General features: G+C 70.1%; 94 protein-coding genes and 5 pseudogenes (2 of these 99 running past the window's edge). 66 read left to right on the top strand and 33 right to left on the bottom strand.

Annotated features, from left to right (window positions below):
• The 4 genes from RPX00_RS32330 to RPX00_RS32345 all read left to right on the top strand — a co-directional run.
• Nucleotides 1-20, top strand: the end of a protein-coding gene (locus RPX00_RS32330) for an SIS domain-containing protein (RefSeq protein ID WP_406643159.1). It extends 808 nt beyond the left edge of the window; the window shows 20 of its 828 coding nt (coding positions 809-828); its start codon lies beyond the left edge, outside the window; the stop codon is at nucleotides 18-20.
• A gap of 6 nt (nucleotides 21-26) precedes the next feature.
• Nucleotides 27-908, top strand: a complete 882-nt coding sequence (locus tag RPX00_RS32335; RefSeq protein WP_406631043.1) for a 1-phosphofructokinase family hexose kinase — start codon at nucleotides 27-29, stop codon at nucleotides 906-908.
• On the top strand, nucleotides 905-1,741 hold the full coding sequence (locus tag RPX00_RS32340; RefSeq protein ID WP_406631045.1) for a class II fructose-bisphosphate aldolase: 837 nt from the start codon (nucleotides 905-907) through the stop codon (nucleotides 1,739-1,741). Before RPX00_RS32335 ends, RPX00_RS32340 begins: the two co-directional genes overlap by 4 nt.
• Nucleotides 1,742-1,853: 112 nt before the next feature.
• Entirely contained in the window at nucleotides 1,854-3,065 is a 1,212-nt protein-coding gene (locus RPX00_RS32345) for an amidohydrolase family protein (protein ID WP_406631047.1), read from the top strand.
• Nucleotides 3,066-3,284: 219 nt separating this feature from the next.
• Here RPX00_RS32345 and RPX00_RS32350 read toward each other — a convergent pair.
• Nucleotides 3,285-3,821, bottom strand: a pseudogene (locus RPX00_RS32350) (GntR family transcriptional regulator); the annotation flags it as partial.
• Nucleotides 3,822-3,956: 135 nt separating this feature from the next.
• Here RPX00_RS32350 and RPX00_RS32355 point away from each other — a divergent pair.
• Nucleotides 3,957-5,423, top strand: coding sequence for a chlorohydrolase family protein (locus RPX00_RS32355; RefSeq protein WP_406631049.1), 1,467 nt, complete (start codon nucleotides 3,957-3,959; stop codon nucleotides 5,421-5,423).
• 137 nt (nucleotides 5,424-5,560) lie between these two features.
• Here RPX00_RS32355 and RPX00_RS32360 read toward each other — a convergent pair whose 3' ends face one another.
• Genes RPX00_RS32360 through RPX00_RS32370 form a run of 3 tightly spaced genes read right to left on the bottom strand, consistent with a single transcriptional unit; the run spans nucleotide 5,561 to nucleotide 8,384 of the window.
• The gene (locus RPX00_RS32360; protein ID WP_406631051.1) at nucleotides 5,561-6,721 is read right to left on the bottom strand and encodes an amidohydrolase; all 1,161 of its coding nucleotides are present in this window, start codon (nucleotides 6,719-6,721) and stop codon (nucleotides 5,561-5,563) included.
• The gene (locus tag RPX00_RS32365; protein ID WP_406631052.1) at nucleotides 6,718-8,172 is read right to left on the bottom strand and encodes a sodium:solute symporter; all 1,455 of its coding nucleotides are present in this window, start codon (nucleotides 8,170-8,172) and stop codon (nucleotides 6,718-6,720) included. Before RPX00_RS32365 ends, RPX00_RS32360 begins: the two co-directional genes overlap by 4 nt.
• The gene (locus tag RPX00_RS32370; RefSeq protein WP_406631054.1) at nucleotides 8,169-8,384 is read right to left on the bottom strand and encodes a hypothetical protein; all 216 of its coding nucleotides are present in this window, start codon (nucleotides 8,382-8,384) and stop codon (nucleotides 8,169-8,171) included. The genes RPX00_RS32365 and RPX00_RS32370 overlap by 4 nt, the downstream gene beginning before the upstream one ends.
• Nucleotides 8,385-8,632: 248 nt before the next feature.
• On the opposite strand from RPX00_RS32370, the gene RPX00_RS32375 reads away from it, so the two are divergent.
• Nucleotides 8,633-8,974 carry a hypothetical protein gene (locus RPX00_RS32375; RefSeq protein ID WP_406631056.1) on the top strand — a complete coding sequence of 114 codons (342 nt, stop codon included), beginning with the start codon at nucleotides 8,633-8,635 and terminating at the stop codon, nucleotides 8,972-8,974.
• Between the two features lie 1,309 nt (nucleotides 8,975-10,283).
• Here RPX00_RS32375 and RPX00_RS32380 read toward each other — a convergent pair.
• Nucleotides 10,284-10,889, bottom strand: coding sequence for a TetR/AcrR family transcriptional regulator (locus RPX00_RS32380; protein WP_406631058.1), 606 nt, complete (start codon nucleotides 10,887-10,889; stop codon nucleotides 10,284-10,286).
• Nucleotides 10,890-10,989: 100 nt separating this feature from the next.
• Here RPX00_RS32380 and RPX00_RS32385 point away from each other — a divergent pair, with 100 nt between their 5' ends.
• From RPX00_RS32385 to RPX00_RS32395, 3 genes are all read left to right on the top strand, one after another.
• A complete protein-coding gene (locus tag RPX00_RS32385; protein WP_406631060.1) occupies nucleotides 10,990-11,775 on the top strand; it encodes an SDR family NAD(P)-dependent oxidoreductase in 786 nt (261 codons plus the stop codon).
• Nucleotides 11,776-11,825: 50 nt separating this feature from the next.
• Complete coding sequence (locus RPX00_RS32390) at nucleotides 11,826-12,737, top strand: NAD-dependent epimerase/dehydratase family protein (RefSeq protein ID WP_406631062.1); 912 nt, start codon at nucleotides 11,826-11,828, stop codon at nucleotides 12,735-12,737.
• Nucleotides 12,738-12,984: 247 nt separating this feature from the next.
• Nucleotides 12,985-13,980 carry an alpha/beta fold hydrolase gene (locus tag RPX00_RS32395; protein ID WP_406631064.1) on the top strand — a complete coding sequence of 332 codons (996 nt, stop codon included), beginning with the start codon at nucleotides 12,985-12,987 and terminating at the stop codon, nucleotides 13,978-13,980.
• Here the strand turns inward: RPX00_RS32395 and RPX00_RS32400 are convergent.
• Complete coding sequence (locus tag RPX00_RS32400) at nucleotides 13,970-14,731, bottom strand: ABC transporter permease (RefSeq protein WP_406631066.1); 762 nt, start codon at nucleotides 14,729-14,731, stop codon at nucleotides 13,970-13,972. The two genes, RPX00_RS32395 and RPX00_RS32400, sit on opposite strands and share 11 nt — an antisense overlap.
• On the bottom strand, nucleotides 14,728-15,495 hold the full coding sequence (locus RPX00_RS32405; RefSeq protein WP_406631068.1) for an ABC transporter ATP-binding protein: 768 nt from the start codon (nucleotides 15,493-15,495) through the stop codon (nucleotides 14,728-14,730). Before RPX00_RS32405 ends, RPX00_RS32400 begins: the two co-directional genes overlap by 4 nt.
• Nucleotides 15,496-15,653: 158 nt before the next feature.
• Between RPX00_RS32405 and RPX00_RS32410 the strand changes: the two genes are divergently transcribed.
• Nucleotides 15,654-16,361 carry a helix-turn-helix domain-containing protein gene (locus RPX00_RS32410; RefSeq protein WP_406631069.1) on the top strand — a complete coding sequence of 236 codons (708 nt, stop codon included), beginning with the start codon at nucleotides 15,654-15,656 and terminating at the stop codon, nucleotides 16,359-16,361.
• Here RPX00_RS32410 and RPX00_RS32415 read toward each other — a convergent pair.
• On the bottom strand, nucleotides 16,324-17,169 hold the full coding sequence (locus tag RPX00_RS32415) for a hypothetical protein (protein WP_406631071.1): 846 nt from the start codon (nucleotides 17,167-17,169) through the stop codon (nucleotides 16,324-16,326). The genes RPX00_RS32410 and RPX00_RS32415 overlap by 38 nt on opposite strands.
• A 219-nt stretch (nucleotides 17,170-17,388) precedes the next feature.
• On the opposite strand from RPX00_RS32415, the gene RPX00_RS32420 reads away from it, so the two are divergent.
• From RPX00_RS32420 to RPX00_RS32430, 3 genes are read left to right on the top strand one after another with little or no spacing between them, the layout of a single operon-like run.
• On the top strand, nucleotides 17,389-19,233 hold the full coding sequence (locus RPX00_RS32420; protein ID WP_406631073.1) for an alpha-L-fucosidase: 1,845 nt from the start codon (nucleotides 17,389-17,391) through the stop codon (nucleotides 19,231-19,233).
• A 9-nt stretch (nucleotides 19,234-19,242) separates the two neighbouring features.
• Nucleotides 19,243-21,114, top strand: a complete 1,872-nt coding sequence (locus RPX00_RS32425) for a beta-N-acetylglucosaminidase domain-containing protein (RefSeq protein ID WP_406631075.1) — start codon at nucleotides 19,243-19,245, stop codon at nucleotides 21,112-21,114.
• Nucleotides 21,115-21,125: 11 nt separating this feature from the next.
• The gene (locus tag RPX00_RS32430) at nucleotides 21,126-22,955 is read left to right on the top strand and encodes a beta-galactosidase (RefSeq protein ID WP_406631077.1); all 1,830 of its coding nucleotides are present in this window, start codon (nucleotides 21,126-21,128) and stop codon (nucleotides 22,953-22,955) included.
• A gap of 219 nt (nucleotides 22,956-23,174) precedes the next feature.
• On the opposite strand, the gene RPX00_RS32435 is transcribed toward RPX00_RS32430, so the two are convergent.
• Nucleotides 23,175-23,657, bottom strand: a complete 483-nt coding sequence (locus tag RPX00_RS32435) for an Lrp/AsnC family transcriptional regulator (protein WP_406631079.1) — start codon at nucleotides 23,655-23,657, stop codon at nucleotides 23,175-23,177.
• 60 nt (nucleotides 23,658-23,717) lie between these two features.
• On the opposite strand from RPX00_RS32435, the gene RPX00_RS32440 reads away from it, so the two are divergent.
• A complete protein-coding gene (locus tag RPX00_RS32440) occupies nucleotides 23,718-24,731 on the top strand; it encodes a Glu/Leu/Phe/Val dehydrogenase dimerization domain-containing protein (RefSeq protein ID WP_406631081.1) in 1,014 nt (337 codons plus the stop codon).
• 45 nt (nucleotides 24,732-24,776) lie between these two features.
• On the opposite strand, the gene RPX00_RS32445 is transcribed toward RPX00_RS32440, so the two are convergent.
• The gene (locus tag RPX00_RS32445) at nucleotides 24,777-24,932 is read right to left on the bottom strand and encodes a hypothetical protein (protein ID WP_406631083.1); all 156 of its coding nucleotides are present in this window, start codon (nucleotides 24,930-24,932) and stop codon (nucleotides 24,777-24,779) included.
• Between the two features lie 199 nt (nucleotides 24,933-25,131).
• Between RPX00_RS32445 and RPX00_RS32450 the strand changes: the two genes are divergently transcribed.
• Together RPX00_RS32450 and RPX00_RS32455 are read left to right on the top strand one after the other, a co-directional pair.
• Entirely contained in the window at nucleotides 25,132-25,503 is a 372-nt protein-coding gene (locus RPX00_RS32450; RefSeq protein WP_406631085.1) for an STAS domain-containing protein, read from the top strand.
• Between the two features lie 70 nt (nucleotides 25,504-25,573).
• Nucleotides 25,574-26,536 carry a TIGR03557 family F420-dependent LLM class oxidoreductase gene (locus RPX00_RS32455; protein WP_406631087.1) on the top strand — a complete coding sequence of 321 codons (963 nt, stop codon included), beginning with the start codon at nucleotides 25,574-25,576 and terminating at the stop codon, nucleotides 26,534-26,536.
• 44 nt (nucleotides 26,537-26,580) lie between these two features.
• Here RPX00_RS32455 and RPX00_RS32460 read toward each other — a convergent pair whose 3' ends face one another.
• On the bottom strand, nucleotides 26,581-27,672 hold the full coding sequence (locus RPX00_RS32460; RefSeq protein ID WP_406631089.1) for a Vms1/Ankzf1 family peptidyl-tRNA hydrolase: 1,092 nt from the start codon (nucleotides 27,670-27,672) through the stop codon (nucleotides 26,581-26,583).
• Between the two features lie 23 nt (nucleotides 27,673-27,695).
• Nucleotides 27,696-28,989, bottom strand: a pseudogene (locus RPX00_RS32465) (NAD(P)/FAD-dependent oxidoreductase).
• 116 nt (nucleotides 28,990-29,105) lie between these two features.
• Between RPX00_RS32465 and RPX00_RS32470 the strand changes: the two are divergent.
• A complete protein-coding gene (locus RPX00_RS32470; RefSeq protein ID WP_406631091.1) occupies nucleotides 29,106-29,567 on the top strand; it encodes an SRPBCC family protein in 462 nt (153 codons plus the stop codon).
• Nucleotides 29,568-29,597: 30 nt separating this feature from the next.
• Entirely contained in the window at nucleotides 29,598-30,104 is a 507-nt protein-coding gene (locus RPX00_RS32475) for a type 1 glutamine amidotransferase domain-containing protein (RefSeq protein WP_406631093.1), read from the top strand.
• 3 nt (nucleotides 30,105-30,107) lie between these two features.
• Here the strand turns inward: RPX00_RS32475 and RPX00_RS32480 are convergent, their stop codons facing one another.
• A complete protein-coding gene (locus tag RPX00_RS32480) occupies nucleotides 30,108-31,460 on the bottom strand; it encodes a cytochrome P450 (protein WP_406631095.1) in 1,353 nt (450 codons plus the stop codon).
• 267 nt (nucleotides 31,461-31,727) lie between these two features.
• Here RPX00_RS32480 and RPX00_RS32485 point away from each other — a divergent pair, with 267 nt between their 5' ends.
• From RPX00_RS32485 to RPX00_RS32500, 4 genes are all read left to right on the top strand, one after another.
• On the top strand, nucleotides 31,728-32,099 hold the full coding sequence (locus RPX00_RS32485; RefSeq protein ID WP_406631097.1) for an STAS domain-containing protein: 372 nt from the start codon (nucleotides 31,728-31,730) through the stop codon (nucleotides 32,097-32,099).
• Nucleotides 32,100-32,185: 86 nt separating this feature from the next.
• The gene (locus RPX00_RS32490; protein WP_406631099.1) at nucleotides 32,186-33,100 is read left to right on the top strand and encodes a GAF domain-containing protein; all 915 of its coding nucleotides are present in this window, start codon (nucleotides 32,186-32,188) and stop codon (nucleotides 33,098-33,100) included.
• On the top strand, nucleotides 33,034-33,189 hold the full coding sequence (locus RPX00_RS32495; protein WP_406631101.1) for an ANTAR domain-containing protein: 156 nt from the start codon (nucleotides 33,034-33,036) through the stop codon (nucleotides 33,187-33,189). The genes RPX00_RS32490 and RPX00_RS32495 overlap by 67 nt, the downstream gene beginning before the upstream one ends.
• 646 nt (nucleotides 33,190-33,835) lie before the next feature.
• Nucleotides 33,836-34,756, top strand: a complete 921-nt coding sequence (locus tag RPX00_RS32500; protein WP_406631103.1) for a universal stress protein — start codon at nucleotides 33,836-33,838, stop codon at nucleotides 34,754-34,756.
• On the opposite strand, the gene RPX00_RS32505 is transcribed toward RPX00_RS32500, so the two are convergent.
• From RPX00_RS32505 to RPX00_RS32515, 3 genes are read right to left on the bottom strand one after another with little or no spacing between them, the layout of a single operon-like run.
• Complete coding sequence (locus RPX00_RS32505) at nucleotides 34,753-35,355, bottom strand: endonuclease (protein ID WP_406631105.1); 603 nt, start codon at nucleotides 35,353-35,355, stop codon at nucleotides 34,753-34,755. The two genes, RPX00_RS32500 and RPX00_RS32505, sit on opposite strands and share 4 nt — an antisense overlap.
• Before the next feature lie 3 nt (nucleotides 35,356-35,358).
• A complete protein-coding gene (locus RPX00_RS32510) occupies nucleotides 35,359-36,144 on the bottom strand; it encodes a SigB/SigF/SigG family RNA polymerase sigma factor (RefSeq protein ID WP_406631107.1) in 786 nt (261 codons plus the stop codon).
• Nucleotides 36,141-36,560 (bottom strand): hypothetical protein, encoded by a 420-nt coding sequence (locus tag RPX00_RS32515; RefSeq protein ID WP_406631109.1) that lies wholly within the window; start codon nucleotides 36,558-36,560, stop codon nucleotides 36,141-36,143. The genes RPX00_RS32510 and RPX00_RS32515 overlap by 4 nt, the downstream gene beginning before the upstream one ends.
• Nucleotides 36,561-36,705: 145 nt before the next feature.
• Here RPX00_RS32515 and RPX00_RS32520 point away from each other — a divergent pair, with 145 nt between their 5' ends.
• On the top strand, nucleotides 36,706-37,179 hold the full coding sequence (locus RPX00_RS32520; RefSeq protein WP_406631111.1) for a hypothetical protein: 474 nt from the start codon (nucleotides 36,706-36,708) through the stop codon (nucleotides 37,177-37,179).
• Nucleotides 37,180-37,569: 390 nt separating this feature from the next.
• Here RPX00_RS32520 and RPX00_RS32525 read toward each other — a convergent pair whose 3' ends face one another.
• Complete coding sequence (locus tag RPX00_RS32525; protein ID WP_406631113.1) at nucleotides 37,570-40,125, bottom strand: polynucleotide kinase-phosphatase; 2,556 nt, start codon at nucleotides 40,123-40,125, stop codon at nucleotides 37,570-37,572.
• Nucleotides 40,122-41,531, bottom strand: coding sequence for a 3' terminal RNA ribose 2'-O-methyltransferase Hen1 (locus tag RPX00_RS32530; protein ID WP_406631115.1), 1,410 nt, complete (start codon nucleotides 41,529-41,531; stop codon nucleotides 40,122-40,124). Before RPX00_RS32530 ends, RPX00_RS32525 begins: the two co-directional genes overlap by 4 nt.
• Before the next feature lie 526 nt (nucleotides 41,532-42,057).
• Here RPX00_RS32530 and RPX00_RS32535 point away from each other — a divergent pair.
• The 11 genes from RPX00_RS32535 (at nucleotide 42,058) to RPX00_RS32585 (ending at nucleotide 54,546) form a co-directional block, all read left to right on the top strand.
• Nucleotides 42,058-42,801: an IclR family transcriptional regulator gene (locus tag RPX00_RS32535; protein WP_406631117.1), complete on the top strand. Its 744-nt coding sequence runs from the start codon at nucleotides 42,058-42,060 to the stop codon at nucleotides 42,799-42,801.
• The gene (hutG, locus tag RPX00_RS32540; protein WP_406631118.1) at nucleotides 42,798-43,733 is read left to right on the top strand and encodes a formimidoylglutamase; all 936 of its coding nucleotides are present in this window, start codon (nucleotides 42,798-42,800) and stop codon (nucleotides 43,731-43,733) included. The genes RPX00_RS32535 and hutG overlap by 4 nt, the downstream gene beginning before the upstream one ends.
• 2 nt (nucleotides 43,734-43,735) lie before the next feature.
• Nucleotides 43,736-45,217, top strand: a complete 1,482-nt coding sequence (locus tag RPX00_RS32545; protein WP_406631120.1) for an ABC transporter substrate-binding protein/permease — start codon at nucleotides 43,736-43,738, stop codon at nucleotides 45,215-45,217.
• Entirely contained in the window at nucleotides 45,217-45,948 is a 732-nt protein-coding gene (locus RPX00_RS32550; protein ID WP_406631122.1) for an amino acid ABC transporter ATP-binding protein, read from the top strand. The genes RPX00_RS32545 and RPX00_RS32550 overlap by 1 nt, the downstream gene beginning before the upstream one ends.
• 157 nt (nucleotides 45,949-46,105) lie before the next feature.
• Nucleotides 46,106-47,524 (top strand): MFS transporter, encoded by a 1,419-nt coding sequence (locus RPX00_RS32555; RefSeq protein WP_406631124.1) that lies wholly within the window; start codon nucleotides 46,106-46,108, stop codon nucleotides 47,522-47,524.
• Nucleotides 47,521-48,999: an FGGY family carbohydrate kinase gene (locus tag RPX00_RS32560; RefSeq protein WP_406631126.1), complete on the top strand. Its 1,479-nt coding sequence runs from the start codon at nucleotides 47,521-47,523 to the stop codon at nucleotides 48,997-48,999. Before RPX00_RS32555 ends, RPX00_RS32560 begins: the two co-directional genes overlap by 4 nt.
• Nucleotides 49,000-49,046: 47 nt before the next feature.
• Nucleotides 49,047-50,732: an FAD-dependent oxidoreductase gene (locus RPX00_RS32565; RefSeq protein ID WP_406631128.1), complete on the top strand. Its 1,686-nt coding sequence runs from the start codon at nucleotides 49,047-49,049 to the stop codon at nucleotides 50,730-50,732.
• Nucleotides 50,729-52,291: an FAD-binding oxidoreductase gene (locus RPX00_RS32570; RefSeq protein ID WP_406631130.1), complete on the top strand. Its 1,563-nt coding sequence runs from the start codon at nucleotides 50,729-50,731 to the stop codon at nucleotides 52,289-52,291. Before RPX00_RS32565 ends, RPX00_RS32570 begins: the two co-directional genes overlap by 4 nt.
• Nucleotides 52,292-52,589: 298 nt before the next feature.
• Entirely contained in the window at nucleotides 52,590-53,183 is a 594-nt protein-coding gene (locus RPX00_RS32575) for a glycerol-3-phosphate responsive antiterminator (protein WP_182895052.1), read from the top strand.
• Nucleotides 53,180-53,464 (top strand): putative quinol monooxygenase, encoded by a 285-nt coding sequence (locus tag RPX00_RS32580; RefSeq protein ID WP_406631132.1) that lies wholly within the window; start codon nucleotides 53,180-53,182, stop codon nucleotides 53,462-53,464. The genes RPX00_RS32575 and RPX00_RS32580 overlap by 4 nt, the downstream gene beginning before the upstream one ends.
• Nucleotides 53,464-54,546 carry a zinc-binding dehydrogenase gene (locus RPX00_RS32585; protein ID WP_406643162.1) on the top strand — a complete coding sequence of 361 codons (1,083 nt, stop codon included), beginning with the start codon at nucleotides 53,464-53,466 and terminating at the stop codon, nucleotides 54,544-54,546. Before RPX00_RS32580 ends, RPX00_RS32585 begins: the two co-directional genes overlap by 1 nt.
• A gap of 17 nt (nucleotides 54,547-54,563) precedes the next feature.
• Here the strand turns inward: RPX00_RS32585 and RPX00_RS32590 are convergent, their stop codons facing one another.
• Nucleotides 54,564-55,133 (bottom strand): YbhB/YbcL family Raf kinase inhibitor-like protein, encoded by a 570-nt coding sequence (locus RPX00_RS32590; RefSeq protein WP_406631134.1) that lies wholly within the window; start codon nucleotides 55,131-55,133, stop codon nucleotides 54,564-54,566.
• A 322-nt stretch (nucleotides 55,134-55,455) separates the two neighbouring features.
• On the opposite strand from RPX00_RS32590, the gene RPX00_RS32595 reads away from it, so the two are divergent.
• Nucleotides 55,456-56,499 carry an FUSC family protein gene (locus tag RPX00_RS32595; RefSeq protein ID WP_406631136.1) on the top strand — a complete coding sequence of 348 codons (1,044 nt, stop codon included), beginning with the start codon at nucleotides 55,456-55,458 and terminating at the stop codon, nucleotides 56,497-56,499.
• Between the two features lie 292 nt (nucleotides 56,500-56,791).
• Here RPX00_RS32595 and RPX00_RS32600 read toward each other — a convergent pair whose 3' ends face one another.
• Nucleotides 56,792-59,065, bottom strand: coding sequence for an FdhF/YdeP family oxidoreductase (locus RPX00_RS32600; protein ID WP_406631138.1), 2,274 nt, complete (start codon nucleotides 59,063-59,065; stop codon nucleotides 56,792-56,794).
• A gap of 267 nt (nucleotides 59,066-59,332) precedes the next feature.
• Between RPX00_RS32600 and dnaK the strand changes: the two genes are divergently transcribed.
• The 10 genes from dnaK to RPX00_RS32650 are packed head-to-tail and all read left to right on the top strand — an operon-like array spanning nucleotide 59,333 to nucleotide 68,631.
• Nucleotides 59,333-61,204 (top strand): molecular chaperone DnaK, encoded by a 1,872-nt coding sequence (dnaK, locus tag RPX00_RS32605; RefSeq protein ID WP_406631140.1) that lies wholly within the window; start codon nucleotides 59,333-59,335, stop codon nucleotides 61,202-61,204.
• Nucleotides 61,205-61,209: 5 nt separating this feature from the next.
• Nucleotides 61,210-61,677, top strand: coding sequence for a nucleotide exchange factor GrpE (locus RPX00_RS32610; protein WP_406631142.1), 468 nt, complete (start codon nucleotides 61,210-61,212; stop codon nucleotides 61,675-61,677).
• Nucleotides 61,674-62,582 carry a DnaJ C-terminal domain-containing protein gene (locus RPX00_RS32615; protein WP_406643164.1) on the top strand — a complete coding sequence of 303 codons (909 nt, stop codon included), beginning with the start codon at nucleotides 61,674-61,676 and terminating at the stop codon, nucleotides 62,580-62,582. Before RPX00_RS32610 ends, RPX00_RS32615 begins: the two co-directional genes overlap by 4 nt.
• The gene (locus RPX00_RS32620) at nucleotides 62,579-62,890 is read left to right on the top strand and encodes a chaperone modulator CbpM (protein WP_406631144.1); all 312 of its coding nucleotides are present in this window, start codon (nucleotides 62,579-62,581) and stop codon (nucleotides 62,888-62,890) included. Before RPX00_RS32615 ends, RPX00_RS32620 begins: the two co-directional genes overlap by 4 nt.
• Nucleotides 62,891-62,892: 2 nt before the next feature.
• Nucleotides 62,893-65,517, top strand: coding sequence for an ATP-dependent chaperone ClpB (clpB, locus tag RPX00_RS32625; RefSeq protein WP_406631146.1), 2,625 nt, complete (start codon nucleotides 62,893-62,895; stop codon nucleotides 65,515-65,517).
• Between the two features lie 44 nt (nucleotides 65,518-65,561).
• Entirely contained in the window at nucleotides 65,562-66,740 is a 1,179-nt protein-coding gene (locus RPX00_RS32630; RefSeq protein ID WP_406631148.1) for a PucR family transcriptional regulator, read from the top strand.
• Nucleotides 66,741-66,774: 34 nt separating this feature from the next.
• Complete coding sequence (locus RPX00_RS32635; protein ID WP_406631150.1) at nucleotides 66,775-67,116, top strand: hypothetical protein; 342 nt, start codon at nucleotides 66,775-66,777, stop codon at nucleotides 67,114-67,116.
• Nucleotides 67,113-68,021: a Dyp-type peroxidase gene (locus tag RPX00_RS32640; RefSeq protein ID WP_406631152.1), complete on the top strand. Its 909-nt coding sequence runs from the start codon at nucleotides 67,113-67,115 to the stop codon at nucleotides 68,019-68,021. The genes RPX00_RS32635 and RPX00_RS32640 overlap by 4 nt, the downstream gene beginning before the upstream one ends.
• A gap of 2 nt (nucleotides 68,022-68,023) precedes the next feature.
• On the top strand, nucleotides 68,024-68,206 hold the full coding sequence (locus RPX00_RS32645; protein WP_406631154.1) for a hypothetical protein: 183 nt from the start codon (nucleotides 68,024-68,026) through the stop codon (nucleotides 68,204-68,206).
• Nucleotides 68,203-68,631: a CBS domain-containing protein gene (locus RPX00_RS32650; RefSeq protein ID WP_406631156.1), complete on the top strand. Its 429-nt coding sequence runs from the start codon at nucleotides 68,203-68,205 to the stop codon at nucleotides 68,629-68,631. The genes RPX00_RS32645 and RPX00_RS32650 overlap by 4 nt, the downstream gene beginning before the upstream one ends.
• On the opposite strand, the gene RPX00_RS32655 is transcribed toward RPX00_RS32650, so the two are convergent.
• From RPX00_RS32655 to RPX00_RS32680, 6 genes and pseudogenes are all read right to left on the bottom strand, one after another.
• Nucleotides 68,612-70,957 (bottom strand): alpha-L-fucosidase, encoded by a 2,346-nt coding sequence (locus RPX00_RS32655; RefSeq protein WP_406631158.1) that lies wholly within the window; start codon nucleotides 70,955-70,957, stop codon nucleotides 68,612-68,614. The genes RPX00_RS32650 and RPX00_RS32655 overlap by 20 nt on opposite strands.
• Nucleotides 70,958-71,158: 201 nt before the next feature.
• A complete protein-coding gene (locus RPX00_RS32660) occupies nucleotides 71,159-72,748 on the bottom strand; it encodes a glycoside hydrolase family 13 protein (protein ID WP_406631160.1) in 1,590 nt (529 codons plus the stop codon).
• Between the two features lie 50 nt (nucleotides 72,749-72,798).
• Nucleotides 72,799-73,668 (bottom strand): carbohydrate ABC transporter permease, encoded by an 870-nt coding sequence (locus tag RPX00_RS32665; RefSeq protein ID WP_406631162.1) that lies wholly within the window; start codon nucleotides 73,666-73,668, stop codon nucleotides 72,799-72,801.
• Complete coding sequence (locus tag RPX00_RS32670) at nucleotides 73,665-74,639, bottom strand: carbohydrate ABC transporter permease (RefSeq protein WP_406631164.1); 975 nt, start codon at nucleotides 74,637-74,639, stop codon at nucleotides 73,665-73,667. The genes RPX00_RS32665 and RPX00_RS32670 overlap by 4 nt, the downstream gene beginning before the upstream one ends.
• Nucleotides 74,617-75,996 (bottom strand): ABC transporter substrate-binding protein, encoded by a 1,380-nt coding sequence (locus tag RPX00_RS32675; protein WP_406631166.1) that lies wholly within the window; start codon nucleotides 75,994-75,996, stop codon nucleotides 74,617-74,619. The genes RPX00_RS32670 and RPX00_RS32675 overlap by 23 nt, the downstream gene beginning before the upstream one ends.
• Nucleotides 75,997-76,113: 117 nt before the next feature.
• A pseudogene (locus RPX00_RS32680) lies at nucleotides 76,114-77,122 on the bottom strand (LacI family DNA-binding transcriptional regulator).
• A gap of 335 nt (nucleotides 77,123-77,457) precedes the next feature.
• On the opposite strand from RPX00_RS32680, the gene RPX00_RS32685 reads away from it, so the two are divergent.
• The 17 genes and pseudogenes from RPX00_RS32685 to RPX00_RS32765 all read left to right on the top strand — a co-directional run bounded on the left by RPX00_RS32685 (nucleotide 77,458) and on the right by RPX00_RS32765 (nucleotide 105,280).
• A complete protein-coding gene (locus RPX00_RS32685) occupies nucleotides 77,458-81,033 on the top strand; it encodes a discoidin domain-containing protein (protein ID WP_406631168.1) in 3,576 nt (1,191 codons plus the stop codon).
• Between the two features lie 72 nt (nucleotides 81,034-81,105).
• Nucleotides 81,106-84,762: a CARDB domain-containing protein gene (locus tag RPX00_RS32690; RefSeq protein ID WP_406631170.1), complete on the top strand. Its 3,657-nt coding sequence runs from the start codon at nucleotides 81,106-81,108 to the stop codon at nucleotides 84,760-84,762.
• A 132-nt stretch (nucleotides 84,763-84,894) separates the two neighbouring features.
• Nucleotides 84,895-85,749, top strand: a complete 855-nt coding sequence (locus RPX00_RS32695) for an amidohydrolase family protein (protein ID WP_406631172.1) — start codon at nucleotides 84,895-84,897, stop codon at nucleotides 85,747-85,749.
• Nucleotides 85,746-86,519 (top strand): amidohydrolase, encoded by a 774-nt coding sequence (locus tag RPX00_RS32700; RefSeq protein ID WP_406631174.1) that lies wholly within the window; start codon nucleotides 85,746-85,748, stop codon nucleotides 86,517-86,519. Before RPX00_RS32695 ends, RPX00_RS32700 begins: the two co-directional genes overlap by 4 nt.
• Before the next feature lie 84 nt (nucleotides 86,520-86,603).
• Nucleotides 86,604-86,891, top strand: coding sequence for a DUF1905 domain-containing protein (locus tag RPX00_RS32705; RefSeq protein ID WP_406631176.1), 288 nt, complete (start codon nucleotides 86,604-86,606; stop codon nucleotides 86,889-86,891).
• Nucleotides 86,892-87,009: 118 nt separating this feature from the next.
• Nucleotides 87,010-89,124, top strand: coding sequence for a N,N-dimethylformamidase beta subunit family domain-containing protein (locus RPX00_RS32710; RefSeq protein WP_406631178.1), 2,115 nt, complete (start codon nucleotides 87,010-87,012; stop codon nucleotides 89,122-89,124).
• Between the two features lie 174 nt (nucleotides 89,125-89,298).
• Nucleotides 89,299-90,320, top strand: a pseudogene (locus RPX00_RS32715) (LLM class flavin-dependent oxidoreductase).
• 145 nt (nucleotides 90,321-90,465) lie between these two features.
• Nucleotides 90,466-92,577, top strand: a complete 2,112-nt coding sequence (locus RPX00_RS32720; protein ID WP_406631180.1) for an acyltransferase family protein — start codon at nucleotides 90,466-90,468, stop codon at nucleotides 92,575-92,577.
• A gap of 231 nt (nucleotides 92,578-92,808) precedes the next feature.
• Nucleotides 92,809-93,927, top strand: a complete 1,119-nt coding sequence (locus RPX00_RS32725; protein WP_406631182.1) for a cobalamin-independent methionine synthase II family protein — start codon at nucleotides 92,809-92,811, stop codon at nucleotides 93,925-93,927.
• A 303-nt stretch (nucleotides 93,928-94,230) separates the two neighbouring features.
• Complete coding sequence (locus RPX00_RS32730; RefSeq protein WP_406631184.1) at nucleotides 94,231-95,499, top strand: ABC1 kinase family protein; 1,269 nt, start codon at nucleotides 94,231-94,233, stop codon at nucleotides 95,497-95,499.
• A complete protein-coding gene (locus tag RPX00_RS32735) occupies nucleotides 95,496-96,437 on the top strand; it encodes a DUF1702 family protein (protein WP_406631186.1) in 942 nt (313 codons plus the stop codon). The genes RPX00_RS32730 and RPX00_RS32735 overlap by 4 nt, the downstream gene beginning before the upstream one ends.
• The gene (locus RPX00_RS32740) at nucleotides 96,434-98,353 is read left to right on the top strand and encodes a CRTAC1 family protein (RefSeq protein WP_406631188.1); all 1,920 of its coding nucleotides are present in this window, start codon (nucleotides 96,434-96,436) and stop codon (nucleotides 98,351-98,353) included. The genes RPX00_RS32735 and RPX00_RS32740 overlap by 4 nt, the downstream gene beginning before the upstream one ends.
• 178 nt (nucleotides 98,354-98,531) lie before the next feature.
• Complete coding sequence (locus RPX00_RS32745; RefSeq protein ID WP_406631190.1) at nucleotides 98,532-98,720, top strand: hypothetical protein; 189 nt, start codon at nucleotides 98,532-98,534, stop codon at nucleotides 98,718-98,720.
• Complete coding sequence (locus tag RPX00_RS32750; RefSeq protein WP_406631192.1) at nucleotides 98,717-99,649, top strand: enediyne biosynthesis protein UnbU; 933 nt, start codon at nucleotides 98,717-98,719, stop codon at nucleotides 99,647-99,649. The genes RPX00_RS32745 and RPX00_RS32750 overlap by 4 nt, the downstream gene beginning before the upstream one ends.
• Nucleotides 99,650-99,687: 38 nt before the next feature.
• Nucleotides 99,688-100,796 (top strand): annotated as a pseudogene (locus RPX00_RS32755) (polyketide synthase); the annotation flags it as partial.
• Nucleotides 100,797-100,952: 156 nt separating this feature from the next.
• A complete protein-coding gene (locus RPX00_RS32760; RefSeq protein ID WP_406643166.1) occupies nucleotides 100,953-104,852 on the top strand; it encodes an SDR family NAD(P)-dependent oxidoreductase in 3,900 nt (1,299 codons plus the stop codon).
• The gene (locus tag RPX00_RS32765) at nucleotides 104,849-105,280 is read left to right on the top strand and encodes an acyl-CoA thioesterase (protein WP_406631194.1); all 432 of its coding nucleotides are present in this window, start codon (nucleotides 104,849-104,851) and stop codon (nucleotides 105,278-105,280) included. Before RPX00_RS32760 ends, RPX00_RS32765 begins: the two co-directional genes overlap by 4 nt.
• A gap of 438 nt (nucleotides 105,281-105,718) precedes the next feature.
• On the opposite strand, the gene RPX00_RS32770 is transcribed toward RPX00_RS32765, so the two are convergent.
• The 6 genes from RPX00_RS32770 to RPX00_RS32795 all read right to left on the bottom strand — a co-directional run bounded on the left by RPX00_RS32770 (nucleotide 105,719) and on the right by RPX00_RS32795 (nucleotide 110,445).
• Nucleotides 105,719-106,210 carry a hypothetical protein gene (locus RPX00_RS32770; protein WP_406631196.1) on the bottom strand — a complete coding sequence of 164 codons (492 nt, stop codon included), beginning with the start codon at nucleotides 106,208-106,210 and terminating at the stop codon, nucleotides 105,719-105,721.
• Between the two features lie 458 nt (nucleotides 106,211-106,668).
• Entirely contained in the window at nucleotides 106,669-107,262 is a 594-nt protein-coding gene (locus RPX00_RS32775) for a 3,4-dihydroxy-2-butanone-4-phosphate synthase (protein ID WP_406631198.1), read from the bottom strand.
• Nucleotides 107,263-107,276: 14 nt separating this feature from the next.
• Nucleotides 107,277-107,846, bottom strand: a complete 570-nt coding sequence (locus RPX00_RS32780) for an NADPH-dependent FMN reductase (protein WP_406631200.1) — start codon at nucleotides 107,844-107,846, stop codon at nucleotides 107,277-107,279.
• Between the two features lie 16 nt (nucleotides 107,847-107,862).
• Complete coding sequence (locus RPX00_RS32785; RefSeq protein WP_406631202.1) at nucleotides 107,863-108,651, bottom strand: creatininase family protein; 789 nt, start codon at nucleotides 108,649-108,651, stop codon at nucleotides 107,863-107,865.
• A 22-nt stretch (nucleotides 108,652-108,673) separates the two neighbouring features.
• Complete coding sequence (locus tag RPX00_RS32790; RefSeq protein WP_406631204.1) at nucleotides 108,674-109,081, bottom strand: RidA family protein; 408 nt, start codon at nucleotides 109,079-109,081, stop codon at nucleotides 108,674-108,676.
• Nucleotides 109,078-110,445, bottom strand: coding sequence for a purine-cytosine permease family protein (locus RPX00_RS32795; RefSeq protein ID WP_406631206.1), 1,368 nt, complete (start codon nucleotides 110,443-110,445; stop codon nucleotides 109,078-109,080). Before RPX00_RS32795 ends, RPX00_RS32790 begins: the two co-directional genes overlap by 4 nt.
• A gap of 213 nt (nucleotides 110,446-110,658) precedes the next feature.
• Between RPX00_RS32795 and RPX00_RS32800 the strand changes: the two genes are divergently transcribed.
• Entirely contained in the window at nucleotides 110,659-111,822 is a 1,164-nt protein-coding gene (locus RPX00_RS32800; protein WP_406631208.1) for an LLM class flavin-dependent oxidoreductase, read from the top strand.
• Nucleotides 111,823-111,861: 39 nt separating this feature from the next.
• Here RPX00_RS32800 and RPX00_RS32805 read toward each other — a convergent pair whose 3' ends face one another.
• On the bottom strand, nucleotides 111,862-112,446 hold the full coding sequence (locus tag RPX00_RS32805) for a helix-turn-helix domain-containing protein (RefSeq protein ID WP_406631210.1): 585 nt from the start codon (nucleotides 112,444-112,446) through the stop codon (nucleotides 111,862-111,864).
• A gap of 462 nt (nucleotides 112,447-112,908) precedes the next feature.
• Between RPX00_RS32805 and RPX00_RS32810 the strand changes: the two genes are divergently transcribed.
• The 3 genes in view from RPX00_RS32810 to RPX00_RS32820 are tightly spaced (at most 5 nt apart) and all read left to right on the top strand, a layout consistent with a single transcriptional unit that may run on beyond the window.
• A complete protein-coding gene (locus RPX00_RS32810) occupies nucleotides 112,909-113,628 on the top strand; it encodes a GntR family transcriptional regulator (protein ID WP_406631212.1) in 720 nt (239 codons plus the stop codon).
• 5 nt (nucleotides 113,629-113,633) lie between these two features.
• A complete protein-coding gene (locus tag RPX00_RS32815) occupies nucleotides 113,634-114,569 on the top strand; it encodes a carbohydrate kinase family protein (protein ID WP_406643169.1) in 936 nt (311 codons plus the stop codon).
• Between the two features lie 5 nt (nucleotides 114,570-114,574).
• Nucleotides 114,575-115,343: the 5' portion of an ADP-ribosylglycohydrolase family protein gene (locus RPX00_RS32820; protein WP_406631214.1), read on the top strand. Its footprint extends 254 nt past the window's final position; 769 of the gene's 1,023 nt are visible here — the first part of the coding sequence; its start codon is at nucleotides 114,575-114,577; its stop codon lies off the right edge, out of view.

The following is a 115,343-nucleotide window of genomic DNA, read 5'->3' on the forward strand; positions in this document are numbered from 1 at the left end:
GCTCAGTCATCCTCGCCTGATTCCCGATGATCGTCACCCTGACCCCGAACCCGGCCGTCGACGTCACCTACCGGGTCGCCGCCCACCTGCTCGGCGAGACGAACCGGGTGCGCGAGGTGCAGCGCCGCCCTGGCGGCAAGGGCGTGAACGTCGCGCGCGTGCTCGCCGCTCTGGACGTCCCGGTCCGCGCGGTGCTCCCGCTGGGCGGCGACGCGGGCCGGTGGCTCGGCAACGCACTGGACGTGCCCTTCGACGCAGTCCCGATTTCCGGCGAAAACCGCACCACCGTCACGATCACCGGCGACGGCCACCCGACCGTCTACACCGAACCCGGCCCGGAAGTGTCCGAAGAGGAATGGACGGCTTTCGGCGAGCGCCTGGCCGAATGCGTCTCCGGTTTCCTGGTGGTTTCCGGCTCGCTGCCGCGCGGGGCATCTCCGGACCTGGTCGCCGAGTGGGTCCGCATCGCCCGGAACGCCGGCGTGCCGACGCTGGTCGACGCGTCCGGCCCGGCTCTGCTGGCCGCCGCCCGGGCCGGCGCCGTCGTGAAGCCGAACCAGTCCGAACTGCTCGCCGCGACGTCCGCCGGGGACGAGGCTGCCGGTGCCGCAACACTTCTCCGCCTGGGTGCCCGGCAAGTCGTCGTCTCTCGCGGAGCCGACGGTATCGCCGCCTACACCGGGCACAGCGTCTTGACCGTCCCCGCCATCCCCGGCGTACACGGCAACCCCACCGGCGCCGGCGACGCCGCGACCGCCGGGCTCGCCGCCGCCCTCGCCGCCGGTCGGCCGTTGATCGAAGCCCTCCGCGCCGCCGCCGCGCTGGGCGCCGCAGCCGTCCTGCGCCCCGTCGCCGGCGAGGTGGATCTGCCCGCCTACCACCGATTCCTGAACGGAGCCACCCCATGATCACCCGCCCCGACCTGCCCCGGCTGCTGGCCGCCGCCCGCTCGCGCGGCTCCGCGGTGGGCGCGTTCAACGTGATCATGCTGGAACACGCCGAGGCCATCGCCGAGGGTGCGGAACAGGCAGGATTGCCGGTGGTGCTGCAGATCAGCGAAAACTGCGTCCGCTACCACGGTGGTCTCGCCCCGATTACCGTGGCGTCGCGGGAGATCGCCCGTCGCGCGTCCGTCGACGTGCTGGTGCACCTGGACCACATCGAAGACCCTTCGCTGATTCGGGAAGGCATCGCGCTGGGCGTCGACAGCGTCATGTACGACGGATCGCGGCTGCCCTATGCGGAAAACCTGCGCACGACCCGGGAAATCGCCGACCTGTGCCACTCGGCGGGGGTAGCGGTGGAGGCGGAACTGGGCGAGGTCGGCGGGAAGGACGGCGTGCACGCTCCCGGCGCGCGCACCGATCCTGCTGAAGCCGCGGACTTCGTCTCCGCCACCGGCGTCGATGCCTTGGCGGTCGCGGTGGGGACGTCGCACGCGATGGTGGAACGGACCGCCCAGGTGGACCGTTCGCTCGTGACCCGGCTGCGCGACGCTGTCCCGGTCCCGCTGGTCTTGCACGGCTCGTCCGGACTGTCCGACGAGGAACTGAGCGGCGCGGTGGCCAGCGGGATGGCGAAGGTGAACATCTCGACGCACCTGAACGGCCTGTTCACGCGGGCGGTGCGGCAGTTCTTGGCGGAACAGCCGGAGGCGGTGGACCCCAGGAAGTACGTCCGGCTGGGGAGGTCGGCGGTGGCTTCGGAGACGGCCCGGCTGCTGCGGTTGCTCGCTGGTTGAGTTTTCGGCGGCCGGTGCCTGTGTCCGGGGCCAGGCGGCACGGCACCTGTGTCTTTCTCACGTCCGGTACCCTTGGTATACCAAAGTGGTCCCGTCGAGAAAGGTGCTCTCCGTGTTGATCCGTGACGTCCGTCCGTGGGGCGGCCAGCGCAGCGACGTCGAGGTGGCCGGCGACCGGATCGCCGGGGTCCGCCCGCACGATCCGGCGGCCGCGCCCGGTCCGGACGCGGTCGAGGGGCGCGGGCGGCTGCTGTTCCCGTCGTTCAGCGACGTGCACGTCCACCTCGACTCGACGCGGATCGGCCTGCCGTTCCGGCCGCACACCGGGGCGCCGGGCGTCTGGGCGATGATGCTGAACGACCGCGAGAACTGGCGGAACGCCGAGGTCCCGCTGCCCGAGCGCGTCGCGGGCACGCTGGAGCGGATGATCGCGAACGGCACCACCCGGGTGCGCACCTACGCGCAGATCGACGTGGACTGCCAGCTCGAGAAACTCGACGCCGTCCTCGCGGCCAAGGAGCGGTTCGCCGAGCACGCCGATGTCGAGGTGATGGCATTCCCGCAGGCCGGGATCCTGCGCGAACCCGGCACGGCCGACGTGCTGGAGGCCGCGCTGCGCTCGGGCGCGTCGGTGGTCGGCGGGATCGATCCGTGCTCGCTGGACAAGGATCCCAAGGGGCACTTGGACGTCGTGTTCGGGCTGGCCGAGAAGTACGGCGTCGAGGTCGACATCCACCTGCACGAGCCGGGGCATCTCGGCGTGTTCTCGACTGACCTGGTGATCGAGCGGGTGCGCGCGCTGGACATGCGCGGCAAGGTGACCATGTCGCACGCGTACGAACTGGGCTCGGTTTCGGAAGCGGTGAGCCGCCGCCTGATCGACACGTTCGCCGAACTGGACATCGCGATGGCGACCGTCGCGCCGTCGGTCGACCGGCAGTTGTCGCTGGCGGACCTGACGACCGCGGGCGTGCGCGTCGGCCTGGGGGAGGACGGGCAGCGGGACTACTGGAGCCCGTACGGCAACTGCGACCTCCTCGACCGCACCTGGCAACTGGCCTTCACCCACGGCTTCCGCCGCGACGAGCTGATCGAGATGGCCCTGGCGGTCGCGACGATGGGCGGGGCGTCGATCATGAGCCACGACGTCCCCCGGCTGTCCGGCATCGCCGACCGGCCCGGCGTGGCCGCCGGCGATCGCGCGGACCTGGTGCTGGTGGACGGCGAGACCCCGACCAGCGCGGTGATGGACCGCGGCAAGGACCGGACGGTGCTGCACAACGGAGTCGTGGTGGCGGACGGGCTGGCGGTCGTCGACCTCTGACCGGGGCCGCGCGCTCTGCTCCCGCAGAAGTCCGTGAGGGAATCTGTTTCCCTCACGGACTTCCGGACCAGGGGGATGCGCCCAGAAGCGCGGCGCGGGCTCAGCCGGCCGAAGCGGCTTCCCCGCCGGATGCCGCCGCGCCGCCTCGCTGGTTCCCGTCGCCAGATGCGCCAGCACCAGCCGTTCCACCCGCTCGACGTCGCGGTCCACGATCGCCTCGTACAGGAGTTCGTGTTCTGCCGCCATGGCCGTCAGATCGTCGTGCTGGCCGAGCAGCCAGCGCATGCGGCTGCGCAGCGTCCGTTCCAGCTCGCAAAGCAGCTCGTTCGCCGAAAGCGACGTGACGACCTCGTGAAAGTCTGCCGCCGCACGGCGCGCCGTGACTGCGTCTCCGGCCCGGGCGGCTTGCAGTTCCACGTCCAGCACTTCCCGCAGCCGCGCCAGGCCCTCGCGGGTGCGGCGTTGCGCGGCGAGCCGGAAGGTCAAGCCCTCGAAGGCCGCGCGCACCTCGTTGAGGTCCGCGACATCCGACGCGGTGAACTCCCGCACCACCGACCACGACCGCGGCCGCGGCGTCACCAGGCCCTCGTTTCCCAGCGCCCGCAATGCATCCCGCACCGGCACGCGGCTCACGCCCATCTCCGCGGCGAGGTCCCGTTCGACCAGCTTGCTGCCGGGAGCCCGGGCGCCGTCGAGGATTTCGTCGCGCAGCTGGTCCGTGACGCGCTCCGACTCCGACGCGAAACCCGGCTCCATCCGATCCCCTCTCGCTGTCACCGGCAGTAGCGGCGATCCTCCTCCCAGGTTCCCGGAAAAACCCGCCTCCGGCAAGGTCTGGCCGCCAGGTTCCGCCGTTTGGTATACCTAAATGCCCCGAGCGGAAGGAACCCGATGCGCACTCGCTGGCGTGCCCGCCACGTCCTCGCCCACCAGAACGGGCGGCACGCCCTGCTGGAAAACGGCGAGGTCGTCTGGGAGGACGACGTCGTCGCCTACGTCGGCCCGCGGTATGCCGGAACTGTCGACCTGGACGTCGACCTCGGCGACGCGCTCGTCCTTCCCGGCCTGATCGACCTCGACGCGCTGACCGATGTGGACCATCTCGTCCTCGATTCCTGGGCGAGCGCGGACCGCGCGGCCGGATTGCAGTGGTCCGAGGACTACTTCGCGAACCGCCGCCACGACGTGTTCACCCCGGAGGAACGGCAGACCATTCGCGAGTACGCGCTCGTTCAACTGGCGCTGCACGGAATCACCACGTACATGCCGATCGCGTCGGAGGTCCACTCGTCCTGGGCGGAGCCGTACGAGGACCTCGTCGCGATGGCGGACTTCTCGAGGAACCTCGGGCTGCGCGGATACCTCGGCCCGGCTTACCGTTCCGGCGTCAATGTGGCCACTGTGGACGGTTCCCGAACGGTTGCCTTCGACGAGCCGCTCGGCGAGAAGGGACTGGCTGATGCGTTGCGGTTCCTCGACCATGTGAAGCAACTGGACGATCCGCTCGTCACCGGAGTCCTCTTGCCGTGCCGCATCGAAACGCTCACCGAAGACCTCATGCGCGCCACCGCCGACGCGGCGCGCCAACGGGATGTCCTCGTGCGGCTCCACTGTCTGCAAGGGGTGCTGGAGCGGGAACTGATCCTGGACCGTTACGGCGTAACGCCCTTGGAGATGCTCAAGCGCACCGGCCTGCTCACCGACCGGCTGCTGATCCCGCACGGCCAAGTCCTCGATCGCCACCCTGACGTCTACGGCGAGGACCGGGGCGACGTCGCTGAATTGGCTGCCGCGGGCGCGTCGGTGATCCACTGCCCGCTCACGTCCTTCCGCTACGGTCACGCGCTCCGCTCGTTCCGCGACTACCGCGAGGCGGGCCTGAACCTGTGTCTGGGCACGGATTCCTTCCCGCCGGACCTCGTGCGCGGCATGGACGTCGGCGTGCAGCTGGCGAAGGTGCTGGACGGACGCGCCGACGCGGCTCCGGCCGAGTGGTACGTCGAAGCCGCGACACTCGGCGGTGCCCACGCGCTCCGCCGCGACGACCTCGGCAAGCTCGCCCCGGGCGCGCAGGCGGACCTCGTCGCGTTCCACGTCGGCGACCTGCGCGACGGCGTGCGCGACGATCCGATCCGGACGTTCCTGCTCAGCGGAACCGCCCGCCAGGCAACGCATTCCGTCGTCGCCGGCCAGCCGGTGCTGGTGGACGGGCACGTGCCGGGCGTCGACGAACAGGACTTGCGCCGTCGTGCGCAGGCGTTGTTCGAGAAGATGCGCGCCGCGTACTCGGAACGGGATGTCGAACGCCGGGAGGCGGGGGAGTTGTTCCCGCCGACCTTCCCGGCGTTCCAGGAGTGACGCGGCCGCCGTCCGTGAAGGGCCCCTTCACGGACTTGTGGTCCCTTAAGCGGGGCGGCCTCAGCCTGCCGACTGTCGACAGGCTGAGGCCGCCCTAGTCCCTGGCAGGGGAACCAGAGCCCCCGCCGACTGCGGGGCTATCGCCGCGAGACGACGGCCCCGCCCTTCACCACCAGCCGTCGCGGGGGACGGGACACGACGGCTTCGGCCGGGTACACTGTGTCTACGAGAAAGAAATCGGCGTGGTCGCCGATCCGCAGGCCGTAGTCCTTGAGCCCCAATGCCTTCGCGCCGCCGTACGTCGCCGCGTGCAGCGCGAGGTCGATCTCGGGGTCGGTCCGGAACGAGCTGCGGTACGCCAGGTGCATCGTGCGCGTCAGCATGTCCCCGTCGCCGTAGGGGCCCCACAGGTCGCGGATGCCGTCGTTGCCGCAGGCGACGTTCGCGCCCGCGGCCCGCATCTTGGCCAGCGGCGGCACCGGCCGGTCGTACACCGCCGCGGTGGTCAGCGTGATCTGCTGCTCCGCGAGGTCCGCGATCAGCCGGTCCTGCTGCGCGTCCGGGATGCCGCAGATGCCGAACGCGTGCCCGATCGCGACCCTCCCGGCGAGCCCGAGCGCCTTCGTCCGTTCGATGATCAGCTCGATTTCCCAGGCCCCGAGCGGACCTTCGTCGTGCAGGTGCAGGTCGACGCCGCAGCCGTGCCGCGCGGCGATGTCGAAGATCGCGTCGAGGTGCCCGCGCGGATCGCGGTCGTAGCCTGCCGGGTCGATGCCGCCGACGTTCTCCACCCCGGACGCCACGGCGCGCTCCAGCAGCTCCAGCGTGCCGGGCCGGGTGAGCAGGCCGCCCTGGGGGAAGGCGACCTGCTCGACGGTGACCCGGCCGCGATGCCGCGCCGCCGCCTCCCGCACCGCCTCGATGCCGGACAGCCCGAGTTCGGGGTCGACATCGGTGTGCGTGCGGACGAACGAGGTGCCGTTCGCGATCATCTCGCCGAGCAGCGCGGCCGCCGGTTCGGGCGAGGGGAGCCCGAATTCCTTGCGGCGGCGCTGTTCGTTCGAGATCCGATCGGCGAGCACCGAGCCCGAGGTGTTCGGCACCCAGGGGAGGCCCCACAGGGTCTTGTCGAGGTGGCAGTGGGCGTCGACGAGGCCGGGCAGCAGCAACGCGCCGCCGCCGTCCTCGACCGGTACGTCAGCGGCGGCCGGGCCGAATCCGGCGATCCGGCCGTCGCGTACCAGCACGTCCGTCGGCTCGCCGCCACCGGGCCGGACGTTGCGCAGCAACAGGTTCACGCGACACCCTCCACCGCTTCGGCCCGGACTGTCGGCGCGCGCCGCTCGGAGGTGGCGAGGCTGACGCCGACCGTGAGCACGACGTTGACGATGATCGCGAGCAGTCCGGGATTGAGGCCCCACAAGGTGTTCTTCGACGCCAGCACCGTCCACGCGACGATCGCGACGCCGACCACGAGCCCGGTCGCCGCGCCCGCCTTGGTCAGCCGCCGCCACACCAGCCCCAGCACGATCGCCGGGAAGAACTGGGAAACGCCGTTCTGGCCGGTCAGCAGCAGGTTCACCAGCAGCGCCGGCTGGAAGACCGCGAACACCAGCGCCACCGCGGTCACGACCACGACCAGCCCGCGCGAGAGCCGGAACACGCCCAGCTCGCTCGTTTTCGGCCGCAGGACGCCCTGGTAGACGTTGCGGGCCAGCAGCGTTGCGGACTGCAGAAGCAGCAGGCTGATCGGCACGATCGCGGCCAGCGCGCCCGCGCCGCCGACGAGCCCGACCACCCACGACGGCATGGTCTTCAAGGTCAGCGACAGCAGCGCGCCGTTGGTGGCGCTGCCCTTCAGCCCGGGCACGACGAGCACCGCGGCGAAGCCGACGAACAGCGTCAACGCGATGAGAATCTGGTACAGCGGAAGGTAAATCGCGTTGCGGCGGATCGTCTGCTCGGACTTCGCGGTGTACATCGCGGCCAGCGCGTGCGGGAACATGAAGAACGCCGCGCTCGTGACGAGCAGGGTCGACATCATCCACGGCACGCCGAGCGGGCTGCCCGGGGCCGGCACGCTGAGGAAGCCGGGATGTTGTGCCTGGACGGTGTCGATGAGGTGCCCGAAGCCGCCGAAGTAGTGCACCGGGATCGCGATGCCGACGATCAGCACGGTGCCGATCAGCAGGATGTCCTTCAGCACCGACACCCACGCGGCCGCCTTCATGCCGGACGCGTAGACGAACACCGCGATCAGCACCACCGCGAGCACCATGCTGGTGACCCGGTTGATGCCGGTCGTCGTCTCGACGATCTGGCCGAGCCCGAGCAGCTGCGCCTCGATGTAGGGGATCATGAACGCCACGCCGACGATCGCGGTCAGCGCGCCGAACCACGGGCTGCGGAACCGGTGGGTGAAGAAATCCGCCTGCGTGACGAGGTTGTGCTTCTTCGCGTACCTCCACAATGGAGGGAGGAAGAAGTAGGACAGGATGAAGGCGCACGTGCCGTAGCCGGCGATGTAGAACGCCGCGCCGCCGTTGGCGTAGGCGAATCCGGAGGCGCCGAGATAGGTGAAGGTCGAGTAGGTCTCGCCCGCGGCGAGCACCCAGAACAGCAGCGTCCCGTAGGACCGGCCGGCGACCGTCCACTGTTCGAGGTCCATCTGCTTCCGGCCGCGCGCGGCCAGCCCGATGACCACCGCCAGCGCCACCACGGCCAGCGCGACGATCGTGCCCGCGTTCATCGCTGCTCCTGCCCGGTTTCGGCGGCGCCGGCGCGCCGGATGCGGTCGGCGACGGCGAGGAACAGGGGCGTGAGCGCCACCCAGAGCAGGATCCAGAACCCGATCTCGGGCAGGAACCAGACCCGGCCGCCGCCGCTGAACCACGGCAGGCCGGCGATCATCGCCACGTAAGGGGTGAAGGCCACCGCGGCCACCACTGCGGAACGCTTCATCGCGCACACCCTTCGTTGTTTGGTATACCATAAGCGCGGCTGGTGGCTGGTTGTCAAGGGTGCGGACGGGAACGATGCGGGCTCGCAGTGCTGCTGGATCTTCTGGCGGGCAGCGGAAAGCACGCTTTGTCCGGTTTGGACACAGCGGGCGTGCCGGTGGTGCTGGGGCCGTACTTTGGTAGACCGGACCAAAACCGGTCGCCCGCGTCCGCCGCCGACGGCTACCGTGCCGTCGAAAGGGGGACGCAATGGAGACGACGGAGCTGTGGCGGCCGACCGGTCCGGCCGAGCTGGAGCTGGTGCGCCGGTCCGGCTGGCGCGCGTGGCCGCCGCGGCTGCCGGACCAGCCGATCTTCTACCCGGTGCTGAACGAGGACTACGCGGTGAAGATCGCGCGGGACTGGAACGTCCGGTTCGACGGCGCCGGCTACGTGACCCGGTTCCAGGTCGAGACAGCGTTCCTCGACCGCTACCCGGTGCGGCAGGCGGGCGGCGAAACGATCCTGGAGCTGTGGGTGCCCGCGGAGGAGCTGCCGGAGTTCAACGCGCACCTGGTCGGCGAGATCGAGGTCGTGCACGAGTTCCGCTGACCGGATGACGGGCACGCGGATCACCCACAGGGCGGCACGGGTCTGCACTGGGTGAGGACGGTGTCCGCCTCCGGTGTGGTTGATGTCGGCAGGCAGGCGACGTTCAGTGACCGCACGGGCGAGCTTGCGTCACCGTGGACCGTATGGACTCGGCGCTGGCAGGCCTCGCTGGAAGGCTCCTGGTCCAGTGCCGGCCCGCGCAGGCCAGGACGCTGCTCGAGGTCTGCGCGACACACGACGCCGGGGTTGTCCTGACGGGAAGGTCGGCGACGGATTCGGTGAAGTCTCTCCGCGACGAGGGGTTTGCCGGGCCGATTCTGTGCGATGCCGAGCGCTACACCGGAAAGCGGCGAGTGCCGGCCGGAGCCGGGACGCATCCGGCGTGGTGCCGGAAGCAGCGGAAGCTCGGCCTGCTGCCGCTGACGGATTCCGGCTACCTCGCGGCTCGCGACTGGACGGGCCTTCGCGGGAGCCTGCTCGCCGCCGCCAGGGAGCCGTCCGCGGTCGCGGTGTTGCCGCTTTCTCCGTGGTGGTTCGGCAGCCACCCGATCACGGTCGCCCTGGCGGCGGAGATCAACCGGCACGGGGTGCCGGTCGCGGTCGTTCTCGAGCACAAGGCCGACCCGTTCGGGGTCCAGCGGGTGCTGCGCGAGTTTCTGCATCTTCTGGCCGCCTGCATGGTTCCCGTGCTGGTGTTGCGCTGCGACATCTCGTCCGTCGGCCTGCTGTGCCACGGCGGGCACGCGGCGGCAGTGGGCACGAGGAGTTCGCTGCGGCATCTGTACCCGGTCTCTCGCGGTTATTCCGGTGGCGGCGGGCCGTCGGTGTTCGTGCCTCGCCTGCTCAGCTATCACCGGATCGACACCTGCGAGAAGGTGTTCAGCCGGACGCCGGAGATCGAACAGCTGTGGGCCTGCCCGTGTCCGGTCTGCGCCGAGCGGACCCCGGCTGGCCTCGACAGCTCTTTGGCCGTGCAACACGATCTCGATCGTCAGCTGGCACTGCGAGACGAGCTGTTCGGGCGGCGGCTGACCGCGGAGCAGCGCCGGAGCGCCTGGCACGAGACGTGCAGCCACGCGCGCTACGTCCACCAGCAGGTCGCCGAGGCTGTACCGGGATGGACCGAACCGGCGAACCTTCGGGCATGGTGCCGGGTCACCGAGGATCCGTTGCCGCGCAGCATCCCCGGCCAGCCGACGGCCGGTTCCGTCCGGACGAGGACGGCCAGCACCGTTCAGCGGCGAGCGGTCGAGCGCGGGCATCGCCGGTCAGAAGGCATGAGGGGAAACGCCGCTCGTCGCGGCCTGACTCACGAGCCGCCGAGCCCGCCCGACAACCGGCGAAAACACTGGACCGCCAGCTCCACCGGTGCCGCCTTTTCCTCGGTCCCCGCCCAGATCTCCAGCGAAATCCGGATCGCGTCCGTCGCCGCTGCCGCAACGAGATGCACGATCACCTCGTCCGTCTCCGGAGCCAGCCGGGCCAACACCGGACGCAGCCGCGTCTCGGATTCGCCGTTCACCCGGTGCCACACGGCCGCCAGCGCCGAATCGTCCCCGCTCGCGGCGCGCAGCAGGCCGCGCGTCCAGCTGAATTCCGGGGCGGCGTCGGCGGCGGAGATTGTCTTGCGGATCGCGTCCTCGACCGCCTTCAGCAGCGGCGTTCCTTCGGCGGTGGCGGCGAGGTGCTCGCGCCACGAATCGGCTCCGACGACCAGCAGCGGAGCGACCGCGTCCTCTTTCGTGCGGAAGTAGCGGTAGAAGGTGCGCGGCGCGACGCCCGCCGCGTCGGCGATCGCTTCCGCGGTCGTTCCCTGCGCGCCGTGCTCGGTGAACAGCCGGGCGGCGGCGCGGGCGATGTCGAGTTGCGTCGCCGCTTTGCGCCGTTCGGTCAGGGTCAGGGGCTTTCCGCTCACCGGACAACGATACCGGACATCTGCCAGCTCTGCATGCAGAGTCAAGGTGGCACAAACTGCCACGTAGGCGTAACGTGACCAGTGAAGGAAAGGAGCGGACATGAACCGTTACGAAGGACGCCGCGTGCTGGTCACCGGGGGCGGCTCGGGCATTGGGCAGGCGACCGTGCTGCGGATGCTGGCCGAGGGTGGGCACGTCATCGCCGCCGACGTGAGCGAAGCGGGTCTCGCGGACACCGTCGAGAAGGCGGGCGACGTGGGGGACCGGCTGGGCACCGTGGTCGTGAACGTCGCCGACGAAGCGTCGGTCAAGGCCGGGGTCGCGTCGGTGGTCGAGCGGCTCGGCGGGCTGGACGCACTGGTCAACGCCGCGGGCATCCTGCGGTCGGCGCACACCCACGAGATGCCGCTCGAGGCGTTCGAGCAGGTGCTGCGGGTCAACCTGGTCGGCACGTTCCTGGTGATCCGCGAGTCGATCCCGGCGCTGCGCGAGGGTTCCGCGCCCGCGGTGGTGAACTTCAGCTCGACCTCGGCGATGTTCGCGCATCCGTACATGGCGGCGTACGCGGCGAGCAAGGGCGGCATCCAGTCGATGACGCACGCGCTCGCGTCTGAGTACGCGAAGGACGGCATCCGGTTCACCGCCGTGCAGCCGGGTTCGATCTCGTCGGGCATGACCGACGGCAGCGGACAGAGCAAGCAGAGCGTCGGCCCCGGCTTCCCGGAGGACGCCGATTTCACCCTGCTCGGCAAGCTGCTTCCCGCGCTGGGCCAGGGTTTCGCCGGTCCGGAGACGGTCGCGTCGGTGGTCGCGATGCTCGCCAGCGAGGACGCCGCGTTCATCACCGGCACCGAGGTCCGCATCGACGGCGGCACGCACTTCTGATGCGCGATTTGTTCAAGAACCGGCGGGCGGCCGCGCCGTAGCGTCGCGGCATGACAATCCTCGTGACCGGCGGCCTCGGCATGATCGGGGCGCACACCGCGCGGGCGCTCGCCGACGCCGGACAAGACGTGCTCGTCACCGGGCACCGGCGGACGGACGTCCCGTCGTTCCTGGCGGGCCGGGTCGCCGTCGAACCGCTCGACGTGACGGACCGGGACGCGTTCCTCGCGCTCGGCGACCGCTACGACATCACCGCCATCGTCCACCTGGCGGGCAGCATTCCCGGCGACGATCCGGTCGCGTTCTTCCGGACGGACCTCGCCGGGCTGACCAACGCCCTGGACGCGGCCCGGACGTGGCGGGTGCGCCGGTTCGCGGTGGCGAGCAGCCTCGGTGTCTACATCGGACGCGAAGAACCGCGCTGGCACGAGGAGCTGCCGCTGCCGACCGCGGATCTGCCGCATCTGATCGTGGCGTTCAAGAAGGCCGTCGAACCCCTGACGACGCACAGCCTGCAGGGCAGCGGCGTCGAACCGGTGGTGCTGCGGATCGGGACTGTCTGGGGTCCGCTGGTCGACCCGGAATCGCCGTTCTTCCCGATCCCGTCCTATCTCAACGCGGGCCTGCGCGGGGAAACGCCGCCCCCGCTGGTCGCCGACGAGGGGTTCGACTGCTGCTACGCCCCGGACGCCGGCCGCGCGATCGCGTTGCTGACCACCGCGCCTTCGCTGAAGTACGACACCTACAACGTGTCGAGCGGGCGACCGGTGACGAACCGGGAGTTCGCCGAGGCGCTGGCGGAGATCGTGCCAGGCTTGCCGGAACACCTGCGGCCTGGCGGAGAAACCCGGCCGCACCTGGATATTTCGCGGCTCAGCGAGGAAACGGGCTTCGCGCCGGAGTTCGACGTGCGAGCGGCGGTGGCGGACTACGCGACGTGGCGGAAGGCGAATCCGCGCTGAGGAGCACCGGCCACAGTGGAGGGTCCGGCGGCGTGAACTGACGGGCTTCCCCGGCCCTTTTCGGAGCCGGGGGAACCCGCTTCGGCAGCCTTGCTGTTCATGGGAATGCACTGGGTGCCGTCGACCGTCGGGCCCGGCAGCAGCGAACCAGTCCATGCCAGTTCTGAACGATCGGGCATCGGACGCCACCTTGCCGGAACGGCAATTTCGCGTGCCACGGCCGAGCCGAGCTGGCGAGACTGGCCGCATGATCACCACATCCCGGCCGTGGCCCCGCGCAGTCGCGGCGCTCGCGCTCTCCGTCTTGCTCGCGATCGGCAGCGCGGCCTGCTCGACCCCACTCGAGCCCTACGCGGCCGCCACCCAGGACGACCCCGCGTTCCAGGGAACGTTCCGGCACGAGTTCGCCGACGTCAACGGCGTCCGCATGCACTACGTCACCGGCGGAAGCGGCAGCCCGGTCGTCCTGATCCACGGCTGGCCCCAGACCTGGTACGGCTGGTGGCCGGTCATGCCAGCCCTCGCGAAACACCACACCGTGTACGCGATCGACCTGCCCGGTCTGGGCGACAGCACCGGCACCCCGACTGGCTACGACAAAGCCACCCTGGCGCGCTACGTGCATACCTTGATCGCCGAGCGACTCAAGGTCCGGAACGCGGCCGTCGTAGGGCACGATTTCGGTGCTGCGGTGGCTTTTCAGTACGCCAGCCAATTTCCTGACGACACATCCCGGCTCGGATATTTCGACCTGCCGTTGCCCGGACCCGCGATCAACGCGGCTGTTTATCGGACGTTGAGCTGGCACATCGCTTTCCATTCCCAACGCCGGGTCCCGGAGGCGGTTGTGGGGGACGATGTTCGCGAATACCTCGCGCTGTTCTACCCGCAGGTTTCCTTTGGCGGCACTGCATTCGGCGGGACTTCGGACCGTTCGCCGTTCACCGATGCCGAGATCACCGAATATGCGCGAACGTACAGCCGCCCATCGGTGCTGTCCGGCGGGTTCGAGCTTTACCGCGCACTGGACAAGGATGTCCGCGACGGGGTGGCTGCGGTGCCGGTGAAGGTGCCTACCTTGCTCCTGGCAGCGCAAGGGCAGCTTGCTGCCATTCGGTCCACTGTGGCCCCGCGGTTGACGGACATCGTCCAGGCAGCCGACGTGCCGCGGGCGGGGCATTGGCTGGTGGAGGAAAATCCACAGTTTGTGACGGGGGAGTTGGAGCGTTTCCTCAACGGCTGATCCTGCGATAGATCAGCATCGCGAGGCCGTAGGCGGCAACGAGGACGCCGGCGCACCAGGCGAGGGCGGTCCAGATCTCCGCGCCGACGGGCTGCTGGGTCAGCAGGCCGCGGATGGCGTTGACGATGGCCGTCACAGGCTGGTGCTCGGCGAAGGCGCGTACTGGTCCGGGCATGCTGGCGGTCGGGACGAAGGCTGAGCTGACGAACGGCAGGAAGATGAGCGGATAGGAGAACGCGCTCGCTCCGTCGCCCGACCTCGCGAGCAGGCCCGGGATGACCGCGATCCAGGTCAGCGCCAGCGTGAACAGGAGCAGGATGCCGGCGACCGCGAGCCACGCCGGCAATCCCGCTCCGGAACGGAATCCCGTCAGCACGGCGACGCCCACCACGACGGCGACCGAGACGAGGTTGGCGACCAGCGAGGTCAGCACGTGCCCCCACAGCACGGCGGACCGGGCGATCGGCATGGACCGGAAGCGTTCGAAAAGGCCGCTCTGCAGGTCTTGGAACAGCCGGAAAGCGGTGTAGGAGATGCCGGAGGCGATGGTGATGAGCAGGATGCCGGGCAGCAGATAGGCCACGTAGCTGCCGGACCCGTGCTGGATCGCGCCGCCGAAGACGTAAACGAACAGCAGCATGAACGCGATCGGCAGGACGGCGGTGGTGACGACGGTGTCCGGGCTGCGTGCGATCCGGCGCAGTGAGCGTCCTAAAAGGACTGCGGTGTCGGAGGCGAAGTGTTTGGTCATCGGCGGTCCTCGCTGACGACGGCGAAGAAGACGTCTTCGAGCGTCGGCAGCTTCTCGACGTATTCGACTTTGGCGGGCGGGAGCAGCCGCTTGAGTTCGGCGAGGGTGCCGTTCACGATGATCCGGCCCTGGTGCAGGATCGCGATCTGGTCGGCGAGGTGCTCGGCTTCGTCCAGGTACTGCGTCGTGAGCAGCACGGTCGCGCCGCGTCCGGCGAGTTCCTGCACGGCCTCCCACACTTCGGCGCGCGCCCGCGGGTCTAGGCCGGTCGTCGGCTCGTCGAGGAAAACGACCGGCGGGTTCCCGACCAGGCTCATCGCGAGGTCGAGACGACGGCGCAGCCCGCCCGAGTAGGTGGACGCCTGCCGCGCGGCCGCTTCCCGCAGGGAGAACCGGGCGAGCAGGCTGTCCGCGATCCCACCGGGATCTTTCAGGTGCCGCAGCCTCGCGACGAGCACCAGGTTTTCGCGCCCGGTAAGGATTTCGTCCACCGCGGCGAACTGTCCGGTGAGGCTGATGGACTCCCGCACGTCCGAGGACTGCGCGGCGACGTCGAACCCGTTGACGGCCGCCGTGCCCGCGTCGGCCTTGAGCAGCGTGGCGAGGATCCGCACGACCGTCGTCTTGCCCGCGCCGTTGGAGCCGAGCAGAGCGAAGATGCTGCCGCGCGCCACGTCGAAGTCGACGCCGCGCAGCACGGGCAATGCTTTGTACGATTTTTCCAGGCCCCGCACCCGGATCGCCGGTTCGGAGGTCGTGGGCATGCGAACTTTCCTTCCTCAGCACCGATAACGGCCACAACCTATCCGTGGTCTTCCGTTCGCCGGAAACTCCGGAATGCGCCGTGCGGAGGTATCTGCGCAGGTCAGGATCGACTCTTCGGTGCATCAGGAATAGGGTTATTGCAACGAGGAGGTCTGCTGTGCCCGGATCCCGACTCACTCGCCGCGACCGGCGGGTCATCGCCGCCGGCCTGGCCGACGGGCTCGGCTACGCCGAGATCGCGCGCCGGCTCGCCCGGCCCACGTCCACGGTCAGCCGCGAGGTCACGCGCAATGGCGGCCGCTCCGGCTACGCGCCGGACTCGGCCCACCAGGCCGCGAAACGACGGGCGCACCACCGAAAACCCAGCGTCGGCGCGGTCAAGGGCACCGAGGCTGCCCGCAGCGTCGAACAGCAGCTGGCGGCCACCCTGATCGGCACCGGAGTGCCCAGGATGGCCGGGAGAGTGCTCGCCGCCCTGCTCACCACCGACGACGCTGCGATGAGCGCCGCCGAGCTGGTTCGGCACTTGCGGGTCAGCCCGGCGTCGGTCTCGAAATCAGTCCGGTACCTCGAAGCCGAGGGCTTGCTTCGCCGGGAGCGGACGGCGAAAAGCCGCGCGGAGCGCTACGGCGTAGGGCCGGATGCGTGGTTTCAGGCGTTTCTTGCCAGCGCGCAGCGGAACCATCAGCTCGCCGACGCCGCGCGCCGAGGAGCGGTGCGGCTGGGCCGGTCAACTCCGGCTGGCGCGCGGCTGCATGCGTTGAGCCGGTTTCATCAGCAGCTCACCGACGACATCATCGAGCGGGCCCGGCACTGGCGGTCCGTGCTCACCGAGCCGACGGGCGGGGCCAGCCGTGCTGGATGATTCGGTGTAGTTCGTCCAAGTGGGGCCTCGCCGCTCGCGCCGACCCGGCCTCTGCGGTGTCGAACAGCCGCTCCAGTTCGAGCAGCGTGGCTTGCGCTTTGTCCGCAGGCTCCTCGGCACCTGCCCACTCCTCGCTCCACTGGCCCGACCCCGCCCGGCTGACTGCTGACCGGAAGATCAGTTCCTCCACAGTGTCCGCGGCCAGGCCGAGTTGCGCGGACCAGGACGTCAGCAACGCGACGTACTTTTCGTAACTGGCGGGCCGCCATTCGTCGATGGTCAGGCGCAGGCCGGTGTGCGTCGCGAGCCAGCGGCGCACGACAGCGTCCAGGATCGGGGCGTTCGCATGGTCAGCGGCGGCCGTGACAAAGCGCAGGTACTTTGTGCCGAAAGCGACCCCTAGGTAGCGCAGCGGAGCACGCGCCAGATCGCGGAACGCCGCCAGCCCGCCGTGTTCTCGCGCGACGAGCGCGACTTCCGCCAGCCGCTCGGGCGCGGATGGGTTTTCCGTGAGCACACGAGCGGTGCGCCAGGGGCCGTAGCCGACGCGGCCGTATCCCCAGATCATCGCGGCCAGGAACGCCTGCTCCGCGCCTTCCGGGGTCGCTGCGTGTGCGGCGTGGCGGGTGGCTTCTGCGCGGTCGACTAGGTCGGGGAGGGCGTCGAGGAATGCGTGACGGTGCGGGAAGTGCTTGCGCCAGGCGTCGCGCGACCAGCGGACAGCTGGCTGGGCCGGTTCGCCTTCCTCCCGCCAGCGCTGGACGGTGCTGGTCAGCGCGGCCGGAACCGGGGTGGCTGGATGTCCCACCTGACCTTGGTACTACATCGCGACCCATCAGATCACTGACCATCGGCCACCGGGCTAGCCAGGGAGGAAGCCAGAGCTTGGAACAGGTGTGATCCAAGACCTGGCGCTCGGGTGAAAGCGGGAAGGCCTCCGCCGATCAGGTCTAGACATCCGATGGATGCCCGTCTTACGCTCCCCGCCGTCACCGTTCGGTCACGGATCCGACAGGAGGGGGCCGCCGTGTCGATTCCCGCGAGTCTGGCGTTAGCCGCGGTACTGACGGCTGGGGGAACGGCAGCGGCCGCCGCCGAGCCAGCGGGTTGTCACGGGCCCATCCGGCCCGCGGCGATCCAGACCGTGCAGACGTGCGACGGCATGGACCGGATTCTCGCCAAGGCCGCCGCGACTGTGCCGCGTTCCGGGCAGATCGCCTGGCAGCAGCGGCCGGTCACCGCGTTCACGCACTTCGGCATGAACACCTTCACCGACCGGGAATGGGGATCCGGCGCGGAGAAAGAGTCGACGTTCGCGCCGCCGGCGGTCGACACCGAGCAGTGGATGCGGTCGATGAAAGCCGCTGGCGTGACGCAGGTGATGCTGACCGCGAAGCACCACGACGGGTTCGTCCTCTATCCGACGCGCTACACGAACCACTCGGTCGTCGCGAGCCCGTGGTGGGTCACGCCTGGGTGCGCCGACGACGCCGTAGCGAAAGCGCGCGCGGCGGCGCAGAACGGCCGTGCGCAGGATCCGTCCGCATATTGGCAGGTCCGCGCCGCCGGGTGCGCCAATCCGCGCGGGGACATCCTGCGCGACTACGTCGATTCCGCTCGGAAAGCCGGGCTGAAGGTCGGTGTGTACCTGTCGCCGGCGGACGGTGCCGAGCTGCCCGCGCAGTTCTTCGCTGACCAGGTGAAACGGGTCGAGGCGAAGGTCGCCGCAGGGCAGCCGTTGAGCATCGAGGAGCAGGCCACCTACGACGACCGGGCGAACACGCCTGCCGGTCAGGGCCGGTACGGCACGGGGAGCGCGGCGAAGGTGCGCACGATTCCGTCGCTGGTCCCGAACGACGACCGGGCCGCGGCGCTCGCGGCCGGGAAGCTGCCGAAGTTCACCGTCACCGAGGACGACTACAACGCCTACTACCTGAACCAGATCTACGAGTTGTTCACGCAGTACGGGCCCATCGACGAGCTGTGGCTGGACGGGGCCAATCCCTGGCGCGGCAACGGAATCAGCGAAAACTACGACTTCGCGACCTGGTTCCGGATGATCCACGCGCTGTCACCGGACACGGTCACGTTCGCCGGGCCGGCGGGCGTGCGCTGGGTCGGCAACGAGAACGGCCAGGCCCGTCAGACCGAGTGGAGCGCGCTGCCGACCACCGGGGATCCGAACGCCGCGCACAACGAGGAGTTGTTCGTCGGCGGCGCGGAGGGCGCTGACCTCGGCTCCCGGCAGGTGCTCGCCGACCCGTCCGTGCGGTATCTGGAATGGGCCCCGGCCGAAGCTGATGTGTCGATCCGGCCGGGCTGGTTCTATCACCCGGACGAACAGCCGAAGACGCCTGCGCAGCTCGTCGATCTCTACCGCGCCTCGGTGGGCCGCAACGCGTCGCTGCTGTTGAACGTTCCCCCAGGTCCGGACGGCCGGGTCGCCCCGGCCGATGTCACCGCGTTGGCGTCTTTCGGGCAGGCCATCGCCAAGACGCAGGCGCAGAACCTCGCCGCCGGTGCACGGGGATTGAACGCGGTCACGGACTCCTCGCTCACCACGTCCTGGTCGCCGCCGCGCGGTGCGCTCGCCGGGACGATGGACGTCGTGCTGCCGAAGGCTGTCACGTTCGATCAGCTTCGCCTGGGCGAGGACATCACGCGCGGCCAGCACGTCGAGGGTGCGACGGTCCAGGCCGAAGTGGACGGTTCCTGGCGCACGATCGCGACTGTCACCACCATCGGCGCGAATCGGCTCGTCACCCTCCCAATGCCGGTCACCGCCAGCCACTTGCGCGTGATCGTCACACAATCGCGGGCGACGCCGTATTTGGCTACTTTCGCGTTGTACCGCACTGTTCCCGCCGCCTGAGAGGAAGCCATGACTGTACGCCGCAGAGCTTGGCTCGCCGCTGTCGTCGCGACGAGTGCCCTCACGATTGTCCAGCCCGCTGCCGCGCGGCCGGGCTCAGTGCCCGTCGTTTCTCCTACTCCGCAACAGATCAATCGCGACACTGCGGACGTCGCGTTGCCGTCGTCGGTCGTGCTGGTCACCGATGGAACCACTGACGGTCCGGCGAAGGACCTGCTGATTTCCCTGTTGAAACAGCACGGGGTGAAGAAGATCAGCAACGGCCCGGAGCGCGGTTTTGTCATCCGGCTTGCTAACAGCGGGGATGCGCCGACACAGGCCGAGGGTTATTCCCTTGCCGTGCGGCGCGACGGTGTGACGATCAACGGCCGGGACGGTGCCGGGCAATACTATGGCGTACAGACACTGCGGCAGCTTTTCGTCCGAAATGGACAAGGCTGGGCCGTGAGCGGCGTCGGGGTGCGGGACTGGCCGAACATGGCGCTGCGCGGATCGATCGAAGGGTTCTACGGTCCACCGTGGACGAACGAGGACCGGTTGCGGCAGATCAAGTTCCTCGGTGAGACCAAGGCGAACACCTACATCTACAGCGCGAAAGACGACGCGTACCTCCGCGCGCAATGGCGGGATCCGTATCCGCAGCAGGAGCTGGACACCCTTGGAAAGCTTGTCCAGGCGGCGAATGCGAACCACGTCGACTTCACCTATGCGTTGTCGCCCGGAGTGTCGATCTGCTTCTCGTCGCCGCAGGACATCGCGGCGGTGAAAGCGAAATTCCAGTCCGTCTACGACCTCGGCGTGCGGTCGTTCTCGCTGCCGTTCGACGACATCTCGTACACCAAGTGGAATTGCGCTGCCGACCAGAAGGCGTTCGGAGCGCCCGGACAGGCCGCTGCGGGCAAGGCGCAGGTCTCGCTGCTGAATGAGGTCGCCAAGAACTTCGTGCGGACGCACGACGGTGTCCGTCCTTTGCAGACAGTGCCGACTGAGTACAGCGATCTCGAAGATTCGCCGTACAAGACAGAGCTGCGGGAGAACCTTGACCCGTCCGTGGTCGTGCAATGGACCGGCACCGCGGTGGTGCCGCCGAGCGTGAAGAACGACGAAGCCCAGCAGGTGTCCACTGTGTACGGACGAAAGGTGTTCCTCTGGGACAACTACCCGGTCAACGACTTTGACCAGTCTGCCGGACGGCTATTGCTCGCGCCGTACGCGCATCGCGAAGCGGGGCTGTCGAAGTACCTGAACGGGATCGTCTCGAATCCGATGAACCAGGAAGCGGCCAGCGAGATCGCCGAGTTCGGCGTCGCGGACTTCTCCTGGAACGACGCCGGATACTCGCCGGAACGGTCGTGGCCGCAGGCGTTGGGTCGGCTCGCGGGCGGCGATCAGCGCGTGACTGCGGCGCTCAAGGTGTTCGCGGATCTCGAACACCTGGCCCCGGTTTTCGGGCCCACGCCGTGGCAGCCGCAGGCGCCGGCGCTCGCCGCACACGTCGCCGATTTCTGGCAGCGCTGGAACGCGGGCGATCACAGTGCGCTGGGCAAAATGCGTTCGTATGCCGAACAGATCCGCAACGCTCCCACCGTAATCCGCGGTGGGCAGGTGCAGGGCGCGTTCGTCCGCGAGGCCGGTCCGTGGCTGGATGCGACCGCGTTGTGGGGCGACGCGATGGTGACCCGGCTGGACGCGCTCGCGGCGGCCACGCGCGGGGACGACGCCCAGGCCGAACGCCTGACCGCCGCCGCGGACGCGCTGGTCAAGCGGGCGGAGGCGGTAAAGACGGGCAACAGCAACCGGTGGGGCGTGCGGCAGGCACTCGTCGGCGACGGTGTGCTCGACGCGTTCCTCGTCCAGGTCCGCGCGGCGACGGCCGGATGAACGGGGGAGGGATGGACGTGAGCAGGAGGAGCTTCCTCGGCGGCGCGGCCGCGGTCGCCGCGAGCACGGTGTTCGCCGGACCGGCGGGCGCGGCCGGCCGCCGTGGGCTGAGCGTGTCCGGCGACCGTTTTTTGTTGGACGGCAAGCCATTCCAGATCGTGTCCGGTGCGATCCACTATTTCCGGCTGCGTCCGGACCAGTGGCGCGACCGGCTGACCCGGTTGAAAGCACTGGGCCTCAACACCGTCGAAACCTATGTCGCCTGGAATTTCCATCAGCCGACGCCCGGCCGGGCCGATTTCCGCGGTCCGCGCGATCTCGGGGCGTTCATCCGCCTCGCCGGGGAACTCGGTTTCCAGGTGATTGTCCGGCCGAGCCCGTATATCTGCGCGGAATGGGAGTTCGGCGGCCTGCCCGCCTGGCTGCTCGCGGACCGGAACATGGAACTGCGCTGCGCCGATCCGGCGTATCTGCGGGCCGTCGACGCGTGGTACGACCAGCTGATCCCGCAGCTCGCCCCGCTGGAAGCGCAGCACGGCGGCCCGATCGTCGCCGTGCAGATCGAAAACGAATACGGCAGCTACGGCAATGACACAAGCTATCTCGCGCACCTGCGGGACAGCCTGCGTTCTCGTGGGATAACGAGCCTGCTTTTCGTCGCGGACGGCGCTTCCGAATTCTTCATGCGCTTCGGCGAGCTGCCCGGCACTTTGGAAGTCGGAACCGGCGACGGCGATCCAGCGCCGAGCATCGCCGCGCTGAAGGCATTCCGTCCCGGGGCGCCGGTGATGATGGCCGAGTACTGGGACGGCTGGTTTGACCACTGGGGCGAATCGCACCACACGACCGACCCCGGGCAAACCGCCGCCCATATCGACCAGTTGCTGGCCACCGGCGCGTCGGTCAACCTGTACATGGCCTGCGGCGGCACCAACTACGGATTCACCGCCGGTGCCAACACTTCCGGCTCGCAATACCAGCCCACCGTGACCAGTTACGACTACGATTCTCCGGTCGGCGAGGCCGGGGACGTCGGTGCGAAATTCACCGCGCTGCAATCCGTCATCACCAAATACACCAAGCTCCCGGCCGTCCCGCCGCCCGCTCGCTCGCCGCGGTTGCCCGCTCAAACCTTGACGCCCGCCGAGTCGGTGTCCCTTGTGGATTCATTGCCCGCACTGTCCACTGTGGTCCGATCGGCGCAGCCGGTTTCGATGGAACGCCTTGGCCAATCGACCGGCCTGATCCACTACCGCACGACCGTGCAAGGCCCGCACTCCGGACCGCTGAGCATTCACGGCCTGGCGGACCGGGCGCTGGTCTTCGTCGACGGCGTGCCGTTGGGCGTGCTGGACCGCAACCATCCGGACGCGACGCTGGACCTGAAGCTGGAGAACTCGCGGACGCGGCTGGACATCCTGGTCGACACGATGGGCCGGGTGAACTATGGTCCGTACCTCGCCGATCGGAAGGGCATCGACGGTTGGGTCGCGATGAACACCCAGCAGAAACTCTTCGGCTGGGAAATCCGCCCGCTGCCGCTGGACGACCTGTCCCGGCTCCGGTTCTCGTCCGCGAAACCCGGCCCCGGCCCGGCGTTCCACCGCGCGACCGCCGAGATCGCCGACCCGGCCGACGGTTTCGTGGCCCTGCCCGGCTGGGAGAAGGGCGTCGTGTGGCTGAACGGCTTCAACCTGGGCCGGTACTGGAAGATCGGGCCGCAGAAGACGCTGTACGCGCCGAAGTCGTTGTGGCGGAAGGGGCGGAACGAGCTGGTGGTGCTGGAACTGCACCGGCCCGCGGCGACGATCGAGATCCGGCCGGAGGCGGACCTGGGCTGACCCGGGCGGGCGGCGGCTTGCGCTGGGCCGGGGCACCCGCCAACGCGCACAGCGGTCCGTGAAGGACTCCTTGAGGGAATCAGATTCCGTCAAGGAGTCCTTCACGGACCTTCCAGCGCCGGGTCCGCGGGCAAGAGGGCCGGGGCGGGCCAGGCGGCATAGCGGCGGTCCTGGCGCCAGAGGCGGACCTGGGCTGAAGCGGAGTCCCAGCGCCGGGGCTCACTGCTCCCCGGCGAGGTTCTCGATCGCCCGCTTCCGGCTGTGGTCGAACACGATCGAACTGCGGAACTGGACGACCTCCTTGCGGCTGCTCAGGTCCTCGACGAGGAACGTGTGCAGCCGCGAGACGTCCGGGACCGCGACGTGCAGCAGGAAATCGTCGCCGCCTGCCAGGACGAAGACGGCCATCACCTCCGGCATCGCGAGCGCGTCGCGGCGGAACCGGTCGATGATCGGCTGGCTGAGCGGCCGGATCTGGGCGAACACCATGGCCTGCACCGACCGGCCCAGCGCGGGCAGGTCGACCTCGGCGTGGAATCCGGTCAGGACCTGGCGGGCCTGCAGCCTGCCGATCCGGTCCGAGCAGGTGGAGGCCGCGACGCCGACGCGGTCGGCGAGGTCGCGCATCGGGATCCGGGCGTCCTGCTGGAGTTCGCGGACGATCCGGCTGTCGATCCGATCCAGGTTCGGAGTTTCGGTCATTTTCCGAACATATCACCGCCACTAGCGCGACTAGCGAAACATCAGAGGCAAGCTGGGCCGGTGAATCGAACAGAGAGTTTCGCTGGCGAGGCATTGCAGGTGGTCCGGGGCGCGCGGTCGGGGGTGGCGATCGCGGTCGCGGTCCATTCGACGGAGCGCGGGCCTGCGATCGGCGGGTGCCGGATCAAGCCCTATCCGTCGTGGCGGGACGGGGCGGACGACGCGCTGCGGTTGTCGGCGGCGATGACGGTGAAGTGCGCGCTGGCCGGGCTTCCTTACGGGGGCGGCAAAACCGTCGCGGCGCTGCCGCCGGAAGGCATCGGGAAGGCGCGTCGGCCCGAGCTGATCGCCGACATCGCCGACGCGATTTCCGCGCTGGGCGGGCGGTATCGCACCGGGCCGGACATCGGGTCGTCGTCCGAGGACATGGCGGTCATCCACCGGCTCGCGCACGGCTGGGCGTTCTGCCGTCCGCCGGACCAGGGCGGCAGCGGAACGTCGAGCGCGGCGACCGCGCGGGGTGTGCTGGCCGCACTTCAGGCCGGTGTCGCGCCGGGTTCGGTCGCGGGATTGCGCGTGGGCGTGATCGGGTTCGGGAGTGTCGGACGGCTGATCTGCGAGGCACTGATCGAGCGCGGTGCGGAGGTGGTGGTGACGGACGTCGACAGCGGGCTCCGGCCGGTCGCGGAGCGCCTCGGGGCCACTTGGACGACGGCCGATCTGCTGCGAGAACCGCTGGACGTGCTCGTACCCGCGGCGACCGGCGGACTGCTGACCGTCGAATCGGCGGCCGCGTGCGGCGCGGGGCTGATCGTCGGGCCGGCGAATAATCAGCTCGCCGACGAGAAGGCTGAGACAGTGTTGCGGGACAGGGGGATCACGTGGATTCCGGACGTCGTCGCGAGTGCGGGCGGGATCATCCACGCGGTAGGCCGCGAGGAACTCGGAATGGACGAAACGGCGGCGAACGCGAAAATCGACGCGATCGCGGACACCGTGAGTGCGGTTCTGGCGCTCGCCCGGGAACGGGGATTGCCGATGTCGCGGGCCGCACGGGAATACGCGGCCCGCTGAGCGAAAATCCGGGCCACGGAACCGCGGCCCGGATTTCTCGCGCTGTCAGTACCAATGCGCGCGGCCGCCGATCCGGCGCCCGGTCCCGCCGAGCACCGCCAGGATCGCGCCGATCACCACGAGGGCGATGCCGATCGTCCACAGAATCTGGATCGAGGTGACGAATCCGACCACGAGCAGAATGACGCCGAGAACAATCACGGGGAGAACCTCGTCTTTCCTTCTCTCGGTGGGGAATGAAGGCGTTCGTCGTGCTCGCTTCCGGATACCCTCCCTCGGAAGAGTGAAACCCTCGAAATGGGAGGCGGAAACAGGCGGCTGCGCCGTCGTCGCCGGACGGGCATCATGGAAGCGGCGGCCGGAGCCCCGGCCCCGAGCGGCCGACGAGGGGACTGTGGCGATGAACGAGCCGACCGACCCGGCACGCGCGTTTCGCGTCGAGCGCGCCGATCGCCCTCCGGCCGTGGTGCTGACGGTGCACGGCGACGTCGACATGCTCACCGCGCCGTTGCTGACCGCGTCGGTCGACGAGGTGCTCGCCGAGAATCCGCCGGTGCTGGTGGTGGATCTGGCCGAGGTGGAGTTCCTGGCCTCGGCCGGGCTGACCGCGCTGGTGACCATCACGCAGGACCGGGCGTCCGCCGTCCTGCGGATCGTCGCGGCCGGCCGGGCGACGATGCGGCCCATCCAGCTCACCGGGCTGGAGCGGAGCCTTCCGCTGTACCCCACGGTCGAGGCTGCGCTGCACCCGCCCGGCCGACAGCACGGGTGAAGCCGGGCGGCGCAGGGTAACCGGGCGGCGGAAGAGGTTCCCGGGAGGGAACCAGTCGAACGGGGAGAACATGCGCATCGGCTACACCTTGATGACTGAACAGACCGGGCCGCGCGAGCTGGTCGGCTGCGCGACCGGCGCGGAGGAGGCCGGGTTCGACTTCGCGGCCTGCAGCGACCACTATTCGCCGTGGCTGGCCGAACAGGGGCACGCGCCCTACGCGTGGAGCGTGTTCGGCGCGGTGGCCCAGGCGACCGAGCGGATCGAACTCATGACGCTCGTGACCTGCCCGACGATGCGATACCACCCGGTGGTGGTCGCGCAGAAGGCGGCGACCGTGCAGCTGCTGTCCGACGGCCGGTTCACCCTCGGGCTCGGCGCGGGGGAGAACCTGAACGAGCACGTCGTGGGCGTCGGCTGGCCGTCGGCGTCGGTGCGGCACGACCGGCTCGCCGAGGCCGTGCAGATCATCGGCGGCCTGTTCGACGGCGGCGAGTTCACCTACACCGGACAGCATTTCCGGGCCGACTCGGCGAAGCTGTGGGACCTTTCGCCGACGCGGGTGCCGATCGCGATCGCGGTGTCCGGCCCGAAGTCGGTGCAGCGGTTCGCGCCGGTGGCCGACGCGATGGTGGCGGTCGAACCGGACGCGGACCTGTGCGCGGAATGGGACCACGAACGGCTCGGGCCGCAGTCGCGCAAGATCGGCCAGCTGCCGGTCTGCTGGGACCCGGACCGCGGGGCGGCGATCCGGCGGGCACACGAGCAGTTCCGGTGGTTCGGCTCCGGGTGGCCGGTGAACGCGGAACTGCCGGGAACACAGGCATTCGACGCGGCTACCCAGTATGTGCGCGAGGAGGATGTGGCGGCCGGGATCCCGTGCGGTCCGGAGGCGGGGCCGATCGTGGACGCGGCGAAGCGGTTCGCGCAGGCGGGGTTCACCGATCTGGCGCTGGTGCAGATCGGCGGGGCCGAACACCAGCCAGGGTTTTTGGAGTTCGCGAGGCAGGAGTTGTTGCCAGCGTTGCGGTGAGCGGAGCTGGGCCCGGGTGTCGCGGCACCCGGGCCCAGTCATGCTCACGGATGACGCAGCAGGGCCCCGAACCCGTCTGCCAGGTCAAGCCGTTCGTCCATCACCACGACGTCCGCGCCGACCGCCACCGCCGCGTACGGGAGCGCCTCGTCCGCCCGGCGCAAGGCCGGGTCCTGCGCCCCGAGCGCGTTCAGCCGGGGCCGGGCGACTCCGACCTGCGTCGGTTCCGGGCCGGTGTACACGCTGGCCTCGCCGGAATCCCCGACGAGCAGCGTGGCCACGTTCGCCTCCGCCAGCGCGGCGGTCACCGCGGACAACCCGCTGACCGCCAGCGCCGATTCGCGGGCCGCTTCGGCGCGGAAGCGTTCGGCGAGGTCGTCCAGCTCGCGCAACCGTTGCCCGGTAAGCAGTTCGTGCACGGCCCGGTCCAGTTCGGACCGATCCGCGCCGGAGGCTCGGCTGCCCGCGTCGACCTCCGCGGTGAGCGAGCGGGCCGGTTCGGGCAGCCGGTCGTGCAGTTCGGTGCGGGCCTGGACTTCGCCGGCCAGGACGATCGCCCGCGGGCTGACGCGTTCGGCGGCCTTCGCGACGTGGTCGGCGACTTCCGCGAGGTTGCGGTGGGCGGTCTGTTCGGCGTGCGACTGGATGTCCCGGTGCGCCGGACCGCCGCCGCGGACCTTGTGCACCGGGTGCTCCTGCCCGTGCACCGTCTCGGTTTCCACGCTGCCGTCCGGCCGGTGCACCTCGATGTCCGCGCCGGTCCGGTCGACGAGCACCACCAGATGCGCGGGGACGTCCTCGACGTGGCTTACGGTCGGCAGGAAGTACGGCAGCTCCGAGAACCGCGCTACTTGCGCCGGCGGCGGTGCGGCGAGCCGCCGGTCGAGCAGGATCGTGCCGTGGGCCGCGACGATCGTGCGCCCGGCCCGGCCCACCGGCGGCGGGCTTTCTTCGACGGCGCGGAGGACTGCTTCGACCGTCGGCCGGTCAGCGCCCTGGTCCTCCAAGGCGGCCTCGATTTCCTTGAGCCGCAACCGTAGTTGCTTGGCCGCGTCTTCGGTGTCGTGCGATTCGTCGAGGTGCACCGAGACGAACGGTCCGTCGGTCAGCAGCGCGCGCAGTTCGAGTGTGTCCATTTCGGATTCCTCCCTCGTGGGCGTCACCGGGTCCGGGGCAGTTCCGGCGAGGCGGTGTCCAGCGGCACCGAACCGGACCGGACGAGCCCCAGCTGCACCGTCTGGCGCCGGCCGACCTTTTCCAGCGCCCAGTCGGCGGCGGTGCGCAGGCGGTTGCCCGGCAGGGAAAGCAGGTGGTAGCCGCGGGTCACGACGCGGGCGGGGAGCCCGGCCAGCGGCACGTGCAGCGGATTGGCCGCGCCTTCGCCGGAGCCGAGGTCGACGGCGAAGCCGAGATCGTGGTGCCGGTACCGGCGCGCACGGCCGACGCCGAGCGACGCGGCGACGTTGTTCCCGGCCAGTTTCCCTTGCCGCTGCGCGTGTTGCGCGGTCATCGGGGTCGTCTCGCCGGGGCGGGTCAGATCGGGCACCGCGGCCGCGTCGCCGCAGGCGAACACCTCGTCGCGGCCGGGGACGTTCAGCTCCGGCCGCGACGACCAGCCGGCCCCGCACGGTTTCCAAGCCCAGGTCGGAGACCAGGGGATCGGGACGGACGCCCACGCACCACACGAGGGTGTGCGTCGGCACGGCGTCGCCGGTGGTCAGCGTCACGCCTTCGCGTTCCGCCCGGTCCACCGAGGTCTTCATCCGGACTTCGACGCCGCGCTCCCGCAGGACCCGGTCCGCCGTGGCGCCGAGCCGGGGGTCCAATTCGGGCAGTACGCGATCGGCGATGTCCAGCAGCAGCCAGCGAATCGGCTGCCCGGCGAGTTCCGGGTGCCGCCGCGCGAGCGCCGCGGTGAACTCCGGGCCCTGCGCGGCGACCTCCGTCCCGGTGTAGCCCGCGCCGACCACCACGAACGTGCACCGGGCGTCGCGTTCGGCCGGGTCGTCGGTCGCGGCGGCCAGCTCGATCTGCCGGGTGACGTGGTCGCGCAGGTATAGCGCTTCGGGCAGGCCGCGGAAACCGTGCGCGCATTCGGCGACGCCGGGGATCGGCAGCAGCTTGTTGACGCTGCCCGCGGCGAGGATCAGCCGGTCGTAGTCCAGCGTGCGTTCGCGGTCTTCCGGGTCGACGTAGGTCACCGTGCGGGCGTCGAAGTCGACCGACCCGGCGGTGCCCAGCACTAAGCGCACGCCGCGCAGAGTGTCCGGAATGGACACCGCGACGTGGCGGGGGTCGACGATGCCGCTCGCCACCTCGGGCAGCAACGGCAGGTACAGGAAATAGTCGGTGGGGTTCAGCACGACGATCTCGGCGCGGTCGCCGAGGGTCCGCAGCAGTTCCTTCGCCGCGTGGTACCCGGCGAATCCTCCGCCGACGATCACGACTCGCATGGGCGGCCTCCTTTCCGCTGAACGGGTACCCGCAGCGCGGCCGGGCAATCGCGCCGGTTTCGCCCCGCCGCGCCCCGGGAATCCGGGCCCGGTACCCGTCCAGCGAGGAGGAGGGCATGACCAGCACGATCACCGAGATCGTCGACGTCGAAGTACCGGTGGCCACCGCGTACAACCAGTGGACGCAGTTCGAATCGTTCCCCGAGTTCATGGAGGGCGTGGAGGAAATCCGCCAGCTCGACGCGACGCACACGCACTGGGTCACCCGCTTCGGCGGCGTCGGACGGGAGTTCGACGCGACCATCACCGAACAGCATCCGGACGAGCGCGTCGCGTGGCGTTCGGACTCCGGGCCGGACCACGCCGGGGTGATCACCTTCCACCGGCTGGCCGACTCCAAGACCCGGGTCACCGCGCAGATGGAGATCGACCCCGAGGGTTTCGCCGAGAACGCCGCCGACAAGCTCGGCATCCTGGACCGGCGGGTCAAGGGGGACATGCTGCGGTTCAAGGAGTTCATCGAGCAGCGCGGGCGCGAAACCGGCTCGTGGCGCGGTGACGTCGAGCGTCCTGGGTAAGCGGTAAATCTTCGCGGAAAGGAGACCAGCATGGCCCGAGTGGCAGTGCTCGTGGACGAAATGGTCGAGGACGACGAGTTCCGGGTGCCGGTCGAACGGCTGCGTTCGGCCGGGCACGACCCGGTGGTCGTCGGATTGGCGCGGGGCAAGAAGCTCACCGCGTTGCACGGCACCGAAATCACCACCGATCAGGCCGTGGACGACGTGGGCGCGGCCGACTTCGACGCGGTCGTGGTGCCCGGCGGCTACTCGCCGGACAAGATCCGCGGCAGCGAGCCGATGGTCGCGCTGGTCCGGGAGACGGCCGCCGCGGGCAAACCGGTCGCGGCCGTGTGCCACGGCCCTTGGCTGCTGGCCGAGTCCGGGCTGGCGCGCGGCCGGACGGTGACCTCGTGGCCGTCGCTGAAAACGGACTTGCGCAACGCGGGCGCGGAGTGGGTGGACCGTGAGGTGGTGGCCGATGGCGGGGTGATCACGTCGCGGAATCCGCAGGATCTTCCCGCGTTCTGTGATGCGTTGCTTGAGCGGTTGAAGTAGGGCTCAGGACAGCGCGAAGCGGATGCCGAAGTGGTTCAGTGTCGCGGGGAGCCGTCCCGGTTGGAGGTCGGCGGCGGTTCCTCGGGGTGCGAAACCGGCTTGCCGCAGGAGGTTCGCGAGCAGTGTCGAGGCGGTGAAGAGCACGACGTCGCGGCCGGGGCACACGGCGGGCCCGGCGCTGAACGGCACCAGCGCGGGATTGGCCTCGGCGCGGCCGTCCAGCCAGATGTCCGGGACGAAGGAATCCGCGTACGGCAACGTTTCCGGGTCGCGGTGGAAGAACGGCGTGTACACCAGGAACGCCGTTCCGGCCGGGCCCCACGCGGTGTCCTCGGTGCTTTCGCGCAGCAGCGCTGGCGTGGTGGGCCAGAGCCGGATGGACTCCAGGACGCACGCGCGGAGATAGGGAAGTTCTTGTGGCTTCGAGAGATCCGCTTCGGCGGCCTCGTTGCGGGCTGCGGTCAGCTCGTCGGGATGTGTGGCGAGCAGGTCGAGCGCGCGAAGGGTGGCGATCGCGGCAGCATCGAAGGCGAACAGCCAGTGCGGCACCTGCCCGACCGGGTCGACGCCGGGGTCGGCCGGTTGTTTCTTCATCGCCGCGCCGAGGCTGCCCGGACGGTCCAGGCCGAGCTGCCGGTCGAGCAGGGACTGGAACTGGCGGCGGGTTTCCTTCTGTCGCGGATGCGCGAACGCCCAGTTCGCGTCGAGCCGCAGCTGGTCGAGGAGATCGGTGACGCGCCGGTCGGCGGTCGTGTCCCCGCCGAGCACCAGCTGGCGGATGATCGTCCAGAAGTGCTCGGTGAACTGGGTCGCGTCGAGATCGGGGAATCCGGAGAGCATTTCGTGCGCTTCGGTCCGGATGGTCTCCGCCCAGGATCCGGCGAGTTCGTGCGCGGCGCGGCCCGGTTCGAGAACGGTCTCGTTCAGCTTCCGGCGCTGCGCCCGGGCGGCACCGGTGGAGATCAGCACACCGTGCGGCTGGAAATGGCGCAGTGCGGCGGCTTTCTCGGCGGTGTCCGGGCTGAACGGGGTGGGCGCGCCGGCCAGCAGCTCGCCGACCTGGCCGGGGTCGAGCGGCATTCGGATGGACCGGCCGGGAAGCGGCAGCTCCAGCGGGCCGGGCCCGTAGCGCTCGCGCAGGTCGCGGAGCAGGCTGATCGCCGACCGGTCGAGCTGCAGTTTTTGCGCCGCCGCCAGCGCGCGGGGGCGGCGTCTGATCAGTCCGATGCCGACGGTGGGGGCGACCACCCGCGCGGCGATGCGCCCGGTGTCACGGACCGACGCCCGTTGCGGGCGGACGTCGACCGGGGGCAGTTCGGACAGATCCGGGCTCGCGGCTGCGCGGGTGGTCGCCATGTCGCGCGGATACCCGGCCCGGCGCGGGCGAAACCCGGCCGGGCGGAGAGATCCGGTGTCCGGGATGGACTGTCCATCCGGCGGGAGCGGTCCTGGTACTGAACAGTTCTCGCGCTCGGTCAGTGCGCCGGGCTTGGTCCTGCGGTACGGTCGGGCTGGGAGCGGTTCAGCCCACGTGCCGTCGCCTGACCCATCGCGGCCCGCAGTCGCGGGCCCTGGGCCGGGCCGCGCACGGCGGTCCGGCCTCGCATCGGCGAGGAGGGCTTGATGGTGCACGATTATCTGCCGGGGACACCGGCGAGAACCCTGATCACCGCCACCGCGGCGGAAACCGTGGTCACGGTGTCCGCGGACCTGGATCTGCGTTCCACCGCGCGGCTGTGCGAAGCGCTGGCTGACGAGACCGCATTGCGTCCGCGCAGGTTGATTCTCGACGTCAGCGGTCTGACGTTCTGTTCAGTGAGCGGTCTGGAAGTGCTGACCAGTGCTGCCCGGGCGGCTGAGGCGGCGGGCGTCCCGTTCGTCCTCGTGGCCGGGCAGCACGCGGTGCTGCGTCCGTTGCGGGTGCTCGGGTTCGACCGGGAACTCCGGGTGGTCGGACGCCTCGCCGACGCTGTGGGGGACGTGGTCGCCGGTTGACCGTCTCGCGGTGCCCGTCCTGCTCGGCTGCCGGTACGGTCGGACACGTGGAAGCTGAGAACAGGGCGGCGGTCGACTACTCGGCGGTGGTGCGGCTGAGCGGCGATCCGGGCGAGTTGCGCGCCGAAGTGGGCGATGTGCTGTCCGCGGAGCCTCGGCTGGTGGTCTTCGAGCTGAGCGAGCTGACCGCGTTCTCGCGCCAGGATCTGGCGGCGTTGCGGGAAACGGCTGGGGCGAGCGAGGCGGTGTTCGCGTGCCGGGAAGGCGGGGTGGCGCGGCAGGTCCTTGAGGAGGAGGGCGTGCCGGTCTCGGACACCGCGTCCGCGGCGCTGGCGTTCGAGGACGAGTCGCGGGGGCCGTCGGGGGAGCGGTTCCGGTCGCTGACCGAGATGCTGCTGGCGGCGCGGTCGGTCGGCGAGGTGCTTCAGCTGATCGTGGACGCGACTGCTTCGCTGGTGCCTTCCGCCGAGCTGGTGTCGATTACGTTGCGGGCGCCGGACGGGAATTTCCATACTGCTGCGTATACGGATCCTAAGGCTGCCGATTTGGATGTGCTGCAGTACAAATTGGGGGAGGGGCCTTGTCATGACGCTGCGGTCCCTGGCCGGCCGGAGTTTCTTGAATGCCCGGATTTGACTCGTGACCGGCAGTGGGAGCGGTGGTCGCCTGCGGCGGCTGGGTTGGGGTGGCGGGCGGTGTTGGCTACTGCGTTGGCTGATGATGCTGTTTCGCGGTTTTCCGGGGCGTTGAATCTTTATTCGCGGGTGCCTGGTGGGCTGGCGGATGTTGATCGGGATGTCGTGTTGTTGCTGGCCAGTCATGCGACGCTTGCGGTGGCGGAGACGGATGCGGTGACTCGGGGGAGTTGCATCGGGCGCAGATGCGGCGGGCGTTGGATAGCCGGGATGTTATTGGGCAGGCTAAGGGGATCATTATGGCGCGGCGGGGGTTGGATGCGGAGGAGGCGTTCGATTTGCTGCGGCGGACTTCTCAGCAGTTGAATGTGAAGCTGGTGCATTTGGCGGGGACGTTGGCGGCTCGGCATGTGGAGCTGGACGGGGACGGGGTGGGGGAGCCGGATCCTGTTTGAGGTGGGGGCTCGTCGCCTGGCGGCGACATTGCGGTTCTTTGCTGCGTGGGGCACCCCGAAGCTTGATTGTGCTGACGGTCGGTGGGTGCTTGTCAAGGCGGGAAAGATGCCTTGACAAGCACCCACCGACCGCAGGGAGGCTTCGTATCGGGGTGCGGGGGAGGGGCTGGGTGCCTCGCTGGTTGGGTGCATAGGTGGCGGTTGGGTGTCTCGTTAGTGGTCTTGTCCGCGGAGCGTGCGTGCGCGGGGGCGGCGGGCTGGGTGTCTCGGTCGTGGGTGCACCGGCGGCGGTTGGGTGTCTCGGTCGTGGGTGCGCGGGTGGCGGTTGAGTGTCTTGTTCGTGGGTGCGTTGGTGTCTGTCGGGTGTGTGTTTGGGGTGTGGTGGGTAGTCGGGTGGGAGGAAGTGCGGGCTGAGGAAGGAGGCTGTCATGGTGCATCCTGTGCCGCCTGGGCCGGAGCCTGTTCCGGAGCCGCCGGAGCCGGTGCCGCCGTTTCCGCCGGAGCCTGCGCCGCCGCCGCGGCCTGGGCCTGGGCCCTTGCCGCCGCCTGAGCCGCCGGTGCCGCCTGAGCCGCGGTGAAGGGGGGATTGCCTTTAGGGGCGATCGGGTATTCCGCGGCAAACGCCCTTGGCGAAGGGAGGCCAGCGGTGGATGAAGCGAACCGGGCCGAGCCGGGGGTTGTGGTCGGGGACGACGGGTCCGACGGGGCTCGGCTGGCGGTGGACTGGGCGGCCGCCGAGGCGGAGGCGCTCGGGACGTGCTTGGTCGTCGTGCGGACGATGACATTGCCGTTGCCTAACGTGGACTTCGTGCCTGGTGTCATCACGCCGGTGGCCGGGGAAATTGTTGCTGATCAGTCCTTTGTGGACTACGCGGAGCAGGAGCTGGCCGAGACGGCGGCCGCGATCGGGCGGAAGCGGCCTGGGCTTTCGGTGCGTACTCGGGTGCGGCTCGGGCGGGCCAGCTGGGAGCTGGCGGACATCGGGCGGCAGGCCGAGTTGATCGTGGTCGGTGCGTCCGGGCGGAGCGGGGTGGCCCGGTTGCTGCTCGGGTCGACCGCCGCGCAGGTGGTGCATACGAGTGCGCGGCCGGTTGTCGTGGTCCGGGCGGCGGTCGAGGGGCAGCGGCGGGTTGTCGTGGGGGTGGACGGGTCGGCGGCGAGTGTCGCGGCGGTGCGGTATGCGTACGATTTCGCTGATCGGCACGATTGTGTCCTGCATGCGGTGCACGTGTGGTCGGATCCGCCGGAGGACGTTTTCGGGCCGGCCCGGTCCGGTGGCGAGGGGCAGCCGGATCCGTGCGACCAGGGGGAGCGGGTGCTTGCCGAGGCGCTGACCGGGCTCGGTGAGTTGCATCCGGACGTGGTGGTGCGCCGGGAGGTCGCGCTCGGGCGGGTGGCCGAGGTGCTGCTGGACCAGGCGGAGGCGGCGACGCTGCTGGTGGTCGGCGGGCACGGGCGCGGTGCGTTGCGGGGTGCGTTTCTCGGGTCGGTGAGTCATGCGATGGCGTATCACGCGCCGTGCCCGGTCGCGATCGTGCGCGAGGGCGTCGAGGAGCATCCCGGTTAGCGTTGCAGGCCCCGCCGGACCAGGGCGGCGGCCAGCCGGGCCAGGTCGTTGCCGGGGACTAGCTCGGCCAAGCGGTCCAGGTTGGCGGGGAGACCGGCTTTTTTCGCGCCGTCCAGGGCTTTTCGGTCGAAGTACGGGCGCAGCCACGTCCAGACGGCTTGGGCTTCACGGCAGAAGATCTGCGCGCCGGTCGGGCCGATGCGAGGGAACTCGGTGAGCAGTTTCTCCAGCCGTTGGGGATCGCCGTCGGCGGTGTCGGCCATCCGGCGCAGGTCGTCGCGGTAGCGGTCGCGGATGAAGTCGGCGGCTTCGCCTAGGTAGTGCGAGGTGCTTTCGTCGTAGCGGACGTAGTGGGCGCGGCCGAGTGCGTCAACCCGTTGCTGCCACGTCGAATCCCGCATCGCGGCCGGGGAACGCCAGCCGGAGCGCGACAGTTCGCGCGCGGCGTTGACGGCGATGTCGGCGCTGATCCGCGTCGACAGCAAGGTGGCGAGGACCAGCAACCGGTACAGCGGCTGCGGTTTGTCGGCCAGCTTGATCCCGGCTTCCTCGGCGTAGGTCGTGCCGTGTTCGGCCAGCAGTTCGTCGGCTCGGCGCATCGGTTACTCCGGTTCCTCCTCCAGCATGCCGCGCAGTTTTTCCAGCGTCTGCGCGAGCAGCCGGGACACGTGCATCTGGGACAGCCCGATCCGCTCGGCGATCTTCGACTGCGTCATGTTCCCGAAGAACCGCATCGCGATGATGGACCGCTCGCGGGCGGGCAGTTCGCGCAGCATGGGTTTCAGGGCTTCGTGGATCTCGGCCCGTTCGAATTCGACGTCGTCCTCGCCGAGCGTGTCGCCCAGCGTGCCGGCGTCGGGTTCGTCGAGCAGGGTCCAGTCGAGGGAATTGGTCTGGTACGCGTGCCCGGCGACGAGGGTTTCGGTCACCTCGTCCAGGTCGAGGTCCACGTGCTCGGCGAGTTCGCGTGCGGTCGGGGAGCGGCCGAGCCGTTGCGACAGCGCGGCGGCGGCCCGGCTCACGGCCAGGTGCCGGTCCTTCAGCTGCCGCGGGACGCGGACCGACCAGCCCGCGTCGCGGAAGTAGCGGCGGACCTCGCCCATGACCGTCGGCACGGCGAAGGACAGGAAGTCCGCGCCGCGTTCGGGGTCGAACCGGTCCACCGCCTTGACCAGGCCGAGCCGGGCCACCTGGACGAGATCGTCGCGGGGTTCGCCACGCCCGCCGAACCGCTGCGCGATGTGCTCGGCCAGCGGGAGATGCTCCTCGATCAGCTTACGGCGCAAGCGGTCCCGGCGCTCGCCGGCTCCGGGCAGGGCGCTCAGCTCGTCGAACCACCCGGCGCAGTGCTCGTAGCCGTCGGTGTGGGATCGAGCGGAGGTGGTCATGATCCTCCTGTCCTGGGCTCCTGGTGCAGCGGCTCCTTGGCGAATTCGACGCACAGCCGCCAGCCGTCCTCGCCGGGCGCGGGTTCGGTCCAGGCGGCGAGCGAATCGGTCAGCGCGCGCAGGATGTGCCACCCGATCTCGTCCGGTCCGGGCGGGAAAGCGACCGACGACGTCGTCGACACGGTGACGGTAATCGTGCCGCCGCAGCGGAACGAGCAATGCAGCACCGCGCCGTCGTCCGCTCGGACCGACAACGCCGCGACCGCCTCTTCCACCGCGAGCCGGAGATCCGCGGCCTCGTCGAGCGTGCATTCCGCCGAGACGGCGAGGTCTTCGGCCACGAGCCTGGCCAGGAACAGGAGATTTCCGTTCGCGGGCAGGCGCAGTTCGACCACGGGCGCCGCCGCGGTCAGCACACTCCCTCTGTCTGCACTGCGCTGAACCATGCGTGCCGGGTTACCCGAGGCGGCGCGGCGCCAATCATCGCCGCCGGAGCGCCGTTTCCCGCGAGCCAGGCCGGGTACCCGATCGCCAAGCACGGCAGCGAAAGGAGCATCCGGCATGAGCACCAACGCGTACCTCTCGTTCCTGGCGATCGGGATTGCGCTGGTCCTGGTGGACGGCCAGATCATCTACCGCAGCGGCCGCCGCTACCTCGCGGACGCCTACGGAGACCCGGGGGCGGGTGCCTCGATGACGCGGCTGGTCACTGTGCTCTTCCACCTCGGGACACTGGGCATCCTGGCCCTGATCTCGACCGTCGACATCGGCGGCAGCGACCTGCCCGGCGTCGTCGGCAGGCTGGGCGTGCTGCTGCTGATCCTGGCACTGGCCCACGCCGCGACGCTCGGCGCACTGGCCCGCATCCGCGGCGAACAGGACGTGGCCGACGCGATCGCCCACCGCGACACCCGGGCGGCGCGTCGGGCGCAGCAGGACTTGCAGGCTCCGACGGTGACGCCGGTGCCTGGTCAGGAGGGTCGGCGTCCGGACGTGAGTCCGTCGTTGGAGCAGCGTTCTCCTTACACGGCTTGATTCGAGGGTTTAGCGGCGAGGGGCGGCTGGTTCGGATTCCGGTGCGGGCGCTGGCGCTGGCGCTGGGAAGACGCATTCACCGCGTTGGCTCGTAGGGGGTGAGGTGGTCGAGCGGTTCGAGGTTGAGGCGATCGGCTATCGCGACACCCGGGCGGCGCGTCGGGCGCAGCAGGACTTGCAGGCTCCGACGGTGACGCCGGTGCCTGGTCAGGAGGGTCGGCGTCCGGACGTGAGTCCGTCGTTGGAGCAGCGTTCTCCTTGCACGGCTTGACCTGACTGTCTACAAGGGAGTGTCGACTGGTTCGGATTCCGGTGCGAGCACTCGTGTACCTGCCTGCTCGACCACCTCGCGGGTGAGGTGGTCGAGCAGGTTCGGCTTGATTCGACTGTCTACAAGCGAGGGTCCACCGGCTCGGATTCCAGTGCCAGCACTGCGAAAACGCACTCGTGCACGCGCCACATCGGCTCGTCGCGGGCGAGCCGGTCCAGGGCTTCCAGGCCGAGGCTGTACTCGCGCAGCGCGAGCGAGCGCTTGTGGCCGAGGCCTCGTTGCCGCAGGCGGGACAGGTGATGCTCCTCCGTGTAGTCGGGGCCGTAGATGATCCGCAGGTACTCGCGGCCCCGGACTTTCAGGCCCGGCTGCACGAGCCCGCGCGAGCCGCGGACCAGGTTGGCGGCCGGTTTCACCACCATGCCCTCGCCGCCGCGCGCGGTGAGTTCGGTCCACCACTCGACTGCCGCCGCGACCGAGACGGGATCCGTGGTGTGGACCGGCAGCCGGCCGGTCGGGGCGAGGAAACCGTCGCTGCTTTCCACGAGCCGGTCGGCCAGCGACAGGTGCCAGTCGTGCGGTTGCTTGTGGTGGGCGTGGCCAGCCGACGCCAGCACCTGGAAGGGCGCGAAGCGGACGCCGTCTAGGCCATCGGTCGGCCAGCAATAGCGCCGGTAGGCCTCAGCGAACGCGTCCGCGTTGTCTGCGCGGGAACGCGTGCGCTCCAGCAAGGCGGACACGTCGAGCCCGGACTCGTGCGCGGCGGCCAACGCCGTTGCCGCAGCGGGAAGAGCGGACCGCGCTGCGGTGCCGACCGCCGCGTACTGGTCGCGCAGCAACTGCTCCGCCTTCACGCTCCACGGCAGCAGTTCACCGTCGAGCAGCAGCCAGTCCGAGCCGAGTTCGTCGAACAGGCCGGCTTTCTCCGCCGCCGCACGGATGCGGTCGACCACTTCTGCGGTGAGCGTTTCGCCGAAGAAGGGCCGTCCAGTCCGCGTCCACACGGCACCGAGCGCGTCGCCGGGTGCGCCGAAGCGGGCGCGGGCCGCGTCGAGCGAGCGGCACACGAGCGCGACCGCGCGCGAACCCATGTGCTTTTCCTCGCACACCACGGAATCCACGCCCTCCGCGCGGAAGTAGTCGAACGCCTGGTCCGGGTGTTCCAGCAACCCCTCCGCGGTGGCGGTGGCCACCGGGGACATGGTCGGCGGCAGGTAGACCAGCCAGCGCGGGTCGATCGCGAACCGCGACATCACCTCCAGCGCGGCGGCAGCGTTCTCCTCGCGGACACCGATCCGCTTCTGGTAAGCGGTTTCGAGCACCCGGCGGCCCAGCACGTCGGTGACGTCGAGGACGCCCGGGTCGCGCTGCGCGACCGGCTCAGCGGCGTCCGGGTTGGCGGGGAACGGCTTGGCCGGCTCGTAGTAGACCTCGGCCGCCGGGACGGAGACGATCTCCTTTTCCGGATACCGCAACGCGGTGAGCGTCCCGCCGAACACGCATCCGGTGTCCAGGCACAGGGTGTTGTTCACCCATTCCGGCGAGGGCACCGGGGTGTGGCCGTACACGACCATGGCGCGGCCCCGGTACTCGTTGGCCCACGGATACCGCACCGGCAGGCCGAATTCGTCGGTCTCGCCGGTGCTCTGCCCGTACATGCAGAAGCTCCGCACGCGCCCGGAGGCCCGGCCCTGGAAGCGTTCGGTGATCCCCGCGTGCGCGACGACCAGCCGTCCGCCGTCCAGGACGTAATGGCTGATCAGGCCGTCCATGAACTCCTGCGCCGCGGCACGGAATTCAGCCGGTTCAGCGGCGAGCTGCTCCAGCGACTCGGCGAGTCCGTGGGTGACTTGCACATTCCGGCCGCGCAGCGCGCGCAGGAGCTTGTGCTCGTGGTTTCCGGTGACACAGAAGGCATTCCCCGTGCGCACCATGCCCATGACGAGCCGCAGCACGCCGGGGGTGTCCGGACCGCGGTCGACGAGGTCGCCGACGAAGACCGCCCGCCGTTCCGGATGCTGCGCCCCGATGGCCCGGCCTTGGTCGTCGCGTTCGAGGACGTAGCCGAGTTGGGTGAGCAGCGCTTCGAGTTCGGCGCGGCAGCCGTGGATGTCGCCGACGATGTCGAACGGCCCGGTCTCGTGCCGCAAGTCGTTGTACAGCGGGACACGCGTGATCGTCGCTTCGGCGGCTTCTTCCGGGGTGCGCAGCACATGCACCGTCCGGAAGCCTTCCTTCTGCAGGCTCCGCAACCCGCGCCGCAGCTGGTCTCGCTGCCGCCGGATCACCTGCGCGCCGAAATTCCGGTCCGCCCGGTCTTCGTTGCGGGCGGCGCAGAGGGATTCCGGCATGTCCAGCACGATCGCCACCGGCAGCACGTCGTGCTCCCTGGCGAGCGCGACCAGCGGTTTGCGCGCGTCGGGCTGCACGTTGGTCGCGTCGACGACGGTCAGCCGTCCCGCGGCCAGGCGCTTGCCCACGATGTAGTTCAGGACGTCGAAAGCGTCCGGGGTCGCCGACTGGTCGTTCTCGTCGTCGGACACCAGCCCGCGGCAGAAGTCCGACGAAATCACCTCGGTCGCCTTGAAATGCGTCCGGCCGAACGTCGATTTTCCCGATCCGCTCGCGCCGACCAGCACGACGAGGCACAGGTCAGGGATTTCCAGCTCGCTCATGCTTCGCCGCCTTTCGTGAACAGGGCCAGCTGCGTGGCCGGGCCTACCTCGGGATCGTCCGCGCCGACCGGCAGCATCCGGACCGCGTAGCCGTAGCTGCTCGCGACCCGGTCCGTCCACGCGCGGAACTCGGCGCGAGTCCACTCGAAACGGTGGTCCCGGTGCCGCAGCTTGCCCGCGGGCAGCGACTCGAACCGCACGTTGTACTCGCGGTTGGGCGTGGTCACGACGACCGCGCGCGGTGCGGCGAACCGGAACACGGTGCGCTCCAGCGCCTCCAGCCGCGGCGGATCGACGTGCTCGACGACCTCCATCAGCACCGCCGCGTCGAGGCCCGCGAGCCGGTCGTCGCGATAGGTGAGCGAGGACTGGAACAGCTCCAGCCTGGCCCGCTCCCTTTCGGACATCCGCTCCAGCCGCAGCTTCCGCGCCGCGACCTGCAGCGCGTGCGCGGACACGTCGGTCGCCACGATCCGCTCGACGGACCGCTCGGCCAGCAGATCGCGCACCAGCGCGCCCTCGCCGCAGCCGAAGTCGCCGACCGTGTGCGCGTCCAGCGAGCGGAGCACGGCCATGATCGTGCCGCGCCGCTGCTGGGCCAGCGGCACCGGACGGTCCGGCTCGTCGAGGACGACGGGCGCGGCGAGCGCGTTGTCGATCTCCTCGGGCTCCGCGTCGTCCACTTCGGCCAGCCGGGTCAGCGCGGCGGCGGTCAGCGTCCGGCGGTGCGCGAGGTACCGGCGGGTGATCAGCTCCTTGTCCGGATGCGCGGCGAGCCAGTTGCCGCCGGCCCGGATCAGCTTGTCGATCTCGTCCTCGCTGACCCAGTAGTGCTTGGCGTTGTCCAGGACCGGCAGGAGGACGTAGAGGTGGTTGAGGGCGTCGGCAAGCCGGAGTTCGCCGGTGAGCCGCAGGTCGGAGTACCGCGATTCGCCCCACTGCGGGAACTGCGGATCCAGCGGGAGCGCCGTCGCCTCGACCGCCCAGCCGAGCGGCTCGAACAACCGCCGGACCAGGTCGGCCCCGCCCGGACAGGCGGGCACGCGGATCTCCAGCGGAATCGGGCTGGCCGCCAGTTCCGGACGCGCCTTGCACCGTCCGGTGAGCGCGGTCCGGAAGACCTCCTTCAACGCCACCGACAGCAGGCTCGACGCGGCGTAGGGCCGGTCGTTCACGTACTGGCCCAGCGTGAACCCGTCACCGGCGCCCGTCTTGCCGCGCACCAGCGCGACTGGGTCGACCTCCATCAGCAGCGCGGCCGTGCACTGCTCGTCGGACGCCTCCGGGTAGAAGACGTGCGCCTGCCCGGCGGAGAGAGCGAACGACTGCACCCGGCCTGGGTGCTTGTGCAACAGGAATCCCAAGTCGGACGCGGGGCGGTGGGTCGTGGTGACTGTCAGGAACACGGGAGGAGTATTCCGGACCGGTTTGCCCGGTGTCGCGGGAGTTTCCGCGCGGGCGGGCTTGGCGTGCGGTGGATCGGTGGCGAGGTCCGTGAAGGACTCCTTGAGGGAATCCGGGCCAGGGACTCGAGGCGGCCTCATGGGCGCGGTCGAGGCGGGTCGGCCCGGGTCGACGAGGCCAGCGCGGTCCCGTACGACCAGCGCGAGTAGCGGGGCCGGGTTTGCCCTCACGGACCCGCAGGAACGGTCATATAGGCGTGAACCGGGCATTTCGCCGCGATTCGCGTCCTATGTGGATGGTTGGCTCTGGCCCGGGGCGAGTGCCGTCCGTGAAGGACTCCATAGGGGAATCAGAGTCCCTCAAGGAGTCCTTCACGGACCTGCTGACCTCGCCCCGGCCGGTGCTGCGGGCTGTCCGGCGAGCACCTGATCGCTTCGCTCCGCACACAGCCAATCACCGGGAATAAACTTCCCATTAACTGGGAAAACGCGCTGGGCAGCCGTCCGAACGGGACGTAGCGTGCCCGCCATGACAAGCGCGGACGCGAACCGGAGAGCCGGGACGAGGGCGGCGCGGATCCTGGCGGTGTTCGCCGAGCGGGAGAGCGCCACGGCGGAGGAGATCTCCGTCGGCACGGGCATTCCCTCCAGCGCCGTGTACCGGTACCTCACGACGTTCGTCGAGATCGGGCTGGTGCACCAGGCGCGCACCCGCGGCCGGTACTGCGCGGGCTCGCTGACGGTGCAGATGGCCGAAAACTACCGCCGCGAGGTGCTTGGCCAGGGCGGCGTCAAGCGGCGGTTGCGGCAGCTCGCGGCGGACACCGACGAACTCGCCGCCTTCCTCATCGCCCGGGACAACGACGTCCTGTGCGTCGAGGCGGCCGAGGGGACCCGGGTCATCCGGTGCAGTTTCTCGCCGGGGCTGAGCAAACCGCTCGTCTTCGGCGCGAGCGCGCAGGCGTTGCTGGCGTACCTGCCGGAAGACCGGGTCGCGGCTACCGCCGAGGCACACGGGCTGAGCGGGGAGCAGGTCGGGAAGCTGGAGAGCGAGCTGCGCCGCGTGCGGGACCAGGGGTTCGCCGAAAGCGTCGGCCAGGTCGATCCGGGGGTGTGGGGTGTGAGCGTCCCGGTGCTGGACCGGCACCGGAATCTCGTCGGCACGGTGAGCACGATGGCCCCGGATTTCCGCGTGCGTCCGCGCCGCGATTCCCTCGTCACGCTCACCCACGCCGCCGCGCAGGACATCAGCAGATTGCAGGAGCACGTGTGAGCACAGCCAAGTGGACCGGACGCGACGACGGCCGCGGTCCGGAACATCGCCGATGGCACCACGCCGTCAACGAATTCTCCAGCGGCCCAGGCGTTTCGCTGATCGGGTTCGCCAGCGACGCCGGGGTCCGGCGCAACGGCGGACGTCCGGGGGCGCAGGCCGGGCCGGACGCGATCCGGCAGGCGCTGGCGTCGTTCGCGATCCAGCCCGAGTTCGTCATCAGAGACGCGGGGGACGTCGTCGTCGAAGGTGACGCGCTGGAAGCGGGGCAGGAGAACCTCGGCGAGCTGGTCGCGAAGCAGCTCAGCGACGGGCACCTCCCGATCGTGCTCGGCGGCGGGCACGAGACGGCGTACGGCTCCTACCTCGGGCTCGCCCGGAGCGGGCTGCTGGACGGCCGGCGCCTCGGCGTGCTCAACCTCGACGCGCATTTCGACCTGCGGACGGCGGACCGCGCGTCCTCGGGCACCCCGTTCTGGCAGATCGCCGCCCGGGAAGCCGAGCGCGGCGCGGAATTCGCCTACGCCGTGGTCGGCATCAGCGAACCCGGCAACACCACCGCTTTGTTCGAGACAGCGGTAGAACTCAACGTCCGCCACCTCCTGGACCTCGACTGCCAGGAACGCCATCTCGACCAAGTTCTCGACTTCGTCCGGGGCTTCATCGCGGACGTCGACGCGCTGTACCTGTCGATCGATCTCGACGTGCTCCCCGCCGCGCAGGCGCCCGGGGTCAGCGCTCCTTCGACGCTCGGCGTACCCGCCGGCGTCGTCCTCGAGGTGTGCCGGCTGGCCGCGAGCGACCCGAAGCTCGCCATGGCCGACATCACCGAACTGAACCCCGTCTTCGACGTCGACAACCGCACAGCCCGGATCGCGGCCCGCCTCGCGCACACGCTCGCGACCGGCCGTCCGGTCCCGGAAGGACACTGACCATGCCCCCTCAGCGAATTTGGCCGCGGCTCGGCGCCGTGCTGCTGGCCTGCCTGCTTGCGTTCCTGCCCGTGAGCGCGGCGAGCGCGGCCGAACCGCAGGGCGGGAAGCTCGCCGCGTTGCGGTCCGGGCAGACCGCGCTCCGGGTCGGCACCGACGCGACGTTCCCGCCGTTCGAGTTCACCGACGCCAAGGGCGGCCAGCTCGGCTTCGACATCGACCTCGTCCGGGCGCTCGCCGAGCGCGCGGGCATCAAGAAGGTCGACTTCGTCCAGATGCCGTTCGGCAACATCGTCCCGGCGCTGCAGGCGAACCAGATCGACGTCGGCGCGTCGGCCATCTACATCAGCCCGGCGCGGCAGAAAGCCGTCGACTTCTCGGACATCTACTACCCGGGCGGCCTCGCGGTTTTCGTCTCCGACAAGGACAACTCCGTCGCCTCGCTCAAGGACCTGGCCGGCAAGCGGGTCGCGGTCCAGGTGGGCACCAAGTCCGTCGACTGGCTCACCCAGCACCAGCCCGCCGCGCAGCTGATCACCGCGCAGACCAACGAGCAGATGTTCTCGTCGGTCAAGCTGGGCCAGGCCGACGCGGTCGTAACCGGGGCACCAGCCGGGAAGTACTTTATCGCGCAGCAGGGCGGCCTCAAACAGGTCGGCGACCGGCTGACCGAGGAGAACTACGGCTACGCCTTCCAGAAGCCCGACACCGAGCTGCGGACCGCGTTCAACACCGCGCTCAAGCAGATGCACGACGACGGTTCGTACAAGCAGGCCACCGAAAAGTGGTTCGGCGCGGAAAGCACCGCGGCCAAATCCGGCGGGCACTCGCTGTTCAACTTCTCCACCATCGTCGATTCGTCGGGACAGCTGTGGCAGGGCCTGCTGGTCAGCCTCCAGGTGATCCTGCTGGCGCTGGCGCTGAGCCTGCTGCTGGGCACGCTCGGCGGGTTCGCGAAGCTCAGCAAGATCGCGCCGATCAGGTGGATCGGCAACGTCTACGTGTCGGTGATCCGCGGGACGCCGTTCGTGGTGCAGCTGTTCTTCATCTACTTCGGACTCCCGCAGCTCGGCCTGCAGCTGCCGCCGATGACCGCGGGCATCATCTCGCTCGGCCTCTACAGCGGCTCGTACGTGACCGAGATCTTCCGCGGCGCGGTGCAGTCCATCGACCGCGGACAGCTGGAAGCGGCGCGGTCGTGCGGCATGTCGCAGGTGTCGGCGATGCGGCACGTGATCATCCCGCAGGCGTTCCTCCGGATGCTTCCGCCGCTGGGCAACGAATTCGTGTCGCTGACGAAGAACTCCGCGCTGGTGTCCTTCGTGACCATTCACGAGCTGTTCCTGGTGGGGCAGACCATCATCTCCCGCACCTTCGACGCGCTGACCGTGTACCTGTTCATCGGCCTGCTCTACTACCTGCTCACCAACCTGATCAGCGTCACGACGCGCACCCTCGAGAAGAAGATGGCGGTGTACATCTGATGGCACTGTTGGAAGTCCACGGCCTGACGAAGTCCTACGGCGACGTGAAGGTGCTCGACGGGATCGACTTCGCGATCGAGCCCGGCCAGGTGGTCGCGGTGATCGGGCCCAGCGGCGGCGGGAAGTCGACCTTTCTGCGCTGCCTCAACCTGCTGGAGACTCCGACGTCGGGCAGCGTCTCGTTCGACGGCGAGGAACTGACCGGCCGCGGCGTCGACCTCGACCGACTGCGGTCCCGGATGGGCATGGTGTTCCAGCACTTCAACCTGTTCCCGAACATGACGGTGCTGCGCAATGTCGTGCTGCCGCAGATGAACGTGCTCAAGCGGACCAAGGAAGAGGCCGAGGCGAAGGCGCGCGCCCTGCTGGAGCGCGTCGGCATGCTCGAACGCGCCGGCGCGTACCCGAACCGGCTCTCGGGCGGGCAGAAGCAGCGCGTCGCGATCGTCCGGGCGGCGGCGATGGACCCGAAGCTGATGCTGTTCGACGAGCCGACTTCGGCGCTGGATCCGGAGGTCGTGCAGGACGTTCTCGATATCATGTCCGAGCTGGCCAAGGACGGGATGACGATGCTCGTGGTGACCCATGAGATGGGGTTTGCGCGCAAGGTCGCCGATCGGGTGGTGTTCGTGGACGGCGGGAAGATCGCCGCGGACCTGCCGCCGGCGGAGTTCTTCTCGGACGGGAACGCGAATCCGCGCGCCCAGGCGTTCCTGCAGAAGGTGCTCTGACGGACGCGTCCTCGCGGGTGGCTTGACGCCCGCGAGGACGCCGCTTAATGTTGCGTTCACAGACAGGCACAGACGAAGAGCCACTGTCAGCGGTCTTCGTCGTGTCTGTTTTTCATTGCCGGGATCGCTGACAGCCAGCGCAGAAAGTTGGCGGTCCATGAGTTCACCCACGGTCGCAACGCCGCGATCGATCGCGAACGTTTCGCAGGTCAGCGCGCTGATCAACACGTTGTCGAAGTTGCCGCGCAAGGCGAACCTGCTGTGGTACCTGGTGCTGGGCGGACTGTTCCTGGACGCCTACTCGAACGCCGCGCTCGGCGCCGGCCTCGCGCCGATGACCAAGGAGCTGGGGCTCAGTGCGGGACAGGTCGGCCTGCTCACCGCGACCGCGCCCGCGGTCGCGATCCTGTTCAACCCGGCGGGCGGCTGGCTGGCCGCGCGGATCGGCCGGGTCAAGCCGCTGATCGCGGCCAAGGCGATCGCCGGGCTCGGCGCGGTCCTCACCGCCACCGGCGGCAGCTTCGAGGCGGTCTGGGCCGGGCGCGGGCTGGTCGGCGTCGCCTACGGCATCGACTTCGCGGTGGCGATGGCGCTGCTCGCCGAGTACACGCCGGCGAAGCTGCGCGGACGGCTGAACCTGTGGCAGTCGGTCTGGTACGTGGCCACCACGGTCAACCTCGCGCTGACGCTGGTGTTCTACAAAGCCGGCGTGTCCGTGGAGATCTGGCGCTGGTCGGTCGGCTCGGCCGGGGTCTTCGCGCTCGCGCTGCTGGTGCTGCAGATCGCGTTCCTCGCCGAAAGCCCGTCGTGGCTCGCGTCGAAGGGACGGCTGCCCGAAGCGGCGCGCAGCCTCCGCCGGATTTACGGTTTCCAGGTGACGCCGGGCACGCCGAGCGGCGAAGCGGCCGAGGAGCGCAAGGTCGGGTTCCGGCAGGCGGGCGTGCTGTTCCGCAAGCCCTACCTGCCGCGCACGTTCCTGTCCACGGCGATCTCGCTGACCCAGGCGATGCAGTACTTCGCGGTCGGCTGGTACCTCCCGGTGATCAGCCTCGCGATCTTCGGCGACAAGTTCGAAACGGCCACGCTCGGGTCGATGATCTTCAACGTCGCCGGGATCGTCGGCGGCGCGCTGTCGGCGTACTTCGGCCGGAAGATCGGGCTGCGGGTCAGCTCGGCGATCGGCTACGCGTTCGCGTTCGCCATCCTGCTGGTGATGGGGCTCGGCTTCGGGAAGCTGCCGATCGCGATCGGGTTCCTGCTGCCGTTCCTGTTCATCTTCTTCCATTCGGCGGGCCCGGGCGCGAACGGCAAGTCGATCGCGGCGCTGTCCTACCGCAGTGACGTGCGCACCCTCGGCACCGGCGTGACCGGCATGCTCGGGAGCTTCGGCAGCGTCGTCGGGCTGTACGTGTTCCCGCAGATCAAGGAGGCGATGGGCCTCGGCCCGACGATCGCGCTGCTCGCGGTGGTGCCGGCGCTCGGCCTGGTGTCCTGCCTGATCGTGCGCTGGGACCCGACCCGCAGCGGCGTCGACCCGGACGACGAGGAGATCTCGCTGCCGGGGAGGACGGCATGACGCGGCGCGGAATCCTGGCCGTCGACGAGGGTTCGACCGGCACCCGGGCGGCCGTGGTCGGCGAGGACGGGGTCTGCGGGCCGTCGTTCTACACCGCGGTCGACGTCGTCCATCCGGAACCGTCGCGAGTGGAGCAGGACGCGGCGCAGCTGCTGGAGCGCACCGTCGACGTCGCCCGCCAGGCGATCGCGTGGGCGGGGGAGAACGGCGTCGAGATCGTCGGGATGTCGGTGTGCACGCAGCGGGCCACCGCGATCCTGTGGGACCGCGAGACCGGGCGGCCGCTGGCCCCGGCCGTGGTCTGGCAGGACACCCGGTACGCGGACGAGCTGGCGAAGCTCGCCCCGGAATGGGATCCGGTGCTGTGGGCGAGAACTGGCCGTCCGGTCGGCACCCGCGCGCCGTTCCTGTGGGCCGCGCGGCAGCTCGACCAGCTCGACGTGCCCGCAGACCGCGTGCTGTTCGGCTCGGTGGACACCTGGCTCGTGTGGCATCTCAGCGGCCGCACGCGTTACGTCATGTCGGCGACCAACGCCGTCGCGTTCGGCGGCTACCGGCTGCGCGAGCACGAGTGGGACCAGGAATGGCTGGCAGCACTGGGTTTCCCGGCCTCGCTGGCCCCGCCACCGGTCGACGACGACGGCGATTTCGGGTACACCGACCCGAAACTGCTCGGCATCGAGGTGCCGATCGCCGCGGTGATGGGCGACCAGCACGCGTCGTTGATCGCGCTCGGCGCGCTGACCCCGGGCCAGGGCACCTGCGTGCACGGCACCGGCACGTTCGTCGGCGCGCTGGCCGGGGACGAACCGCCGGACGGGCTCGGCAAGGTGGACGGCGTGCTCTGCCTGGTCGGGTGGCGCAGCGCGGGACACAGCCGGTTCAGCCTGGAGGCCTACACCTCGACCACGGGGTCCGCCCTGCGGTGGCTCACCGAGGATCTCGGGCTGTTCCGTTCCGCCGCCGAGATCAGCGAACTGGCCGCGGCCCAGCCGAGGAGCACGTCGACCTGGTTCGTGCCGACCCTGGCCGGGCTGCGCACGCCGGTGCAGCGGCCCGGTGCCCGCGGGCTGCTGACCGGGCTGAGCCTGGCCACCACTCGCGACGTGGTGGCGCGCGCGGTGCTTGACGGGATCGCGCACGCGGTGAGCGACACGGTCGACGCGCTGCGGACGACGATGAACCGGCCGGTGACCCGGCTGCGCGCCGGCGGCGGGCTGGCCGCCAGCGACGTGCTGCTGCAGAGCCAGGCCGATTTCGCGGGTGTCGAGATCGAACGAGTGGCCGATTCGGCGACCGCCAGCCTGAGGGGCGCCGCGTATCTCGCGGGCGTCCGGCTGGGCGTGTGGCCGTCGCTGGCCGAAGCCGTTGCGCACCAGGGCAAAGGCGAGGTCTTCGAGCCTCGGCTGCCCGAGGACGCACGGCGCGAACTGCGGGACCGCTGGCAGGACGTGCTCGCGGTCTCGCTGTCCTGACCGTCCTCAGTGGACGTTTTCAAACTTTTGAGTGGAGAGACAAGCTCATGTTCACACTGCCGTCCCGACGGCCGAACGCCGCCGCCGCGAAGGCGACGCTGTCCGCGCCGTTGCGGCTGGACCGCCGCACCGCGCTGACCGACCTCGAGACCGGCACGTTCGACGTGCTGGTGATCGGCGGCGGGGTCACCGGCGCCTACACCGCGCTGGACGCCGCCTCCCGCGGCCTGAAAGTGGCGCTGGTCGAACGCGACGACTTCGCGTCCGGCACCTCGTCCAAGTCGTCCAAGATGGTGCACGGCGGGCTGCGCTACATCGAACAGGGCAACCTCGACCTGGTCCGGCATTCGCTGCTGGAGCGGCAGCGGTTCCGCCGTAACGCCCCGCATCTGGTGCAGCGGCTGCCTTTCCTGTTCCCGATCCTCGCCAAGGACGGCGTGTTCGACGCCCGCATCGCGAAGGCGTTCGAGAGTCTCTTGTGGACATACGACCTCGCGGGCGGCTGGCGGATCGGCAAGCTGCACCAGCGATTGACCGTGGACGAGGTGCTCGCGCACGCCCCGACGCTGCGCGCGGAGAACCTCAAGGGCGGCCTGATGTACTACGACAGCCGCGCGGACGACGCCCGCCTCACGCTGGCGATCGTGCGCAGCGCGGCACGGCTCGGCGCGGTGGTGGTGAACGGGGCCGAGGTGACCGGCTTGCGTACCGCCGGCGGACGGGTCAACGGCGCGACTGTGCAGGCAGACGGCGAGCAGATCGACGTCCGCGCCCGCGTCGTGGTGAACGCGACCGGCGTGTGGGCGGACCGGGTCGAGGGCATGGCCGACCGCGGGCACCAGCCGCAGGTCCGTCCGGCGAAGGGCGTGCACATCGTGCTGCCGTGGGCGAAGATCCGCAACGACTGCACGGTCACCGTGCCAATCCCGGGCCGCGCGCGGCGGGCCACCTGCACCCGCTGGGGCGACGTCGTCGTGGTCGGCACCACCGACACCGACTACACCGGCTCGACCGACGACGTGCACTGCACCCGCGAGGAGATGGACTTCCTCCTCGAAGGGGCCCAGATCGCCTTCGACACCAAGCTGGACGCCAGCGACGTGCTGGGCAGCTACGCGGGGCTGCGCCCGCTGGTCGGCGGCAAGGAGGGCGCGACGCTGGACATGCGCCGCGACCACCACATCACGGTGTCCGCGGGCATGGTCACGGTGACCGGCGGCAAGCTCACCACGAGCCGGCACATGGGCGAGCTGGTGGTGGACAAGGCGCTCGGCCTGCTGGGCCGGAAAGCCAAGTGCCGCACCAAGAACCTGCCGCTGATCGGCGGCGCCGGATACGACGCGGAGGCGACCGCCGCGACCGGCGGCGTCGCCGCGCACCTCGGCGGCCGCTACGGCACCGAGGCGCGGTTCGTGAGCGCGCTGGTCGACGAGAACCCGGAGCTGGGGGAGCCGCTCATCGACGGGCAGCCGTTCCTCAAGGCCGAGGTCGTGTTCGCGGCCCGTTCGGAGATGGCGCGTTCGGTGGACGACGTGCTGTCGCGGCGGACCCGGCTGCGGCTGTTCGCCCGGGACGCCTCGGTCGAGGCCGCGCCGCTCGTCGGCGAACTGCTCGGCGCGGAACTCGGGCTGAGCCCGGAAACCGTGACCGCGCAAGTGGAGCAATACCGGGCGGACGTCGCCCGGGAGAAGTCGATCCTGTTCGGAGACAACCTGTTGGGAGCCAACGCATGATCAGCCGCCAGACCGTCACGCACCCGTTCAACCGGGGCAACTACGTGGTCGGCGCGCCGACTCCGCCGCGCTGGGGCGCCCGTACCGAGGTGGGCGCGGGCGACGCGTCGCTGCAGACGGCCGCGGTGCCCGTGCCCGCCGAGCTGACCGACGCGCTGCGCGGAATCGCGGACGCGGTGCACACCGAACGCGACGAGGTCGTGCTGCGCACCCGCGACTGGTGGGCCGGCTCGATGATCGGCGAGACCGCGGGCGCCCCGGCGACCCCGGACGCGGTGATCGCCGAGGTCAGCACCGTCGAGCAGATCCAGGCCGCGGTCCGGCTGTGCGGCGAGCACCGGGTGCCGCTGACCGTTTCGGCGGGACGCAGCAACGTCACCGGCGCCGCGCTGCCGGTGTACGGCGGCGTGGTGCTGGACGTGTGCGGGCTCGACCAGATCGTCTCGTTCGACGCCGAATCGCAGATCGTCGAAGTGCAGGCAGGCATGTTCGGCGACCTCTTCGAGAAGGAACTGCAGGAGACGCACGGCGCGACGACCGGCCACTGGCCGTCCGCGTTCGCGATCTCCACCGTCGGCGGCTGGGTGGCCTGCCGCGGCGCGGGCCAGCTGTCCACCCGCTACGGGAAAATCGAGGACATGGTCGTCGGCCTCGACGTCGTTCTCGCCGACGGCACGCTGGCCCGCTTCGGCGACTACCCGCGCGCCGCGACCGGCCCGGACCTGCGGCAGCTGTTCGTCGGCTCGGAGGGCACGCTCGGCGTGATCACCGCGGTCCGGCTGCGCACGCACCCGCTGCCGACGTACGCGAAGGCCATCGCGTACGGCTTCGAGACGTTCGCCGCCGGCCTCGACGCCTGCCGCCGCATCATGCAGCGCGGCGCGACCCCGGCCGCGATGCGGCTGTACGACAAGCACGAGAGCGGCACGCACTTCGGGCAGCCGGACACCAACCTGCTGCTGATCGCCGACGAGGGCGACCCGGTGCTGGTCGACGCCATGATCAAGGTCAGCGCCGAGGAATGCGCCGCGACCGGGTCTGAATTGGACGGTCAGCCGGTGTTCGAGCGCTGGCTGGACGAGCGGATGCTGGTCGGCAAGTCCGCCGACGGCTTCACGCCCGGCCCGGGATTCGTCGCCGACACCCTGGAGATGGCCGGTTCGTGGTCCGCGCTCCCGGCGATCTACGACGAGGTGGTGGCCGCGATCGAGGCGGTGCCGGGCACGCTGGCCGCCTCCGCGCACCAGTCGCACGCCTACACCGACGGCGCGTGCCTGTACTTCTCGCTGCGCGGCGACGTCGAGCCGGAGAAGCGGCGGCACTGGTACCGCTCGGCGTGGGACGCGGCGAACGCGGTGCTGGTCCGGCACGGCGCGGCGCTGAGCCACCACCACGGGTCGGGGCTGCTGCGCGGGCCGTACCTGGCGGACTCGCTCGGGACCGGATTCGGGACGTTCGTCGAGGTCAAGCGCGCTCTGGACCCCGCCGGGCTGCTCAACCCCGGGAAGCTCGGCCTGCCCACCGACCTGGGCCCGAACCCACTGGACTCGGCCCGCTGACCCCGCCTTGAGGCCCGTGAAGGACTCCTTGAGGGAATCAGATTCCCGGAAGGAGTCCTTCACGGACACAGGCGCACCCAACAACCGAGGCACCCAGCCCCCGCCCTGCACCCCGATACGAAGCCTCCCTGCGGTTCGGGGTTGCTTGTCAAGGCATCTTTCCCGCCTTGACAAGCAACCCCGAACCGTCAGCACAATCGGGCTTCGGGGTGCGGGCCTTAACCCGGGACGGGGGTGCGGGCCCCACCCGGTGCGGCGGGACGGGGACAGTCGCAGGAGGCATGAAACGGTGGACGGCATGAACGAGAAGATCACGGCGGCGTTCGAGGACGTCCCGGTGTGCGCGTCGGTCGTCGGCGTCGCGAAGGTGCCGGATTTCGTGGCCGCGGCGTCCCGGGTCGGGATCCTGGCGTCGGTTCCGGTCGGGCAGCTGCCGAAGATCGTGGCGGCGCTGGCCGGGCGGGACAAGCTCGTGTTCGTCAACATCGATTCGTGCCCCGGCCTCGCCACCGACCGGGCGGGCGTCGACTTCCTGCAGGAGATCGGGGCGGCCGGGGTGGTCAGCACCCGGGTCGCGCCGATCGAGCGGGCTCGCGCGCTGTCGATGCTGACGATGCACAAGGTGTTCGTCACCGACCGGTCGAACCTGAACCGGAGCCTGGAGGCGGTCAAGCGCAGCGGGCCGGACCTGGTGGAGCTGATGCCCGCCCCGATCATCCCGTGGATGTCGGCGGCGGCGCGGGAGGTCATGTCGCCGTTCGTCGCGGCCGGTTTCGTCACCGACCGCGACGGGGTGGCGCATTCGTTGGCGATGGGCGCGGCGGCTGCCGCGTCCTCCGATCCGGGACTGTGGTCGCTGACCCGGTCCCGGCTGCGTACAGGAGAAGAATGAGTTTCGTAGTGGTGGCCCGGTATGTGACCGCGGAGCGGGACCGGGTCGTCGGACTGCTCGGCCCGATGGCGGAAGCGTCGCGGCGCGAGCCCGGATGCCTGAGTTACACCGTCCACACGGGAACCGAGGACGGGGTCGTGGTGATCGTCGAGGAGTACGAGAGCGAGGCGGACTTCACCGCGCACTGCGCGTCGGAGCACTTCACCCGGATCGTGCTCGGCGAGGTCGTGCCGCTGCTGTCCGACCGGCAGGTCACTCGCTGCGTCCCGGTCGGTGCGTGATGGAGGTTCGCGGCGCGGTCCTGCGCGAGGTCGGGAAACCGCTGGAGATCGAGACGCTGACGCTGGCCCCGCCCGGACCCGGCGAGCTGCTGGTGCGGGTGCGCGCGGCCGGGCTGTGCCATTCGGACCTGTCGGTGATCGACGGGTCCCGCCCTCGTCCGGTGCCGATGGTGCTCGGCCACGAGGCGGCTGGCGAGGTCGTCGAAGCGGGCCCGGGCAGCGACTTCCAGCCCGGTGAGCACGTCGTCCTGACGTTCGTGCCCTCCTGCGGCGACTGCGCCCCGTGCACGGCGGGCCGTCCCGCGCTGTGCGGCCCGGCCGCGGCGGCCAACCGCGAGGGCACGCTGCTCAGCGGGAACGTCCGGTGGTCGTCGCCGGTCGGGCGGCCGTTGCACCACCTCGGCGTTTCGGCGTTCGCCTCGCACGTGGTCGTGTCCGAGCGTTCGGCGGTGCGGATCGACAAAGCGCTGCCGTTCGAGATCGCGGCGCTGTTCGGCTGCGCGGTGCTGACCGGTGCCGGTGCGGTGTTCAACGCGGCGGACGTGCGTCCCGGCGACAGCGTGGCCGTGTTCGGTCTCGGCGGCGTCGGCCTGTCCGCGCTGCTCGCCGCGAAGGCCGCCGGTGCCAGCACGCTGCTCGCGATCGATCCCGTTGCCAGCAAACGGGAACTGGCGCGTTCGCTAGGCGCCACGGTGCTGACCGGCGACGTCGCGGAGATCCGCGAGCGGACCGGCGGCGGCGTGGACTACGCCGTCGACACCACCGGCGTGGTCGCCGCGCTGAGCCAGGCGTACGAGGCGACCCGGCCGGGCGGGACGACGGTCACCGTGGGCCTGCCGGACCCGTCGGCCGGGCTCACCTTGCCCGCGCAAAGCCTGGTAGCCGAGGAGAAAACCCTGCGGGGCAGCTACCTGGGCTCCTGCGTGCCGCGACGGGACGTGCCCCGGTTCATCGCGCTGTACCAGGCTGGGCTGTTGCCGGTGGAGGCGTTGCTGACGCATTCGATCGCGCTGGAGGAGATCAACGCCGGTTTCGAGCGGTTGCGGGACGGGGGCGCGGTCCGTCAGGTGATCACCTTCTGAGACCGCGCCCGGCCCGGTTAGGAGTCGCCGCGCAGGGAGGCGGTCGAGATGGTGGCCGCGTTGACCGCGTTCTCGGCGGTGCGGGTGGAGGAGCTGGAGCCTAGTTCGGACAGCGTCGCCCGGTTCAGCGCGTGGACGGTCCATTCGTAGGTGTGGTTCGTCGTGCACGGGCCCTGGTAGCCGAAGAAGTTCGCGCTGCCGCGGTAGTAGGCCTGCCGGGAACCGGCCGGAACCGAGGGCTGGTAGGCGTGGTCGACGTTCTGCGGCAGCCCGGCCGCGCCCGCCGGGATGTCGTAGATGACCCAGTGGATGATGCCGTTGTCGAGGTCGTGCATGACGATCGCGAAGCTCTGGGCCGTGCCCGGAGCCCCGGACCACTCGAGCGGCGGGGACTCGTTCTTCTTCTCCGGGTCGCCGTCGCCGCTGCTGGCGCAGTCGTGGGTCTTGGGGATCAGGCCGCCGTCGGCGAACGCGGTGCTGGACAGCGCGAACGCGTCCCGGCCTGCGCTCGCCGACGCGGCGGCGGGGCTGAGGCCGGCGGCGCAGAGGACGAGCAGGGCGAAGAGAGCGATTCTGGTGCGTCTCACTGGAAGCTCCCGGGCTGCTGGTGGTCTCTTGTCCTTTCGAGGGGAGAGTGTGCGCCGGAACCGCCCGGGACCGCCGGGCCAGCGGCAGGGAGTACCACGTTTGCCGTCAAGAGTGACATGCGGCGGCCGTGTTTTCGGTCGGCAGGGTGCGGGAAACGACCGGTACCCTGGACTTGGCCGCCGCTGCGGTCGGGCCCGGCCAGCTCGCCTGATTGGCCTCCCGCGCAGATTTCCTTGTGGCGCGCCACAAATACCGCCATCGCCGCTTTTGGTGCAGGTATCGTCGGACGACTAAGAAATGCGACGATCACCCGGAGGACTGGTGCCGGTGGCGACCTCGGCCGCGCCCGCGCGCTCGTTCGACGGCGATTGGTGGCACGCCAGCCGCGTGGCGGCCGGACTGCTGATCCCCGGCCTGGCGCTGCTCGCGGCGGGCCGTCCCGACTTGATCATTTTCGCCGCGTTCGGCTCGTTCGCCGGGATGTACGGCCGCGCCGAGACGCGGGCGCTCCGCTTCCGGCACCAGCTCCAGGCGGGCGCGGTGCTGCTGAGCGGGGTCGCGCTGGGCGTGCTGCTGTCGGCCTGTCACGCGCCGCCGTGGCTGCTGGTGGTCACTGAAGCCGGGTTCTCGTTCGGCTGCGCGCTGGTGACGAACCGCCTGGACCTGAGCCCGCGCGGCCCGTTCTTCGGCATCTTCGCCCTAGGCGCGATCGCGTTGGTTCCGGCCGGCCGGGTCGAACCGTGGGCGGGAATTGCGTTGTGCGCGGGCACGATCGCCGGATGTGTCCTCATTGGACTAACCGGCCCGGACCGCTCAGCCGCACCGGCGACCGCGACCTGCGCACCGGACTGCGGCCTAGCCTGCGCTCTCGTGCACGCGGCCCGCTACGCGCTGGCGATCGCCGCCGCGGGCGCGGTCGGCTTGCTGCTCGGCGTGGACCACGCGAACTGGGCGATGGCCTCGGCCGCGGTCCCGCTCGCGGCGGCCGACCCGCGCAGCAGGCTGCATCCGGGACTGCGCCGCGTGCTGGACCGCAGCGCGCACCGGGTCGTCGGCACACTGGCCGGGCTGGTCGTCACGGCTCTGCTGCTCCTGCCGGGATTCGCGCCCGAGCCGCTGGCGCTGGCGGTGATCGCGCTGCTGTTCCCGACGGAGCTGTTCATGTCCCGGCACTACGGCGTCGCGCTGGGGTTCTTCACCCCGCTGATCCTGGTGATGACGGAACTGGCCGCCCCCGCCGCCCCGACCACCCTGCTCACGGCGCGGGTGGCGGACACCCTCGTCGGCGTGGCAGCGGGGATCGGGGCGGCGGTGCTGGTGCGCGCCCCGTGCCGGACCGCCGGGACTCAAGCTTCACGTCCGTGAGGGGAACGCCGAGAGACTCAGATGCTTAAGGCGGCTATGGGGGTGCGGTTGAGGTGCGTTTGCCCCGGGGCCAGCGGGGTTCGCCGTCCGTGAAGGACTCCTTGAGGGAATCAGATTCCCTCAAGGAGTCCTTCACGGACTTGCGGAAACAGTGAGACGAGCATCAATCGGGCATTTCACATGGGGTCGCGTCCTGTGTGGACAGTCGACGGGCCGAGGCCGCCCGGCTCAAGTCCTGGCATGGGAATCCAAATCCGTGACGGTTCCCCTCACGGACCGCAAACCCAGGCGGCTACGCGGAGCGCTCCACAGTAACCTTCAAATGCTTCATGATCGGCTGATCGCTCTGCGTGCTGTAGTCGCCGATCGCGCACAGCACGTTCATCTCCGGCATGTACCCCGCCGCACAACCGCGCGGGATGTCGTACGGCACCGCGCGATACCGGTGCAGCGATCGCGTCGTTCCGTCCTTCGCGGTGGCGGTGATGTCGACCTCGTCGAACTCGCCGACACCGCGGTCGCGCATGTCCTCGGCGTTCAGGAACACCAGCGTGCGCAGGTTTTTGATCCCGCGGTACCGGTCGTCGTCCGAGTAGATCGTGGTGTTCCACTGGTCGTGCGAGCGCATCGTGCCCAGCGCGAGCGTGCCGGCGGCGGGGACGACGTCGGGCAGGTCCGCGGTGGAGAACTCGGCCCGCTGGGTCGGCGTGTGGAAGACCCGTTCGCGCGCGGGCTGGTGGATGCGGAAGCCCAATGGCTGCCGGACGCGGGTGTTGAAGTCTTCGAAACCGTCCAGTACCCGCGCCATCGTGTCGCGGATCCGGTCGTAGTCGCCGACGTAGTCCGCCCACGGCGTCGTGCTGCCGGGCAGGGTCGCGCTGGCCATTCCGGCGATGATCGCGGGTTCGGAGCGCAGGTGCGGCGAGGCGGGCTTCTTCATGCCGGTGGACAGGTGGACCATGCTCATCGCGTCCTCGACCGACGTCGCCTGGATCCCGCCCGTCTGGAAGTCCTTTTCGGTGCGGCCGAGGCAGGGCAGGATCAGCGCCTGCTTCCCGTGTTCGAGATGGCTGCGGTTGAGTTTCGTGCTCACCTGCACGGTCAGCTCGCACTTGCGCAGCCCGGCCGCGGTGTAGGGCGTGTCCGGCGCGGCGAGGGCGAAGTTGCCGCCCATGCCGACGAACACGCGCACGTCGCCGCGGTGCATCGCTTCGATGGTGCCGACGGTGTCGAGCCCGTGGTGGCGCGGCGGGTCGATGCCGCACACCTCGGCGAGCTTGTCGAGGAACTCCGGGGCGGGGCGGTGGTCGATGCCGCAGGTGCGGTTGCCCTGCACGTTGCTGTGCCCGCGCACCGGCGACGGACCGGTCCCGGGGCGGCCGATGTTTCCGCGCAGCAGCAACAGGTTCACGATCTCGCGGACGGTGTCGACGCCGTGCTCGTGCTGGGTCACGCCGAGGCACCAGCTGATGATCGACTTCTCGGCCGCGCGGTAGATTTCCGCCGCCGCCCGGATTTCGGCCTCGGTCAGCCCGGATTGCCGTTCCAGCTCGGCCCAGGACGTGGTTTCGCAGACGACGCGGTATTTCTCGAGCCCGGAGGTGTAGGTCTCGAGGAATTCCGCGTTGATCGCGCCCGGGTCGGTTTCCGCCATTTCGAGCAGCGCTTTCGCCATGCCGCGGATCAGCGCCAGGTCGCCGCCGATGCGCGGCTGCAGGTTGAGCGTGGACGTCGGGGTGGCGCGGAAGGTGGCCATCCGGGCGAAGTCGTGCGGGATGATCGTGCGCGTGGCCCCGGCCTCGACCAGCGGGTTGACGTGCACGATCTGCGCGCCGCGCCGGTGCGCCTCGGCGAGCGCGGTGAGCATCCGGGGCGCGTTCGACGCCGCGTTGACGCCCATGACGAACAGCGCGTCCGCCTGCTCCCAGTCGTGGATGTCCGCGGTGCCCTTGCCGGTCCCGATGGCGGCCTGCAGCGCGCGGCCGCTGGCCTCGTGGCACATGTTCGAGCAGTCCGGCAGGTTGTTCGTGCCGAACTCGCGCGCCCACAGCTGGTACAGGAACGTCGCCTCGTTGCCGAGCCGCCCGGACGTGTAGAACGCCGCCTGATCGGGGGAGTCGAGGCCACACAGCGTGGCGCCGACCAGCTCGAACGCCTTGTCCCACGAGATCGGCACGTACCGGTCGGTCTTCTCGTCGTAGCGCAGCGGTTCGGTGAGCCTGCCCTGCGCCTCGAGCGCGGTGTCGCTCCAGCCGTCCAGTTCGGACACGGTGTGCGCGGCGAAGAATTCCGCGCCGACGCGTTTGCGCGTCATCTCCCACGTGACGTGCTTGATGCCGTTTTCGCAAATGTCGAGATGCAGGCCCTTGGTGTCGTCCGGCCACGCGCAGCCCGGGCAGTCGAACCCGCCGTTCTCGTGGTTCATCTTCACGATGGCGCGCGGGCCGGCGAGCAGTTCCCGTTCCCGGACGAGGAACTGGGTCACGCTTTTCGCCGCGCCCCAGCCCGCGGCCGGATGGTGGTAAGGCTTGAACTCCGGCTGGTCCTCGCGCTGCTGCTCGTCCACCGTAACCCTCTCGGCCCGCTGCTGTGCTTCTCTCCCCGATTCAAGCACAACGACCCGGCAAGGGCATCCGGAAGCGGAATGCGAACCGCTCCGTTGTGGGCGGCGACAAACATTTCTGTTCCGCTCCACAATGGCGCAGGAAACAATCGCCGAGAAGATCATCGCGGGTTGACGCTCCCGATTCGCCTGAGTAAACCGGATTGCGAATCGGGCCCCGTTTCCGGGGCCGGAAATCCGCGTCGGCACCTGTGCCGGAAGGAGTGTGCCGTGGCGAAAGCGGTGGGCATCGACCTGGGTACGACCAACTCGGTCATCGCGGTGCTGGAGGGCGGACAGCCCGAGGTGATCGCGAACGCCGACGGGGCGCGGACGACGCCGTCGGTGGTCGCGTACACCGATTCGGGCGAGCGCCTGGTGGGCCAGCTCGCGAGGCGGCAGGCGATCTTGAACCCGAAGGGCACGATCTCGTCGGCGAAGCGGTTCATCGGCCGCCGCTACGACGAGGTGGCCAGCGAGATCGACGCGGTGTCCTACGACGTCGTGCCGGGCCCGGACGACGCGGTGCGGTTCGACGTCCACGGCAAGAAATACGCGCCGGAGGAGGTGTCGGCGCTGGTGCTGCGCAAGCTGGTGGACGACGCGTCGAAGTTCCTCGGCGAGAAGGTCACCGAGGCGGTCATCACCGTCCCGGCGTACTTCAACGACGCGCAGCGGCAGGCGACCAAGGACGCGGGCCGGATCGCCGGGCTGGAGGTGCTGCGGATCGTCAACGAGCCGACCGCGGCCGCGCTGGCCTACGGGCTGGACAAGAAGCAGCACGAGACGGTGCTGGTGTTCGACCTCGGCGGCGGCACGTTCGACGTGAGCGTGCTGGACATCGGCGACGGCGTGGTCGAGGTGCGCTCCACGGCGGGCGACACGCACCTGGGCGGCGACGACTTCGACCGCCGGATCGTCGACTACCTCGCCGACGAGTTCGAGCGGGAGAACGGCATCGACCTGCGCGCGGATCCCCAAGCGCTGCAACGGTTGTTCGAGGCGGCGGCCAAGGCGAAGGAAGAGTTGTCCTCGGTCACCCAGACCACCATCAACCTGCCGTTCGTCACCGCGGACGCCTCGGGCCCGAAGCATCTCAACACCACGCTGATGCGGTCCACCTTCGACCAGCTCACCGCCGGTCTCGTCGAACGCTGCCAGGGCCCGGTGCGGCAGGCGATCGCCGACGCGAAGCTCACCCCGCACGACATCGACGAGGTCATCCTCGTCGGCGGGTCCACGCGCATCCCGGCCGTGCAGGCGCTGGTGCGCAGGCTGGCCGGCGGCAAGGACCCGAACATGACGGTGAACCCGGACGAGGTCGTCGCGCTCGGCGCCGCGGTGCAGGCCGGGATCATCAAGGGCGAGGCGAAGGACGTCCTGCTGCTCGACGTCACCCCGCTTTCGCTGGGCATCGAGACGCTCGGCGGCGTGATGACCAAGGTGATCGAGCGGAACACGACGATCCCGGCCCGGCGCAAGGAAACGTTCAGCACGGCCGAAGACAACCAGTCCGCGGTGGACATCGTGGTGCTGCAAGGCGAACGCGAGCAGGCCGCGGACAACCGGGTGCTCGGCCGGTTCCGGCTGGAGAACATCCGCCCGGCCGCGCGCGGGCTGCCGCAGATCGAGGTCGTCTACGACATCGACGCCAACGGCATCCTGAACGTGTCCGCGCAGGACAAGGAAACCGGCGCGGAGCAGCGGATCACGATCAGCGAAAGCTCCAATTTGGACAGTGCCGAGGTGGACCGGATGGTCGCCGACGCCGAGCGGCACCGCGCCGAGGACAGCCGCCTTCGCGAGCTGGTCGACGCCCGCAACACCCTCGACACGGCGGCCTATCAGGCGGAACGGCGGCTGGCCGAACTCGGCGAGACCGCGGCGGTGCACGACAAGGCCCGCGCCGAGATGCTGATCGGCGACGCCCGCGAGCTGCTGAAGAGCGACGACGTGGCACTCGACCGGCTGCGGTCGCTGACCGCCGAGCTGCAGCAGATCTACCACGGTCTTTCCGCCGCGGCACCGGAATCTCCCACCGGCGGCAGCAGCGGCGGCGGCGATGACGGGGACGTGATCGACGCCGAATTCACCACCTCCTGATCGCCATGACCGAATCCGAACTGCCGGACGGCGAGGTCGCGGAGCTGAAGGCGCGCGTCGCCGAGCTGGAGAACCAGTGGCGCGCCACCGCGGCCGATTTCGACAACTTCCGCAAGCGCACCGCGCGCGACGCCGAGCAGCTCGGCGACCTCGAACGGGCGCGGGTCGCCGGCCAATGGCTGCCGGTGCTGGACAACCTCGACATCGCGCTGGCGCACGCGGACGCCGACCCGGTCTCGCTCGCCGAAGGCCTGCGCGCGGTGCGCGAGCAGGCGGACGCGGTGATGGCCCGGCTCGGGTTCGCGCGCCGCGACGACGAGCCGGGGGTCCCGTTCGACCCGGCCGTGCACGAGGCGGTGAGCACGGTTCCGGGCGGCGATCCGGGCACGGTTGTCCAGGTCGTCCGGCCCGGCTACGGCTCGGGCGAGCGGCAGCTGCGCCCGGCCGCGGTCGTGGTGGCGAGGCGGGGCTGATGGCCGACTTCTACGCGGTGCTGGGTGTGGACCGCACCGCCGACCAGGCGGAAATCCAGCGGGCGTACCGGAAACTCGCCCGGCAATACCATCCGGACATCAACAAGGACCCGGGCGCGGAGGACCGGTTCAAGGAGATCTCCGAGGCCTACGCGGTGCTGTCGGAGCCGGAGACCCGGCGGCGCTACGACGCGTTCGGCCCGGAGTTCCGGCAGGTCCCGCCGGACGTGGACCCCGAGACCTGGGCCAAGGCACAAGGCGCGCCCCGGGCAGGCAGCGCGTACGAGGGCTACTCAAGCTTCGGCACTGAGGACATTGACCTCGACGACCTGCTGGGCGGCCTCTTCGGCGGCCGTGCCCGCCGCCGCGGCCCGGTCCCGGGCGCCGACCAGGAAGCAGAGCTGGAGCTGACCGTCGAGGACGCGCACAGCGGCGGCCGTCGCACGCTGACGCTGCCCGGTTCGCGCACGATCGATGTCAACATCCCGGCGGGCGTGACCGACGGCCAGCGGATCCGCCTCGCCGGACAGGGCGGCCGGGGCACGGACGGCGCTCCGGCCGGCGATCTGTACCTGCTCGTGCACCTCACGCCGCACCCGCGCTATCGCGTGGACGGCCGCGATCTGTCGGTCGACCTGCCGCTGAGCCCGTGGGAAGCGGCGCTGGGCACCACCGTCACGCTCGAAATCCCCGGCGGCGAGGCGAAGTTGAAGGTGCCGCCGGGTACGTCGACCGGACGACGATTGCGCTTGCGCGGCAAGGGTTTGCCGCATCCTCGCGGCACTGCGGGCGATCTCTATGCCGAAGCCCGCGTGGCCGTGCCCGCCGAACTCTCCGCCGAGGAGCGCGAGCTGTTCGAAAAGCTGGCGGCAGTGTCCGATTTCGACCCGAGGAGGCCGGGATGACCTACGCGCTCGTGCGCCTCGACCCCAGCACCGCACACCTCGATCTGCCCACGTTCGCGCACGCGAGCGGCCTGCATCCGGAGCTGGTCCGCCGGTTCGCGGTGCTGGGCCTGCTGGAACCGGTCGCGGACGCGCGCGGCGAATGGTGGTTCCCGGTCGCGCAGGTGTCCGTGGCGGCGCGGATCCAGCGACTGCGGGCCGGGTTCTCGCTGAACTACGCGGCGGTCGGCCTGGTCGCGGACCTGCTGGACCGGATCGCGGACCTCGAAGCGGACCTCCGTACCCGACCACGACGCAGCGGAGACTGACCATGGATCCGAATCGGCTCACCCAGAAGTCCCAGGAAGCGCTGCACGACGCGCAGACCGCCGCGCTGCGGTACGGCCAGCCGGAGGTCGACGGCGAACATCTGCTGCTCGCGTTGCTCGACCAGCCGGACGGGCTCGCGTCCCGGCTCCTCGACGAGGCGGGCGCGGACCCGGCCCGGCTCCGGCAAGAGCTGGAAGCGGAGCTGTCCCGTCGTCCGAAGGTGAGCGGCCCCGGTGCCGCGCCCGGTGAAACCCGGGTGACCGCCCGGCTGGCGCGGGTGCTGGACGCGGCGGACCGCGAGGCGGGGCGGCTGAAGGACGACTACGTGTCCGTCGAGCACCTGGTCGCGGCGTTGCTGGAGGAGGGCAGTTCGAGCGCGGCGGGGCGGTTGCTGCGCGGTGCGGGGCTGACGCGGGACAAGTTCCTGGAGGTGCTGCGGAAGGTGCGGGGGAATCAGCGCGTGACGTCGGCGACGCCGGAATCGGCTTACGAGGCTTTGGAAAAGTACGGCCGCGATCTGGTCGCGGACGCGGCGGCGGGCAAGCTGGACCCGGTGATCGGGCGGGACGCGGAGATCCGCCGGGTGATCCAGATCCTGTCGCGCAAGACGAAGAACAATCCGGTGCTGACCGGTGATCCGGGCGTGGGCAAGACCGCGATCGTGGAGGGGCTGGCGCAGCGCATCGACCGCGGCGACGTGCCGGAGGGGCTCAAGGGCAAGACGGTGTTCTCGCTCGATCTGGGCGCGCTGGTCGCGGGCGCGAAGTACCGGGGCGAGTTCGAGGAGCGCTTCAAGGCGGTGCTGAACGAGGTGAAGGCCGCGGAAGGCCGGATCCTGCTGTTCGTCGACGAGCTGCACACCGTCGTCGGCGCGGGCGCCACCGAGGGTGCGATGGACGCGGGCAACATGCTCAAGCCGATGCTGGCGCGCGGCGAGCTGCATTTGATCGGTGCGACGACGGCGGACGAGTATCGCAAGTACATCGAGAAGGACGCGGCGCTGGAGCGGCGGTTCCAGCCGGTGCTGGTGGACGAGCCGTCGGTCGAAGACGCTGTCTCGATCCTGCGCGGGCTGCGTGAGCGGCTGGAAGTGTTCCACGGCGTGAAGATCCAGGACAGCGCGCTGGTCGCGGCGGTGGTGCTGAGCCATCGCTACATTTCGGACCGGTTCCTGCCGGACAAGGCGATCGACCTGGTGGACGAGGCGTGCGCGATGCTGCGCACGGAGATCGACTCGATGCCCGCCGAACTGGACGAGCTGAGCCGGCGGTTGACCCGTGCGGAGATCGAGGAAGCCGCGCTGGCGAAGGAAACCGACGCGGCGAGCGGCGCTCGGCTGGCGGAGTTGCGGCGGGAGCTGGTCGATCTGCGCGCGGAGGCGGGCGGGATGCGGACGCAGTGGGAGGCCGAACGGTCGGCGTTGCACAAGGTGCAGGCGCTGCGGGAGGAGATCGAGCAGGTCAGCCGGGATGCCGACGCGGCCGAGCGGGCCTACGACTTGAACAAGGCCGCCGAATTGCGCCACGGCAAGCTCCCGGAGCTGGAGCGTCGCCTGGAAGGCGAGGAGGAACTGCTCGCGACGCGGCAGGCGGGCACGCGGTTGCTGCGCGAGGTGGTGACGGAGGAGGAGATCGCGGCGGTCGTGGCGCGGTGGACGGGGATTCCGGTCAGCCGGTTGCAGGAGGGCGAGCGGTCGAAGCTGCTGCGCCTGGACGAGCTGCTGCACGAGCGGGTGATCGGCCAGGACGAGGCGGTGCAGCTGGTCGCCGACGCGATCATCCGCGCGCGGTCCCGGATCAAGGACCCGCGTCGCCCGATCGGGTCTTTTCTGTTCCTCGGCCCGACCGGCGTCGGCAAGACGGAACTGGCGAAGGCGCTCGCGGCGGATCTGTTCGACACCGAGGACAACATCGTCCGGATCGACATGAGCGAGTACCAGGAGCGGCACACGGTGTCGCGGCTGGTCGGCGCTCCGCCCGGGTACGTCGGCTACGACGAGGGCGGGCAGCTGACCGAGGCCGTGCGGCGCAAGCCGTATTCGGTGGTGCTGTTCGACGAGATCGAGAAGGCGCACGCGGACGTGTTCAACACGCTGCTGCAGGTGCTCGACGACGGCAGGCTGACCGACGCGCAAGGCCGCACCGTCGACTTCCGCAACACCGTCATCATCATGACCTCCAACATCGGCGCGCAGTTCCTGATGGACGGCGTGACCTCGGACGGAGAGATCAAGGCCGACGCGCGCGAAGCGGTGACCGCCGCGCTGCGCGGGCACTTCCGGCCGGAATTCCTCAACCGGATCGACGACATCGTGCTCTTCAAACCGCTCACCGAACCCGAGATCGAGCGGATCGTCGGGCTGATGCTGGCCGGTCTGCGCGAGCGGATGGCCGAGCAGCAGCTGACGCTGTCCGTGTCGCCCGAAGCGGTGGCCTTCATCGCCGAACAGGGCTACGACCCGGTGTACGGGGCGCGGCCGCTGCGCCGGTTCCTCTCCCGCGAGGTCGAGACCCGGATCGGGCGGGCGCTGCTCGGCGGCGAGGCGGGCGACGGGGCCGAGATCGACGTGCGGCTCGAAGACGGCGCGCTCGCCGTGACGTGTCGTCAACCCGGGGAAACCGCGTGAACGGAGGTAGCATCCCGAGCGTCGCCGATCGGGAGGACAGCGCTGTGCGGACCGCTGCTCTGACCGAACTCGTCGCCTGGGCCGACGAACGGCTGCCCCGGCTGATCGACGACGTCTGCGCGGCGAGCTGCGAGCGGATCGCGCTGTACCGCGACGAGAAGATCGTGCCGCGAGCGGACCTGCACCGGTCGGTCTCGGTGAACCTCCGGTTCATGGTGGACGCGCTGGCCAGCAGCGAGCCCCCGGACCAGCGCGCGCCGAAGGAGACCGGACGGCGCCGGGCGCACCAGGGCGCGCCGCTGCCCGAGGTGCTGCAGGTGTACCGGATCGCCTGGGCGATGCTGTGGGACCTGCTGGCCGCCCGCGCCCGGGAGATCGGCAACACCGACGTGCTGATCGAGGTCGCCAGCCTGCTGTGGCAGGTCACCGACGAGCACGCGGTGCGCGTCACCGAGGCGTACCGGACGGCGAGCGCGGAACTGCTCGTCGCGCAGCAGCGGCGGCGGTCCGCGCTGGCCGAGGCGCTGCTGACCGGCCAGCGCGTGTCCGACGCCGGGCCGTGGGAGGCCGGGCGGCTGCTCGGCCTGTCGCTGGACGGGAAGCTGGCCGTGGTCGCCGCCGAAACGCGCGGGCTGGCCGAGGAGAGCCTGGTCGGCGTCGAACGGCGGCTCGGGCAGCTCGGCATCGTGTCGGCGTGGCATCTCTCGCCGACGCTGCAGGCGGGCGTGGTGTCGCTGCGCGAGGAGCAGTACGACCAGCTGCTCGCCCTGCTGCGCGAGCTGGCGCTGGCCCGCACCGGCGTCAGCCCGCTGTTCCGCTCCCTGGCCGACACCCCGCGCGCGGCCCATCTGGCGCGGACCGCGCTGTCCGGCATCCCGCCGGAACGGGGCGAGGTCCGCGCGTTCGATCCGAGCCCGCTGGCCGCGTTCGTCGCCTACGACCCGGACGAGGGCCGCCGGCTGGGCGAGCAGGTGCTCGGCGCGGTGCTGGAACTGCCCGCCGAGGAACGCGAAGTGCTGCTGGAAACGCTGGACGCGTACTTCGCCCGCGGCGGTTCGGCCGAACGCGCCGGACAGGCCCTGCACTGCCACGCCAACACCGTCCGGTACCGGCTGCGCCGGATCCGGGAACTCACCGACCGGTCGCTGACCGAGCCGCGCGACGTCGCCGAACTGGTCGCCGCGATGCAAGCGCTGCGCGCCGATTCCGCGCGCCGCGACTGAAACCCGTTCGCGCACAAGACTTTTGGGGACCATCATGACCGAACCACACCGCATCGCGGCCGCCGCCGTCGGGAATCCCGGCGGCGGGCTCTTCGACAACCCGTGGCCGCCCGATTTCCCGGCCGTCGGGCAGCGGGTCGCGATCTTCGCCTACGAGGTGACGGAGGTGGACGGCGCCGCTGAGGACCTGCGGAGCTATCACGTCGCCCCGGTGGAAACGGCGGCGTGGGGCCCGATCGGGACCAGCCGCGACGAACCGCAGGGGATCACGGTCGCGTGGCGCGGCTGCGGGACCGGCACCGTCGTGGAGGTGAGCGGCGCTCCCGGGCCCGAGCGGACCTGCGACGTGACGCCGGACGACGCGGAGCTGCGATGACCCCGCAAGCGGTCCTCGCGCCGTTGAGCGAGAGCGCGATGTTCCTGACCCTGACCGTCGAACCCGGGGGAGAGGCCGCCGTGCGCGACCTGCTGCCGGACCTCGCCGGGATGGTCCGCTCGGTCGCTTTCCCGCTGCCCGGCGAGCACTTGACCGCGGTGACCGGCTTCGGCTCGGCGGCGTGGGACCGGCTGTTCGGCGGCCCGCGCCCGCCCGGCCTGCATCCCTTCCGCGCACTGGCCGGTCCGCGGCACCACGCACCGGCGACTCCGGGCGATCTGTTCCTGCACCTCCGGGCCACCCGGCTGTACCCGTGTTTCGAACTGGCCCGGCGGATCGCGACCCGGCTCGGCGACGCGGTGTCGGTGTACGACGAGACGGTCGGGTTCCGCTACTTCGACCGGCGAGACCTGCTCGGCTACGTCGACGGCACGGAGAACCCGACGGACGCGGCGGCCGGAGCGGCGGCACTCGTCGGGGACGGCCCGTTCTCCGGCGGTTCTTACCTGATCGTGCAGAAATACCTGCACGACCTGGCGAAGTGGACGTCGATGCCGGTCGAGGAGCGCGACCGGTCCGTCGGCCGGCATCTCGCCGACGACGTGGAGATCCCGGACGCGCAGAAGGCGCCGGACTCGCATGTCGCGCGCACGACGATCGAGGACGCCGACGGGACGGAACACAAGATCCTGCGCGACAACATGCCGTTCGGCTCGATCGCGCGCGGCGAGTACGGCACGTATTTCTGCGGCTACGCGGCCGATCCGGCAGTGACCGAGCGGATGCTGGAACGGATGTTCCTGGCGGACCAGCCGGATCGCCTCCTCGACGTGTCCACCGCGGTGACCGGCAGCCTGTTCTTCGTTCCGCCAGCCGAATTCCTCGATGATCCCATGGGGAGATAACGATGTCCGAGCAGTGGTACTACAACACCCGCACCCATGAAGTCGAACGCGGTCCTCAGTCGCGCGGCGTGGACCGCCTCGGCCCGTACCCCGACGAAGCCACCGCGCGCCGGGCACTGGAGCTGGCGCGCGAACGCACCGCGGCGGAGGACCAGGCCGACGCGGAGTGGAACAACCCGCAGTGACCACCCCGGATTTCCGTGGCGCGGCAACAGTCGGCGAGGCGATGCTCCGCGCGCCGAAGGTCCTCGACGCGACGGCGACCGTCGGCGAGGTGCGCGCGCTTTTCGAGGACGACCATGTCCATGCCGCGCTGGTGGTCGCCGAGCGGACGCTGCTGGGCGTGGTGGAGCGGGCGGATCTTGCCGGGCTGCCGGACGCGCTTCCGGCGTACCGGGCGGGCCGGCTGGCGGGCCGGGTGATCAGTCCGGAGGCGGATCTGTCCTCGACGTGGCTGGGGATGTCTCGCCGCAGGCTGGCGGTGGTGGACGAGGACGGCGAGTTGCTGGGGTTGCTGTGCTTGAAGCGCAGCGGGCGGGGGTTCTGTTCGGACGCTGAGGTGGCGGCCCGCGCACGGGCCGCCACCTCCGTCAGCGCCAGTCCACTTTGAACACCCACGCGTGCCGCCCCGCCGCACGCGCCGCCGCTGGAACGTCGATGACCAGACGGCCGTCGTTCTGGGTCCAGTGCAGCGGTCCGCCGTGGCCGAGCATCGTCACGCGGTCGCCGCGCTGGATCGGGATCGGGGCGTCGACGACGAGCTGCGAGCCGGGCGCGACGAGCGACGTGAGGTAGAACGCCGAACCCGGCCGCACGGTGAACCGCAGGTCGCCGAGCTGCGCCATCCGCGACCAATACGTGGTGTTGTAGATGGCTTCCCCGTTGGTGCGCAGCCATTCCCCGGTCTCGCGCAGCCGCTGCTGCATCACGGCGGGGATCGTGCCGTCGAAGTCGGGGCCGATGTCCAGCAGGAAGTTGCCGTTCTTCGACACGACGTCGACCAGCGTGTGCACCACGTCGGCGGTGGTCATGTACTTGTCGTCCGGCGTCGCGCGGTTGTAGCCGTAGGAGAACGGGTCGAGGCCCCGGCTCGATTCCCACTTCGCGACGACGGTGTTCGGGTACGTCGTGTACTCGGGCGTGGTGAAGTCGTGGTCCGGGATGCCGCCGCGGTCGTTGTACGTGACGTCCTTGGGCCTGCGCCGGTTTTTCGCCCGGTTGAAGTACTCGGTGAGCACCTCGCGGCTGTCGTTCACGCCGCCGATGTCGAACCAGAGCACGTCCGGGTCGAAGCCGGAGATCAGCTCCAGCACCTGCGGCGCCTGGAGATCCTTCACGAAATCGCGTCCGGCGGTGTAGCCGGTGTAGGGGAGCGGCGCGCCGGTGTACGGGTTGCGCGGCGCGTGGCCCATCCACGGGTTGTCCGGGTTGAACCACTCCGGCAGGGAGAAGTACAGGCCGTTGCGCAGGTTCGGCGTGTACCTGCGCGAGGCGGCGAACAGTTCGGCGACGAGGTCGCGGCGCGGCCCGAGCTTCTTGGCGTTGCGGCCGCTGACTTTGGTGTCCCACAAGGCGAAACCGTCGTGGTGCTTGGACGTGAGCACGTAGTACTGCGCGCCCGCGTCCTCGATCAGGCGCACCCACGAGCGCGGATCGAACTTCGCGGCGGTGAACTTCGGGATGAAGTCGTCGTAGACGAACGATTCTCCGTAGGTTTTGGCGTGGTAGGCGTAGGTGGCGCCGTTGGGGTCTTGCTGGTTGTTCCAGTACCACTCGGCGTACTGCTGCCCGACCGGAGCCCACGCGGGCACCGAGTACACGCCCCAGTGGATGAAGATGCCGAATTTGGCGTCGTTGAACCAATACGGCGCGCGGTGCGTGGACAGGGACGCGTCGGTCGGCCGGAAGTCGGGGATGCCGAGCGGGACCGGCAGCGTCCGGGTCGCGATCGTCGACCGGTCGGCGAGCACGCGGATCCGGCCGGTCGCGGGGGTTCCCGGCGGAAGACCGCGATCGGCGGTCAGGCCGAGCCGCACCGCGGTCTGTTCGCCGGGGGCCAGCCGGGTGATCGGGGCGGGCGTGCGCACCCGGCCGCCCGGGACGTCGAGGGTGACGGTGATCCGGTCGCGCGCGGTGAGCCACACGGTGCCGGTGTTGACGATCGTCGCCTCGACGGCCTGCGGTCCGCCGTCCTGCAGGAGGTTCGCGGTGGCGCGGGCGTCGAGCACGGCGGCCGAACGGCCCTGCGCGACCGGCAGCAGCGTCAGCGCGAACACGTGCAGGCTCGCCACATTCGCGGCGGGCTGGGCGGTTTTGGGCAGGGTCACCGCGACCGCGTCGCGCGCCGGGTCGATCCAGACCTGCGCGGTGCCGATCGACACCGGGTTCTGGTCGGCGACGCCGCCCGGTCCGTAGCGGAAGGTCGAGGAGAGGGCGCCGCCGGAGCCGTACCAGTCGGAACCGGACAGGGCGGCGGTTGTCGTGCTGCCGTCGGCGTAGTGGACCGTCGCGTCGCCTCCGGTACTGCCGTAGCTGCACGCGACGAGGAACGCGGCGCTGTAGTACCGGCCCTTGGGCAGGTCGATCCGCTGGCCGAGGGCGATGACATTGTTCTTCGCCCCAGCGGCGGCGGATCCGAGCAGATACGGCACGCCACCCGTCGTAACCGTGCTGCCGGCCGGGATTTGCTCGGCCGGGAAGGTGTAGCCGGAGCCGTCGAAGTTCCCGTCGTGCGCGTTCGCGGAGTCGATGCCGTCGTTGTCGAACCACGTTTCGAGGGGGACGGGCACCGGGGGAGGCGGCGGCACGACCGGCGCGCCCGTTCCGTCCGTGACCACCGGCTGCGCTGGCCCGGCCGTCGCGGTGCCCGGCAGCCCGAGCAGCACCGCGCCGCCGAGCGCCATGCCGAGCGCGTGCCGGCGAGGATAGGTCGTCATGGAACCTCCACGGTGAAGTCCAGTGGTCCGATGCCTGGCGGGGAATTCCTTGATCGTCCGGGAGATTGAGCGAGCATCCGGTCGATACATCTGATGAATCATCGTCGGCGTGCGCTCGGATGCTGTCAAGGAGATCCCGCTCAGCGGAGCAACGGAAAAGCCGACCACCCGGCATCCGGGTGATCGGCTTTTCGTGAGCGTTCAGGAGCGGAGCCAGACCGCCGTATCGGTCGGCAGTTCGTCGGTCACCGGGTCGCTGGCCAGCAGGATCTCCGTGTGCGGCGGCAGCGGGACCGGGGCGGCGGAGAAGTTGAGCACGAACGTGAACCCGGGTTCCCGGCGGAAGGCCAGCACGTCGTCGCCGAGCGAAAGCCACTCCAGGCTCCCGGCGCTCACCGGGCGCAGCCGCAGCCCGGCGCGATAGAGACCGAGCATCGACGCTGGATCCGCCGCCTGCGCTTCCGCCGTGTACGCCCGCCATTCCGCGGGCTGCGGCAGCCAGGTGCCGCCGGGGCCGAAGCCGAACGGCGGTTCGCCGCCGGACCACGGCAGCGGCACCCGGCAGCCGTCGCGGCCGGGGTCGGTGCCGTTCGTGCGTGCCCACACCGGGTCCTGCCGCAGCTCGTCCGGGAGGTCCTCGACCTCCCACAAGCCCAGCTCTTCGCCCTGGTACACGTACATTCCGCCGGGCAGCGCCATGGTCAGCAGCGCCGCCGCGCGGGCCCGCCGGGTGCCGAGCAGCAGGTCCACCGACGTGCCGTGCAGCCGGTCGGCGAACGAAAACCCGGTGCCGCCCGAGCGCCCGTACCGCGTGACATGCCGGGTGACGTCGTGGTTCGACAGCACCCACGCCGGCGGCGCCCCGACGGCGTCGTGCGCGCGCAGCGTCCGCTCGATCACCTCCCGGAAGCGCGCGTAATCCCATGGGCAGACGAGGAAATCGAAGTTGAACGCCGAGTGCAGTTCGTCCCGGCGGAGGTACCGCGCGGTGCGGGACAGATCAGGCAGCCACATCTCGCCGACCAGCACCCGCTCGCCCGGGTAGCTGTCGGCGATCTTGCGCCACGACCGGTAGATCTCGTGCAGCCCCTCCTGATCGGAGAACGGTGTCTCGTCGCCGTCCTCGACGTCCGGCAGCCGCGCGTCCTTCACCAGCCCGTCGGCGACGTCGATGCGGAACCCGTCCGCGCCCCGGTCGAACCAGAACCGCAGGATGTCCTCGAATTCGGCGCGGACGTCCTGGTTGTCCCAGTTGAAGTCCGGCTGGCGCGAGCTGTAGAGGTGCAGGTACCACTCGCCGTCCGGCACCCGCGTCCAGGCGGACCCGCCGAAGCGCGACTTCCAGTTGTTCGGCGGTTCAGCGCCGTCCGGCCCTCGGCCGGGGCGGAACCAGAACCGTTGCCGCTCGACCGAACCCGGGCCGGCGGCCAGCGCCTCGCGGAACCAGCGGTGCTCGTCGGAGCAGTGGTTCGGCACGATGTCGATGATCACGCGCAGACCCCGACCGTGCGCCTCGGCGATCAGCGCCTCCGCCTCGGCCAGCGTGCCGAAAAGCGGGTCGATGTCCCGGAAATCGGCGACGTCGTAGCCGCCGTCGTCCATCGGCGACGGGTACCACGGGGTGAACCAGAGCGTGTCGACGCCGAGCGCGGCCAGGTGGTCCAGCCGGGCGCGGACCCCGGCGAGGTCGCCGATGCCGTCGCCGTTGCCGTCGGCGAAACTGCGGACGTAGATCTGGTAGATCGCCGCGGTGCGCCACCAGCCGGCAGCGTGTCTTTCGGATGCGGTCACGGAAAAGAACCTTCCTCGTGGTGGGGGAAAGCCGGAAAACGCGGGCCTGGTCAGCCCTTGAGCCCGCCCGCGGTGAGCCCGGCCAGGATCTGGCGCTGGAACACCAGGAACAGCGCCACCATCGGCAGGCTGGCCAGCACCATCCCGGCGGTGAGCACGTTGAGCGGCATGTCGATCGCGACGCGCTGCAGCATCACCGAAAGGGTCTGCTTGCCGGTGTCCGGGAACACCAGCAGCGGCCAGATGAAGTCCTTCCACGCGGTGACGATCGCGAGGATCGACACCACGGCCAGGATCGGCCGCGAGATCGGCAGGACGATCCGCCACAGCGTGCGCACTGGCCCGGCGCCGTCGAGCCGCGCCGCTTCGATCAGCTCGTCCGGGATCCGGTCGAAAAACCGTTTCAGCACATAGACGTTGAACGCGTTCGCGGCGGCGGGCAGCCACACCGCGGCCGGGTTGTCGATCAGGTTCAGGTGCACCAGCGGCAGATCGCTGATGGTGACGTAGGTCGGCACCAGCAGCGCGGCAGCGGGCAGCATCAGGGTGGCGAGCATGAGCCCGAGGACGACGTTGCCGAACTTCGGCCGCAGCTTCGACAGCGCGAAGGCGGCGGGGACGTCGATGGCGAGCTGTGCCAGCCACGCCCCGCCCGCGACGACCAGGGTGTTGAGGAAGTACTTCCCGAGGCTGAGCTGATCCCAGGCCTCGCCGAACGTTTCCGGATGCCACTCGTGCGGGACGAGCGTCGCCGGAGTCTGCGCCAGCTCCTGCGGCGTCTTCATCGCCCCGGTCACCGCCCAGTACAGCGGAAACAGGAAGGCGAGCACGAACACCAGGAGCGTGCAGGCGAAGACGATGCCGTACACCGCCTTGCCGCGACGGCTGCGGAGCGCGCCGGGGGAGACGAGCGTCCTCATGCCTGGTCCGCCTTCCTGGTCAGCCGGACGTACAGGGCCGAGAACGCGCCGAGCGCCACGAACAGCAGCAGGCTCATCGCGCTCGCCGAGCCGAAGTCGTTGTAGACGAAGGCATAGCGGTAAAGCAGGAGGAGCACGGTCACCGTGGAATCGTCCGGGCCGCCGCCGGTCATCACGTACGGTTCGGTGAACACCTGCATGGTCGCGACGACCTGCAGCAGCAGGAGCATCAGCAGAACGAACCGGGTCTGCGGGAACGTCACGTGCCGCAGCCGCTTCCACATCCCGGCCCCGTCGAGTTCGGCGGCCTCGTACAGCTCGCCGGGGATGGTGCCGAGCGCGGCCAGGTAGATCAGCGTGGTGCTGCCCATGTTCGCCCACGTCGAGACGAACACCAGCGACAGCATCGCGGTGCCGCTCGAATCGAGCCACTGCGGACCGGACAGGCCCACCGTGCCGAGCGCCGAGTTGAACAGGCCGGAACCCGGGTCGTAGAACCACTTCCACATCAGCGCGGTGACCACCGGCGGCAGCATCACCGGCAGGTACACCGCGAGCCGGAAGAACGCCCGGGCATGCCGCATCTCGTTGAGCAGCACCGCGGTCAGAAACGGCACCGCGAAGCCGAACACCAGCGCGAGACCGGTGAACAGCAGCGTGTTCCGCCAGGCGACGCCGAAAAGCGGGTCCGCGAACAGCCGGGCGAAGTTGTCGATGCCGACCCACGTGGGCGGGTTGACGAAGTCGACCTGCTGGAAGCTCAGCAGCACGCCGCGCACGATCGGGTACCAGGAGAACAGCGCGAACACGAGCAGCGCGGCGCAGAGCAGACCGTACGCGGTGAGGTTTTCCTTGATCGCGCGGCGCAGCCGGGCCCGGCGGCGCGCGGCGGGGGAGGCGGCCGGTCGCCTGGCCGGCGACGAGGACGTCGCCGGCCAGGCGAGCAGGCTACTTGACCTGGGCGAGGACACTGGTGACCTTCGCCGCGGCGGACGAGAGCTGCTGGTCGATATTCGCGTTCCGATCGGTGAGCACCGCCTGCATCACGCTGTCCAGGATCGCGTAGACCTGCTGTGCGTTCGGCGGTTCGACGCTGCCCTTGATCGTGCCCGTGGTGTCTACATAGGACTGGTAGTTCTTGGCGGGAACGTTGGCGTACTTGGCCTTCAGCGCCAGCTGCTGCTCGCGCACCGCGCCCTGCCAGACGTCGGGCGTCGGCTCGGCGGGCAGGCCGACCGGCTGCTTGCCGTCGACGTACTGCTTGATGTGCTTCTCGAACCGGTCCGGGTTGAGGTACTTCCACTGGATCCATTCGAGGCCCGCCTTGATCTTCTCCGGCGACGCCTTCGGGTTGATCATGTAGCCCTCGCCGCCGAGCAGCGTGCCCTTGCCGTCCGGCATCCCGGCGATGCCGTAGTCCTCGTACTTGCCGTTGAACTGCTTGACCAGCACGGGAACGTTGTCCGGGGCCGCCATGTACATGCCGAGCTGGCCCGCGCCCATCATCCGCTGGACGTCCTGGGCCTCCAGCAACTGCTTGCTGCCCATGGCGTCGTCGGTCCAGCGCAGGTCGTGGAGCATCGTGAGGGCGGCCTTGCCCTTCTCGTTGTCGAAGTCGGCGACCCACTTGCTGCCGTCCTTGCGCGCGACGGAGCCGCCCATCGAGGCGAGCCAGCCGGTGAGGTGCCAGCCGCCCTGGTTGTTCTTGCTGTAGTCGGCGTAGCCGACGATTCCGTTGCCCAGCGCGGAAATCTTCTTCGCGGCGGCGCGCACCTCGTCCCACGTCCGCGGCGGCTTGTCCGGGTCGAGCCCGGCTTTCTGGAACAGCGGGCGGCTGTAGAGCAGGCCCATCGTGTAGTTCATCGTCGGCAGGCCGTAGAGCTTCCCGTTCGGGCCGCGGAAGTTGTCGAGCAGCTCCGGCTTCAGGTCGTTGACGTGCGGGACTTTCTTGACCGCCTCGGTGATGTCCGCGGCCTGGTGCCGGGCGATGATCTGGGCGGGGTCGGTGAAATAGACGTAGTAGACGTCTTCGAGCTGCCCGCCGGCCAGCTTCGCGCCGAACGTCTTCGGGTCCATGAACCCTTCGTGCGGCTCGATCTTGACGTTCGGGTGCGCCGCCTCGAATTCCTTGACGTCGGCGTCGAACACTCCGCGCTCGAACGGCTGGCTGGTCGGCGGCTGGCCGGTGACGGTGATCGTGACCTTGCCCCCGGCGGAGCTTCCCGGATCCGCGCCGCTCCCGCAGGCGGTTGTTCCCAGAACCAGACCCGCCGCGGCGAGCAGCGCGAACATCCGGCGGGGAGCGGCGGGGGACCAGGGTCTGCTCATCTCAAGCCTCATCTCGCGGGGACAGCAGGTGACGGCGGTCACCCTAAGGCCGCGAGCGACGGATGCGCAAGAACTCGACGAGAATCTGCAACTTGTGAACAGCAGGCGGAGCGAAGGTCAGGAGACCCGGCGGGCAGTGGAGCCGCGCACCACCAGCTCCGGGGCGAACAGCAGTTCCTCCACCGCCACCTCGCCGCCGTTGATGCGTTTCACCAGCAGTTCGACCACCGCGCGGCCCATCGCCTCGATCGGCTGGCGCGTGGTGGTCAGCGGCGGGTCGGTGCAGTTCATCAGCGCCGAATCGTCGTAGCCGACCACGGAAATGTCGCCCGGCACGGACAAGCCCTGCCGCCGGGCCGCGCGGATCGCGCCCAGCGCCAGCGGATCGCTCGCGCACAGCACCGCCGTGGCGCCGCGCGGGTACAGCCGCGCCGCCGCCGCGTGCCCGCCTTCTGATGGAGAACATCCCGTGCTCCACCAGTTCGTCCAGCACCGGGAGCCCGAGTTTCGCGGCGTGCACCCGGAACGCCTCGAGCTTGCGGCGCGACGGCACGTGGTCGCTCGGCCCGAGCACCAGGCCGATCTTCTCGTGGCCGAGCGAACTCAGGTGCCCGACGGCCTGCTCGACGGCGACCGCGTCGTCGCACGAGACCTGCGGCAAACCGAGGTGGCCGACCGCCGCGTTGATCAGCACCGTCGGCAGCCGGCGTTCCGCGAGGTGGTGGTAATGCGTGTGCACGGCGTCGGCCTGCGCGTACATCCCGCCGGCGAACACCACGCCGGACACCTGCTGCTGCAGCAGCATCTCGACGTACTCCGCCTCCGACACCCCGCCCGCGGTCCGCGTGCACAGCACCGGGGTGAAGCCCTGCTGGGCCAGCGCGTTGCCCATGACCTCGGCCAGCGCCGGGAAAATCGGGTTCTGCAGCTCCGGCAGCACGAGCCCGACCAGCCGGGCGCGCTCGCCGCGCAGCTGGGTCGGGCGTTCGTAGCCCAGCACGTCCAGCGCGGTGAGCACGGCGGCCCTGGTGCTCGCGGACACCCCGGCCTTGCCGTTGAGCACCCGGCTGACCGTGGCTTCGCTGACCCCGACCTGGCGGGCGACTTCGGCAAGACGACGTGTCATGGGTGAAAGTTACCGCAAATCAGCGCAAGTTTCCGACTGGACCCGCACGAGCGGTGCAAGCGCGGCGAAAGTGCAGGTCGTGGACGGTGCGCACGAGGAAACGTCGTTGACTTCCCGCCGTCATTCGGTTGTAATTCTTGAACGAATCAGTGAAAATCCCTGACTAGATCCGAGCCGCCCCTCAACGAAGAGGTGCCATGCCGACTGTTCCGCGTTGTTCTCGTGCGCCCCCGGACGGGTCCGCCGCCTGTCCGCTCCCCGGTCCCCGTCGTCCCGCGCCGCGCGGGGCGTTCTCGAGCACGTCGTCTCCCTCCTCCTTGGATCAGAGGAAACCCATGAGAACGAAGCGACTTCTCCTTCGCGTCGCGACCTGCGCCCTGTCCTTGCTGGTGGCCGCTTCCGCCTGGCCAGCCACCAGCGCGTCCGCCGAAGCTCCCGTCCAGCCCGCCGCGCAAGCCGCCACCGCGACGTACACCGCCAGCAGCCAGCTCCCCGGCTATCCGGTCGCCAACGTCGGCGACGGCAACCAGGCGACCTACTGGGAAAGCGCGAACAACCAGTTCCCCCAATGGATTCAGGCTGATCTCGGCACGACGGCGAACGTCGCCCAGCTGGTGCTCAAACTGCCCGCGAACTGGGAGGCCCGCACCGAAACCTTCGCCGTGCAGGGCAGTGCGAACGGCGCGAGCTTCAGCGATCTCGTGCCCTCGGCCGGCTACCGGTTCGACCCGGCGACCGGCAACACCGTCACGGTGAACCTCACCGCCAGCACCCGCTACGTCCGGCTGAACATCACGGCCAACACCGGCTGGCCCGCCGCACAGCTGTCGGAGTTCGAAGTGCACGGCCCGGCCGGAGGCGACACGCAGCCGCCGTCCGCGCCCGGCAACCTCGCCTACACCGAGCCGGCGAGCGGACAGATCCGGCTGACCTGGTCGGCCTCGACGGACAACCTCGGCGTCACCGGCTACGACGTCTACGCCAACGGCCAGCTCCGCGGCAGCGTCGCCGGGGATGTGCTGACCTACACCGACAATCAGCCCGCCAGCGCGAGCGTCGCCTACTTCGTGCGCGCCCATGACGCAGCGGGCAACCAGTCGGCGAACAGCGCCACGGTGACCCGCAACGGCACTCAGAGCGGCACGAATCTCGCGCTGCGCAAGCCAATTACGGCTTCGTCGACCCAGCAGACCTACGTCGCGGCCAACGCCAACGACGACTCCGTGACCACGTACTGGGAGGGGAGCGGGGCCTACCCGAACCTGCTGACCGTCGCGCTCGGTTCGCACGCAGACCTGGACCGGGTCGTCGTGAAGCTCAACCCGGACCAGGCGTGGAGCGCGCGGACCCAGACGATCGCCGTCGAGGGCCGGGACCAGGGTGCGACGGACTTCGCCACGCTCGTGGCGGCGCAGACGTACCGGTTCGACCCAGCGAGCGGCAACACGGTGACGATCCCGGTCAGCGGCCGGGCCAGTGACGTCCGCCTGCGTTTCACCGCCAACTCCGGCGCGGGCGGCGGCCAGGCCGCGGAATTCCAGGTCTTCGGCGTCCCCGCGCCGAACCCGGACCTCACCGTTTCCGGCGTGTCCTGGTCGCCGGAGAAGCCGGTGGAGAACGACGCGATCACCGCGTCGGCGACTGTCCGCAACGCCGGGACGGCGGCGTCCGCCGCGACCGACGTGAACCTCTACCTGGGCAAGACAAAGGTCGGCACGGCCGCAGTCGGCGCGCTCGCGGCCGGAGCGTCCACGACGGTGTCGGTGAACCTCGGCGTCCGGGACGCGGGCAGCTACGACGTGACCGCGAAGGTCGACGAGGCCAACACCGTCGTCGAACAGAACGAGGACAACAACTCCTACACCAGTTCGACGCCGCTGGTGGTCAGTCCGGTGCAGAGTTCCGACCTCGTCGCGGCCACGTCGTGGTCGCCGAACAACCCGTCTGCGGGCAACTCTGTCGCCTTCACCGCGACCCTGCGCAATCAGGGCACGGTCGCTTCCTCGGACGGTGCCCACGCCGTCACGGTCACGATCGCCGACCAGAACGGGACGGTGGTCAAGACGTTGAACGGTTCCTACTCGGGAGCCATCGCCCCTGGAGCCACCGAACCGGTGACCGTCGGCGGCTGGACGGCGGCCAACGGCCGGTACACCGTGAAGACGGTCGTCGCGAACGACGCCAACGAGCTGCCGGTCAAGCAGGGCAACAACAGCAGCACCCAATCGTTGTTCGTCGGCCGCGGCGCCAACATGCCGTACGACATGTACGAGGCCGAGGACGGTGTCGTCGCGGGCGGCGCGGCGGTGATCGGTCCAAACCGGACGATCGGCGACCTCGCGGGCGAAGCGTCGGGCCGCAAGGCCGTGACCCTGAACGCGACCGGCTCGTCGGTCGAGTTCACCACGCGGGCGGCGACCAACACGCTCGTCACGCGGTTCTCGATGCCGGACGCCGCGGGCGGCGGCGGGCAGAACTCGACGCTGAACGTGTACGTCGACGGCACGTTCCTCAAGGCCATCGACCTGACCTCGCACTACGCGTGGCTCTACGGCCCCGAAGCGTCCCCGGGCAACTCGCCGGGAGCCGGGCCGGCGCGCCACATCTACGACGAGGCCAGCCTCCTGCTCGGCACGACCGTGCCCGCCGGGCACAAGATCAAACTGCAGAAGGACGCGGCGAACAGCGCGAACTACGCGATCGACTTCGTGAACTTCGAACTGGCCGCCGCGGCGGCGAACCCGGACCCGGCGCACTACGCGGTCCCGGCCGGATTCACCCAGCAGGACGTGCAGGCCGCACTGGACAAGGTCCGCCAGGACCCGAACCTCACCGGCGTCTACCTTCCCGCCGGGCAGTACCCGGTGTCCGGCAAGCTCACCGTGTACGGAAAGCCGGTCACGGTGCTCGGCGCCGGTCCGTGGTTCACCAGGTTCACCGCGCCCGCCGGGCAGGAGAACACCGACATCGGGTTCGACGCGCAGGCCAGCGCGAGCGGGTCGACCTTCAGCGGGTTCGCCGTGTTCGGGAACTACACCTCCCGGATCGACGGACCGGGCAAGGTTTTCAACTTCACCGGCGTCACGAACATGACCATCGACAACATCTGGGTGGAGCACCAGATGTGCCTGCTCTGGGCGACCAATGTGGACAACTCGACGGTGAAGAACTCCCGCATCCGCGACACGTTCGCCGACGGCGTCAACTTCACCAACGGCAGCACGGGCAACCACGTCGCCAACAACGAGGCGCGCTCTACCGGTGACGACAGCTTCGCGCTGTTCGCCGCTACGGACCTCAACCAGGGCAACCAGTACGACAACGTGTTCGAGAACCTCACCGTGCTGCTTCCGTGGCGCGCGGCGGGCCTCGCGGTGTACGGCGGGTACAACAACACCTTCCGGAACCTCTACATCGCGGACACGTTGACGTACTCCGGGATCACGCTCAGCTCGCTCGACTTCGGCTACCCGTTCCTCGGGTTCGGGCCGCAGCCGACGACTGTCCAGAACGCGTCGCTCGTCCGCACCGGCGGCCATTTCTGGGGCAAGCAGACGTTCCCGGCGATCTGGATGTTCTCCGCGTCCAAGGAGTTCCGCGGCATCCGGGTGTCCGATGTGGACATCCAGAGCCCGACCTACAGCGGCGTCATGTTCCAGACCAAGTACACCGGCAACCAGCCGGAGAACCCGGTCCAGGACACCGTGCTGACGAACGTGTCGATCAGCGGGGCGCACCGCAGCGGCGACGAGTTCGACGCGAAGTCCGGGATCGGGATCTGGGCCAACGAGCTGCCGGAACCCGGCCAGGGCCCGGCGGTCGGCTCGGCGACCTTCACCGGGCTGACGTTGAGCGACAACGACCAGGACATCCGGAACACGACGACCACGTTCGCCATCACCCGGAACTGACCGCGAGTGCCCGCCGGTCTCCCCGGCGGGCACTCGCCCCTTCCTCCGCCGTCTCAAAGAAGAGAAGAGGCCATGACACGTCTGCGTTTGCCCCGCCTCGTCGCGGGTTTCGTCGCCGCAGGACTGTTCACCGCGGGTCTTTATCCCGCTTCCGCCGCTGGCGGCCCGTCGCCTGGACCCGCTGCTGCTGATGTGCAGTTGACCCGCACGGTGTCGGCGAGCAGCGTCCAGCCCGGCTATCCCGTCGCCAATGCCTTCGACGGGAATCAGGCCACCTACTGGGAATCGGCCAACAACGCGTTTCCCCAGTGGATCCAGGCCGACCTCGGCTCAACCAAGCCCTTGTCGCGGCTCGTGCTGAAACTGCCTTCCTCGTGGGAATCCCGCACCCAGACCCTCACCGTGCGCGGCAGCACCGACGGCACGTCGTTCACTGACCTGGTCCGGTCGGCCGGGTACACCTTCACCTCCGGCACGGTCACGATCCCGGTGACCGCGTCCGCTCGTTACGTGCGGCTGGACGTCACCGCGAACACGCAATGGCCCGCCGCGCAGCTCTCGGAGTTCGAGCTGTACGGACCGGACACCGGCGACACGCAAGCGCCGACCGCGCCGACGAACGTCGCGCTGACCGAACCCGGCTCCGGGCAGGTCAAGCTGACCTGGTCGCCGTCGACGGACGACGTCGGCGTGACCGGCTACACCGTCTACCGCGACGGCACGCCCGTCACCACGGTCACCGGCACCAGCTTCACCGAGAATCGGCCCGCGGGCACGCGGATCGAGTATTTCGTGCGCGCCAAGGACGCCGCCGGGAACGAGTCCGCGGACAGTAACCACGTCGTCCGCGCCGGGACGCAGACCGGCCAGAACCTCGCCGCGGGCAAGCCGATCGAGGCGTCCTCGACGGTCGGTGCGTTCGCGGCCGCCAACGCGAACGACAACAACCTCGGTACTTATTGGGAGTCTTCCGCAGGCTACCCGAACACCCTGACAGCGAAGCTCGGCTCCGACGCCGACCTCGACTCGATCGTCGTGAAGCTCAACCCGGACCCGATCTGGGCCGCGCGGACGCAGAACTTCGAGATCCTCGGCCGCGCCCAGGGCTCCACGGACTTCACCACGCTGTCGGCGCGGGCCGATTACCGCTTCGACCCGGCCGCCAACCAGAACACCGTGACCATCCCGGTCACCGGCCGCGCCGCGGACGTGCGGCTGCGGTACTTCGCCAACTCCGGCGCACCAGGCGGGCAGGCCGCCGAGTTCCAGGTCTTCGGCACCCCCGCGCCGAACCCGGACCTGGTCGTCACCGGCACCGAGTGGACCCCGGCAAACCCGACCGAAACCAGCGACCTCTCCGTAGCGGCGACGGTGCGGAACGCGGGCACCGCCGCTGCGGCCGCCACGACGGTCAACGTCAGCCTCGGCGGCACCGTCGTCGGAAACGCGCCAGTGGGTCCGCTCGCCGCTGGAGCTTCCACCACGGTGACAGTGAAGGCGGGCAAGCGGCCGCAAGGCAGCTACCGCGTGGCCGCCACCGTCGACCCGGCCAACACGGTGCTCGAACAGGACGAAACCAACAACACCTACACCGCGCCGACCCAGCTGGTGATAGCGCAGGCACCGGGACCAGACCTCGAGGTCACCGGCATCACGTCGAACCCGCCGAACCCGGCCGTCGGCGCGGCGGTGACCTTCACCGTCGCCGTGCACAACCGCGGCACGAGCGGCGCGGGAGCCTCGACGACCCGGCTGACCGCCGGCGCGACCACACTGAACGCCGAGACCCCGGCGATCGCCGCCGGTGCCACGGAGAACGTCGCGATGCCCGGCACCTGGACCGCCGCCAACGCCACGCTCACCGCGACGGCGGACGCGAACGACACCGTCGAGGAGACCAACGAAGCCAACAACGGCCTCTCGCGGGCCATGGTGGTAGGCCGCGGCGCGGCGGTCCCGTACGTCGAGTACGAGGCGGAAGCCGCGCAGTACCAGGGCCAGCTGCTGGAGACCGACCCGCTCCGCACCTTCGGGCACACGAACTTCGCGACCGAATCCTCCGGCCGCAAGTCCGTGCGGCTGGCGAACCAGGGCCAGTACGTGGAGTTCACCTCGACCAACCAGTCGAACTCGATCGTGGTCCGCAACTCGATCCCCGACGCACCCGGCGGTGGGGGACAAGACGCGACGATCAGCCTGTACGTCAACGGAACCTTCGCACAGAAGCTGAACCTGTCGTCGAAACACAGCTGGCTCTACGGCACCACGGACGACCCTGAGGGCCTGACGAACACGCCAGGAGCCGACGCGCGCCGGCTGTTCGACGAGTCGCACGCGCTGCTGTCGCAGTCGTACCCGGCGGGCACGAAGTTCAAGCTGCAGCGCGACAGCGGCGACAACGCGGCGTTCTACGTCATCGACCTGATCGACCTCGAACAGGTCGCGCCGCCCGCGCAGAAACCGGCCGAATGCACGTCGATCACCGAGTACGGCGCGGTGCCCGACGACGGCAAGGACGATTCCGAGGCGATCCAGCGCGCGGTCACCGACGACCAGAACGGCGTGATCAGCTGTGTCTGGATCCCGCCGGGCCAGTGGCGGCAGGAACGCAAGATCCTGACCGACGACCCGAACGTGCCCAACGGCGGCGGCCAGTACAACCAGATCGGCATCTCGAACGTCACCGTCCGCGGCGCCGGGATGTGGCATTCGCAGCTGTACTCGCTCATCCAGCCGCAGGACGCGGGCGGCATCAACCATCCGCACGAGGGGAACTTCGGCTTCGACATCGACAAGAACGTCCAGATCTCCGACCTCGCGATCTTCGGCTCCGGCCGGATCCGCGGCGGGGACGGCGGCGCGGAGGGCGGCGTCGGGCTGAACGGCCGGTTCGGCACCGGCACGAAGATCTCGAACGTGTGGATCGAACACGCGAACGTGGGCGTGTGGGTCGGCCGGGACTACAGCAACATCCCGGCGCTGTGGGGTCCGGCCGACGGACTGGAGTTCAGCGGCATGCGGATCCGCGACACCTACGCCGACGGCATCAACTTCACCAACGGCACCCGGAACTCGCGGGTGACGAACTCGTCGTTCCGCACCACCGGCGACGATTCGCTCGCGGTGTGGGCGAACCAGTACGTGAAGGACCCGGCGGTGGACATCGCGCACGACAACGCGTTCGCCAACAACACGATCCAGCTGCCGTGGCGCGCGAACGGGCTCGCGATCTACGGCGGGTACGGCAACAAGATAGAGAACAACCTGGTGTCGGACACGATGAACTACCCCGGCATCATGCTGGCGACCGACCACGACCCGCTGCCGTTCTCCGGGCAGACGCTGATCGCGAACAACGCCCTGTACCGCTGCGGCGGCGTGTTCTGGGGCGAACAGCAGAAGTTCGGCGCGATCACGCTCTTCGCGCAGGGCAAGGACATCCCCGGGGTGACGCTGCGGGACACGGAGATCCACGACTCCACCTACGACGGCATCCAGTTCAAAACCGGCGGCGGAGCGATGCCTGAGGTGGCGATCAGCAACGTCAAGATCGACAAATCGAACAAGGGCGCGGGCATCCTCGCGATGAGCGGCGCCCGCGGCAGCGCGACGCTGACGAACGTGACGATCACGAACTCGGCGGCGGGCGACATCGTCCGGGAACCGGGCTCGCAGTTCACGATCACCGGCGGGCCGGTCCCGGCGGTAGTGCGGCGCGGGGCGCGGTAGCGGGGAGCGGTGCCGGGGACGAGCCGCGTCCCCGGCACCGGCGAACCGCGGGCCGGGCGGCGGTCTGGCGAGCGGCGGGCCGGCGAACCGCGGCCCGAGCGGCCCGGACCGATCCGTGGTCGACTGTCGGGCATGACCGACCTGATCTTCACCGGCGGCCCGATCCTGACCGTCGACGACGGGCGGCCCGAGGCCGAGGCGATCGCGGTGCGGGACGGGATCATCACCGCCGTCGGGGACCGGGCCGAAGTCCTGCCGCTCCGGACGCCCGCCACCGAGGTCGTCGACCTGGGCGGCGCGGCGCTGCTGCCCGGCTTCGTCGAGGCGCACGGCCATCCCGCGCAGATGGCGATGTCGCTCGCGCCGCCCTCGGTGGACGTGCGGCCCTTCTCGGTCCCGGACGGCGCGGGCGTGCTGCGGGCCGTTTCCGAAACCGCCGCCGCGGCACGGCCGGGCGTTCCGCTGCTGTTCTACGGCATCGACATCCTGCTGCAGCCCGGCCTGGAACTGCCGACCGCCGATCAGCTGGACGCGCTCGCCCCGCGCAATCCCGTGCTGATCGTCGCCAACAGCGGCCACGCCGCCTACGGCAACCACGCCGCGTTCGCCGCCGCGGGCATCACGCGCGACACTCCGGACCCGCCCGGGGCGTCCTTCGTCCGCGACGGCTCGGGCGACCTCACCGGCGAGGTCCTCGAGGCCGCCGCGGTCCAGCGGCTCGGCGGGCCCGCGATCGAAGCCGCCGCCGCGAACATGCCGGAGAACCTGGTCTGGGCCTGCCGCCAGCACGCCGCGGCGGGCACGACGACGGTCAGCGAACTCGCCTATTCCGCCGCGCAGCACCGGCTGCTGTCCGGCGCGGCGGGCCCGGACGCGCTCGTCCGCCTGCGCGCCTACGAGATGGGCACCCTCGATCTGGCCCGCGACCCCGCCCGCCGGGCCGGGCCCTTCCCGCCGACACCGACCTGTTCGGCCGCCTCGGCATGAAGATCTGGGCCGACGGTTCACCGTGGCAGGGCAACATCAAAACCACCTTCGGCTACCTCGACACCGGCGCCACCCGCCGGATGGGCCTCGAACCGCACCACCACGGCGATGCGAACTGGACGGCCGACCAGCTTCGCGAACTCGCCGTTTCCTTTGTCGGCCAAGGGTTCCAGGTGGCCTGCCACGTCCACGGCGACAGCGCGGTCGACGACGTCCTCGACGCCTACGAAGCCGCCCTCGCCGCCCGTCCCGGCGATTGGCGGCTGCGCCTCGAGCACGCGGGCGCCATGCGTCCCGACCAGTTCGCGCGCGCGGCGAAGCTCGGCGTCACCGTCAGCCTGTTCATCGAGCACCTGTACTACTGGGGCGACGTGCTCCTCGACGACCTGTTCGGCCCTGACCGCGGCGGCCAGTGGATGTCGGCCAAGTCCGCGCTCGACGCCGGGCTGCGCGTGTCCTTCCACAACGACGGCACCGTCACCCCGCCCAGCCCGCTCGGCAACATCGCCACCGCCGTCACCCGCACCGCCCGCGGGTCCGGCCGCGTGCTGGCCCCGTCGCAGCGGATCGCCGTGACCGCCGCGATCCGCGCGCAGACCATCGACCCCGCCTGGCAGCTCCACCTGGACAAGCACGTCGGCAGCCTGGCCGTGGGCAAGGCCGCCGACCTGGTCGTCCTCGCGGAGAACCCGCACCTCGCCGACCCGGCCGCGATCCGCGGCATCGCCGTCCAGGCCACCTACCTGAACGGGCGGCGCACCCACGGGTGAGATTCCCCCGGGCCCGGATGTCGAAATCCCGCCGCCGGGTTCGTACCTCCGGACGAACGCCCCGAGACAGAGGAGAACGAGACCATGACGAACGCCGGCGAGATCAACGAAGAGTTCACCGCGACCCTGCGCAAGAGCCCGGCCAAGGGCGGCCACACCTACCTGATCTGGCCGGGCTCGGCCGAGTTCTTCGGCACCCGCGGCCTGGTGAAGGTGCGCGGGACGGTCGACGGCGAGCCGTTCCGCAGCTCCTTCATGGCGCTCGGGGACGGCACCCACAAGCTCCCGGTCAACGCCGCGGTCCGGAAGGCGATCGGCAAGGAAGCCGGCGACACCGTGACGGTCGTCCTGCTGGAACGGCTCGCCCGCTGAGCCGCGCGTTGGGCCCTTCGGGTGGTCGTCCCGGCCGCCGGCGAACGCCGGGCCGCCTCCCGCGCGTTACCCAGGGAGAAGTGTGCGAGGGGACGCACACGGAACTCATGGGGGAGACATGGGGATTATCAGCGGCCGTCCAGAACTGCCCATTATCGAAGCCCAAGTACCCGAGGAATACGCGCCGACGGCGCTAGCGGCGGAAACGTTCGATCCGCACCAGCGGTGGAGCCGGCTTGTCGGCGGAGGCGACGGCGTCGTCTACGCGGTACAGGCGGACGGCGCCCTTTACTGGTACCGCCACCGGGGCTGGGCCACCGCCGCGTTCGACTGGGCCAACCAGGGCTCCGGGGTGCAGATCGGGTCCGGATGGCAGGACTTCGTCACCGTGCTCGGCGACCTGAACGGCGTCCTCTACGGAGTGCGCGGGGACGGAACCGTGCTGTACTACCAGCGGATCGTGTCCAATCTGGACACCGGCGCGGGCACCTGGGCGAACAACGGCACCGGCGTCGTCGTCGGAACCGGATTCAACGCCTTCCCGCGGATTTTCGGCGGACCGGGCGGCGTGATCTGGTGCGTGGACGCCGACGGAATCCTGTACCGATCACGGCGAATCAACGGCACTTTCGAAACGCCTCAACCGATCGGCAACGGATTCAATATCCCGCGTTATCTTTTCGCCGAGACCGGAAATGTCATTTACGCCGTCAGCGGCACCGGCGCGCTCACCTGGTTCCGCTACCGCGACGGCATCGGATGGGCGAACGGAGGGCAGCCCATCGCGATCGGCGACAACGACTGGTTCGAGCTGTTCCGCCGCGACCTGTTCGCCGGCGGCGGCAACGGCGCGATCTACCTGATCCGGATCGACCATTCGACGGTCCCGGGCGACGACGGCGACCTCGTCGAACTGCGGCTCACCAACCACGAGACCGTCGACACCGACGGCGGGGCGCGGTGGATCAACAACGCGACCGGCGTGGTCGTCGGACAGGGCTTCACCGTCGAACGCAGCGCCGGGCTCCAGGGGTATCCGCAGCGGCAAAGCGTGCCCGCGGGCGGCCGCGTGTCGATCGCGCTGTCGACGGCGTTCGCCTCGGTCACCGCGCAGCTCGTGCGCGTCGCGCCCGGCGGGGACACGCCCGTCGCGGTCACCGGGACCACCGCCGTCACCGGGGGTATCCAGCCGGTGGCGGCGGATTACCGCTCCGCCGGATGCGGCTGGGCCGAGCGCTACGCCGCCGACATCCCGGCGAACTGGCCCTCCGGGGTCTACGCCGCGCGGCTGACCGGCCGGTTCGACCGGGTGCAGCACGTCCCGTTCGTCGTGCGGCCCGCGACGCCCGCGCAGAAGATCGCCGTGGTGCTGCCGACCAACACCTACCACGCGTACAACGGCTGGAGCGGCCACGACCAGTACTCCGAGGGCCAGGACGGCGTCCGGCGCACGATCTCGTTCCTGCGGCCGAGCTACAACTGGCTGATCGCGCCGAAAGGCCAGTACGACCTGGAGCTGTACAGCGACCTCGAACTCCTGCGCTGGCTGAGCGGCGAGCAGATCGGCTTCGACTGCTACACCGACCACGACCTGCACACCGGCGGCTGGCTCGCGGCGTACCGCGCGATCGTGCTCGGCTCGCACCCGGAGTACTTCTCGATGGCCATGCGCACCAACCTGGCGAACTACCTCGCGGCCGGGGGCAGCGTCATCGGCACCGGCGGCAACCAGATCTACGAACGCGCGGAGTTCAACACCGACGGCACCACCCTGACGTTCCGCGCCGCCGACGGTAGCCGAGACCTGTTCCTCGAGCACTACAACCTGCCGGAGTCCCAGCTGCTCGGGGTGAACTTCGAGTACCAGGGCTGGATGACGTTCGCGCCGTACCGCGTGCTGCGCGGCCACCCGTTCCTGGCCGGAACCGGCCTGACCGTGGGCAGCGAGTTCGGCGCGCACGGCCGCAACGGAGCGGCGAGCGCCTGGGAATTCGACACCCTCCAGGGCTTCGACGGCGAGGTCCGGCCGGACGAGGTCATCGCCCAGGGCACGAACCCGACCGACCGCGCGGGCGCCGCGATGGTGTGCAAGGAGCTGCCGGGCGGCGGTTTCGCGTTCAGCGCGTCGTCGATGACCTTCAACGGCGCCATCCGAGTGGACCCGGCAGTGCGGAAGCTGTTGCGGAACGTATTCGACCGGGCACTCAGCCGACCCGCTCCGGCAAGCTCGTGATCACGGTCCGTGAGGGGAACCCTGACGGAGTCAGAGTCCGTGAAGGTTCCCCTCACGGACAACCCCGCCGCGCTCATCCCGACCCGCCGAGCGCCATTCGACGCGGGTGCGGGGCCATCTTGATCCGGCGGGCCGCCGGGGAATGCGGAGAGGTAGTTGAACGTTTGAGCATCCGTGAAGAACATTGGCTTCCTTTCGTTCGGCCACTGGTCGGCGAGCGCGCACTCCGAGACCCGCTCGGCCGCCGACTTCCTGCACCAGTCGATCGACCTCGCGGTCGCGGCCGAGGAGCTGGGCGTCGACGGCGCGTACTTCCGCGTGCACCACTTCGCGCGGCAGGCGGGCAGCCCGTTCCCGCTGCTCGCGGCGATCGGCGCGCGGACGTCGAAGATCGAGATCGGCACCGGCGTGATCGACATGCGCTACGAGAACCCGCTGTACATGGTCGAGGACGCCGGCGCCGCCGACCTCATCTCCCGGGGCAGGCTCCAGCTCGGCGTCAGCCGGGGTCCCCCGAGCAGGTGATCGACGGCTGGCGGTACTTCGGCTATGCCCCGGCGGAGGGCGAGACCGAGGCGGACATGGCCCGCGAGCGGGTCGAGGTCTTCCTCAAGCTGCTCGAGGGCGAGGGCTTCGCGCAGCCGAACCCGCGTCCGATGTTCCCCAATCCGCCCGGGCTGCTGCGCCTCGAACCGCATTCCGAAGGCCTGCGCGACCGCATCTGGTGGGGTTCGGGCTCGAACGCGACGGCCGTCTGGGCGGCCAAGCTGGGCATGAACCTGCAAAGCTCCACGCTCAAAGACGACGAAACGGGCGAACCGCTGCACGTCCAGCAGCGCAAGCAGATCGAGGCCTACCGCGAGGCGTGGAAGGAGGCCGGGCACGAGCGCGAGCCGCGCGTGTCGGTCAGCCGCAGCATTTTCGCGCTGACCACCGACCTGGACCGCGCGTACTTCGGCCGCGACCGCAACTCGCGCGACCAGGTCGGCATGATCGACGAGAACACCCGGGCGATCTTCGGCCGCTCGTACGCCGCCGAACCGGACCAGCTGGTCCGGGAGCTGAAGGAGGACGAGGCCGTGCAGGCCGCGGACACCCTGCTGCTCACCGTCCCGAACCAGCTCGGCGTCGATTACAACGCGCACGTGCTGGAAAGCATCCTGACGCACGTCGCGCCGGAACTCGGCTGGCGCTGACCGCGACCGGCCACAAGGGACTCCCGCTTGTCCCTTGCGGCCGGTTTTCCGCTCTGGCCTCGCGACTGCGCCCTCCCGTTCCGGGCGCACCGGCCGCTCCCGCTAACATCACTGAGTTTTCAGCGCGGCGGGAAAAGAGGCGGAAGTGGACACGGGGACGTTGAGCGGGCCGGTCCGGCCCTCGCAGTCGCCGGGCGGGGAGCGAAGACCGGCGTTCCGGCCGGACATCCAGGCCCTGCGCGCGGTGGCCGTCGGCCTCGTCGTGCTCAACCACCTGTGGCCCGCGCGCCTGAGCGGCGGGTACGTCGGCGTGGACGTTTTCTTCGTCATTTCCGGCTTCCTGATCAATTCGCACCTGATCCGCGAGGTCGCGAGCACCGGGCGGATCCGGCTGGCGAAGTTTTACGCGCGCCGCGTGCGCCGCCTCCTGCCCGCGGCGTTTCTCGTGCTGGCCTTCGTGCTCGTCGCCGCGTATTTCCTGATGCCCTTCCCGCGCTGGGAGTCCAACGCCCAGGAAGTGGTCGCGAGCGCGCTGTATTGGGAAAACTGGCTGCTCGCCGCGCATTCGGTCGACTATTCCCATCTGACCGACTCGGCGAGCCTGTCCCAGCACTACTGGTCGCTGTCGGTCGAGGAGCAGTTCTACCTGTTCTGGCCGCTGCTGCTCCTGCTGCTGTTCAAGATCCGGGCGCGGTGGGCGCGGCTGGCCGGCGTCGCGGTCGTCGGCGCGGCCTCGCTGGGATTCAGCATCTGGTTCACCGACGTGTCCAAGAGCCAGGCGTATTTCGTGACTCCGGTGCGGGTCTGGGAATTCGCGCTCGGCGCGGTGCTCGCTTTCGGCGGCGCGAAATTCGTGCTGCCCAGGATCGCCGCGAACCTGGCCTCGTTCGCCGGTTTCGCCGCCATCGCCGTCGCCGCCGTGCTGTTCGACGACCAGACCGCGTTCCCCGGGGCGACCGCCCTGCTGCCCGCCGTCGGCACCGGGCTGGTCATCCTCGCCGGCGCCCGCGAGGGACGGCAATGGCACACGCCGCTGTCCTCGTCGCCGCCGGTGCAGTGGCTGGGGAACGTCAGCTACTCGCTCTACCTGTGGCACTGGCCGCTGATCATGCTGGCCCCGTTCGCCTTCCCGGACGCGCTGGCCGCGGGTGCGCTGACCTGGCAGGTCAAGCTCGGCATCGTAGCCGCGTCCCTGCTCGCGGCGTACGCGTCGAAGCGGCTTGTCGAGGACCCGGTCCGGACCTGGCGGCCGCTGAGCCGAGCCACCGGGATGACGTTCGCGAGCATGGCGGCCGGGATGCTCGTGGTGTGCGCCGCCGCGGGCGGCTTGACCTGGACCTACCAGCGGCACGTCGACCAGGCGGCCCGCGAGCTGACGGCCGAGCGGGAGAGCCCCTGCCACGGCGCCAGGGCGCTGATGCCGGGCAGCGGGTGCGCGGACCCGTTCGGCCCGGCCAAAACCGTCGAAATGGGCCCGGCCAACCGGTACTACACCGCGCCCGCCGACTGCCCGCCGCCGATGTCCCGGTACTCGGCGAGCGACGGCACGAAGACGACCACCAAATGCGACTTCACCCAGGGCGCGGCCAATCCGACAGTGGTCTGGCTGGTCGGCGACTCGCACGCCCAGCAGTGGCAGGGTCCGCTGCTGAGCATCGCGCGCAAGAACCACTGGCTGCTCTACACGAGCTATCTGGGCGGCTGCCCGTTCGCCGACATCCGGGCCCTGCAGTACGGCCGCGACACCGTCGACCAGCGGTGCATGTCCTGGACGAAATCGATGGTCGGCGAGATCGCGAAAACGCGCCCCGCGTACGTGTTCACCTCGTTCTACAGCCGACACGAGCCCGCCGCGGACCACAGCGGACGGTCGCAGGAGGAGCAGTACCAGGACGGCCTCAACGCGTACTGGTCAAAGTGGACCGCAGCCGGAGCTACGGTATTCGTACTAGCAGACCCACCGCTCAATGGACTCGTCCGCGCGACGGACTGCGTAGTGCTGAATCCGGACGACCCTCGGCAATGCGCGGTCGACCGGTCCATCGCGCAGCCCGCCGACCCGCTGACGGCCGCGGCCAGGGCGAGCACCGACCCGAAGGTCCGGCTGCTCGACCTGACCGACTACTTCTGCGACCAGCGGCGCTGCTACGCGGTGATCGGAAAGGTCAGCGTCTACTACGACGCCAACCACCTGAACCTGGACTACAGCCTGAGCCTCGACCGCATTATCGCCGCGGCCGCGGGCATTCCCGGCTAGCGCGCGGCGCGGAAACCGAAGAATTCACCCGTCAGCACAACGAATTCGTGAGCGTGTAGGCAAAATCGTTCCCGCTCTGACCGTCACAGCGACTGAACTGGGTAACGCGGCCTTCGGACCGCTACGCGCTGCTCACCATTTCCCGGCCGGGGATGGTCCGAAAGCGGGAAAGGGATGTTCTCCCGTACCCATTTCCGGCCGCCCCACGCCGTCGCTTCTAGGCTCGGCCGCATGACGATTCCTTCCGAATCCATCGGCAGCATCCCCCGTTCGCCCGAATTGCTCGGCGCCCTCGCCGCGCACGAAAGCGGACAGCTCGGCGACCAAGCCTTCGAGGCGGTCCTCACCCGGGCTGTCCGCGAGACCATCGAGCAGCAAGCAGCCATCGGTGCGAACGTCGTCACCGACGGAGAGCAGCGCAAGCCCAGCTTCGTCACCTATCCGATCGCGGGTGCGGAGAACCTTTCCCCGGACGGGGTGGTCATCCCGTTCGCGGACGGGCATCAACGGCAGCTGCCGTGTCTGACCTCCGGCCCGTTCCGCTACCAGACGCACGCCGAGAGCTATCTGCGCGCCGCGCGGGAGTGCACGAGCCTTCCGGTGAAACAAGCGGTAATTGCGCCTTCGGCGTTGTCGCTGCTTTACCCGTCGTCCGGGATCGACGGTTATTCGCGCGAGAATTTCCTTGAAGACCTGGTCAACGAGGCCGAGGCCGACATCCGCGGCTGCCTCGACGCGGGCGCGCACGTCGTCCAGCTGGACTTCACCGAAGGACGCCTGTCGCTGAAGCTCGACCCCAGCGGACAGGTGCTGCGCGATTTCGTCGAGCTGAACAACCGCGTGCTGGCCCGGTTCAGCGAATCCGAGCGGGCGCGCATCGGCGTGCACACCTGTCCCGGCGGCGACCAGGACTCGACGCACAGCCTCGACGTCGACTACGCGGAGCTGCTTCCCGTGCTGTTCCGGCACACTGCCGGAAATTTCTATGTCCAGCTCGCCAGCGAAACCGATCCGGATCGCGTCCTGCGCGTGATCGCCGACCACCTGCCGCCGGGAGCCCGGGTGTTCGTCGGGGTGACCGACCCGATCGACCCGAGGGTGGAGTCCGCCGAAGAGGTGCGCGACCGGGTTTTGCGTGCGGCGCAATACCTTCCGGCGGATCGGCTGGGAACGTGCGACGACTGCGGGTTCTCCCCGTTCGCCGACGACCAGTCGACCTCGCGGCGCACGGCGTTCGCGAAGATCCGTGCCCGGCTGGAGGGCACCGCGCTCGCGGCGGAGCAGCTCGGGGTCGGTTTCCCAGCGGCCAGGTCCAGCCAGGAAGCCCAACGCCCCGCCGCTGTCGAGTAGGAATCGCGCAGCGCAAGGGAAATACGCGGGTTCGCGGCCGGGCGACGGCTACGCAGGGTGCACCGTGCGGTCTGGATCAAGCCGCGACCTGCCTCTACCGAGTCATCGCCCGTGACCGCAGCCGGGTCCGTGCGCCCGGCCAGCCCGGCTTCCGGGCCCCGATAGGGAGAATTGGGGCCCGGCCGGGTGTTTCCGCTCCAGTTTCGCTGAAACGGATGGTCTTCCGGTCACTCGAAGCATCCGTCGCGCTACCGCTTGTAACGTCGAAGGGGCGGCAGTCAGGCCGCACGGCGAAGGGGAGCGATGACGGTGGGGAGGATCGGTGGCGGCGCGGTGGCGTTGCGGACGGCACGGGCGTTCGCAGTTCTCGCCGTACGGATGCTGCTGCTGGGGCCGGCGACGGCGGCGGCATGGCTGCGCGGGCGGCCGCTCGCGCGCGACGTCTGGCTGGCGGACACGGTAGTGGCGCTGGGGCCGGCGTTCGTGAAAGCGGCCCAGCTCCTGAGCACTCGCGCGGATCTCCTGCCGCCACGGGTGTGCCGGGCGCTTTCCCGTTTGCACGACCAGGTTCGCCCCCTTCCGCCGAGCGCGATGCCGCCCGCGCTGCGGTTCGGGACCGGGGTGCCTCGGCTGGTCGGGGCGGGCAGCATCGCCTGTGTGTACCGGCTGGTGCTCCCGGCCGGCCGGACAGTCGCGGCGAAGGTGCGCAGGCCGGGAATCGTCCGGTCGCTCACCGCCGATCTCGCGATGCTGGAACAGGGCGCGCGGCTGCTGGCGCGGCTGCCGATGCTGCGCGGTGTGCCGGTCACTGCGGTCGCTGAGCAGCTCACCGCGAGCATTCGCGCGCAGCTGGATTTCGCGCGGGAAGCGGATTCGCTCGAAGGCTTCCGGAAAGCGCTCAGCGAGGTTGACGGAGTGACCGTGCCCGGGGTCTGCCGCGCACTGTCCACAGAGGACATTCTGGTGATGGACTTCGTCGACGGACTGGCCCGCCGCCGTCCGGAGGATCTCGGCGAGGAGGAGCGGCGGACCGCGGTCGTCGCGGCGTTGCGTGCGGTGTACCGGATGCTTTTCCTGGACGGAGTGGTGCACTGCGACCTGCACCCCGGCAATCTCTACTTCCGCGCGGACGGTTCGATTGTCGTGCTGGACGCGGGTTTCACCGTCCAGCTGTCCGACTCCGCGCGGGAGAAGTTCGCCGCGTTCTTCTACTGCATGAGCGAGGGCGACGGCGAAGCGTGCGCGGACATCGTCCTGTCGACCGCGGCGGTGTCACCCGGTGCGGACACGGTGCGGTTCCGCACTGAATTGGCCGCGCTGGTGGCCGAGCACACCGGACGCAGCGCGGCGGAATTCGACCTGGTTTCCTTTGCCGCGAAGCTGTTCGACCTCCAGCGCGCGCACGGCCTGCACGCCGATCCGCAGTTCGTGTTCCCGATTCTGTCCCTGCTGGTGCTGGAGGGCACCGTGCGGGAATTCCATCCGGACGTCGATTTCCAGCGGGAGGCACGGCCCGCGCTGGTCACCGCGCTGATGGAACGCGTCGTGGCCGCGCCGCGGGAAGCGCGGTGAGACCCGGGATCGTGGCCAGGGCGCTGCGTCAGGACCTGCGGCAGGCCGACTTCGGCCGACGCCGGTTCCGGCTGCGGCCCGGCCCCGCGCGCGAGGTCCTGGAAGCGTCCGGGCGAGCGTTCCTGATCGGACTGAACGCCTCGGTCGAGCCTGCGAGCGACGCGCTCGGTCGGCAGGTGTCCGCGCTCGAACCGGAGCTGCGCGGGTTCGCGTTCGAGGGCGCGGGAATGGGCTGCGCGCTGCTTGACCTGCTCCTCCCGGTCCGGCGCGGCCGAGTCGCGGCGCTGCTGCGCGGTCCGGCGGCCGACTATCCGCACCTCGTGCACGTCGGCATCGGCTGGGCCTACGCGCGGCTGCGACTGCGTCCGTTTTTCCGTGCCCCGGCGGTGGATCCGTTGCTGCGCTGGCTGGCCTGGGACGGATTCGGCTTCCACCAAGGCTTCTTCCATACGGATCGGGTAGTCGGACGGCATCGGGTCGAACCCGGGCTCAGCGATGGGGCCCGGGGGATCCGCGACCAGGGGCTCGGCAGGGCGCTGTGGTTCTGCGAATGCGCCGATCCCGATGGCGTCGCGCTGCGGATCGCCGAGTTTCCCGCCGAACGGCACGCGGACCTGTGGAGCGGAATCGGCCTAGCCGCGACTTACGCGGGCGGCGCCGACGCAGGCGAACTCGCCCGGCTCGCCGATCTGTCCGGCCCGTTCCGCGCGCATCTGGCCCAGGGGTGCGCGTTCGCCTGCGCCGCGCGGCGGGTCAGCGGGATCGTGCCCGCACACACCGACAAGGCCGCCGAGGTGCTGGCCGGGGCTGGCACCGACGTGGCCGCGGAATGGACCGACCGGGCGCTGGCGGCGCTCGGTGCGCACCCGTCCACCCTCGCGCATTACCAGCGCTGGCGCGCGGAAATCCGGCATCTGTGGGAAAGGAAGAGCCGATGAAAACCTTTCTGCGCCGGCATCTTGCCCGCGTGGTCGCGTTGTTCGGCTGCGCGGCGGTGTTCGCGTTCACGGTCGTCCCGCAGCCGTCCTCGGCGGAGGAAACCGAACTGGCGCAGCAGTTTTCGTTCGCCGCGTCCTCGGTCAGCCCGGAGAACGCCCCCGACGGACGGCGCGTCCGCACCGTCGCCTCGGCCTACGAGCCGATCCGGTCCTGGATCTCCTCGGTCGGCGCGGCGACCGCCCTGTTCGCCGCGGACGGCGGCCCGGCCTCGCATGACGTGTGCCTGGTCGATCCGCGCACGGACACCGTCACGGTCGAACCCGCACCCGGCACCGGCGCGCGATACCAGCCGTTCACGCTGGTTCCGTCCGAGCTGGAGATGCCGTCCTTCGCCGCCCCGATGGGCTGCCTGCCCGCGGACGTCGGCGAGACGGGCCGCCAGGACGTCGTCGTCTACTACTGGGGCCGTTCACCCGTGATCTTCGAACGACTGCCCGGGGCCACTCCGTCTGCGGCCGCGTACCGTCCACGCGAACTGGTCAGCCCGTGGCAGGTCTGGAACACCAACGCCGCCACGATCGGCGACTTCGACGGCGACGGGCACCCCGATCTCGTGTTCGGCAATTACTTCCCCGACGGCGCGCGCGTGCTCGACCCGACCGCGCACCAGTCCGAACTGGTAATGAACGATTCGCTGTCCCACGCCACGAACGGCGGCACGCTCCGCCTGTTCCGCTCCGCTGGCGGCGGCCGGTTCACCGAAGCCCCCGAAGCCTTCCCACCGGACGTGCGAACCGGCTGGGCCCTCGCCCTGGGAGCCCAGGACATCGGCGGCCGGGGACTGCCAGACCTCTACGTCGCCAACGACTTCGGCCCCGATCATCTGCTGGTGAACGAGTCCACCCCAGGCCGCTTCGCGTTCCGCACGGCGACCGGGACACGGCACGCGACGACACCGAAGTCGAAAGTGCTAGGCAACGATTCGTTCAAGGGCATGGGCGTGGCCTTCGCGGATCTCGACGCGAAGGGCGTCCCGGACATCCTGGTCAGCAATATCACCGAGCCATATGCGTTGCAGGAAAGCAACTTCGCCTACCAATCCACAGTGGATCGCGCCGCCACCGCCAACCAGCTCCGCGACGGCGTGGCTCCGTATGACGACCACAGCGAGAACCTCGGCCTGTCCCGTACCGGCTGGTCGTGGGACGTCAAGGCGGCCGACTTCGCCAACTCCGGTTCCGACGAGGTCATGCACGCGACCGGTTTCGTCGCCGGAACGGTGAACCGGTGGGCGCAACTGCAGGAGACCGCGATGTCGAACGACCTCGTGCTGAGCCATCCCGCGCTGTGGCCGCGGTTCACCGAGGGAACCGACCTGTCCGGGCACGACCGCAACACCTTCTTCGCCAGGGGCGCGGACGGCCGCTACGTGAACGTCGCCGAGCAAGTCGGAGTCGGCACCGACACGGTCAGCCGCGCGTTCGCGGTCGGCGACGTGGACGGCGACGGACGGCTCGACTTCGTCGTCGCCAACCAGTGGGCACCGTCCACTTTGTACCGCAACACCTTACCAGCCGGTGCGTTCCTCGGCCTGCGCTTGCGCAAGCCCGTCGGCGACCACGCCTGCCAGACGGGCTCTCCAGGACCGACGTCACCCGCGATCGGCGCCGAAGCCGAGGTCCCCGCACCCGGCGGCGGAAAGCGGCTGCAGCAGGTGTACCCGGCGAACGGCCACAACGGCGTCAACGCCCCCGACCTGCACTTCGGCCTGGGCAGCCAGCCCCCGCCCGCGGTGCCGGTCCGCCTGGCCTGGCGAGACAGCTGCGGCCACCGCCACACCGGTTCGGTCTCCCTCCCGCCCGGCTGGCACCAGCTGCGGCTCAACCCCGACGGAACCATTGAGGAGGACCGGTGACTCCGAGCGCACGCCGTTCCGCCGCTGTGGTCGCCGCGCCGGGTGGTGGGAAGCGGCTCCAGCAGGCGTTTCCGGCCGACGTCCGCGGCGTGCACTCCGGCCCGGGCACAGCGGTGGTCCGCCCGGTGTGGCGTGCTAGCCGAGGACATCGCTCCGACAGGACCGTTGAGGAGGACCGGTGACCCCAAGCGAACCCGGTCGCGCCGCCGTGGTCGTCGCGCCGAGCAGCGGGAAGAGGCTGGCGCGGGCGCACAACACCCCCGACCCGCACCTCGGCCCGACCCTCCAGCCACCAACGATGCTCCGCCCCGCCTGCCGGGACAGCCGAAGACACCGCCCCAACCGCACCATCGAGGAGCACCGGTGACCAAATCCCCGAGCGAATGCCGTTCCGCCGCCCTGCGCCGGTTCGGTGCGTCGATCACCGTGCTGACCGTGCTCGGGCACACCGTGCTCGGCTTCGAGCAGGCCTACCTCGCCCCGGTGGTCGCGGTCGTCGCCGCGCTCATCGCGGAGATCGTGCTGGAATCGGTGGAAGCCGCGGCGGCCGGGCGGCGGCCGCGGTATCTCGGCAAGGCCGGGGCGGTCGTCGATTTCCTGCTGCCCGCCTACATCACCGGCATGGCCTGCGCGATGCTCCTGTACGCCAACGACCGGTTCATGCCGACGGTGCTCGCCTCGGTCGTCGGCGTCGCCTCGAAATACGTCGTCCGGGTGCGGATCGGCGGCAAGAGCAGGCACGTGCTCAACCCGAGCAACGTCGGGATCGTGGCGGTCCTGCTGCTGTTCGGCTGGGTCGGCATCGCGCCGCCGTACGAGTTCACCGAATGGGTCACCGGCGGGTGGGGCGCGGTCGTGCCCGCGCTGCTGCTGATCGCCGGGACCATGCTCAACGCCCAGCTCACCGGCAAGGTGCCGCTGATCCTCGGCTGGGTCGGCGGCTTCCTCGCCCAAGCCCTGCTGCGCGCGCTGTTCACCGACATCTCGCTGGTGAGCGCGGTGCTGCCGATCACCGGGACGGCGTTCGTGCTGTTCACCAACTACATGATCACCGACCCCGGCACCACGCCGTCGTCGCGACGGAACCAGGTCGTCTTCGGGCTCGCCACGGCGGCGGCCTACGGCGTGCTGGTGCAGTTGCACGTGGTGTTCGGCCTGTTCTTCGCGCTGACGATCACCTGTGCGCTGCGCGCGGTCGTGCTCGCGGTCGCCGCGCGTCGGAGTACACAGTGGACAGTCCTGGTCCCGGCGCAGCGCACTGCCGCCGAGCCGGAACCGGCGCGGGAGCCCGCATGACCCGCCGCGAATCCGGCGAGCCGGTCGCGATCGTCGGGATGGCCTGCCGCTATCCGGACGCGGGCGATCCGGCCGAGCTGTGGGAAACCGTGCTCCACCAGCGTCGCGCGTTCCGGCAGCTTCCTCCCGGACGGCTGAATCTCGCCGATCACTGGAGCGCGGACGCGAGCGCCCCGGACCGCACCTACAGCACCCAGGCGGCGGTCCTGGCGGACTGGCAGTTCGACCGGGAGTCCTTCCGGATCCCCGGCCCGGCCTTCCGCGCGGCGGACCCCGCGCACTGGCTGGCGCTGGAAACCGCGGACCGCGCGCTCGCCGACGCGGGCCATCCGGCGGGTGCGGGCCTGGACGCCGACCGGGTGGCGGTCGTGGTCGGCAACAGCCTGACCGGCGAGGTGACCCGCGCCCGGACCCTGCGGCTGCGCTGGCCGTACGTCCGCGACGTCCTGCGCGCCACCCTGCCCGAGGCGGACCTGGCGGAGGCCGAGAAGCGGTACCTGGCGGCCTTTCCCGAGGTCGGGGACGAGACGCTGGCCGGAAGCCTCGCCAACACCATCGCCGGGCGGATCTGCAACCACTTCGGCTTCCACGGCGGCGGGTACACAGTGGACGGTGCCTGCGCTTCGTCGATGCTCGCCGTCATCACCGCCTGCCGCGCGCTGCGGGACGGTGGTGCCGACTTCGCGCTGGCCGGGGAGTGGACCTGTCCCTCGACCCGTTCGAGCTGGTCGGGTTCGCCAAGGCCGGCGCTCTCGCGGCCGAGGAGATGCGGATCTACGACGAGCGTTCGGCGGGATTCTGGCCGGGCGAGGGCTGCGGGATGCTCGCGCTCGCCCGCGCCGAGGACGCGTGCGCGGCGGGATGGCCGGTCTACGCGGAGATCCTCGGCTGGGGCGTCTCGTCGGACGGTCGCGGCGGCATCACCCGGCCCGAGGCGGACGGGCAGCTGCTCGCGCTGCGCCGGGCGGGCGAGATGGCCGGGATCGAGCACGCCGAGATCGGCCTGTACGAGGGGCACGGCACCGGAACCGCGGTCGGCGACCTGGTCGAGCTGACCGCGCTGAACCGGGTCCGGCCCGGAGCCAGGCCGGCCGCGCTCGGCTCGGTCAAGGCGAACATCGGGCACACGAAGGCGGCCGCCGGTGCCGCGGGCGTGGTCAAGGCCGCGTTGAGCCTGTCGTCCGGGCTCCTGCCGCCGACCACCGGTTGCGCGGCACCGCATCCGGCGCTCGGCGAGAGCCTGCGGGTGCTGTCCGCCCCAGAGCCGTGGCCGGACGGCCCGCGGTTCGCCGGGGTGAGCGCGATGGGGTTCGGCGGTATCAACACGCACGTCGTACTGGGTGCACCGGTCCGGCCCCGATCGATCCCGTCCCCGGTGGTCGCCCGGCCGACCCCGGAGTTCGACGTCCTCGCCGTCAGCGGGCCGGACCCTGGCCAGGTCGCCGCCGAGCTGTCCCGGATCGCCGAGGCCGCGCCACGGTTGTCGCGGGGCGAACTGCACGACCTCGCCTGCCAGTACGGCCGCCGGGACGCGGCCGGACCAGTCCGGGCCGCTCTGGTCGTGCGAACCCCCGCCGAACTCGCCTCGCTCGCCACCCGCGCGGCTGCCGAGGTCGGGTTGGTGCCGCAGGGTGAGCTAGCGACGACACCCGGCTTATGGCTCGGACACACCGTTCCGGGCCGGGTCGCGCTGCTGTTTCCCGGACAGGGCGCGAGCGGTGCTGAACCGGCCGACACCGCGCTGGCCCAGCCCGCGATCTACCGCGCATCCCGCGCCGCGCTCTCCCGGCTCGAGGACCTGGGCGTGACCGCCAGCGCGGCGATTGGCCACAGCCTCGGCGAACTGACGGCGCTGGTCTGGGCGGGCTGCCTGTCGCCGGAGGACGGTGAACGGCTGGCCGTCGAACGCGGCCGGATCATGGGCGAGTACGGGACGCTCGGCACCGGGATGCTCACTCTCGCGGCGAGCGCGGCGGAGGCCCGGACGTTGTGCGCGGGCACGGAGGTGGGGCTGGCCGCCGACAACTCGGCCGTGTCCCAGGTGCTCTCGGGCTCGATGGAGGAGCTTCGCTCGGTGGCGGAATCGGCCGAGCGGCGCGGGTTCCGCGTCCGGTGGCTTCCCGTGTCCCACGGCTTCCACAGTCCCGCGATGGCCGCCTGTGCCGCACCGTGGCGCGCGTTCCTCGACGGTATCGACATCTCTCCAGTGCGGCGCACCGTGATGTCCACTGTGTACGGTCGGCGGCTCACTGAGGAAGACGATCTCGTCGAACTGCTCGTCACGCAACTGTGCGCGCCGGTGCAGTTCCGGGCCGCTGTACAGGCCGTCGAAGCGGACTTGTTCTGCGAAGCGGGCCCCGGCCGGGCTCTGAGCGCCCTAGCCGGTTCGGAGACCCCGACGGTCAGCCTGGACATCGGCGACCGCGCGGCGGCTGATTCCGCGGCAGCGCTGTTCGCCGCTGGTGCTGCCGCGAACCTCGTCCCGTGGTTCGCTGGACGCGCCGGGCGGCCCATCGACCTTGGCCGCGAACCGGAGTTCCTGACCAATCCGTGTGCGGCGGCCCCGTCGGTGATCCCGGCCCCCAGAGCGGCGCCGGACACCACTCCGGCCCTCGACGCCGCCGCGACGGTCACCGGCCTGCTCGCCGAGGCCACCGAACTCGACGCGGCGCTCATCGGCGCCGAGACCCGCCTGCTCGCTGATCTCAACCTGAGTTCGCTGCGGGCTACCCAGCTCGTCGTCGAGGCGGCCTCGGCGCTCGGCCGGACACTGCCGTCGGTGTCGATGGCGTTCGCGGACAGCTCGGTCGGCGAGGTGATCGCGGAGATCGAACGGCTCCCGGAAACCGCCGAACCCGATGCGGGAGCACCCGTTCCCGGCGTGCGGCCGTGGCTCGCCTGCTTCAGTGAGGCCTTGGTCCCGGCCCGGCCGGAACCGTGGCGTCCCACTGAAACCGTGCATGTCACCGACGCCGAAGACGTCGAGGCGCTGCTTGATCTTGGGCGGAAAGCCTTGCACCATAAGGCCCTCGTCGTGATCACGCACGACTGCGCGCTCGGCGGATTTCTCCGCTCGCTGCACCGCGAACATCCCGACGTCGGCATCACTCTCGCCCAGGTTCCGGCTGGTGCCAAGGACTTCTCGGCACTCCACGCCGAGCCCGGCCGATTCCGCGAACTGATCCTCGGCGAGGACGGCGTCTGGTACGAACCGTGCGAGCAGCTGGTACCCACGGCGACCGGCGAAACACCGCTCGACGATCAAGACGTGCTGCTGGTCAGCGGCGGCGGCAAGGGCATCGGCTACGCGTGCGCGCATGCGCTAGCCGCCTCGATCGGCCTCGCGCTCGCGATCATCGGCCGTGCCCACCCCGAGACCGACGAACTCCTCCAGTCCAATCTGGACCAGCTCAGGGCGGACGGCATCCGCGTCGCCTATGAAGCCGCCGATGTCGGTGACCCGGACGCCGTCGCGCTCGCTGTGGAAAAGCTCACCGCCGAAACCGGTCCGGTGACCGCGCTGCTGCACGCGAGCGGCATCAACGAGCCCGCCCGGTTCGCCGACCTGACCGCGGACCAGCTCCGCGCGCACCTGCGCCCCAAGGTCGCCGGGCTCCGTGCGCTGCTCGCCGCCGTTCCGCTCGAATCGCTGCGGCTGCTGGTCACGTTCGGCTCGGTGATCGGGTCCGCGGGAATGCCGGGGGAGTGCCACTACGCGCTGGCCAACGGCATCCTGCGCGCGGAAGCCCGGCGCCTCGCGCGGCAGCTGCCGACGTGCCGGGTGCTCGACATCGCCTGGTCCGCGTGGTCGGGCGCGGGCATGGCCGAACGCATGGGCGCGGCGCAAGCCCTCGCCCGCACCGGCGCGACACCGATCCCGGTCGAGGAAGGAACCGAACTGTTCCTGCGCCTGCTGCGCACCCCGGCAACGCCCGCCGACGTGTCCGTGCACGGACGGCTCGGGGACGAGCCCTCGCAGGGAACGGGCCGCTTCCTGCAGCGCATCCGAGCGCGGCATCCAGCCGTCGAACTCGTCGCCGACGCGACGCTGTCCTTGCGCGCGGACCCCTGGCTGGACGGCCACCGGGTCGACGGCACCGCGCTGCTGCCCGCGGTGGTCGGGCTGGAAGCCATGGCGCAGGCCGCTTCCACCGTCGCGGGCCGGGCCCTGACGACCGCGCGCGACGTCAAGTTCGAGCGGCCGATCATCGTTCCCGACACCGGCGAGACCCTCGTCCGAGTGTGCGCGCTGCGGGAGGACGACGCCGTCACCACCGTGCTCCGCTGCGCCGGATCCGACTTCCTGGTCGACCACTTCAGCGCCGCTTTCCCGTTGTCCGCTGTGGAAAGCACTGCAGAACCGCCGGTGGCCGCGGAGGGTGGCCGGATCGAACCCGGCGACCTGTACGACCACCTGTTGTTCCACAATGGACAGTTCCGCCGGGTCGCCGAGGTCGCCGTGCCGGACCCGTGGTCCTGCCGGGCCGTGATCACCCCGGACGATCCCTGGTTCACCTCCGTACTCGGCGACCCAGCCGCCCACGACGCCACCGTGCACGTCCTGCAGTCCTGCGTCCCGACGCGCAGACTGCTGCCCGTCGGCTGCGATCGCGTCGACTTCGATCCGCGCGCGGCAGGCCCGTGGCACCTCCGCGGCACCGAACAGCACGCCGCCGACGGCCGCTACACCTGGAACGTCGCGGCCACGGACGCGAACGGCCGGACCGCCGTCCGCTGGACCGGCCTGCGACTGGCCGACACCGGCCCACTGCCGGACGACCAGCCGTGGCCGCCGCATCTGCTGTCCGTCGCGATCACCCGCACGGCGGTCGCGCTCGGACTCGATCCGTCGCTGCGCGTGTCGCTCGGCGAACCGTTCACTGTGGCTGTCGACAGTTCCCGTCCCGCCGCCTGCGCCTGGGAGTTCGTCGAACCGCAGGAACCACCGGATCCCGGACTGCTTCGCGTGATTTCCGGCCCCTGCGCCGAGCCACCGGATCGCCTGTCCGCACGAGCCTCGACAGTGGCGCGCTGCCTGGCCGAGATGGGCGCAAATCCTTCGGAAGCAAGGTTTTCCGGAGCCTACGATGGAGGCTGGCTGGTCCTCTCCGCCGGCCGCGCACGGATCGCCTCCGCCGTGTTCACCGTGGACGGCTGCCGCCTGCCCGTCGCGATCGCCCTGCTCACGAGCGGGTCCGCATGACCCCGGCCTACCGCTACCGCCACCCCGTCACGCTGGAGGAGACGAACCTCGTCGGCAACGTGTACTTCGCGCATTACGTTCGCTGGCAAGGACATTGCCGGGAGCGGTTCCTCGCCGAGCACGCCCCGGACGTCCTGGCCTCGCTCACCGACGGCTTCGCCGTGGTCACCACCGGCTGCGGCTGCGAATACTTCGGCGAACTGACCGCGGGCGACGTCGTCGAACTGCGCATGACCCTGACCGGACTCGAGGGCCACCGAGTCGCGATGGCGTTCGACTACTACCGGACCGACGTCGCGGTGCCGCAACTCGTGGCCAGGGGACACCAAGCCGTCGCCTGCATGACGCGCGGCCCGACGGGGCTGGAACCCGTCCCGGTCCCGGAGCAGCTCCGGAGCGCGCTGACTCCATACTTGAAAATCAAGTAGTTTCGCGGTGCTCGGGTTACTGGGGAGCCCGGCCGGGTGACCTGGGGGATTGCCGACGTCGCCTGGGCTCCCGGCGGGGTGCGGGGTTGTTCGAGCTGCCGAGGTCACGCGGTTGCCGGTGACACGGCGGCTGGCCAACCACTGGCGCAGCCCGGTTCGAGCCCTGCCGAGCGAACAATCTACCTCCGCCCAGTGCCGTGCTGGCGGCATCGCTAAGACCCCGCTCCGGCCCGCGCGACGGCCTGGAGCGGCCCGGCCCGGGCATCCACACCACCCCCGCACCCCGATACGAAGCCACAATGCGGTCTGAGGGTGCTTGTCAAGGCATCTTTCCCGCCTTGACAAGCACCCTCAGACCGTCATCACAATCAGGCTTCGGGGTGCCCCCACTCCGCCCCCCACAGGCGAACCGGGCCGCGAGCCCACCGGCGCAGCGGGTCAGAGGCCCCCGACCTTCACCGGGAACTTCTGGATCGTCGCGATCGTCGTGTCCGGGTCGTCCGGCAGCACCAGGTCGACCGGGTTCTGCAGCTGATAGAGGTCGCCGCGCGGCGGGAACTGGGTCAGTTTGCCCACCAGCAGCGCCGGGTCCTTCGTGGTCAGCACCAGGGGTTCGTAGGCCTTCCGCGACTGGACGCCCGCGCGGCGCAGCAGGTCGCCGGGCTGGTCGATCGTCATGGTGAAGCTCAGCACCATGATCTGCTCGTAGCGCGGCGGGAACCGCTGGGTCAGCTTGAGCAGGCTCTTGGCGTCGACGTCGATGTCGTTCTGTTCGATCGTGATCGTGCCGCCGCCCTGGTTCGCGCTGTCGCCGCCGGGCAGTTCGCCCGACACGCGGTGGCCGACGACGCGCAGGCGCACCGAGTTGACCGGGTCGTCCGGGTTGACGTCGACCCGGACCTTGATCCCGCCCCGGAAATCGACGCTCACCAGGGACGTCCGGATCTGCAGCGGGGTGTTGATCGCCAGGCAGCTGCACGGGATCTCCGCCCCGATCGGCGGCAGGCCGCTCTGCTGCGGCAGCGCCTGGGCCTGCTGACCGCCCAGCAGCCCGCCGGCCGCGACCCCGCCGACCCCCAGCGCGGCCGCGGCGGCGGCCCCTTCAGGAACTTCCGCCGGTCCTGGCCGGAGCCGGGTTCCCCGGGATTTTCGTCGTTCGGAGCAGGCATCCTCTACCTCCGCAGGTGCGTTTCGAAGACTCTTGCTCGCTTGAATTTAAGATAGTGCCCGGCCGGGCGGCCAGGGGCGGCAGCAAGATCGACCCGGTCGTGTCCGGTCCCGATGACGCACGGCGACCGGGCCGGCCGGACAGGCGGCGCCGGTCATCAGATCGGCGGTCGCCCACCGGATCAGCGCGACGGTCCGCAAAGGACTCCAGTGCGGGCTGTCTAGCGATTCCCTGCCACGTCGAGAAGATCGAGCACCGCCAAGCCGTGTTCGGCGGCGAAGGACGCGGATTCGTCCAGAGTGGCCATCCGGCGCGGATCTTCCGGGCTGACCAGCCCGGCGAAGACCGCGGCGGCGGACTGTCCGGCGCGCAGGCACAGTTCGACTGCTGCCTCGGGGATCGCGAGTCTGCCGGCGATGCCCAGCGGGTGCGTCGCGTAGGGCAGCACGTGTCCTGGCCGGTGCAGGTCTTCCGGGCGCGTGCCGGGATCGGCGAGGCGGCGGATCGTTTCCGCCCGGTCCGCGGCGGAGATCCCCGTGGTGACACCGGTCGCGGCGTCGACCGCGACGCACCAGCCGCCGTCGTCGCGGAAGGTTGGCCGCATGGGCGGCAGTTCGAGGGCGTCGCACCGGTCGCCGGGCAGTGCGACGCCCACCAGTCCGGAGGAATGCCGGACGACGAAGGCCAGCCCGGCCGTGGAAACCGCCGCTGCGGGCAGGATCAAGGCGGCGTCAGGAGCGGAGAGCACTACCGGCTGGCCGGTCGCGAGCGCGGAGAGCGCGGCGTCGACCGGGTGTGCGGCTAGTGAGGTCATCGTCCGGCGCGAATTCACGCGACGGTCCGGATTTCCGCGGTCGCGAACCTCGCCACCTGTTCGGCGACGGTCGCGAGTTGTGCGGCGAGTTTCCGGTCGGCGACGCGGCCGTCGTCGGTGAAGGGCTGGGCGGTTGAGTCGACTACGACGCCGAGAGGGGTTGGCCAGCCGCGCAATGCGTGCACGGTCGAGCGGAGGGAGGTCAGGGTCGTCACCCCGGCCTGCGGTCCGTAGGCGCTGACGAGGCAGCCGACGGCACGGCCGTGGAGGTAAGGCCGCTCGTCGCCGGCGAGATCCTGGAGGTAGTCCAGGGCGTTCTTGAGCAGGCCGGACAAACCGCCGTGGTAGCCGGGCGTCGAGATCAGCACGCCGTCGGCGCGGCGGACAGCGTCGAGGAACGCGGTCGCGGACGGGGAACGCTGCGCGAGATCCGGTTCGTACATGGCGAAGCCGAGGTCTCGTGCGGTGAACAGTTCGGTGCGCGCGCCGTGCGACCGGACGTTGTCGAGCACGGCGCGCAGTGCCCGTTCGGAAGAGGAATCGGGGCGGACAGTGCCGCCGATGCCGACAATCAAGGGGTGCATGGTGGACCGGCTTCCTTTAGCGCGTGCGGGCGGAATCGGGGAAGTCGAAGCGGGCGACCTCCGCGAGCTGGTCGCCCAGGGTGCCGACGAGCGACTTGAAGCCGTCCGCGCCTGCCTCGGCGCTGGCCAGCGTGGGGTCGCCGAGGTAGCCCTCGGCGCCGAAATCGTTGGCCAGCCAGCCGAAACTGACGCTGCCGCCGAAGCGGGCGTGTACGTTGTCGGCCATCTGCGCGGGAATTCGCCGTTCCGCAGCGCCGAGGTCGACCAGGTCGGGGCGCAGGTGCAGCATCAGGGACGTTTCCGCGGCCCCGCCGTGGATGCCGAGGCCGTTTTCGCTGGCTGCCCAGGCCGGGTCGTGCTCTTCGGCGAGGAAGACGTTGATGCCGAACGTAAGGAGCCCGTAGGCAAGGCGCAGATCGCGCAGCGCGGTCTGGATTTCGGACACGTTCCCGCCGTGTCCGTTCACGAGCGCGAGACGGCGGATGCCGGCGGCGGCCACCGAACGTCCGATGTCGTCGAGTACGGCGGCGAAAGTCGCGGTGGACAAGGACAGTGTTCCCGCCGCCCAGGTGTGTTCCACCGACCGGCCGTAGGTGATCGTCGGCAGCAGCCACAGGTCCAGGTCTTCGCCGCGCGCCGCCACCGCCTCCCTCGACACCGCTTCCGCTACCACCGCGTCGGTGGCCAGCGGAAGGTGCGGGCCGTGCTGTTCGATCGCGCCGACCGGCAGCACCGCGACCGACGACGGCCCGCAGGCCGCGCTGACTTGGGAGGCGCGCAGATCGGCGAAAAACCGGGAAGCCATCAGGGAATTCTCCTTCGAGGGTTCAGGAGCCGAGGTAGGCGACGGCGCGGATTTCCACCCGCATCTCGGGGGTGGCCAACGCGGGGTAGATCAGCAGCGACGCGTACGAACGATCGGTCAGCAGCTTCGGCGCGTGCTCGGCCAGCCAGTGGTCGCGCACGCCCATGTACTCCGCGCGGTCGGCGGGATCGGCGAGGAACTGGTCGAACTGCACGATGTCCTCGAACTCCGCGCCCGCGTCGGCGAGCAGCCGGTGCACGCGGTTCAGCGTGACGAGGGTCTGCGCGGCGACGCCGTCGGCGGGCTGTCCGTGCTCGTCGGTCACGCCGTCGATTCCGCTGAGGAAAACGAAACCGCCCGCCGCGGCTCCTCGTCCCCACGGCTGGACCGTGGTCCCGTACTTCAACGGGCCAAGCGCTTGTTTCGTCACTGAGCGGCCTTCCGGTAGCGTCGGATGAGGTAGTAGGCGAGGGCGGCCACCGCGCCGCCGACCCACGGCGTGATGTCGCCGAACTGCGGGAAATGGGCCGCGAACGGGCCGGTGTAAAGGCTTTGGTCCATGAACGGCACCGAGACGGCGACCGCGATCACGAAGGCGGCCAGTCCGGGGCGGATCCGCCGGGCGCGGTCGAAATACCGGCGCGGGTCGATCTCGTCGCGGCCGAAGACCACGGCGTCCACGACGACGATGCCCAGCCACGGGCCGATCCAGTAGCCCATCAGGAACAGGAAGTTCTGGAAGGTGCCGAACACCGACCCCGCGTCGTGCCCGGCCACGAACCCCACTGCGGTGCCCAGCACGCCGATGATGACGGCGGAGATCCAGCGGCGCACCGAGACGCCGACCATCAGCAGGCCCAGCGAAGCGGTGTAGATGTCGAGCACGCTGCCGGAGATCGAGGCCGCCAGCAGTGCCACCAGGATCACCGCAGCCAGCCCGGACGGAATCAGCTTCGCCACCAGGTCGGTCGGGCTGTCGACGGAGATCACGGTGCCGATCGCCGCCCCGACCACCGCCATCCACAGCCCGGCCAGCGCGGCCCCGGAGAACGCCGAGAGCAGCACCCGCCGCCGCGAGGTGCCGCGCGGCAGGTAGCGCGTGTAGTCAGAACCGCCGATCGACCAGCCGAACGTCCTCGTCGAAGCGAGCGCGACGGTGGTCAGCATCCCGCCGGCGACCCCGCCCGCCCCGCGGTGCAGGACGTCGCCGGGCGCGGCGAGATCGCCTTTCGCCAGGCCGTACCAGGTGAGGATCAGGAACAGCACGGACGCGACGACGGCGAGGAAGCGTTCCGCCTGGTGCACCAGATCGTGCCCGACGATCGCGATGACGATCTGCACCGCGGCCACCGCGACGAGCGAGACGAGGAACGGCAGGCCGAACAGTTCGCGGACGATGTAGGCGCCGAGGACGGTGTTCACCGCGAAGTAGCCGAGGCCAGTCAGGCACAGCAGCAGCACCGGCAGGAAATTGCCGTAGTAGCCGAACGGAATGCGCGACTGGATCATCTGCGGCACGCCCGCGCGGGGTCCCATCGAGGCGGCGAAGCCCAGCAGGACGCTGCCGATCAGGATGCCGATGGCGAGGGAAACGATGGCCTCGCCGAAGCTCAGCCCGAGGAACGCGGTGGGAATGGCCCCGACGGCGAGCGCCGAGTACTGCAGATTTCCCGCGAACCACAGGGAAAAGGCCGAACGCGGCGAGCCGTGCCGTTGGTCGTCGGGGATCCTTTCGATGCCGTGGTGCTCGACGGAAACGGCGGGAGCGCGGACTGTGCGGGCGTCTTTGACCATCTGTCCTCCAGCGGATGAACCCCCTGCGGCGAATGCACCGGCCGTCATGTTGATATAGGTAACATCGCCGCCACAGCCTGCGCTGCGCCGTCGGCAGATGTCAAGAGTCTGTTTGCGTCTTGACACTCCGCAGGTCAGCCCGCACAGTGTTGGTATTACTTACATTTTGCGTCTGACTGCGGCCCGGCCTCGCCCGGGTGGGATGGAGGCCCTGTGCGGCACGGAGTGTTCTTCTTCGGCTCGGTCGAGATGCCGGACGTGCTGGCCGGGAACCCGGTGCCGGCCGCGCGCCGCCGGGCCACGCGGCAGCAGGTGTGGCACGCGCACGAGCGGCTGGTCGGGATGGGCGTGCTCGCCGAGGAACTGGGGTACGACAGCTATTGGCTCGCGGAGCACCATTTCCAGCACGAGGGCTACGAGGTCGTGCCGAACGCGATGATGCTCGAAGCACATCTGGCCGCGAAGACGCAGCGGATCCAGCTGGGGTCGATGTTCAGCATCGTGCCGCAGTGGAATCCGCTGCGGCTGGCCGAGGACTTCGCCAGCCTGCTGAACCTGTCCGGCGGACGGGCAGTGCTCGGCGTCGGCCGGGGCACGGTGTCTCGGGAGCTGCGCAGCCTGACCGCGCATCAGGCCGACATCGGCGTGCTGTCGTCCAACGAGGAGCGCAAGGTCATCGACGCGCACAACCGCGAGGTGTTCGCCGAGTACATGGACATCGTGCGGACAGCGCTGAGTCAGGAAACGTTCTCGTACAACGGAAAGTTCTTCGAGCTTCCGCCGCCGGACTCCCGCGACCCCGACCACGAGGCCGACACGCTGACGCTGGTGCCCGGCCCGCTGCACCCGGTGGAGATCTGGCAGGCGGTCACCAGCCCGCCGACCCTGGACTATGCGGCCGAAGTCGGGCACGGATGCGTGTGGTGGAACCAGTATCACGGGTACATCCGCGAGCAGTGGGAGCGCTACGCCGAGCTGTACGAGCGGCGGCACGGACGGTTGGCCCCGGGGCAGAACCGGATCCTGGTCCTGCCGATTCACATCGCCGACACGCACGAAGAGGCGTGGCGCACCGGCCGGATCGGGCACGACGAGTTCTGGAACCTGCTCGCCCCGTTCGGCTGGAGCAGCGGCTACCGCGGCGACGACGGCAACCGCGCGCCGGCCGGGCTGGTGCCGACCCTGGAGCAGTCGACGAAGCAGAAGTGCTGGGCGGTCGGCACTCCGGAGGAGGTGGCCGAGATCGTGCAGCACCACAAGGACACGCTCGGCCTCGAACATCTCGTGGTGTTCCCGCATTTCCCCGGGCACACCTACGACATGGCCGCCGAGCAGATGCGGCGGTTCACCGAACAGGTCGTGCCGCTGCTGCGGTGATTCCTGCGGCCGCGCGGCTTCCCGGCCGCGCGGCCGCGGTCATTCCCCGGTGTTGATCAGCAGCACCCGGACCGGTTCGTCGCCGAGCCTGCGCCAGCGATGCGGCCGCGACCCGGGATAGGTCGCGACGTCGGCCTCGCCCAGCTCCTCGCGGCGGCCGTCCTCGAAGTCCAGCTCGATCCGCCCGGCGACGACGTAGAGCATCTCCTGCCCGACGTGCTCGAAATACTCGCCGAACTCCGCCGGGCCGCCGGTGTATTCGATGGGCTGCACCGGAAAACCCGCCCGGGACAACGCCCGTGCCGTCGATCCGGTCGGGACCTCGGCTCCGGGCATGACCATTCCTTCGTGCGCCCGCAGCACGCCCACGCCCTGTTCCGCCGGACCGGCGAGAAGGGCCGAGACGGTGGTGTCCAGCGCGACCGCGATCCGCTGCAGCGTGCTGACGCTCGCGGCGGCCAGCCCGCGCTCGAACTGGCTCAGAAAAGCATGCGACAGCCGGGAAACCTGGCCGACCTGCTTCAGCGTCAGGCCGCGGCCCCGCCGCAGTTCGCGCACCCGCGCCCCGAGTATCCGCGCCGGATCCGGGGCGGATCCGGAATCGGGGGAGGGAGGGGTGCGCATTGGCCCGACTATACCGGAGCGGGGGTGTTCCGAAATGGACTCTCGGGGGTGGGGTGGCGGCTGAATGAGTTTGTTGCGTGGGGCACCCCGAAGCCCGATTGTGCTGACGGGCGGCGGGGGTTTGTCAAGGCGGGAAAGATGCCTTGACAAACCCCCGCCGCCCGCAGGGAGGCTTCGTATCGGGGTGCGGGGGAGGGGCTGGGTGCCTCGCTGAGTTGGGTGCATCGGCGGCGGGTGGTCGTGAGGGGAACCTTCACGGAATCAGAGTCCGTGAAGGTTCCCCTCACGGACAAACCCAGCGTCGCTCTCGTCGGTCTGCCAACGGCCCTTCGGCTGGGTAGGCGAGCCTCAGCGGCACCCAGGGCACCGCCCGAGTTCTCGGCATGGGAATCAGAGTCCTCGGGGTCCTCCAGGGGAAGGCAGCAGTGGCGGCTAGTTGACGCACTTAGTACACTAAGTTGTATGAGCACCCGACCGAGCCGTGCGCCGCTCTATCGCACGATCCAAAGCGAGATCCAGCGCGACATCCTGAGCGGCAAGCTGAAGCCGGGGGACTGGCTGCCGTCGGAGAGTCAGTTGCGGGCGCAGTACGGGGTGTCCCAGACGTCGGTGCGGCGGGCCTTTCAGGAGCTGCAGCGGCTCGGTCTCGTGGAGCGGTTCCACGGGCGGGGCAGCATCGTCGCGTCGAACGAGATCCGGGCGATGAGCCCGATGCTCGGCCTGGGGCGCGAGCTTCGCCAGCGCGGGTTCGCGATTCGGCCGGAGTTGCTCAGCAACGCCGAGGAAGCCGCTGACAAAGACGTAGCCGAGGCGCTTGACCTCGAAGCCGGCGACACGGTGAGCCACATCGAGCGGCGCTACTGGATCGAGGACGATCCGTTCGTCTTCCTCGACCACTATCTCGTTCCGCAGCCGGGGATCGATTTCGCCGAGTTCACCGGGGATTCGCTCTACGCCTTCCTCTCCGGCCGCGACGCGCAGCCCACGCACGCCCGCGAGCGGGTCAGCGCGGTGAATCTTTCCGCGGCGGAGGCGGAGCGGCTCCAGGTCGAGCCCGGCGCGGCGGCGATGCTGCGCGAGCGCACGTCGTTCGGCGTCGATCAGCGGCCGGTGGAGTTCACCCGCTACATCCTGCGCGGCGATCGCTACCACCTCGACATCGACCTCCGGAGCGAGCGTTGAACGCCGTGCCGCGGCTGGTCGTCGTCGGGGACGCGAGCATCGACTACTTCGTCCAGGTGCCGCACATCGCGGGCAACGACAATAAGGCCATCGGCTCCCTGACCGGCGTGTACGGCGGCGGGATGAGCGCGAACCTCGCGGCGGCGGCCGCACAGCACGGGATCGCGGTGGACCTGATCACGAAGACCGGGGCCGGTCCGGACACGGATGCCGCGCTGGCCGAGCTTCGCCGGCTCGGGGTGTCGATCGAGCATTCCCTCCGGGACCTCGCGCATCCGACCTGGATGTGCTTCGTCCAGCTCGACGCGAGTGGCGAGAAGGCGCTGACCGGCGCGGACACCGGGATCAAGGTTCCGGCGATCGAGGAGATCGACGCGTCGGTCATGACGGGCGCGGACCTCGTCGCGCCGCTGGCGGACGATCTGGAGTGGGCCTCGGCGGTGGCGGAACTCGCCCGGGAACGCGGTGCGCGCGTTGCCGTTGACCTGGAGCCGGACGCGTTCGAGCCGGATCAGCCGGAGTTCGCGCGGCTGCTCGGGCTCAGCGACATTGTCTTCCTCAACGCCGCGTCGGCGACGAAGCTCGCGGCCGAGCCACGCGACGCTGCCTGTCGGCTGATCCAGCTCGGCGCGGAACTCGTTGTCATCAGCGAAGGCGCGCATGGCGCGTCCACTTTGGACCGGGACGGTGTCGTGCACCGGGCGCGCTTGCGCGGCGAGGTGACGGCCGTCGACACGACTGGTGCCGGCGACGCGCTGGCGGGGGCGTTCCTTGGCGCACTGCTGGCCGGGGCCGAGGTGCGCGAAAGCCTTCGCCGAGCGGTCGCTCAGGCGACCCGGTGCGTCACCGCCGTCGGCGGCCGCACCTATCTGTCCGGCTCGCAGCGCGGCGAGTGGCCGGACGAGTTGATCACCATCACGACTGAGAGGTACCCGAGTTGAATTCTGTGCTGCGTTCCAAAATCCACGGCAGTCTCGCCGCGGCCTGCCTGGCCGACGCGCTCGGCGCGCCGACCGAGGAGCTGAGCCGGGGCCAGATCCGGGCGGCGTTCGGCGGCTACGTCACCGAGTTCCACGCCCCGCTGCCCGGCGCCCCGTACGCGAAAGGCCGCGCCGCCGCGCAGATCACCGACGACTCCAGCCAGATGATCATGCTCGCCCGCCTGCTCGCCCGGACCGGTGCCGCGCTGAGCCCGGACGACATGGCGAAGCTGCTGATCGAATGGTCCAAGAACGAGAACTACTTCCCGCATTTCGCCGGGCCGACCACTCGCGAGGCCATCGCGCGGCTGGAGCGCGGCGAGGACCCGCGCGAGGTCGGCCGCACTGGGACGATCATGACCCAGGGGGCCAGCAACGGCGCGGCGATGCGGGTCGGGCCGGTCGGGCTGTTCCACCACGGCGACCCGGAAGCGGCGGTCCGGACCGCGTTCACCACCTGCGTGCCCAGCCACAACACGCCGCCCGGGGTCGCCGGTGCCGCAGCCATCGCCGCCGCAGTCGCCCGGGCTTGCACGCCGGGGGCGGAGATCGTCGACATCGTCCGCGCGGCGACCGACGGAGCGCGGGCCGGCGCCGAACTCGGCCGGACCGAGGGTCGCGACGTGCCGGGCGCGTCGGTCGAACGGCGGATCGAGCGCGCGGTCGCGCTGGCGATCACGGCTCGCGACGACGAGCACGCGATCGACCTGATCGAGGGGGAGATCGGGGTCGGCC

It is taken from the genome of Amycolatopsis sp. WGS_07, assembly GCF_045278895.1.
GTDB lineage: Bacteria > Actinomycetota > Actinomycetes > Mycobacteriales > Pseudonocardiaceae > Amycolatopsis.

What these genes read in the sequence shown, in the direction of transcription:
- RPX00_RS32335 (WP_406631043.1), top strand. Translation starts at nt 27, where the DNA reads ATGATCGTCACCCTGACCCCGAACCCGGCCGTCGACGTCACCTACCGG.
- RPX00_RS32340 (WP_406631045.1), top strand. Translation starts at nt 905, where the DNA reads ATGATCACCCGCCCCGACCTGCCCCGGCTGCTGGCCGCCGCCCGCTCG.
- RPX00_RS32355 (WP_406631049.1), top strand. Translation starts at nt 3,957, where the DNA reads ATGCGCACTCGCTGGCGTGCCCGCCACGTCCTCGCCCACCAGAACGGG.
- RPX00_RS32365 (WP_406631052.1), bottom strand. Translation starts at nt 8,172, where the DNA reads ATGAACGCGGGCACGATCGTCGCGCTGGCCGTGGTGGCGCTGGCGGTG.
- RPX00_RS32370 (WP_406631054.1), bottom strand. Translation starts at nt 8,384, where the DNA reads ATGAAGCGTTCCGCAGTGGTGGCCGCGGTGGCCTTCACCCCTTACGTG.
- RPX00_RS32375 (WP_406631056.1), top strand. Translation starts at nt 8,633, where the DNA reads ATGGAGACGACGGAGCTGTGGCGGCCGACCGGTCCGGCCGAGCTGGAG.
- RPX00_RS32385 (WP_406631060.1), top strand. Translation starts at nt 10,990, where the DNA reads ATGAACCGTTACGAAGGACGCCGCGTGCTGGTCACCGGGGGCGGCTCG.
- RPX00_RS32390 (WP_406631062.1), top strand. Translation starts at nt 11,826, where the DNA reads ATGACAATCCTCGTGACCGGCGGCCTCGGCATGATCGGGGCGCACACC.
- RPX00_RS32395 (WP_406631064.1), top strand. Translation starts at nt 12,985, where the DNA reads ATGATCACCACATCCCGGCCGTGGCCCCGCGCAGTCGCGGCGCTCGCG.
- RPX00_RS32400 (WP_406631066.1), bottom strand. Translation starts at nt 14,731, where the DNA reads ATGACCAAACACTTCGCCTCCGACACCGCAGTCCTTTTAGGACGCTCA.
- RPX00_RS32405 (WP_406631068.1), bottom strand. Translation starts at nt 15,495, where the DNA reads ATGCCCACGACCTCCGAACCGGCGATCCGGGTGCGGGGCCTGGAAAAA.
- RPX00_RS32425 (WP_406631075.1), top strand. Translation starts at nt 19,243, where the DNA reads ATGACTGTACGCCGCAGAGCTTGGCTCGCCGCTGTCGTCGCGACGAGT.
- RPX00_RS32430 (WP_406631077.1), top strand. Translation starts at nt 21,126, where the DNA reads ATGGACGTGAGCAGGAGGAGCTTCCTCGGCGGCGCGGCCGCGGTCGCC.
- RPX00_RS32435 (WP_406631079.1), bottom strand. Translation starts at nt 23,657, where the DNA reads ATGACCGAAACTCCGAACCTGGATCGGATCGACAGCCGGATCGTCCGC.
- RPX00_RS32450 (WP_406631085.1), top strand. Translation starts at nt 25,132, where the DNA reads ATGAACGAGCCGACCGACCCGGCACGCGCGTTTCGCGTCGAGCGCGCC.
- RPX00_RS32455 (WP_406631087.1), top strand. Translation starts at nt 25,574, where the DNA reads ATGCGCATCGGCTACACCTTGATGACTGAACAGACCGGGCCGCGCGAG.
- RPX00_RS32460 (WP_406631089.1), bottom strand. Translation starts at nt 27,672, where the DNA reads ATGGACACACTCGAACTGCGCGCGCTGCTGACCGACGGACCGTTCGTC.
- RPX00_RS32470 (WP_406631091.1), top strand. Translation starts at nt 29,106, where the DNA reads ATGACCAGCACGATCACCGAGATCGTCGACGTCGAAGTACCGGTGGCC.
- RPX00_RS32475 (WP_406631093.1), top strand. Translation starts at nt 29,598, where the DNA reads ATGGCCCGAGTGGCAGTGCTCGTGGACGAAATGGTCGAGGACGACGAG.
- RPX00_RS32480 (WP_406631095.1), bottom strand. Translation starts at nt 31,460, where the DNA reads ATGGCGACCACCCGCGCAGCCGCGAGCCCGGATCTGTCCGAACTGCCC.
- RPX00_RS32485 (WP_406631097.1), top strand. Translation starts at nt 31,728, where the DNA reads ATGGTGCACGATTATCTGCCGGGGACACCGGCGAGAACCCTGATCACC.
- RPX00_RS32495 (WP_406631101.1), top strand. Translation starts at nt 33,034, where the DNA reads ATGGCGCGGCGGGGGTTGGATGCGGAGGAGGCGTTCGATTTGCTGCGG.
- RPX00_RS32505 (WP_406631105.1), bottom strand. Translation starts at nt 35,355, where the DNA reads ATGCGCCGAGCCGACGAACTGCTGGCCGAACACGGCACGACCTACGCC.
- RPX00_RS32510 (WP_406631107.1), bottom strand. Translation starts at nt 36,144, where the DNA reads ATGACCACCTCCGCTCGATCCCACACCGACGGCTACGAGCACTGCGCC.
- RPX00_RS32520 (WP_406631111.1), top strand. Translation starts at nt 36,706, where the DNA reads ATGAGCACCAACGCGTACCTCTCGTTCCTGGCGATCGGGATTGCGCTG.
- RPX00_RS32525 (WP_406631113.1), bottom strand. Translation starts at nt 40,125, where the DNA reads ATGAGCGAGCTGGAAATCCCTGACCTGTGCCTCGTCGTGCTGGTCGGC.
- RPX00_RS32535 (WP_406631117.1), top strand. Translation starts at nt 42,058, where the DNA reads ATGACAAGCGCGGACGCGAACCGGAGAGCCGGGACGAGGGCGGCGCGG.
- RPX00_RS32545 (WP_406631120.1), top strand. Translation starts at nt 43,736, where the DNA reads ATGCCCCCTCAGCGAATTTGGCCGCGGCTCGGCGCCGTGCTGCTGGCC.
- RPX00_RS32550 (WP_406631122.1), top strand. Translation starts at nt 45,217, where the DNA reads ATGGCACTGTTGGAAGTCCACGGCCTGACGAAGTCCTACGGCGACGTG.
- RPX00_RS32555 (WP_406631124.1), top strand. Translation starts at nt 46,106, where the DNA reads ATGAGTTCACCCACGGTCGCAACGCCGCGATCGATCGCGAACGTTTCG.
- RPX00_RS32560 (WP_406631126.1), top strand. Translation starts at nt 47,521, where the DNA reads ATGACGCGGCGCGGAATCCTGGCCGTCGACGAGGGTTCGACCGGCACC.
- RPX00_RS32565 (WP_406631128.1), top strand. Translation starts at nt 49,047, where the DNA reads ATGTTCACACTGCCGTCCCGACGGCCGAACGCCGCCGCCGCGAAGGCG.
- RPX00_RS32570 (WP_406631130.1), top strand. Translation starts at nt 50,729, where the DNA reads ATGATCAGCCGCCAGACCGTCACGCACCCGTTCAACCGGGGCAACTAC.
- RPX00_RS32575 (WP_182895052.1), top strand. Translation starts at nt 52,590, where the DNA reads ATGAACGAGAAGATCACGGCGGCGTTCGAGGACGTCCCGGTGTGCGCG.
- RPX00_RS32580 (WP_406631132.1), top strand. Translation starts at nt 53,180, where the DNA reads ATGAGTTTCGTAGTGGTGGCCCGGTATGTGACCGCGGAGCGGGACCGG.
- RPX00_RS32585 (WP_406643162.1), top strand. Translation starts at nt 53,464, where the DNA reads ATGGAGGTTCGCGGCGCGGTCCTGCGCGAGGTCGGGAAACCGCTGGAG.
- RPX00_RS32610 (WP_406631142.1), top strand. Translation starts at nt 61,210, where the DNA reads ATGACCGAATCCGAACTGCCGGACGGCGAGGTCGCGGAGCTGAAGGCG.
- RPX00_RS32620 (WP_406631144.1), top strand. Translation starts at nt 62,579, where the DNA reads ATGACCTACGCGCTCGTGCGCCTCGACCCCAGCACCGCACACCTCGAT.
- clpB (WP_406631146.1), top strand. Translation starts at nt 62,893, where the DNA reads ATGGATCCGAATCGGCTCACCCAGAAGTCCCAGGAAGCGCTGCACGAC.
- RPX00_RS32635 (WP_406631150.1), top strand. Translation starts at nt 66,775, where the DNA reads ATGACCGAACCACACCGCATCGCGGCCGCCGCCGTCGGGAATCCCGGC.
- RPX00_RS32640 (WP_406631152.1), top strand. Translation starts at nt 67,113, where the DNA reads ATGACCCCGCAAGCGGTCCTCGCGCCGTTGAGCGAGAGCGCGATGTTC.
- RPX00_RS32645 (WP_406631154.1), top strand. Translation starts at nt 68,024, where the DNA reads ATGTCCGAGCAGTGGTACTACAACACCCGCACCCATGAAGTCGAACGC.
- RPX00_RS32655 (WP_406631158.1), bottom strand. Translation starts at nt 70,957, where the DNA reads ATGACGACCTATCCTCGCCGGCACGCGCTCGGCATGGCGCTCGGCGGC.
- RPX00_RS32665 (WP_406631162.1), bottom strand. Translation starts at nt 73,668, where the DNA reads ATGAGGACGCTCGTCTCCCCCGGCGCGCTCCGCAGCCGTCGCGGCAAG.
- RPX00_RS32675 (WP_406631166.1), bottom strand. Translation starts at nt 75,996, where the DNA reads ATGAGCAGACCCTGGTCCCCCGCCGCTCCCCGCCGGATGTTCGCGCTG.
- RPX00_RS32685 (WP_406631168.1), top strand. Translation starts at nt 77,458, where the DNA reads ATGAGAACGAAGCGACTTCTCCTTCGCGTCGCGACCTGCGCCCTGTCC.
- RPX00_RS32690 (WP_406631170.1), top strand. Translation starts at nt 81,106, where the DNA reads ATGACACGTCTGCGTTTGCCCCGCCTCGTCGCGGGTTTCGTCGCCGCA.
- RPX00_RS32695 (WP_406631172.1), top strand. Translation starts at nt 84,895, where the DNA reads ATGACCGACCTGATCTTCACCGGCGGCCCGATCCTGACCGTCGACGAC.
- RPX00_RS32700 (WP_406631174.1), top strand. Translation starts at nt 85,746, where the DNA reads ATGAAGATCTGGGCCGACGGTTCACCGTGGCAGGGCAACATCAAAACC.
- RPX00_RS32705 (WP_406631176.1), top strand. Translation starts at nt 86,604, where the DNA reads ATGACGAACGCCGGCGAGATCAACGAAGAGTTCACCGCGACCCTGCGC.
- RPX00_RS32710 (WP_406631178.1), top strand. Translation starts at nt 87,010, where the DNA reads ATGGGGATTATCAGCGGCCGTCCAGAACTGCCCATTATCGAAGCCCAA.
- RPX00_RS32725 (WP_406631182.1), top strand. Translation starts at nt 92,809, where the DNA reads ATGACGATTCCTTCCGAATCCATCGGCAGCATCCCCCGTTCGCCCGAA.
- RPX00_RS32730 (WP_406631184.1), top strand. Translation starts at nt 94,231, where the DNA reads ATGACGGTGGGGAGGATCGGTGGCGGCGCGGTGGCGTTGCGGACGGCA.
- RPX00_RS32740 (WP_406631188.1), top strand. Translation starts at nt 96,434, where the DNA reads ATGAAAACCTTTCTGCGCCGGCATCTTGCCCGCGTGGTCGCGTTGTTC.
- RPX00_RS32760 (WP_406643166.1), top strand. Translation starts at nt 100,953, where the DNA reads ATGGGGTTCGGCGGTATCAACACGCACGTCGTACTGGGTGCACCGGTC.
- RPX00_RS32765 (WP_406631194.1), top strand. Translation starts at nt 104,849, where the DNA reads ATGACCCCGGCCTACCGCTACCGCCACCCCGTCACGCTGGAGGAGACG.
- RPX00_RS32775 (WP_406631198.1), bottom strand. Translation starts at nt 107,262, where the DNA reads ATGACCTCACTAGCCGCACACCCGGTCGACGCCGCGCTCTCCGCGCTC.
- RPX00_RS32780 (WP_406631200.1), bottom strand. Translation starts at nt 107,846, where the DNA reads ATGCACCCCTTGATTGTCGGCATCGGCGGCACTGTCCGCCCCGATTCC.
- RPX00_RS32785 (WP_406631202.1), bottom strand. Translation starts at nt 108,651, where the DNA reads ATGGCTTCCCGGTTTTTCGCCGATCTGCGCGCCTCCCAAGTCAGCGCG.
- RPX00_RS32795 (WP_406631206.1), bottom strand. Translation starts at nt 110,445, where the DNA reads ATGGTCAAAGACGCCCGCACAGTCCGCGCTCCCGCCGTTTCCGTCGAG.
- RPX00_RS32805 (WP_406631210.1), bottom strand. Translation starts at nt 112,446, where the DNA reads ATGCGCACCCCTCCCTCCCCCGATTCCGGATCCGCCCCGGATCCGGCG.
- RPX00_RS32810 (WP_406631212.1), top strand. Translation starts at nt 112,909, where the DNA reads ATGAGCACCCGACCGAGCCGTGCGCCGCTCTATCGCACGATCCAAAGC.